The sequence below is a fragment of the Bradyrhizobium sp. 157 genome (assembly GCF_023073815.1).
Classification (GTDB): Bacteria; Pseudomonadota; Alphaproteobacteria; order Rhizobiales; family Xanthobacteraceae; genus Bradyrhizobium.
Genome location: NZ_JADPKF010000087.1, coordinates 56,725 through 149,570, shown reverse-complemented (window position 1 = coordinate 149,570; position 92,846 = coordinate 56,725). Strand labels below are relative to the sequence as shown.

Annotated in this window: 81 protein-coding genes (1 of these 81 running past the window's edge); 22 read left to right on the top strand and 59 right to left on the bottom strand. The window is 62.5% G+C overall.

All coding sequences use genetic code 11. The features are described from left to right. Positions 1 to 188: 188 nt before the first annotated feature. From IVA95_RS24630 to IVA95_RS24615, 4 genes are all read right to left on the bottom strand, one after another. Positions 189 to 932 carry a hypothetical protein gene (locus tag IVA95_RS24630; protein ID WP_247512858.1) on the bottom strand — a complete coding sequence of 248 codons (744 nt, stop codon included), beginning with the start codon at positions 930 to 932 and terminating at the stop codon, positions 189 to 191. 122 nt (positions 933 to 1,054) lie between these two features. Beyond that, positions 1,055 to 4,150, bottom strand: coding sequence for a MexW/MexI family multidrug efflux RND transporter permease subunit (locus IVA95_RS24625; protein ID WP_247512857.1), 3,096 nt, complete (start codon positions 4,148 to 4,150; stop codon positions 1,055 to 1,057). Between the two features lie 114 nt (positions 4,151 to 4,264). Beyond that, on the bottom strand, positions 4,265 to 5,458 hold the full coding sequence (locus tag IVA95_RS24620; RefSeq protein ID WP_247512856.1) for an efflux RND transporter periplasmic adaptor subunit: 1,194 nt from the start codon (positions 5,456 to 5,458) through the stop codon (positions 4,265 to 4,267). A gap of 1 nt (position 5,459) precedes the next feature. Next, a complete protein-coding gene (locus tag IVA95_RS24615; protein WP_213252150.1) occupies positions 5,460 to 6,161 on the bottom strand; it encodes a TetR/AcrR family transcriptional regulator in 702 nt (233 codons plus the stop codon). Between the two features lie 311 nt (positions 6,162 to 6,472). Between IVA95_RS24615 and IVA95_RS24610 the strand changes: the two genes are divergently transcribed. The 3 genes from IVA95_RS24610 to IVA95_RS24600 all read left to right on the top strand — a co-directional run bounded on the left by IVA95_RS24610 (position 6,473) and on the right by IVA95_RS24600 (position 10,168). Next, positions 6,473 to 7,693, top strand: a complete 1,221-nt coding sequence (locus tag IVA95_RS24610; RefSeq protein ID WP_247512855.1) for a cytochrome P450 — start codon at positions 6,473 to 6,475, stop codon at positions 7,691 to 7,693. A gap of 393 nt (positions 7,694 to 8,086) precedes the next feature. After that, a complete protein-coding gene (locus tag IVA95_RS24605; protein ID WP_247512854.1) occupies positions 8,087 to 9,667 on the top strand; it encodes a Spy/CpxP family protein refolding chaperone in 1,581 nt (526 codons plus the stop codon). Between the two features lie 150 nt (positions 9,668 to 9,817). Continuing rightward, positions 9,818 to 10,168, top strand: a complete 351-nt coding sequence (locus IVA95_RS24600) for a c-type cytochrome (RefSeq protein ID WP_247512853.1) — start codon at positions 9,818 to 9,820, stop codon at positions 10,166 to 10,168. Positions 10,169 to 10,207: 39 nt separating this feature from the next. On the opposite strand, the gene IVA95_RS38835 is transcribed toward IVA95_RS24600, so the two are convergent. Together IVA95_RS38835 and IVA95_RS24595 are read right to left on the bottom strand one after the other, a co-directional pair. After that, positions 10,208 to 10,336: a hypothetical protein gene (locus IVA95_RS38835; protein ID WP_256470269.1), complete on the bottom strand. Its 129-nt coding sequence runs from the start codon at positions 10,334 to 10,336 to the stop codon at positions 10,208 to 10,210. Beyond that, a complete protein-coding gene (locus tag IVA95_RS24595; RefSeq protein ID WP_247512852.1) occupies positions 10,318 to 10,935 on the bottom strand; it encodes a hypothetical protein in 618 nt (205 codons plus the stop codon). The genes IVA95_RS38835 and IVA95_RS24595 overlap by 19 nt, the downstream gene beginning before the upstream one ends. A gap of 154 nt (positions 10,936 to 11,089) precedes the next feature. Here IVA95_RS24595 and IVA95_RS24590 point away from each other — a divergent pair, with 154 nt between their 5' ends. Further along, on the top strand, positions 11,090 to 11,608 hold the full coding sequence (locus tag IVA95_RS24590) for a GNAT family N-acetyltransferase (protein WP_346658041.1): 519 nt from the start codon (positions 11,090 to 11,092) through the stop codon (positions 11,606 to 11,608). A gap of 105 nt (positions 11,609 to 11,713) precedes the next feature. Here the strand turns inward: IVA95_RS24590 and IVA95_RS24585 are convergent, their stop codons facing one another. The 12 genes from IVA95_RS24585 to IVA95_RS24530 all read right to left on the bottom strand — a co-directional run bounded on the left by IVA95_RS24585 (position 11,714) and on the right by IVA95_RS24530 (position 23,638). Then, positions 11,714 to 12,094, bottom strand: coding sequence for a hypothetical protein (locus tag IVA95_RS24585; protein WP_247512850.1), 381 nt, complete (start codon positions 12,092 to 12,094; stop codon positions 11,714 to 11,716). 194 nt (positions 12,095 to 12,288) lie between these two features. After that, positions 12,289 to 12,579, bottom strand: coding sequence for a hypothetical protein (locus IVA95_RS24580; protein ID WP_247512849.1), 291 nt, complete (start codon positions 12,577 to 12,579; stop codon positions 12,289 to 12,291). Between the two features lie 234 nt (positions 12,580 to 12,813). After that, positions 12,814 to 13,677, bottom strand: coding sequence for a sugar phosphate isomerase/epimerase family protein (locus IVA95_RS24575; protein WP_247512848.1), 864 nt, complete (start codon positions 13,675 to 13,677; stop codon positions 12,814 to 12,816). Continuing rightward, positions 13,677 to 14,870: a dihydrodipicolinate synthase family protein gene (locus IVA95_RS24570; protein ID WP_247512847.1), complete on the bottom strand. Its 1,194-nt coding sequence runs from the start codon at positions 14,868 to 14,870 to the stop codon at positions 13,677 to 13,679. Before IVA95_RS24570 ends, IVA95_RS24575 begins: the two co-directional genes overlap by 1 nt. A gap of 12 nt (positions 14,871 to 14,882) precedes the next feature. Further along, a complete protein-coding gene (locus tag IVA95_RS24565) occupies positions 14,883 to 16,034 on the bottom strand; it encodes a Gfo/Idh/MocA family oxidoreductase (protein WP_247512846.1) in 1,152 nt (383 codons plus the stop codon). Next, complete coding sequence (locus IVA95_RS24560) at positions 16,031 to 17,434, bottom strand: hypothetical protein (protein WP_247512845.1); 1,404 nt, start codon at positions 17,432 to 17,434, stop codon at positions 16,031 to 16,033. The genes IVA95_RS24565 and IVA95_RS24560 overlap by 4 nt, the downstream gene beginning before the upstream one ends. Before the next feature lie 11 nt (positions 17,435 to 17,445). Further along, positions 17,446 to 18,294, bottom strand: coding sequence for an ABC transporter ATP-binding protein (locus tag IVA95_RS24555; RefSeq protein ID WP_247512844.1), 849 nt, complete (start codon positions 18,292 to 18,294; stop codon positions 17,446 to 17,448). A 191-nt stretch (positions 18,295 to 18,485) separates the two neighbouring features. Beyond that, complete coding sequence (locus IVA95_RS24550) at positions 18,486 to 19,484, bottom strand: ABC transporter substrate-binding protein (protein ID WP_247512843.1); 999 nt, start codon at positions 19,482 to 19,484, stop codon at positions 18,486 to 18,488. A gap of 128 nt (positions 19,485 to 19,612) precedes the next feature. Further along, positions 19,613 to 20,422: an ABC transporter permease gene (locus IVA95_RS24545; protein ID WP_247512842.1), complete on the bottom strand. Its 810-nt coding sequence runs from the start codon at positions 20,420 to 20,422 to the stop codon at positions 19,613 to 19,615. Between the two features lie 216 nt (positions 20,423 to 20,638). Continuing rightward, a complete protein-coding gene (locus IVA95_RS24540) occupies positions 20,639 to 21,346 on the bottom strand; it encodes a TetR/AcrR family transcriptional regulator (protein ID WP_247512841.1) in 708 nt (235 codons plus the stop codon). Positions 21,347 to 21,512: 166 nt separating this feature from the next. Beyond that, positions 21,513 to 22,382 (bottom strand): VOC family protein, encoded by an 870-nt coding sequence (locus IVA95_RS24535; RefSeq protein WP_247512840.1) that lies wholly within the window; start codon positions 22,380 to 22,382, stop codon positions 21,513 to 21,515. Next, on the bottom strand, positions 22,379 to 23,638 hold the full coding sequence (locus IVA95_RS24530) for a Glu/Leu/Phe/Val dehydrogenase (protein ID WP_247512839.1): 1,260 nt from the start codon (positions 23,636 to 23,638) through the stop codon (positions 22,379 to 22,381). The genes IVA95_RS24535 and IVA95_RS24530 overlap by 4 nt, the downstream gene beginning before the upstream one ends. Positions 23,639 to 23,879: 241 nt before the next feature. On the opposite strand from IVA95_RS24530, the gene IVA95_RS24525 reads away from it, so the two are divergent. Both IVA95_RS24525 and IVA95_RS24520 read left to right on the top strand, forming a co-directional pair. Continuing rightward, positions 23,880 to 24,773, top strand: coding sequence for a sugar kinase (locus tag IVA95_RS24525; protein WP_247512838.1), 894 nt, complete (start codon positions 23,880 to 23,882; stop codon positions 24,771 to 24,773). Between the two features lie 24 nt (positions 24,774 to 24,797). Next, positions 24,798 to 25,712 (top strand): ribokinase, encoded by a 915-nt coding sequence (locus IVA95_RS24520; RefSeq protein WP_247512837.1) that lies wholly within the window; start codon positions 24,798 to 24,800, stop codon positions 25,710 to 25,712. A 99-nt stretch (positions 25,713 to 25,811) separates the two neighbouring features. On the opposite strand, the gene IVA95_RS24515 is transcribed toward IVA95_RS24520, so the two are convergent. Next, positions 25,812 to 27,032, bottom strand: a complete 1,221-nt coding sequence (locus IVA95_RS24515) for an FAD-dependent oxidoreductase (protein ID WP_247512836.1) — start codon at positions 27,030 to 27,032, stop codon at positions 25,812 to 25,814. Between the two features lie 273 nt (positions 27,033 to 27,305). Here IVA95_RS24515 and IVA95_RS24510 point away from each other — a divergent pair, with 273 nt between their 5' ends. Continuing rightward, entirely contained in the window at positions 27,306 to 28,097 is a 792-nt protein-coding gene (locus IVA95_RS24510; protein ID WP_247512835.1) for an enoyl-CoA hydratase/isomerase family protein, read from the top strand. Positions 28,098 to 28,231: 134 nt separating this feature from the next. Here IVA95_RS24510 and IVA95_RS24505 read toward each other — a convergent pair whose 3' ends face one another. Both IVA95_RS24505 and IVA95_RS24500 read right to left on the bottom strand, forming a co-directional pair. Then, on the bottom strand, positions 28,232 to 29,938 hold the full coding sequence (locus IVA95_RS24505; RefSeq protein WP_247512834.1) for an IlvD/Edd family dehydratase: 1,707 nt from the start codon (positions 29,936 to 29,938) through the stop codon (positions 28,232 to 28,234). A 122-nt stretch (positions 29,939 to 30,060) separates the two neighbouring features. Further along, the gene (locus IVA95_RS24500) at positions 30,061 to 30,879 is read right to left on the bottom strand and encodes an NAD(P)-dependent oxidoreductase (protein WP_247512833.1); all 819 of its coding nucleotides are present in this window, start codon (positions 30,877 to 30,879) and stop codon (positions 30,061 to 30,063) included. Positions 30,880 to 30,972: 93 nt separating this feature from the next. Here IVA95_RS24500 and IVA95_RS24495 point away from each other — a divergent pair, with 93 nt between their 5' ends. Beyond that, complete coding sequence (locus tag IVA95_RS24495; protein WP_247512832.1) at positions 30,973 to 31,941, top strand: SMP-30/gluconolactonase/LRE family protein; 969 nt, start codon at positions 30,973 to 30,975, stop codon at positions 31,939 to 31,941. A gap of 2 nt (positions 31,942 to 31,943) precedes the next feature. Here the strand turns inward: IVA95_RS24495 and bla are convergent, their stop codons facing one another. The 3 genes from bla to IVA95_RS24480 all read right to left on the bottom strand — a co-directional run bounded on the left by bla (position 31,944) and on the right by IVA95_RS24480 (position 37,170). After that, positions 31,944 to 32,834, bottom strand: a complete 891-nt coding sequence (gene bla, locus IVA95_RS24490; protein ID WP_247512831.1) for a subclass B3 metallo-beta-lactamase — start codon at positions 32,832 to 32,834, stop codon at positions 31,944 to 31,946. Positions 32,835 to 32,981: 147 nt separating this feature from the next. Next, positions 32,982 to 34,412, bottom strand: coding sequence for an aldehyde dehydrogenase family protein (locus IVA95_RS24485; protein ID WP_213252175.1), 1,431 nt, complete (start codon positions 34,410 to 34,412; stop codon positions 32,982 to 32,984). Positions 34,413 to 34,803: 391 nt separating this feature from the next. After that, positions 34,804 to 37,170, bottom strand: coding sequence for a transketolase (locus IVA95_RS24480; RefSeq protein WP_247512830.1), 2,367 nt, complete (start codon positions 37,168 to 37,170; stop codon positions 34,804 to 34,806). Between the two features lie 137 nt (positions 37,171 to 37,307). On the opposite strand from IVA95_RS24480, the gene IVA95_RS24475 reads away from it, so the two are divergent. Continuing rightward, positions 37,308 to 37,769 carry an Lrp/AsnC family transcriptional regulator gene (locus IVA95_RS24475; protein WP_247512829.1) on the top strand — a complete coding sequence of 154 codons (462 nt, stop codon included), beginning with the start codon at positions 37,308 to 37,310 and terminating at the stop codon, positions 37,767 to 37,769. Between the two features lie 831 nt (positions 37,770 to 38,600). Continuing rightward, positions 38,601 to 39,494, top strand: a complete 894-nt coding sequence (locus tag IVA95_RS24470) for a LysR family transcriptional regulator (protein WP_247512828.1) — start codon at positions 38,601 to 38,603, stop codon at positions 39,492 to 39,494. Between the two features lie 19 nt (positions 39,495 to 39,513). Here IVA95_RS24470 and IVA95_RS24465 read toward each other — a convergent pair whose 3' ends face one another. Next, positions 39,514 to 40,950, bottom strand: a complete 1,437-nt coding sequence (locus tag IVA95_RS24465) for an FAD-binding protein (RefSeq protein ID WP_247512827.1) — start codon at positions 40,948 to 40,950, stop codon at positions 39,514 to 39,516. Between the two features lie 409 nt (positions 40,951 to 41,359). On the opposite strand from IVA95_RS24465, the gene IVA95_RS24460 reads away from it, so the two are divergent. Continuing rightward, positions 41,360 to 42,529 (top strand): DJ-1/PfpI family protein, encoded by a 1,170-nt coding sequence (locus IVA95_RS24460; RefSeq protein WP_247512826.1) that lies wholly within the window; start codon positions 41,360 to 41,362, stop codon positions 42,527 to 42,529. Positions 42,530 to 42,823: 294 nt separating this feature from the next. On the opposite strand, the gene IVA95_RS24455 is transcribed toward IVA95_RS24460, so the two are convergent. The 11 genes from IVA95_RS24455 to urtA form a co-directional block, all read right to left on the bottom strand. Next, the gene (locus tag IVA95_RS24455) at positions 42,824 to 43,906 is read right to left on the bottom strand and encodes a zinc-binding dehydrogenase (RefSeq protein WP_247512825.1); all 1,083 of its coding nucleotides are present in this window, start codon (positions 43,904 to 43,906) and stop codon (positions 42,824 to 42,826) included. Positions 43,907 to 44,011: 105 nt separating this feature from the next. Further along, positions 44,012 to 44,956: a DMT family transporter gene (locus IVA95_RS24450; protein WP_247512861.1), complete on the bottom strand. Its 945-nt coding sequence runs from the start codon at positions 44,954 to 44,956 to the stop codon at positions 44,012 to 44,014. Positions 44,957 to 45,141: 185 nt separating this feature from the next. Next, positions 45,142 to 45,984: an aldo/keto reductase gene (locus IVA95_RS24445; protein ID WP_247512824.1), complete on the bottom strand. Its 843-nt coding sequence runs from the start codon at positions 45,982 to 45,984 to the stop codon at positions 45,142 to 45,144. A 195-nt stretch (positions 45,985 to 46,179) separates the two neighbouring features. Further along, complete coding sequence (locus tag IVA95_RS24440) at positions 46,180 to 47,220, bottom strand: aliphatic amidase (protein ID WP_247512823.1); 1,041 nt, start codon at positions 47,218 to 47,220, stop codon at positions 46,180 to 46,182. A gap of 253 nt (positions 47,221 to 47,473) precedes the next feature. Next, positions 47,474 to 47,821: a zinc ribbon domain-containing protein gene (locus tag IVA95_RS24435; protein ID WP_247512822.1), complete on the bottom strand. Its 348-nt coding sequence runs from the start codon at positions 47,819 to 47,821 to the stop codon at positions 47,474 to 47,476. A 93-nt stretch (positions 47,822 to 47,914) separates the two neighbouring features. After that, positions 47,915 to 49,144 carry a formamidase gene (gene fmdA, locus IVA95_RS24430; protein WP_247512821.1) on the bottom strand — a complete coding sequence of 410 codons (1,230 nt, stop codon included), beginning with the start codon at positions 49,142 to 49,144 and terminating at the stop codon, positions 47,915 to 47,917. 36 nt (positions 49,145 to 49,180) lie between these two features. Then, the gene (urtE, locus tag IVA95_RS24425) at positions 49,181 to 49,870 is read right to left on the bottom strand and encodes an urea ABC transporter ATP-binding subunit UrtE (protein WP_247512820.1); all 690 of its coding nucleotides are present in this window, start codon (positions 49,868 to 49,870) and stop codon (positions 49,181 to 49,183) included. 70 nt (positions 49,871 to 49,940) lie between these two features. Then, complete coding sequence (urtD, locus tag IVA95_RS24420; protein WP_247512819.1) at positions 49,941 to 50,696, bottom strand: urea ABC transporter ATP-binding protein UrtD; 756 nt, start codon at positions 50,694 to 50,696, stop codon at positions 49,941 to 49,943. Positions 50,697 to 50,763: 67 nt separating this feature from the next. After that, positions 50,764 to 51,909, bottom strand: coding sequence for an urea ABC transporter permease subunit UrtC (urtC, locus tag IVA95_RS24415; protein WP_247512818.1), 1,146 nt, complete (start codon positions 51,907 to 51,909; stop codon positions 50,764 to 50,766). A 17-nt stretch (positions 51,910 to 51,926) separates the two neighbouring features. Next, positions 51,927 to 52,853 carry an urea ABC transporter permease subunit UrtB gene (gene urtB, locus IVA95_RS24410; protein WP_247512817.1) on the bottom strand — a complete coding sequence of 309 codons (927 nt, stop codon included), beginning with the start codon at positions 52,851 to 52,853 and terminating at the stop codon, positions 51,927 to 51,929. A gap of 120 nt (positions 52,854 to 52,973) precedes the next feature. Next, positions 52,974 to 54,233 (bottom strand): urea ABC transporter substrate-binding protein, encoded by a 1,260-nt coding sequence (gene urtA / locus IVA95_RS24405; protein ID WP_247512816.1) that lies wholly within the window; start codon positions 54,231 to 54,233, stop codon positions 52,974 to 52,976. A 174-nt stretch (positions 54,234 to 54,407) separates the two neighbouring features. Between urtA and IVA95_RS24400 the strand changes: the two genes are divergently transcribed. Together IVA95_RS24400 and IVA95_RS24395 are read left to right on the top strand one after the other, a co-directional pair. Further along, a complete protein-coding gene (locus tag IVA95_RS24400) occupies positions 54,408 to 57,779 on the top strand; it encodes an ATP-binding protein (protein ID WP_247512815.1) in 3,372 nt (1,123 codons plus the stop codon). Further along, the gene (locus IVA95_RS24395) at positions 57,769 to 58,698 is read left to right on the top strand and encodes a response regulator (protein WP_247512814.1); all 930 of its coding nucleotides are present in this window, start codon (positions 57,769 to 57,771) and stop codon (positions 58,696 to 58,698) included. Before IVA95_RS24400 ends, IVA95_RS24395 begins: the two co-directional genes overlap by 11 nt. A gap of 123 nt (positions 58,699 to 58,821) precedes the next feature. Here the strand turns inward: IVA95_RS24395 and IVA95_RS24390 are convergent, their stop codons facing one another. From IVA95_RS24390 to IVA95_RS24360, 7 genes are all read right to left on the bottom strand, one after another. Next, positions 58,822 to 61,524: a nitrate reductase gene (locus IVA95_RS24390; protein WP_247512813.1), complete on the bottom strand. Its 2,703-nt coding sequence runs from the start codon at positions 61,522 to 61,524 to the stop codon at positions 58,822 to 58,824. A 13-nt stretch (positions 61,525 to 61,537) separates the two neighbouring features. Further along, positions 61,538 to 62,755 (bottom strand): FAD-dependent oxidoreductase, encoded by a 1,218-nt coding sequence (locus tag IVA95_RS24385; protein WP_346658039.1) that lies wholly within the window; start codon positions 62,753 to 62,755, stop codon positions 61,538 to 61,540. Positions 62,756 to 62,766: 11 nt separating this feature from the next. After that, positions 62,767 to 63,192 carry a globin family protein gene (locus IVA95_RS24380; RefSeq protein ID WP_247512812.1) on the bottom strand — a complete coding sequence of 142 codons (426 nt, stop codon included), beginning with the start codon at positions 63,190 to 63,192 and terminating at the stop codon, positions 62,767 to 62,769. An 88-nt stretch (positions 63,193 to 63,280) separates the two neighbouring features. Further along, entirely contained in the window at positions 63,281 to 64,075 is a 795-nt protein-coding gene (locus tag IVA95_RS24375; RefSeq protein ID WP_247512811.1) for an ABC transporter ATP-binding protein, read from the bottom strand. 12 nt (positions 64,076 to 64,087) lie between these two features. Next, entirely contained in the window at positions 64,088 to 64,996 is a 909-nt protein-coding gene (gene ntrB / locus IVA95_RS24370) for a nitrate ABC transporter permease (protein ID WP_247512810.1), read from the bottom strand. A 62-nt stretch (positions 64,997 to 65,058) separates the two neighbouring features. Further along, positions 65,059 to 66,378: a CmpA/NrtA family ABC transporter substrate-binding protein gene (locus tag IVA95_RS24365; protein WP_247512809.1), complete on the bottom strand. Its 1,320-nt coding sequence runs from the start codon at positions 66,376 to 66,378 to the stop codon at positions 65,059 to 65,061. Between the two features lie 331 nt (positions 66,379 to 66,709). Beyond that, positions 66,710 to 67,624, bottom strand: coding sequence for an intradiol ring-cleavage dioxygenase (locus IVA95_RS24360; protein WP_247512808.1), 915 nt, complete (start codon positions 67,622 to 67,624; stop codon positions 66,710 to 66,712). A 132-nt stretch (positions 67,625 to 67,756) separates the two neighbouring features. Between IVA95_RS24360 and IVA95_RS24355 the strand changes: the two genes are divergently transcribed. Then, positions 67,757 to 69,025, top strand: coding sequence for a serine hydrolase domain-containing protein (locus IVA95_RS24355; protein WP_247512807.1), 1,269 nt, complete (start codon positions 67,757 to 67,759; stop codon positions 69,023 to 69,025). 138 nt (positions 69,026 to 69,163) lie between these two features. Next, positions 69,164 to 70,672, top strand: a complete 1,509-nt coding sequence (locus IVA95_RS24350) for a sensor histidine kinase (protein ID WP_247512806.1) — start codon at positions 69,164 to 69,166, stop codon at positions 70,670 to 70,672. Here the strand turns inward: IVA95_RS24350 and IVA95_RS24345 are convergent, their stop codons facing one another. The 3 genes from IVA95_RS24345 to IVA95_RS24335 all read right to left on the bottom strand — a co-directional run bounded on the left by IVA95_RS24345 (position 70,673) and on the right by IVA95_RS24335 (position 73,585). Beyond that, entirely contained in the window at positions 70,673 to 71,995 is a 1,323-nt protein-coding gene (locus tag IVA95_RS24345; protein ID WP_247512805.1) for a TRAP transporter large permease, read from the bottom strand. Beyond that, entirely contained in the window at positions 71,982 to 72,506 is a 525-nt protein-coding gene (locus IVA95_RS24340; protein WP_247512804.1) for a TRAP transporter small permease, read from the bottom strand. Before IVA95_RS24340 ends, IVA95_RS24345 begins: the two co-directional genes overlap by 14 nt. Positions 72,507 to 72,586: 80 nt before the next feature. Next, positions 72,587 to 73,585, bottom strand: a complete 999-nt coding sequence (locus IVA95_RS24335) for a TRAP transporter substrate-binding protein (RefSeq protein ID WP_247512803.1) — start codon at positions 73,583 to 73,585, stop codon at positions 72,587 to 72,589. Positions 73,586 to 74,495: 910 nt separating this feature from the next. Here IVA95_RS24335 and IVA95_RS24330 point away from each other — a divergent pair. The 3 genes from IVA95_RS24330 to IVA95_RS24325 all read left to right on the top strand — a co-directional run bounded on the left by IVA95_RS24330 (position 74,496) and on the right by IVA95_RS24325 (position 76,110). Beyond that, entirely contained in the window at positions 74,496 to 74,891 is a 396-nt protein-coding gene (locus IVA95_RS24330; protein ID WP_213249670.1) for a helix-turn-helix transcriptional regulator, read from the top strand. A 134-nt stretch (positions 74,892 to 75,025) separates the two neighbouring features. After that, on the top strand, positions 75,026 to 75,154 hold the full coding sequence (locus IVA95_RS38830) for a hypothetical protein (protein ID WP_256470267.1): 129 nt from the start codon (positions 75,026 to 75,028) through the stop codon (positions 75,152 to 75,154). Positions 75,155 to 75,288: 134 nt separating this feature from the next. After that, a complete protein-coding gene (locus IVA95_RS24325) occupies positions 75,289 to 76,110 on the top strand; it encodes an enoyl-CoA hydratase (RefSeq protein ID WP_247512802.1) in 822 nt (273 codons plus the stop codon). Between the two features lie 99 nt (positions 76,111 to 76,209). Here IVA95_RS24325 and IVA95_RS24320 read toward each other — a convergent pair whose 3' ends face one another. The 9 genes from IVA95_RS24320 to IVA95_RS24280 all read right to left on the bottom strand — a co-directional run bounded on the left by IVA95_RS24320 (position 76,210) and on the right by IVA95_RS24280 (position 85,918). After that, positions 76,210 to 76,731: a hypothetical protein gene (locus IVA95_RS24320; RefSeq protein WP_247512801.1), complete on the bottom strand. Its 522-nt coding sequence runs from the start codon at positions 76,729 to 76,731 to the stop codon at positions 76,210 to 76,212. Between the two features lie 95 nt (positions 76,732 to 76,826). Beyond that, positions 76,827 to 77,909 (bottom strand): isocitrate/isopropylmalate dehydrogenase family protein, encoded by a 1,083-nt coding sequence (locus IVA95_RS24315; RefSeq protein ID WP_247512800.1) that lies wholly within the window; start codon positions 77,907 to 77,909, stop codon positions 76,827 to 76,829. A gap of 134 nt (positions 77,910 to 78,043) precedes the next feature. Next, positions 78,044 to 79,114: an alcohol dehydrogenase gene (locus IVA95_RS24310; RefSeq protein WP_247512799.1), complete on the bottom strand. Its 1,071-nt coding sequence runs from the start codon at positions 79,112 to 79,114 to the stop codon at positions 78,044 to 78,046. 122 nt (positions 79,115 to 79,236) lie between these two features. Beyond that, positions 79,237 to 80,217, bottom strand: a complete 981-nt coding sequence (locus IVA95_RS24305) for an oligopeptide/dipeptide ABC transporter ATP-binding protein (RefSeq protein ID WP_247512798.1) — start codon at positions 80,215 to 80,217, stop codon at positions 79,237 to 79,239. Then, the gene (locus IVA95_RS24300; RefSeq protein WP_247512797.1) at positions 80,214 to 81,194 is read right to left on the bottom strand and encodes an ABC transporter ATP-binding protein; all 981 of its coding nucleotides are present in this window, start codon (positions 81,192 to 81,194) and stop codon (positions 80,214 to 80,216) included. The genes IVA95_RS24305 and IVA95_RS24300 overlap by 4 nt, the downstream gene beginning before the upstream one ends. An 11-nt stretch (positions 81,195 to 81,205) precedes the next feature. Next, complete coding sequence (locus IVA95_RS24295; RefSeq protein WP_247512796.1) at positions 81,206 to 82,078, bottom strand: ABC transporter permease; 873 nt, start codon at positions 82,076 to 82,078, stop codon at positions 81,206 to 81,208. Continuing rightward, positions 82,065 to 83,015: an ABC transporter permease gene (locus IVA95_RS24290; RefSeq protein WP_247512795.1), complete on the bottom strand. Its 951-nt coding sequence runs from the start codon at positions 83,013 to 83,015 to the stop codon at positions 82,065 to 82,067. Before IVA95_RS24290 ends, IVA95_RS24295 begins: the two co-directional genes overlap by 14 nt. Positions 83,016 to 83,021: 6 nt before the next feature. Further along, positions 83,022 to 84,563: an ABC transporter substrate-binding protein gene (locus tag IVA95_RS24285; protein WP_247512794.1), complete on the bottom strand. Its 1,542-nt coding sequence runs from the start codon at positions 84,561 to 84,563 to the stop codon at positions 83,022 to 83,024. Between the two features lie 149 nt (positions 84,564 to 84,712). Beyond that, positions 84,713 to 85,918, bottom strand: a complete 1,206-nt coding sequence (locus IVA95_RS24280; protein ID WP_247512793.1) for a CoA transferase — start codon at positions 85,916 to 85,918, stop codon at positions 84,713 to 84,715. Positions 85,919 to 86,126: 208 nt separating this feature from the next. Here IVA95_RS24280 and glgA point away from each other — a divergent pair, with 208 nt between their 5' ends. Further along, positions 86,127 to 87,554 carry a glycogen synthase GlgA gene (glgA, locus tag IVA95_RS24275; protein ID WP_256470266.1) on the top strand — a complete coding sequence of 476 codons (1,428 nt, stop codon included), beginning with the start codon at positions 86,127 to 86,129 and terminating at the stop codon, positions 87,552 to 87,554. A 6-nt stretch (positions 87,555 to 87,560) separates the two neighbouring features. Here glgA and IVA95_RS24270 read toward each other — a convergent pair whose 3' ends face one another. Together IVA95_RS24270 and IVA95_RS24265 are read right to left on the bottom strand one after the other, a co-directional pair. Further along, positions 87,561 to 88,724, bottom strand: a complete 1,164-nt coding sequence (locus IVA95_RS24270; RefSeq protein WP_247512791.1) for a patatin-like phospholipase family protein — start codon at positions 88,722 to 88,724, stop codon at positions 87,561 to 87,563. A gap of 28 nt (positions 88,725 to 88,752) precedes the next feature. After that, positions 88,753 to 89,577, bottom strand: coding sequence for a 3-hydroxybutyrate dehydrogenase (locus IVA95_RS24265; RefSeq protein WP_247512790.1), 825 nt, complete (start codon positions 89,575 to 89,577; stop codon positions 88,753 to 88,755). 188 nt (positions 89,578 to 89,765) lie between these two features. On the opposite strand from IVA95_RS24265, the gene IVA95_RS24260 reads away from it, so the two are divergent. The 3 genes from IVA95_RS24260 to IVA95_RS24250 all read left to right on the top strand — a co-directional run bounded on the left by IVA95_RS24260 (position 89,766) and on the right by IVA95_RS24250 (position 91,780). Next, positions 89,766 to 90,668 (top strand): LysR family transcriptional regulator, encoded by a 903-nt coding sequence (locus IVA95_RS24260; RefSeq protein WP_247512789.1) that lies wholly within the window; start codon positions 89,766 to 89,768, stop codon positions 90,666 to 90,668. Positions 90,669 to 90,784: 116 nt separating this feature from the next. Next, a complete protein-coding gene (locus tag IVA95_RS24255) occupies positions 90,785 to 90,970 on the top strand; it encodes a hypothetical protein (RefSeq protein WP_213249583.1) in 186 nt (61 codons plus the stop codon). Between the two features lie 483 nt (positions 90,971 to 91,453). Beyond that, positions 91,454 to 91,780 carry an antibiotic biosynthesis monooxygenase family protein gene (locus IVA95_RS24250; protein WP_213249581.1) on the top strand — a complete coding sequence of 109 codons (327 nt, stop codon included), beginning with the start codon at positions 91,454 to 91,456 and terminating at the stop codon, positions 91,778 to 91,780. Between the two features lie 45 nt (positions 91,781 to 91,825). Here the strand turns inward: IVA95_RS24250 and IVA95_RS24245 are convergent, their stop codons facing one another. Then, positions 91,826 to 92,539: a peroxiredoxin-like family protein gene (locus IVA95_RS24245; protein ID WP_247512788.1), complete on the bottom strand. Its 714-nt coding sequence runs from the start codon at positions 92,537 to 92,539 to the stop codon at positions 91,826 to 91,828. A gap of 80 nt (positions 92,540 to 92,619) precedes the next feature. Then, on the bottom strand, positions 92,620 to 92,846 hold the 3' portion of the coding sequence (locus IVA95_RS24240) for a hypothetical protein (protein WP_247512787.1). It continues 58 nt past the right edge of the window; 227 of the gene's 285 nt are visible here — the last part of the coding sequence; its start codon lies beyond the right edge, outside the window — the gene reads right to left on this strand; the stop codon is at positions 92,620 to 92,622.

Below are 92,846 nucleotides of genomic sequence, written 5' to 3'. Positions count from 1 at the left end.
TTGCGTTCAATCGTCCGGTCGTAGCTGTTATCGCGCATTGGATCGTCCTCCAGTGGAGCGATCCAATCAGCGAATTAGTGAACATGCACAATTGCGAGCGAAGCGAAGCAATCCATAGCGTCGCAAAGGGAAAGATGGATTGCTTCGTCGCTGCGCTCCTCGCAATGACGACTAATCCACCAGCGGCTCTATATCACCAACTCCCGCAACACCCTTCGGCAATCCATTTCATATTCAAGATCAATCACCGGCGGCCGTGCAAAATGCCAGGTCAGCCCCGAACGCGCGGCGCCGCGGCGGACCAGCGCGTCGGCAAAGACGTGGTGGAAATCGTGGATGGTGTAGGTCTGCACATCCGTCGCGTCTTTCCAGCAGAACCCGAACTCGCCCATACGCCGCTCCATTACGCCGGCGACGTAGCGGACCTTCTCCGCAATACCCTCGGGGCTGATGTCGCGGTAACGCACGGTGCGTTCGGCATAGCTCGCATTGCCCTCCTGCGACTCGCCGCTGCCCGCGATCACGAAGCTTGGCGTCGTGCTTTGGCTCGGCCGCGTGAACGAAAAGGCGTAAAATGACGGCTCGGCCGGCGGATCAATCTCCGGGCAGACATTGCTGCGCGCCACCGGATTAGTCGTGCCGTCATAGACCCCCCACTCGCTGAGCGTCTTGACGTAGTGCAGGTTGAATTTGCGGAATCCCTCGTCGGTGAACGCCGCCGGCGAGCGCAGCTCGCAGGCGCAGAACGAGGTCAGCGGCCTGCCTGCCGCCTCAATGTACCTTGCGATCCGCGCAAAGCCTTCAGCCAGCGGCAGCCATTTATCGAAGCGCACCCGCTCGATCTCAAATCCGGGATTGGCTGCGACACCGCCCGAATACTGGAACACGGCGGGAATGAAACGGTAATTGCCGGCGGGAAAGTCGCTCGTCATATTGGCTCCCCTGTTTTCTTCCTTCTAGCATGAGGAACCGGCGGCGTCGCCGGGCTCGCGACACGAAAAACGGCGGCAGCGATGTCCGCTGCCGCCGTTGTCGTTTCTCGCGACGTGAACGCTCAGGTCGGCTTGAGCGCCGACCTGCCAAGATCGAAATCCGCGATCTCCTTGGTCCGCTTGGAGCCGGCCTTGGCCTGGTGATCGGTGGCCAACCAGACATAGACCGCCGGCAGCACGAACAGCGTGAACAGCGTGCCAATCGACATGCCCGCGACGACCACGAGACCGATCGAGAACCGGCTGGCAGCGCCCGCGCCTGTCGCGGTCAGCAACGGGATCAGGCCGGTGACCATCGCCGCCGTCGTCATCAGGATCGGCCGCAGCCGGATGCGGGCAGCCATTTCGATCGCCGAACGCTTGTCGAGACCTTCCTTGAGCTGCAATTCGTTGGCGAACTCCACCATCAGGATGCCGTGTTTGGTGATGAGGCCGACCAGCGTCAGCAACCCGACCTGGGTGTAGATGTTGATGGTCGCCACGCCGAAGAACAGCGGAATCAGCGCACCGACGATCGCCATGGGAACGCTGATCATGATCACCAGCGGATCGCGCAGGCTCTCGAACTGCGCCGCCAGCACCAGGAAGATGATGATCAGCGCGAAGCCGAAGGTAATCGCGAGCTGATTGCCTTCCTGCACGTACTGGCGGGAATCGGCCAGATAGTCGTGGCCGAAACCGGCCGGCAATTTCTTTGCTTCACCCTCCAGGAAGTCCACCGCCTGCCCGACCGTTACGCCCGGCATCGGCACCGCCGAGAACGTCGCGGAGTTGAGCTGGTTGTAATGCGTCAGCGCATTCGGATCGGTGGCGGTTTCGATCGAAACAATGGTCGACAGCGGCACTAGCTGCCCGGTGTTGGTCGGGACGTAGTAACCGCCAAGCGATTCCGGCGACAACCGCTTGTCACGCGGCACCTGCGGGATCACCTGATACGAGCGTCCCTCGAGGTTGAAGCGGTTGACGTAATTGCCGCCCAACAGCGTCTGCAAGGTAGCGCCGACCTGTGACATGTTGATGCCGAGGTCGCTCGCCTTGGAGCGGTCGACCGAGACGCGAACCACCGGCTGATTGAATTCGAGGTCGCTGTCGGAGACGATGAACAGACCGCTCTTGCGCGCCGCGTCCTTCAGCTTCGCCATCTGCTCATAGACGGCCTGGAAACCGGCGGTCGAATTGATCACCATCTGCACCGGCAAGCCGCCGGGCCCGCCCGGCAACGGCGGCAGGTTGAACGCAAACGCCTGGACGCCCTCGATCTTGCTGATCTCCTCCTGCACCAGCGGCTTCAGCTTGATCGAGGAACGCTCACGTTCGTCCCAGGGCTTGAGCAACATGCCGGCGATGCCGCCCTGCGGCCCGTTGATGCCGTTCAGAACGAAACGCAGGTCGGTCTCCGGAAAACTGGCAAAGGCCTTGTCGAGCTTGTCACCATAGAAGTCGATATAATCGATGTTGGCGTATTTCGGCGCCTTGGTCACCGAGAACACGATGCCCTGGTCCTCCTCGGGCGCGAGCTCCTTGGAGGTGTTCATGTAGAGAAAACCGACCAGACCCAGCATCGTCAACGCGAACAATCCGGTGATCGGACGATAGTCGAGCGAGCGGTCGAGCTGGCGGCCGTACCAGCGTGTCATTGAGCCGAACACGCTGTTGACCAGCCTCGAGAACCGCCCCTCGTCCGCGCTCTTCAGGAGGACCGAGCACATCATCGGCGACAGCGTCAACGCGATCACGCCCGACACGATCACCGAGCCCGCCAGCGTAAAGGCGAATTCGCGGAACAGCGAACCGGTCAGGCCGCCGAGGAAGCCGATCGGCGCGTACACGGCGGCAAGCGTAATCGTCATGGAGATCACGGGGCCGACGATTTCGCGCGCGCCTTGCAGCGACGCCTGCACCGGCGTTTTTCCTTCCTCCAGATGGCGATGGATGTTCTCCACCACCACGATGGCGTCGTCGACCACGAGCCCGATCGCCAGCACCATCGCCAGCAGCGTCAGAAGATTGAAGCTGAATCCCATCATCAGCATCAGGCTGCAGACGCCGATCAGCGACAGCGGAATCGTCACCACGGGAATGATGACCGAGCGGAACGAGGCCAGGAACAGGAAGATCACGACCACGACGATCAGGACGGCCTCGATCAGCGTGTTCTTCACCTCATCGATCGACGATTGAATGAACTTGGTGGAATCGTAGGCCACCTTCATCTTCATCGACGGCGGCAGGTTGCGTTCCAGCTCTGGAAACAGCGCGCGCACGCCCTTGACCAGCGTCAGCGGGTTGCCTTGCGGGGTCGCCTGCACGCCGATGAAGATTGCTCGCTCGCCGCTGAACGCGACGCTCGCGTCCGAGCTCTGCGCCGCAAGTTCGACGGTCGCGATATCCTCCACGCGCACGAAGCCGCCGTCCTTGGACTTGACGATCATCTTCTTGAACTGCTCGAGATTCCGCAGGTCAGTATTGGTCTGGACGTTCGAGACGATGAAGTAGCCCTTAGACTGACCGGCCGCGGCCTGGAAGTTGTTCGCGGCGATCGCCGCCGAGACGTCGCTTGGCGACACGCCGCGGCCTGCCATCCGCACCGGATCGAGCCACAGCCGCATCGCAAATGTCTGGCCGCCGAGGATGTCGGCGGATGCGACGCCGTCGACTGTCGACAGCACCGGCTGCACGACGCGCGTCAGATAGTCAGAGATTGCCGAGCCCGAGAGTTCGTCGCTGGAGAAACCGAGATACATCACGGCCGTGGTCTGGCCGGTCGTCTTGGTCACGACCGGATCGTTCGATTCCCTCGGGATCAGATATTTGACCGAGTTTACCTTCGCGAGAACTTCGGTCAGCGCCTGGTTCGGATCGAAATTCAGCTTGATGTAGACCTGAATCGTGCTGGTGCCCTGCACCGACGAGGAAGTGATGTAGTCTACGCCCTCGGCGGAAGCGACCGCCTGCTCGATCGGCGTGGTGATGAAGCCTTGAATCAGGTTAGCCGACGCACCCGGATATGAGGTGATGATGTTGACCACCGTGTTCGACAGCTTCGGATATTGCCGGATCGGCAACACGCTGGCGGCGCGCAGACCGATCAGCAGGATCAGCAGGCTGACGACGACCGAAAGAACCGGGCGCTTGATGAAAATATCGGTGAAGACCATCGTAAAATATCCCGCTGAATTCAGCATTTCCGGAGCGCGGTCGAGTCATAGACCGCCGCCCCTCTTTCGCCGCGGCTCCTCAAGAGAGCCGCAAAATTTATCAGTAGCGCGTTATCAGTAGCGCGGCGGCTTCGCCGGAATCGCCGGCACCGGATCGTTCGAAATCGTCACGGCAGCTCCGGACTGCAGCTTGAGCTGCCCCACCGCCACGACGCGGTCGCCCTCCTTCAAGCCCTTCAGGACTTCGGCGCGGCCCTCAATGCGCTTTCCGGTCTGCACGAAAGTGCGCGTCGCTATCAGGCTGGTCTTGCCGTCCTCCTCCTTCTTTTCACTGAGGAGGTAGACCGAGTCGCCATAGAGCGTGTAGTCGACCGCAGTTTCGGGCACGGTGACGACCGGCGGCTTGTCCGGCAGCACCACGGTGGTGGTCGCGAACATGCCGGGCTTGAGGATCTTGTCCGGATTCTGGATGGTCGCCTGGACACGAATGTTGCGCGTATCCGCCGCGATCTGCGGCTCGATGGTGGTGATCTTGCCCTCGAAGGTGCGGCCCGGATAGGCGTCGACACCGATACGAACGGTCTGGCCGACCTTGAGCTGGCCGGAATCCTTCTCCGTCACGGTGAAGTTCGCATACAACATCGACAGATCGGTCAGCGAGACGATCTGCGTGCCCGCAGTCAGATATTGTCCGACTTCCACCCTGCGAACGCCGAGTTCGCCATCGAACGGCGCCCGCACCAGCTTCTGCGAAATGATCGCTTCGGTCCTGGCGATGCCGGCGCTGGCCTGGTCGAACACAGCCTGGGCGTTGTCCACCGTCGCCTGTGGTCCGACCTGACGCTCGGCCAACTGCTTGGCGCGATCCAGCGAGAGCTGCGCCAACCGCTGCTGCGCCTTGTAGTTGGCGAGGTCTGCTTGCTCGGGACCGTCGAACAACTGAACCAGCGGCGTGCCCTGCTTCACGCTGGCGCCCGCCGTAAACAGGATATCGGTGATGCGGCCGTTGACGTCGGAGGTCACGTTGACCTGGTGCACGGCGGCGAGATCGCCGACCGCGGTCAGAAGATTCGGAATCGTCTCGGACGTCGCCGTGGCGATGTTGACGCTGGTCGGCGGCGGCTTCATGGTCGCGAAGAACTGCGCGATCATCTTGCCGCGGAAGTAGTTGAACCAGACCAGGCCACCAACCAGCAGGGCCAGCAGCGTTCCAACGATGATGAGCCACCGCACCATGCGGACCGGCCGCTTGTGCGGCTTTTCCGTTATCGGCTTGCCCGAAATCTTGTGTTCGGTCACGATATTCATGTCATGCACTTTCTGCAGTTACCGATTGTCCCGAATTCGGTGACAGCTCGCCGTCCAGATGAGAAGCAATTGCGGCTTGGGTAAGTCCGATGCCGCGCAGGATGAATTGACACAACTGCCGCTCCAGGTCGGCGGCGTTGCCGTAGGAAAGGCAGGGCACGGCCGGAAGCCGCGTCAGCGCCGCCATCAGCACGGTGTGGTGCGCGAACCAGAACAGGTTGAGCGGATCGCTGCCGATCCGCGTCGCGTCGCCGGCCGCTACAGCGCGCTCGATCGATGCTGTGAACACCGGCCCGATCAGACCGGCGATCTTGTCGTAAAGCAAACGCGCGAACTCGCCGTCATCGAGATGGCTGGTCGTCATCAGCCGCAGCCGCTGCGCTTCCTCCTGATCCGAGCCGTCCGACACCTCCATGAAATGGCCAACCATGCCCTTGACCAGCTCAACCAGTGTGGCAGTTGAGGGCTCCTGGCCGAGCAAATGCGCGAAATCCGGATCGGCCTCGCACTCCTCTGCGAGGATTTCGGCATAGAGCGAGGCTTTGGACGGGAAGTGCTTGAACAACAGCCCTTCCGAAATGGAAGCAGCCGCCGCCACGCTCTTGGTCGTGGTGCCGGCAAAGCCGTGACGGGCAAAGCACCGCTTGGCGGCGCTCAAGATCAATTGCCGCCGCAAGTCACTGGTCATGCGCAGGGTAGACATGGGGGTGTGAGTAATCACTCACCTTGACGAAGTCAAGGATCTATCGCAGCGCAACCCAGGGGATTCTGCCACCGGGTGACGTCAAAGACACAACCTCATCGCTTTGTTTGAGCACCAGTTTTTCCCGAATCCCGTTCTCGCCCTCCCGGCTTATCCCGGACCGGCAGCAACCCCAGCGCGCCGCGGACATGCCGGCGGAGCTTGCGCTTCCGCCTTGACGCCTCCGTGACGGCATTTAAGATAGTTGCAGACGCGACTAATTTGATTGTCGTTGTTTGTCTCAAGGGTCTGGCGAGAGAGTCTGGCGAGCCATGAATCTGGATGCGCGCGAACTGGCGGCCACATTCGACCTCGAAAAGCTGACGCCGGAGTTCTATGCCAACCCCTACCCGACCTATCGCGCGCTGCGCGAGAGCGAACCGGTCAAGCGGTTGCCGAACGGCTCGTATTTCTTGACCCGCTACGACGATCTGGTTGCAGCCTACAAGAACACCAAAGCCTTCTCGTCCGATAAGAAGAAGGAGTTCTCGCCGAAATATGGCGACTCCCTGCTCTACGAGCACCACACCACGAGCCTCGTTTTCAACGATCCCCCCGCTCACACCCGCGTCCGCCGCCTCATCATGGGCGCACTATCGCCGCGCGCGATCGCCGGCATGGAGCCTGATCTGGTCCGGCTGGTCGACCGCCTGCTCGACGCCATCGCCGCCAAGCGCAAGGTGGACCTGATCGACGATTTCGCAGCCGCCATTCCGATCGAAGTGATCGGCAATCTGCTCGACGTGCCGCAGGACGAGCGCGAGCCGCTGCGCGACTGGTCGCTGGCCATTCTCGGCGCGCTGGAGCCGGTGATCGGCCCGGAGGCCTTTGCCCGCGGCAACAAGGCGGTGAAGGATTTCCTGACGTACCTCGAAGGGCTGGTGGCGCGGCGACGGGCCAAGCCCGGCAATCCCGACCGCGACGTGCTGACGCGACTCATTCAGGGCGAAGACAATGGCGAGCGGCTGACCGAAAAGGAGCTGCTGCACAACTGCATCTTCCTGCTCAATGCCGGCCACGAGACCACCACCAACCTGATCGGCAACGGGCTGGTCGCGTTACTGAACCACGCAGGCGAGAAACGCCGGCTGATTGACAATCCCGAGCTGATCAAGACCGCGGTCGAGGAAATGCTGCGGTTCGAGAGCTCCAACCAGCTCGGCAATCGCATGACTGTCGAGCCATTCGAACTCGGCGGCGTCGCGATGCCGGCGGGCACACCGGTGACGCTGTGCATCGGCGCCGCCAACCGCGACCCCGCGCAATTCGCCGATCCCGAACGTTTCGATATCGGCCGTACGCCGAACCGGCATCTGGCCTTTGGCACCGGCGCGCATCAATGCGCCGGCATGGCGTTGGCGCGGCTCGAGGGCGCCATCGCGATCTCGCGTTTCCTCGCGCGCTTTCCGGATTATACGCTCGACGGTGAACCGGTACGCGGCGGCCGCGTGCGCTTCCGTGGATTTCTGAGCGTGCCTTGCACGATCAGCTAGAGCGCAGGCGATCTGCATCAGTCCTGCGTAGTAGAATCGTAATGTAAGCCACCCCCGCGACGAACGATTCCTGCGCTTGCGCGTTGATGCTCCCGGGCGACGAAGCGAGGGAGTGAGATCATGCTTTCGAGCCGCGCTCGCATCGCAGCATTTTTCCTCGGTATCTCCGCGATAGCGGTGAGCACCGGCTCGTCCGCCCAGGATCGAAGAGGTTTCGGCGCAGGTGGTGGCGGCCCGGCTGCGCCAGCAGCCCGACCCGCTGCCCCACCACCGGCGATGGCCCGACCGGCTGCACCGCCAGCGGCGATGGCCCGCCCGGTGGCGCCTCCTCCGGCCATGGCGCGACCCGCCGCCCCGACGTTCCGTGCAGCTCCTTCGCCGCAACGTCCAGCGATGGCCCCACAGGCGGCGCCGCCGCGTATCGCCGCGCCACCGCGCCCGGCCGCGCCGCGCGTGGTAGCGCCGCGACCTGAAATCCATCGTGCCGCGCCGCCGCAGCGACCCGCCATGGCGAGGCCCCCGGAACCGCGCATCGCCGCACCACCGCGGCCGGACGCATCGCCCGTTGTCGGCGCACGCCCTTCGCGAACGGAACAGATCGAAACACGTGCGCAGCAGCGTGAGCAGCGCCTCCAGCAGCGGCAGGAAATGGTGCAGGAGCGGCAGCGTGACATGCTGTCGCGCCAGAGCACGGAGCGGCAGGGCCGCATCGATCGCCTGCAGCAGCGCGTCCAGCAATTGCAATCGCAAAGGCCGGAAGATCTCCGGGCGCAACGCTCGCAGGAAAGGCTGCTGCAAACACAGCAACGACTACTCCAGCGCGAGCAGCGCATCCAAGAACGTGACCAGGCACGCCTGCAGCGGCTGGGCCCGCAGCCTTCGGCTGAACGATCCGCCTCTGCCGCGGCCGTGCAGGCGGCGGCCCGCGGGCGATTTTCCGCGCACTTCCGCAGCAATGATGCCCTGCAAGCCCGAGCGGCGCTGACCGCCCGGGAGAACCGCTGGGCTCCCCGGCATGCCTGGAAGCGCGGCCACCGCGCCGCGTTCGTGGCCTGGCTCGGCCCGGTCTTCTGGCCTTACGCCTATTCCGACATCTTCAATTACACGTTCTGGCCCTACGCCTATGACCCCGGCTATTGGGCGTATGCCTACGACGACTTCGTCGATACGGTGTTTTGGGGTACGGACAGCCCGTATTCCGCTTACGCCAGATATCCTGAGCCCGGGGCGGCGGTCACCGATTACCGACGGGGCAAGCGCGCAAGCGTAAGCCGGCAGGCGCTGCGGCAAGTGTGCAGAGCGCCGGACGAGGGCGTGACTGCGTGGCCGATTGCGTCGATCGTGCGCGCAGTGCAGCCGACGCCCGAGCAGCGCGCCCTGCTCGACGAACTGAAGGCCGCCGCGGCCAAGGCCGCCGACGTCTTCAAGAATTCTTGCGCCGATTCCTTTGCCATGACGCCGCCCGGTCGCCTGCGGGCGATGACGAACCGCGTGACGGCTACGCTCGATGCGGTAAGGATCGTGCGTCCGGCGCTTGAGCGGTTCTACAACTCGCTGGATGACGAGCAAAAGGCCCGCTTCAACGCGCTCGGCCCGAACGTCGGCGAGCGTTCGCAACAGCAGCCGCAGCAGGAGGCAAATGCGCAAACCGAGCGCTGCGGTGACCCGAAATCCAGCCTCACGCAGCTACCGATCGAGCGGATCGAGGCCGTGATACATCCGGCAGGCAAACAGAAGGACGCGCTCGACGTCTTGAACAAGGCGACGAACGACGCGGTCCAGAAGTTGCAGGCCGCCTGCCCCGACGACGTGCCGCTCACACCGCTCGGACGGCTGGAGGCAATGGAGAAGCGACTCGAAGCCATGCTGGAGGCAGCCGTGCTGGTGCAGCCGGCGCTGGACGAATTCTATGCCACGCTGAGCAACGAGCAGAAGGCGCGCTTCAATACGATGCCGCAGGTCGCAAGCCAGTGACCGAACACGCCCACCATTCTTCTTGATGAGGATCGAATGAGGCAATCGCCCTTTGTCACGCTGCTCGTCCAGCCAACATCCAGCCGGCGAGACGCACGTTTGCGGCACAGTCGGACGTTCGTGATAGGCGCGTTGAGCGGACTGGCGTGCATGCTTCTATCGCCTTCCGCCATGCCCCAGGCGCCGCAAGGCGCGGAGGGCGTCTCAGGACAACAGGCCTTCAACAATGCCTGTCGGACCTGCCACATCATGAGAGAGGGCGACAATCGGCTGGGTCCCAACCTGCACAAGATTGTCGGACGGAAAGCGGGATCGCTACCAGACTATGCGTTTTCTAGCGCAATGAAGGAGGCAGGATTCGTCTGGGATGAGGAGAAGCTCGATCGCTTCATCGCGAACCCCGATGAGGTCGTGCCCGGCAACAACATGAAGCCGTATGGCGGCCTCTCATCGAGCGAGGACAGAAAAAAGATCATCGCCTTCCTTGCTCAATCACGGTAACCCCCCAGCCTGGGCTTTTCGAGAAAGACAAGGCCCCCGTCACTTGGCCACGCGCGCCAATGCCAAGGCGCGCTCCAGCGCCTGTGTTACGATGACCGCAGAGCGCTCGTCGAGATGAACACCATCGGCCCAGCGCAGCTCGCCTCGCTTCACTTGATAGACAGCCATCGATGGGAATCCGGAAACGCGGCGTGAATAATTTCCCGTGTGATCGCCGCATATCGCGAGCCTTCGATCGGTTCGGAATAGGGTAGCTCGAACAGCAGCACGCGCGCACCGCGTTGTTCCGCGATCCGGATCAGCTCCCCAATCCGTTTCGCGTTAGACTGCACTGCATCCGTCGGATCCTCCGCGTTGAATTGCTGCAGCGCGCGATCTGCATAGGCCCGGTTGTCGAAATCGCTCGGCGGCTGCCCGACCAATCTGCGTAGCTCGAGCCAAACCTGCTCATGCGTCAGCGGCGCGTGAATCCGCTGCTCGTAGGCGGCTACCGCGGCCCTGACCGGGCGAAAGAACAATGGCTCGGCATCGCCGCGTGAGTAACGTTCGACCAGCGCGGCATCGGTCCGGCGGGCGAGAACATTCGCTTCGATCAGAATGAAACTCGGAAGCTGCGGCTGGGTCGCGACGATCTCCAGCCCGGTGAGCGGCGAGCCCCCCGCGAGCGCCAGATTTCTCAGCTTGGGCGCGCCGGAAGGTAATACGCCGCGAATACGATCGCGGCGAAGGTGCCGAAATGCCAGGAAGTGAAAGTCATGCCGCCCCAACGGTAGTTGGGGATGCTCTAGCATTTCGACCCGGGAGGGCCTAGCCGAAAGCAGGCTTTAGCCTCGACGCTGAAAGCTTCAGCCCGCCTCGACGCTTGTCTATTGACCCACGGGAGAGGTTGTGCGCCACGCAGCCACTCGGTATGTCTTTATCATGGTGCCAACGCTAGAAACGCCGCGTCTTTGTATGCGGCCTCGGGCCGCAGCCGACGTCGATGCCTACGTTGCCATGGACAAGGACATCGAAGTTCGGCGCTTCATCACGCCCGATTTTCGGGACAATTTCGACGTCAACCGGTATCAAGCCTCCCTGCGCACGCGCTTAGCCGTTGATCCGGGAAAAGGACTTGGATGGTGGACGCTCCGCAACCGATTCGACGACAACTCGTTCTTGGGCATGGCCCTGCTTATCCCACTGGCGCTGGAGGGTCCCGAAATCGAAATAGGTTGGCGACTGCCAAGGAGCGCGTGGGGGAACGGTTACGCCACAGAAGCTGCCCTTCGCGTAGTCCAGTACGCGAGGGACGAGGTCGGGCTGAAGGAGATTATCGCCTGCATCAATCCCGAGAACGAAAGGTCCGTACGAGTTGCGAATAAACTCGGTTTTCGGCCAGATGGTCGTAAGAGGGCCTACGGAACGGAGTTCGATTGCTATCGGCTGCGATTGGACTAGTTAGGCGGTCGCGGTCTGCTCTTGGTCGATCCCGTCATTTCGCGGCTTCCAATTGAGCCGCTTTGAAAGCAGACTGGACATGACGGCCCTTTATGAACACGCGCCTTAGTTGCCCGCAGTATTGAAGCGGGAGAGATCGCAATCCCGTTCGGCATATCTCACGCGCCGCAGGCCCTCGCGGTCTTCAACCACCGTCGGCCGGCAGCGCTCCCTCCAGGCAGCCTGGGCGGCTTCATCGGCCTTCAGTTCTTCCGAGGTCCGGGGCACGATCTTCACGGTGCCGCGGCTGCCGACGTAGAAATTGGTTTGCTGGCTGGGAAGCAGCGGCGCGCCGGAGGCAATGGCCGCAGCCTTGGCATCCGCTGCGGCCCGTGCTGCGCGGGCGGCCTGGACGGCATCCGCGGCATGGCCGTGATCCATCGCGAATTGGGCGGACGCGGAGGAGACCGAAGCAACGACGATCGAGATTGCGATGAAGACGCGCATGGACACTGCCCCTTGATGAATGCGTCTGTCAGGAATGACCGACAAGCATTGAGGCGGCGTAAAGCTGTGTGACTAACCGGATCGCAATTTGGTCGATAAAGATTTAGCGGTCTGTCGGGCGCGCTGCGCGTTGCCCGCCGTTCATCGAGCCGTAGGACTCGGAATCCTCCTCGCTCGCGGCGAGGAGATGCGTGCTACTCGCTGCGGCCGAACTCGCAGCCCTTGCGGGCGTAAACCAGGCGGACGACACCTTCGTTGTCGTAGGTGCGTTTCGGCTTGCAGAACGCTTCCCACTTCTCGATGCTGGCGCGCCTTGCCTTTGCGTCTTCCTGATCCTGCGCCTCGCTGCGCACCGGATCGTCCAGATAGGACGTCGTGCACACCCTGCCATAGAACTTGCTGTAGGTGCAGCGTTCCACGACCTGCCAGGCCTGTGCCGATGTCGACAGCAGGGCCAGCGTCGCAATTGCGTAAAGGATTTTCATGTTGTCGCTCATCGCTTGTGGAGACTTTCTCCGTGCGATTGCTAGCGCCGGAGTTTATCCAGGCGCAACGGTAACCCTTTGTTAAGCTAAATACCCGCGGAAAAGGTTAAATCGGGAACCGCGCGCTGTCTCTTCATGCGACGGCATCAGAAAAGGAGTGGTGCGGCAGTTCACATACGAGACAACATCGTCCGTCATTGAGACAGCGGAACAAGCGTTTTCGAGTGACGGCTGCTAGACCACCGTCCGATGCCGCGCGATGCAGGTCTGCAGGACCTCATCCATCGGCCTTGTCCACCACTCGTTGGAGAAGATTTCGATCTCGGAATAGCCGGCAAAGCCCTGCGCCTCGACCGCTGATCGCACAGATGTGATGTCGATAACGCCGTCGCCCATCATGCCGCGGTCGTTGAGGATGTCTTTTGTCGGCACCAGCCAGTCGCAGACGTGAAACGCCAGCAATCGATCCTTCCCCGCGCGCGCAATCTGCGGCATCAGTTCCGGGTCCCACCAGATGTGATAGACGTCGAGCGCAACACCGAGCGCGCCAGTGCGCTGCGGATCGAGCTGGTCGCAGATGTCCAGCGCCTGCTTCGTCGTGTTCACGCAGGCACGGTCGGCGGCGTAGGCCGGATGCAAAGGCTCGATCGCGAGCGGCATGTTGACCTCTCTCGCGTACTCCAGCATTTCCGCGATGGCGTCATGGACTTGCGTCCGCGCGGCCACAATATCTTTCGAGGCTGCGCTTCCCGGCCGCGAATATTGCGGCAGGCCGCCGACGACCAGCACGATACAGGGTGCACCCAGCGCCCTGGCTTCGTCCACCGCACGGCGGTTGTCGTCGCGCACCTCGATGCGGTGCGCCGCATCAGCGGTGAACATGCCGCCGCGGCAATAACCGGATAATTCAAGGCCGGCGTCGCGCACGGCCCGCGCTGCGCGCTCGAGGCCGATGGCCGCAACCTGGTCGCGCCAGGGATCGATGGCGCGGATGCCATGGCGCGCACAGGCGTCGATGATGGCAACGAGATCACCCTGCTTCCGAACGGTAGCCGTGTTCAGCGACAGCCAGCGATGATCGCTCGAGAAATCGCGCATCAGGGTTCGATGCCGCGCGTTGCCAGCACCGTCTTCATGCGCCGCGTTGCCAGTTCAGGGTTGGAGAGCAGCCCAGCCCTGTCGGCCAAGCGGAACAGTTCAGCCAGATGCAGCGTCGAGCGCGTGCTCTCCTGCCCACCGACCATGGTGAAATGATCCTGGTGGCCGTTGAGATAGGCCATGAACACGATGCCCGTCTTGTAAAACCGCGTCGGCGCCTTGAAGATATGCCGCGACAGCGGCACCGTCGGCCCCAGCACGTCATGGAAACCGGCCGCGTCGCCGGCAGCCAGCCGCGACAGTGCATAGGACGCCGCCGGCGCGATCGCATCGAAGATGCCGAGCAGCGCATGCGAAAAGCCTTGCTCGTCGCCCGCGATCAGCTCGGCATAGTTGAAATCGTCGCCGGTATACATCTTCGCCTTGGAATCAAGGCGCCGGCGCATGTCGATCTCGCGCTGCTTGTCGAGCAGCGAAACCTTGACGCCGTCGACTTTGGTAGCATTGGCGTTGATGATGGCAACCGCCGTATCCATCGCCTTGTCGAGATCAGCGGTGCCCCAGTAGCCGGATAGCGCCGGATCAAACATGTCGCCGAGCCAATGGATAATCACAGGCTCGCGGACCTGCGACAGCACCCGGTTGTAGACCTTTGCATAATCGTCGGCGCTACGACCAAGCTTTGCCAATGCGCGCGAGGCCATCAAGATGATACGGCCGCCGGCCTTCTCCACGGCCGCGATCTGCTCCTCATAGCCGCGGATCACGTCGTCGATCGATTTTGCGTCTTCCACTGCGAGGTGGTCGGTGCCGGCGCCGGAAAACACCAGCGCATTGCCTTTCGCTTTCGCAGCCTTTACCGAATGCTGGATCAGTTCCAGCGAGGTCGACCAATCCAACCCCATGCCGCGCTGCGCGGTGTCCATCGCTTCGGCGACGCCAAGGCCGAGATCCCAAACGTGCTCGCGGAACGCAATGGTCCGATCCCAATCAATCGCAGCGCTAAGCCATGGATCGTTATCGGCGAGCGGATCGGCCACCACATGCGCGGCCGAGAAGGCCACGCGGTTCAGCGTGCCTTCGAGCTTCGCCGGAAACGTTCGCGGCGCCGCCAGGCGATAGGTCTCGATCGAACGATCCGCGGTCGGCAACTTCAGCGACAGCGATGACGTCGGCAGGACAGGCTTGTTCATGGCTATCCCTCCTCACACCTCGATCGGGGCGACATCGATCCAGCGCCGCTCGCGCCAGCTCTGCAGCGCGCATTCGGCAAGCTGCACGCCCTTGGCGCCTTCCAGCAGCGTGTACTTGTAGGGCGCCTCCTCACAGACGTGGCGAATGAACATTTCCCACTGCTCCTTGAAGCCGTTGTCGTAGACAACGTTGTCGGGAACCTTCTGCCAGTCGGCGTAGAAATCGTGGGCGCGCTTTTCGTCCGGATTCCACACCGGCCGCGGCGTGGCTTGCCGCGCCTGGATCACGCAGTCGGTCAGGCCGGCCACCGCCGAGCCGTGGGTACCGTCGACCTGGAACGTGACGAGATCGTCGCGGTAAACCCGGGTCACCCAGCTCATGTTGATATGCGCGATCACGCCACCCTTGAGGCGGAAGGTGGCATAGGCAGAGTCGTCGGCGGTCGCCGTGTACTTCTTGCCGGTCTCGTCGAAGCGCTCGGGGATATCGGTCGTGCCGAGGCAGGAGATGCTCTCGACCTCGCCGAAGAGATTGTCGAGCACGTAGCGCCAGTGGCAGACCATGTCGAGAATAATGCCGCCGCCGTCCTCGCTGCGGTAATTCCACGACGGCCGCTGCGCTTCCTGCCAGCCGCCTTCGAACACCCAATAGCCGAACTCGCCGCGCACCGAGAGCATGCGGCCGAAGAAGCCGGAATCGCGCAGGAAGGCTAGCTTCTTCAGGCCCGGCAGGAACAGCTTGTCCTGCACCGTGCCGTGCTTGATGCCTTTGGCCTTGGCGAGCTTCAGCACAGCGACCGCCTCCTCCAGATTGGTCGCGATCGGCTTTTCGCAATAAACGTGCTTGCCGGCCTCGATCGCCTTGGTCAGCAGCGACGGGCGCGCCTGCGTGGTCGCGGCGTCGAAGAAGATAGTGTCGTCCTTCGCGGCCAGCGCCTTGTCGAGATCGGTCGACCAGCGCTCCACGTTGAAGCGCTTGGCCAGCCGCTCCACCTTTTCCGCATCGCGGCCGATCAGGATCGGGTCGGGCAGTATGCGGTCGCCGTTGGACAGCAGCACGCCGCCCTGATCGCGGATCGCGATGATGGAGCGGACCAAATGCTGATTGAGTCCCATGCGGCCGGTCACGCCGTTCATGATCAGGCCGAGGCGTTTGGTCGTCATACTGCTTTCTCCAAGGGAATTTTTGGCGAGGGCTGCGCGAGCGGTGACATCGCGGACCAGTCCGGATCCACCGCTGTAGCGAAGCCAGGTGTGGTCAGCGATCCCGTGAGGAGATCGCCATCATGGATCGCGAGACGAATTTTGTTGCCGCCGCGGATATATAGATCGGGATGGCCTGCCAGAAACGCCTCCGCTTCCGTGACGGGCGTATCGCCAAAACCGTCGACATAGTGGTGGCCGTTGCGCTCAGCATGAGTGACGCCGATCAGCGCGCCGAGCGCGAGATCCTGTTGCACGGCAAGGCCCGCCTGGCAGGTCAGGTCCTCGCCAGCGATGAAGTATCTTTCGCCGCTTGCGCTCCATTTGGCCGCGCGCGTGGCGTTAATCACCGACTTGTAGATGCCCTTGCAGGATTTCGAGGAGATGCCGCGATAACCGAGCGCCTGCGCCACCGGGAAGGCGTCGTAGGCATCGTCGGCCTCGTCGACGATAAAATCGCGCCGCGCCAGCGCGCCGAGCGGCGATTGGCGGGTGATGTCGCGCGGCATCGGCTGCTCGATGTAGAGGAGCTTTTGCGCGATCGGCCGCAGCGCGGCGTCGCGGTCAAGCCGCTCGACAAGCGCATTCAACGCAGTGAGATCGGCGTACTGTTCATTAGCGTCGAGGGTGACACGGTAATCGTACGACAGCGTCGCCAGTTCATTGCCGATCCGGATCAGCCGGTCGGCATCGTGCGCGGGATCGCCGTTTAGCTTGAGCTTGAAGTAGCGCGCGCCAGCGTTTTCTTGTCTGTCGGCAACGCCGCCCTCGCCTTCGATCTTGTCGTCCATGCCAACCGTATGCCGGATCGCGACGCGCTCCAGCCGTTTTCGGCCTGCGAGAAAGCGCGACACGTCATCGTCGCCGAGATCGCGCGACAGTCGTGCATCCACGCCTGCGATGTTGTCGGCCATGCCGTCGAAGAAGCTGGTTCCCGTGCAACGCAGCAGCGCGTCAAGAATCGCCTTGTCGATTTCGGCCGGCCCGTAGGCCGCCGCCAGCGGCGGAATGTCTGCTCGCGCGCAGGCCTCGATTTGCGCGCCGATGCAGGCCGCGTGCAGGCCGAATGCTGTGTCGTAAGTGGGATGCGCCAGATAGATATCGCGCGCGATCAGCAGCGAGCGGCGCAATTCTGCAACCGTTTCTTCCGGCGAAAGATGCGGCCGCTTGTCGAACCACTTCGGCACCAGGAACTCGGCGCTGGCGCCTAGCGCCCTGCCCTGGCGTTCGACCTCGATCTCGACGCGCACAAAGACTTGCGGCGTCGCATTGATGACGACCGCGCCAAACCGGAACGGCCGGGCGAAAGTGACCGGACGTTCAAAAAAGGAGATGTCTCGTACGGCCAAGCGTAACGGCATCGAGCCAGCTTTCAGTCCAGCGCGCTTTGCGTGAAAAAGTGCTTGCGAATTCGCTGCACCAGGTCGGTGAAGGCGGGATCGGCCATCGCGTCGAGCGAGCGTGGGCGGGGCAGCGGCACGTCGTAGATCGCGGCGATCGCACCGGGCCGCTCGGTCATGACAAGCACGCGATCGGCCAGGAACACCGCTTCCGGAATCGAGTGCGTGATCAGCAGCACGGTCTTGCCGGTTTCGCGCTGGATGCGCATCAACTCGACGTTCATCTTCTCGCGCGTCATGGCATCGAGCGCACCGAATGGCTCGTCCATCAGCATGATCTTGGGATCGTGCACCAGCGCCCGGCAGATCGAGGCGCGCTGCTGCATGCCGCCGGACAATTGCCAGGGCAGCTTTTTCTCGAAGCCTTCGAGTCCGACCAGCTTCAGCAGCGCCTTCGCCCGCGGCAGATACTCGTCGCGCGGCAATTTCTTCATGTCGATCGGCAACATCACGTTGGCCAGGATGTTGCGCCACGGCAGCAGCAGCGCGTTCTGGAACACGATGCCGACATTGCCGTGCGGTTTTGTGACTTGCTCGCCTTCGACCAGGATCTCACCGGTCGACGGTGCCAGCAGCCCAGATATCATCTTGAGCAGCGTGGACTTACCGCAGCCGGACGGGCCGACCACGACAAAGAACTCGCCCTCGTTGATGTGGAAATCCAGCGGCCGCAGCGACGGCACGTCGCCGTCGCGCGAGCGATAGGTTTTGGAGACGCCTGATAGCGTGATGCCTGCCGCCGCGCCGCCTGCGCGACCGGACACCAGGCGCAAATGCGCGGCTGGCTGATCGATCTCGGTTGGTTTGGTCGCGGGGTTCATTCAGTTAACGTCCATTTGGAAGTTTTCTTTCGGCACCGGTGCGGGCTTTCATCCTTCGAGACGGCGCTTCGCGCCTCCTCAGGATGAGGTTTGAGGCCTCGGGATAAGATCTGAGACCCTCATGGTGAGGAGCGCGGCAACGCCGCGCGTCTCGAACCACGAGGCCCCAATTGCCCGATCGCACGCGTCCCTCACGAGCCGCCCTGCGGCAGGTAGTCGTTGGTGTAAAACGCCTTCGGATTGTCCTTGGCCTTGGCATCCAACCCGCCATATTCGACCATCAGATTGACCGTGTCGGTCATGTTCTGGTCGGTCACCTGGAACGGCCGCTTGTTCTTGGTTTCAGCCGTGCGGTAGAGCGGGATTGTCAGCTCAAAGCCCTTCGTCAATGTCTCGAGCTTGCCGCCCTTCGGGTTGGCATCGAGAATCGCCTGCGCTGCACCCTTCGGGTCCTTCTCAGCGGCTTCGACCGCTTTGGTGGTCGCCGACATGAAGCGCTTGACCAGATCGGCGTTGGCCTTGACGAAGTCGGTGTTGGCGACGACGCCCGAGCAGACCATGTTGATGCCGTAGTCGGCGAACTTGATCGCGTTGACGTCCTTACCGGTCGCGTCCTTGATCTTCATCGACTGGTCCATGACATAGCCGAGCAGAAGGTCCGCCTGGCCGTTGATGACGGCGTTCAGCTTGGTCTGGCCGTCGCCGGCGACCGTCTGGAAATCGCTTTCCTTCAGGCCGGTCTTCTTCAAAAACAGCGGCCATATCTGCGTCATGGAATCGGCCGGCGTGATCGCCACCGTCTTGCCCTTGATGTCCTCAGGCTTCGTGATGTTCTTCTCGACAAAGCCCATCGCCGACATCGGGCTGGTCTGCAGCAGCACGCCGGTAGAGATGATCGGCGCGCCCTTGACCGCCGCGCGCATCATGGTGGGCACGTCGACATAGCCGAAATTGGCGGTCTTGGCCGCAACGGCTTGCGTGGTCGCCGCCGAGCCGCGGCCTTCCTGGATTTCGAGATCGATGCCTTCGGCGGCATAAATGCCCTTGGCCTTGCCGTAATAGAATGGCGCGTGCTCGCCATAGACGTACCAGTTCAGCATCAGAACCACCTTGTCGGCGGCCGATGCCGGAAGCACAGAAAGCGCGGTCCAGATCAGGGCGGCGGAGATCGCCGTTATCACTCTTATCATGGTCATCCTCCCGTTTGCTTCGTCATTGCGAGCGAAGCGAAGCAATCCATTCCTCCACTTGCGGCGCCATGGATTGCTTCGCTGCGCTCGCAATGACGTTCTGTGTTGTTGTTTCGTGCGGTATTCCCTCAAGAAGCAAAAACGATGTCCTCGCGCTGGCTGACATGCCAGGGAATCACGAGGCGCTCGATCCGATCAACGACCCAGAACAGGACGACGCCGAGCAGCGCCAGGATCACGAGCGCGGCAAACATCATCGGCAAGTCGAAGGTACCGATCGAGCGCTGCATCACATAGCCGATGCCGGAATTGGAGCCGACGAACTCGCCGACGACAGCACCGACGACGGCAAGCGTCACCGAGACTTTCAGGCCGGAGAAGATCGCCGGCATCGCGTGCGGCAGGTTGACGGCGCGAAACACCTGGAAGCGGCTGCCCTGCATGGCGCGCGCGAGATCGACCATGTCAGGGTCGACCGATTTGAAGCCCTGCACGGCGGACACCACCACCGGAAAAAACCCGAGCAGAAACGCCGAGATCACCTTCGGGATGATGCCGAAACCGAACCACACCACGAACAGCGGCGCGATCGCGATCTTCGGCACGGATTGCGAGAAAACCAGCAGCGGATAGACGTAGCTCTCCACCGTCTTCGATCCCGCAATCAGCATCGCGACGGGAATGCCGAACACGGCCGACAGCAGGAAGCCGCAGATGGTGGCGTAAGTGGTGGGCCAGGCCTGCCGCAACAGTTCCGGCCAATCCGTCCGCAGCACCGCCACGACATCGCCGGGCGCCGGGATCTGGTAGGCCGGAATCTGGAATACGCGGATGGTGAGGTCCCACATCACTACGATGAAGAGCAGGAACAGAAACGGCCGCACCCACGCCGCGTTCAGCGCTTTCGATACGCCACTCTCGCGCTTCAGCTCGGCCACGTCCCGCTCCCTGGTTATCCTCTTATGGTCGGAAATTAACCCGTTGGATAAATACTGGCAAGCGGGTTTTTGTGCGGCGAAATGGCCGGTTCCATCGCCCCCGCGAAAGCGGGGTTCCATAACCACGGCTGCGTACTTTGCGAGTGCTGGAGCCGCCTTCCGATGCAGCAATCAGGGTCGGTGGCTATCGGGTTCCCGCGTGCGCAGGACGACGGCTCACACCGGCTGATGCGCCGGCGGCCGCACGCCCGGCTCGGCGGCCTTGCCGAAATCCGCGGTCGATTTGCCCGTCAACGCCGCCAGCACCAGCGCGACCATATGCGCCAGCCGCTCATCCCTCGCCTCCTTCTTCAGGAGGTCGCGGCCGAAGATCACGGAAAGCGTCGCGCTGTTGGAGAGATAGAAGAAGCAGAGCGCGGCGATCGAGATATAGAGCTGGACCGGATCGACGGCGACGCGGAAATCGCCGCTTTCGACGCCGCGCGTCACCACGGTGCGGATCATTTCGACGAATGGCGAATGCATCGACTTCACCTTGGTCGAGCGCTTCAGATGGCGCGCCTTGGCGAGGTTTTCGGTGTTGAGCAGCGCCAAGAATTCCGGGTTGCGGAGGAAATAGTTCCAGGTGAACTCGATCAGCCGTTCGATCGCCTCGGGCGGATCGAGATGTTCGAGATCGAGCCCGCGCTCCTCGGAACGGATCTTCTCATAGGCGCCTTCCAGCACTGCGAGGTAGAGGTCTTCCTTGTTGCCGACGTGGTAGTACAGCATGCGCTTGTTGGCGCCGGCATTGGCCGCGATGCGGTCGACGCGCGCGCCGGCCAGGCCATGGGCGGCGAACTCCTGCTTGGCGGCCTCGAGAATGCGAAGCCGCATCCCCTCGGGGTCGCGCTGCCATTTCTGAACGCGTTTTGCCTTTGCCAAATCAATCGCCCGTGGTCGTGCAACACAAGCTGTAGCATGCAGGGAAGCGTTTGAGAACGAGGGATGCTCTATCCCGACCGTCATTGCGAGCGCAAGCGAAGCAATCCAGAGGCCAAAGCAAGACTGGATTGCTTCGTCGCTGACGCTCCTCGCAATGACGGCTGGGTCAGTCGGCAGCGCTCGCCGGCCCCGCCGACGGCTGCACCAGCAGCGTGGGCACACCGCATGTCCCGCTGCGTACCGTCATCACCCGCGTTCCCGGCTTGCGGCCGGTGCGGACTTCCGAGACGTCGACGCCCGCCTGTACGAGCCGGGCATGGGTGGCGTCGATGTCGGCGACGCGCCAGCACAGGCCGCGAAGTTTGTCTTGAAGTTTGTCCTGCGACATATCCGTCTCCTTGCCCGGCCGGTGCGTGACCTCGACAATGAGGTCGCCGCAGCGGAAGAACATCAGCCGGCCCCAATCGGGGTGCGAACGGTCGAGCGCCATGTCGAGGCCGAGCCGCGCGCCATAGAGCGCCGCGGCCCGTTCAGGGTCTGAGGTCGAGATCACGACATGGTCCATCGCTGAGATCGATCCGGGCGTGGTTCGCACCGACAGCGGGCGCTCCTTGTCGCGCTCGAGGAAGAACACACGGACGCCGCGCGTGGCCTCTGGCGCCGCGCGCGTGCGCTTCCACGACAGCACGGCACCCGAAATCGCGTCGCGGCTTTCGACGTCGGCGATCACGTCCGGCTTCAGCGTCAGCCGGTCGAGCCGGCGATGCATTTTGGCGATGTCACTGGTTCGGAAGCAGATGCTTGCGAGTCCCTCGCCTTGGGTCGCAAGAACGCTGCGAATGCGGTCGGCATTTGCGCCGTCGCCGCTCGGCGCCATCAATTCCAGCGTGGTGTTGTCGAGCGTGAACAGGACGCGGTCAGCCCCTTCGCCGCTGTTCTGCCAGGCCGGCGCGCGGGCAAACAAGGTCTGGTAAGCGGCGGAGGCTGCGTTGATGTCGCCGGTGAGAACGACGACGTGATCGAGGCCGGTGATCACGGAAAAAGCCCCCGCACGTTCTTGGCCGCGCGCACCTTCTCGACGCCGATGGCCATCGCCGCCGTGCGGTGCGGGATCTTGTCGGCTTTCGCGCGCTGCACCATGGCATCGAAGGCGCGATCGAGGATCGCGTATTCGCGCCGTGTCACTTCCTCTTCCTCCCAGAACAATTGCTGCAGGTCCTGAACCCATTCGAAGTAGCTGACGACGACGCCGCCGGAATTGCAGAGAATGTCAGGAATCAGGAATACTTCGCCCTGGCGCTTCTCCAACACCAGATCGGCTTCCGGCGTGGTCGGACCGTTGGCACCCTCGGCCAGCACGCGGCACTTCAGGTTTTCAGCGACCTTGGCATCGATCACGCGCTCCATCGCCGCCGGCACCAGCACGTCGCAGGGTAGCGTGAGGATCTGCTCGGGATCGAAAGTAAGCTCGTTGGAGAACCCGGCGATACTTCCATGCGCGCCGGCATGTCGCATCAATGCTGGAATATCCAGCCCCTTCGGATCATGTAGCGCGCCGGTGTGATCGCTGACCGCGATGATCTTCAGGCCATATTGTTGTAGTTCCAGCGCGGCATAGGAGCCGACATTGCCAAAGCCCTGGATCACGGCGGTCGCGCTGCCCGGATTGATCGATAGCTCCTTGAGCACCCGTTTGGCCAGATAGGCGACGCCGCGCCCGGTTGCTTCGCGGCGGCCGAGCGTGCCGCCCGACGAGACCGGCTTGCCGGTCACGATCTCGGTCACGGTTTGGCCCTGGTACATCGAATACGTGTCCATGAACCAGGCCATCACCTGTTCGTTGGTGCCCATGTCCGGCGCCATCACATCGGTATGCGGACCGACGAACGGGATCATCTCCTGCATGTAGCGGCGCGACAGCCCTTCCAATTCGCGCTTGGAAATGGTGGAGAGATCGACATTGACGCCGCCCTTGGCGCCGCCATACGGCAGCCCGACGAGCGCGCATTTCCAGCTCATCCAGATCGCAAGGGCCGCGACCTCGCCGATATCGACCGAGGGCGCGAATCGCGTGCCGCCTTTGGTCGGGCCGAGGGTGAGATGATGCTGCACCCGATAGCCTTCGTACACGGCAACCGTGCCGTCGTCGCGGTGGATCGGGCAAGAGACAGTAACCGCCCGCTTCGGCATCAAGATGCGGTCGCGCTCGTCCATCGGGATTTCGAGATGGTTGGCGATGACGCCAAACTGATTAACCGCCATGTCGAACACGGGACCGGAATAAACCGTCATCATTTCCTCCACTTTTGTCGCGCCGTAGGCGAAACCCGGGCAGCCGTCAGCCGTTATACGACGGTATGCCCAAGCCCCCCTTAAGGACGGTCGCAGTCTCCTCTATACTCCCATCTCAAGCAGCAAAGACGGCACGGTTGCGAATAATTTCAGCGAATGCATCCGATAACCAGTGCTAATGTGTGTGCGCCGCGCCGGGACCATCTTCGCCCAACACTCTGCAGGACATGACGGAAAACGCATGCAGGCCCTCTTCATCGGACAGACCTATATCGACGTTACCTTCATCACCGACCACATGCCGACTGGCGACGAAAAACATGTGGCCTCCGCCTACGCGGTGTCGTTTGGCGGCAACGCCGTGACGGCGGCGTTCTGCTGTGCCAAGCTCGGGATCGTGCCGGACCTGATCGCGACTATGGCCAATGATTGGCTCGGCCGCATGTTTCAGGACATGGCCGCGAAATACGGCATCTCGATCCATCCGCGCAAGGTCAACTCCTCGTCGCTGTCGTTCATCATGCCGAAAGACGGCAAACGCGCCATCGTACGCTGCCGCGACGACGAGCACATTCATCCCTTCCCGATGCTGAACTTGAAGGGCTGTCGCGCGCTGCATGTCGACGGCCATCAGCCGGACGCGGCAATCCACTATGCCAAACTCTGCCGCGAGGACGGCATTCTGACATCGCTCGACGGCGGCGGCCTGCGCACCAACACCCATGAACTGCTGGAATTCATCGACGTCGCAATCGTGGCCGAACGGCTGTGCGAACAGATGGACAAGACGCCGGAGGCCATGCTGGATTATCTGAAGAGCCGCGGATGCCGGATCGGCGGCGTCACCATGGGCGAGAAGGGCCTGCTCTGGTATGACGAGACCGGCACCGTCCGCCGCCTTCCCGCACTTCCGGTCACACCCGAACGCGTTATCGATACCAACGGCGCAGGCGACGTCTTCCACGGCGCCTATGTCTATTCCTATCTCGCCAATCCTGCTAAAAGCTGGCAGGAGCATTTCGAGCTTGCGCGCGCGGCCTCGACCTTCAAGGTCCAGCGTCTCGGCAATGAGGCCGGCCTGCCCACGCTCGCCGACATCGAGGCGATCACGCGAGAGTTTCAGGTCAGCGCCTGAGGAAGCGAACGGGGGTTAGTACGCATGGGGCGCGTGTTCGTCGCCGGCAGCATCAACATGGATGTGGTGGCGACGGCCGACCGGCATCCGAAGGTCGGCGAGACCGTCGCAGGTCAGGCGGTGCATTATTTTCCAGGCGGCAAGGGCGCCAACCAGGCCGTGGCCGCCGCAAAACTCGGCGCACCGTCAACGCTGATCGGCCGGCTAGGCGCGGATGCTTTCGGGAAGCAATTGCGGACATTCCTCAGCCAGCAAAACGTCGATCTCGCTTTCGTCAAGGACACCGTAGACGTCCATACTGGAACGGCCGTGATCACGATCGCCAACGCCGACAACACCATCGTCGTCGTGCCCGGCGCCAATGCGCTCGTCAGTGCCGACGATGTCGCCGTCCCCACGCTTGCCAAGGGCGACATTGCCGTAAGTCAGTTCGAGATTCCGCAGCCCACGATCGTCGCCTTCTTCAAACGAGCGCGCGCCGCCGGCGCGACTACCATCCTCAATCCGGCGCCGGCGATCGCCTGCGGCCCCGAATTGCTCGATCTCGTCGATATCCTTGTTCTCAACGAAACCGAGCTGGGGCTTCTCGCGCAGACCGAGCTTCACGACACCGACGACCCTTCCCGATTCGTCGAAGCGGCGCTGCGCCTGCCAACGGCTTCAGACAAGATCATCTGCGTTACACTTGGCAAGCGCGGCGTGCTCGCGATTGTACGCGGCGAGCCCACGCTGATTGCGGGACGGGCCGTAAAGGCCGTGGACACCACCGGCGCCGGCGATTGCTTCGTCGGCGCCCTCGCTGCGCAGCTTGCCAGAGGAGAAACGATCGGCGACGCGCTCGAATACGCCAACGCCGCCGCATCGATCTGCGTACAGCGAATGGGCGCCGCGCCATCGATGCCGACGGCAGCCGAAGTGGCGGCGGTGTTGAGCTCGTAGCCCGGATGGAGCGAAGCGAAATCCGGGACGCTCACCCGCTTGCAACAGCCCCGGATTGCGCTTCGCTCCATCCGGGCTACAGAACTCGGCCGCCTCCGCTTAAGTCAGGGCCTTTTTCAGGTCGAAGCTCGTATCGGCCGCCTGCTCGGGCGTGATCGAGCCATGGGCGGCAAGCAGGCGCCGTCCGAACATGTGATCGCCCGCGCGGTTGACTGACTCGATGCCGACGAGTTGTCCGCCCCTGTAGCAAAAAGCCGAGAATGCCGCCTGGGCCTGATCACCGCGCACCACCACGCGGTCGTAGCCGGTGGTTAGTCCTGCGATCTGGAGCTTGTCGGGCCCCTGATCGCTCCAGAACCAGGGCAGGCCGTCATACGGCTTGGCATCGCCGGTCAGCCGGGCCGCAACGCAGCGCGCGTGGTCGGTGGCGTTCTGCACCGACTCCAGCCGCAGTGAACCGCCGAAACGCGGGCTCGCAAACAACGCGCAGTCGCCAATCGCCGAGATATTGGGATCGGCGGTCAGCAAGTGCTCATCGACGATGATGCCCGACGCGACCGGCAGGCCGGCGTCCGCCGCCAGTTCCACATTCGGCAACACGCCAACCCCGACCACAATCAGGTCGGCTTTCATGTGCCGGCCATCGCTGAGGCTGACGCCCGTAACCGTGCGTCCGTCGCTTTCGATGCTGGTGACCTGCACGCCGAGGTGAATTCGGATGCCGGCCGCAGCATGCCGTGACTGGAAGAACTCCGAGATCTCCGCCGTCACCGCGCGCGCCATCACGCGCGTGGCGAGTTCGACGACGTCGACTTCGAGGCCCTTTGCCCGCGCCGTCGCCGCAAACTCCAGGCCGATAAAACCGGCGCCGATAACGACCACGCGCTGGCCTTCGGTGATGTAGTCGCGCAGCGACTGGCTTTCGTCGAGCGTGCGCAAGTAACGCACGCTGTCGAGATTGGCGTTGGGAATGTCGAGCAGGCGGTTGCGCGCGCCGGTCGCCAGCACCAGATGCCCGTAATCGAGCGAAGCGCCGGAGGCGAGCGCCACCTTGCGCGCCGCGCGGTCGATCGACACCGCGCGATCGGAGATCAGATCGATATTCTGGTCGAGATAGAATTTTTCCGGCCGGAACATCAGGCTGTCGGGTCCGCCGGTTCCTTTCAGATAGGCCTTGGACAGCGGCGGTCGCTGGTAAGGCAGATGGCCTTCATCGTTCAACAACACGATGCGTTCCGAAAAGCCGTGCTGGCGCAGCGAAGCCGCAAGCTGATAGCCGGCATGGCCCGCGCCGATGATCACAACTGCTCCTGCCATCATGGGGACATCCTACGTTCGAGCGCACGGGAATGACCCATGTCGTTTCCTCTCCAGTGATTTTGGCTTGCCTGCCTCGTCCCTTGGGAGCGGCGCTCGTGTCCGTCCCGAACGATGACGGGCGCCTATCTGACCTCATGGCGCGAACAGACGCAAGGGCGACGGCGGCCTTGAGGGCGGTGTTTGCCGCATTTTGCGGACCTGGCGGGGATTGTCACCTCTTGCCTTCTCCATTTAAATGCCTGGTCCATCCGCCGCGCTCCGCGAGGCCTTGCCATGTCGACCTCCGATGATACCGCCGCCCCTGCCCTGCTCCGGATCGAGGGCCCGATCGCCACGATCACGCTCAATCGCCCCGCGGCTTTCAACTCCATCAATCTGTCGATCGCACAAAAGCTCGAGCAGCTCGGCGCGGAGGTCGAGGGCAATGACGACGTAAGGGTGCTGGTGATCGAGGGTGAAGGCCGCGCCTTCTCGGCCGGCGGCGATCTGCAGACCATCGGCGCCGCCGCCGCCAACGATACGATCGCCCCCGTGGTCGGCGAACTACTGAAGCACTACCATGCCTTCATCGAAGCAGTACGGCGGATGCCCAAGATCGTTCTCTCCAGCGTCCATGGCTCCGCGGCTGGCGCCGGCATGGGGCTCGCCTTCGTCGCCGATCTCTGCATTGCCGCCGACGACGCCCGCTTTACGCCGGCCTATGCCAAGATCGGCGTCTCGCCTGACGGAGGCAGTACGGTCGGCATGGTCGGCACCGTCGGCACCCGCCGCGCGCTGCAGATCTTTCTGGCAGAGGACAGTTTTACCGCGCAGCAGGCCTATGAGTGGGGTCTGGTTGCCCGCGTCGTTCCGGCGGCAGAGCTGAAGGCTGAGACGCGCAAATTCGCCGAGCGGCTGGCACAGAACCCGCCAGCGGCGATCAGCGGCACCAAGTCGCTGGTCTATCAGGCCGCGGTTACGCCGACGAAGCAGCAGCTCGATGCCGAGGAAGCGAAGATCATCGATGCCATGCAAACGGATGAATTTCGCGTTGCGGTGAAGAAGTTCACCAGCAAGGGGAAGTAGCGGCGCGTTGATACCGCCTGCTCAACTGTCATCATCCGCGAAGCGAATCATCCAGTACGCCGCGCACTCTCGATTCGAATTCAGCGCCTCGGAGTACTGGATGCCCCGCCTTCGCGGGGCATGACGCCGCAGGGCTATTTCTTTCCCTGCCCGCGCATGAAATCGAAATCGCAGCCTTCATCAGCCTGCAGAATCGTCTCGTTGAACAGATGCGCGTAGCCACGCCTCGCCCAATCGGGCGTTGCGGCCGGCGCAAGCGCGGTCCGCCGCTTCTCCAGTTCAGCGTCATCCACCAGCAGGTCAATGCTGCGCTTGGAGACGTCGAGCCGGATCATGTCGCCATTCTTCACCAGCGCCAACGGCCCGCCCACGGCGGACTCCGGCGTAATGTGCAGCACGATGGTGCCGAACGCCGTTCCACTCATCCGCGCGTCTGATATCCGCACCATGTCCTTGGTGCCGCCACGCGCAAGCTTCTTCGGGATCGGCAAATAGCCAGCCTCGGGCATGCCCGGCGCCCCCTTGGGACCGGCGTTGCGCAGCACCAGCACGTCGTCAGCGTTGACGTCGAGATCGGGGTCGTCGACCCGCAGCGTCATATCCTCGACCGATTCGAACACCACGGCACGGCCGGTGTGCTGCAGCAGTTTTGGGCTGGCCGCCGACTGCTTGATGACGGCCCCGCGCGGCGCAAGGCTGCCATGCAGCACCGCCATCGCGCCTTCCCTCTTGATCGGATTGTCGCGCGGACGGATGGCGTCCTGTCCCGGAACATCTTCGGCGCCGGCCACAATCTCGCGCAGAGTCTGGCCGGTGATGGTCTTTGCGTCGAGATCGATGAGGTCACCAAGCTGCGCCATTAGCTTCGGCACACCGCCGGCATGGTGGAAATGCTCCATGTAATGTTCGCCCGACGGCTTCAGATCGACGAGCACCGGCACCTCGCGGCCGAGCTTGTCGAATATCTCGAGGTCGATCTTGTGCGGGGAGCGATGAGCGATCGCGGTGAGATGGATCAGGCCATTGGTCGAGCCGCCGATCGCCTGCATCACGACCTGCGCATTGCGGAACGATGTCGGCGTCAGAATCTCGCTCGGCCTCGGTCCCTTGGCTTTCGCCATTTCGGCCGCCACCCTGCCGCTGGCCTCCGCCGAACGGAACCGCTCGGCATGCGGCGCCGGGATCGTTGCGCTCATCGGCAGCGACAAACCGAGTGCCTCGGTGATGCACGCCATGGTGCTGGCGGTGCCCATCACCATGCAGGTGCCGACCGAAGGCGCCAGCCGGCCGTTGACGGCTTCGATCTCGTTGTCGTCGATTTCGCCGGCGCGATATTTCGCCCAGAGCCGCCGGCAATCGGTACAGGCGCCGAGCACCTCGCCCCTGTGATGACCGACCACCATCGGGCCAACCGGAATGACGACGGTCGGCAGGTCGGCTGAGACTGCGGCCATGATCTGCGCCGGCAACGTCTTGTCGCATCCCCCGATCACGACCACGGCGTCCATCGGCTGCGCGCGGATCATCTCCTCGGTATCCATCGCCATCAGATTGCGCAGGTACATCGAGGTCGGATAAGCGAAGCTCTCCGCGATCGAAATCGTTGGGAACACCATCGGCATCGCGCCCGACAGCATCACGCCGCGCTTCACCGCTTCGATGATCTGCGGAACATTGCCATGACAGGGATTGTAGTCGCTGTAGGTATTGGTGATGCCAACGATCGGCCTGTTCAGCGCATCATCCGAGTAGCCCATGGCCTTGATGAAGGCCTTGCGCAGGAATAGCGAGAAGCCAGCATCGCCATAACTCGTCAGTCCCTTGCGAAGTCCGTCGGCCATTTTTTTGTTCCCGTTTTTCGAGGCTCCGGTTTCCAGGCGTCTTGGTGAGGCCGGGTCACATGATCGTCAGTATGGTCTTCGGGCCGGGCGCCGCAAGGGCGCAGGACCCGGAATTCGGTATCTCATTTCCAGTCGATAATCCGGCTCTCGTCGCCGTCGAACTCCATGCTGCAGAACGTGCCACCCTGGTAGTAATCGCCGACCGGATCAGGTTTCAGCTTGGCCTGCTCGGCCATGGCATGTTCGCGGAAGTCCTCGGCCCGGCCGGTCGGCCGATACCCGAGCTCGTAGGCGCGATGGTTGTCCCACCAGGCGCGTTCATTATAGGAGGCGCCGTAGAAGATTTCGAAATGGATGTCGGGATGATCGAGCCCGATGCAGCAGAGCTGCACCAGGTCCTCCGGCTTCAGCCAGATCGAGAGACGGCGGTGATCCAGCGGCATCTCGCCGAAATTGCCGATCCGGATACAGGTGACGCCGAGCCCGTGCTTGTCCGCATAGAGCGCGCCGACCGCCTCGCCGAACACCTTGCTGACGCCGTAGCGGCTGTCGGGCCGCGCAGTAACGTCGGTGCCGATCCGGTGATGGCGCGGGTAGAAGCCGACCGCATGGTTCGACGAGGCGAACACCACGCGCTTCACACCCTTCTTCCGCGCCGCCTCGAACAGATTGTAGCCGCCGATGATGTTGGACTGCAGGATCGAATCCCAGGGTCCTTCCACCGAGTAACCGCCAAAATGCAGGATGCCGTCGATGCCTTCGCAGATCGCCTCGACCTGCGCCAGATCGGCGAGATCGGCCGGCTTGAATTTCTCGTCCTTGCCGAGATCAGCCGGCGGCTTCAAATCGCTCAGCAGCAGGTCCGGATAGATCGGCGGCAACAGCTTGCGCAAGGATGTGCCGATCCCGCCGGCCGCGCCGGTCATCAATATGCGTGGCATTGTTTCCTCTTAGTCTCGCGATCGATTTGCGGTCATTAGCAGGTAATGATAGCTAACCCAAACGCTCTGGGAACGCACCAACGAGAACAGCAAATGTCCGATGCAGCATCGCATTCAGCCGGCTGGCGCCCGGCCACCTATTATCCCGATCCGGCTATCCGTGCGCTCGATCCGCGCTTTGAGAAGTATTGGCTCAAGCTGTCGGCGGTGGAGCGGCTGACCACGGGGTTGCGCTGGGCCGAAGGGCCGGTGTGGTTCGGTGACGGGCGATATCTGCTCTGCAGCGACATTCCGAACCAGCGCATCATCAAGTGGGAGGAGGAGACCGGCGCGGTCAGCATCTTCCGCAAGCCATCGAATTTCGCCAATGGCAACACCCGTGACCGGCAGGGGCGCCTGATCACCTGCGAGCATGGCGGCCGGCGGGTGACGCGTACCGAATATGACGGATCGATCACGGTGCTGATCGATTCCTTCGATGGCAAGCGGCTGAATTCGCCGAACGACGTCGTCGTGAAGTCCGACGGCTCGATCTGGTTCACCGATCCGGTGTTCGGCCTGCTCGGCAATTACGAGGGCTACAAGGCGGAGCCCGAAATCGACGCCAATGTCTATCGGCTGGATGCCGCGACCGGCAAGGCCACCATCGTCGCCGAGGGCGTGCTGGGACCGAACGGGCTTGCTTTCTCGCCGGATGAAAAAATCCTCTATGTCATCGAGTCCCGAGGCGTGCCCAACCGCAAGATTCTCGCTTATGACGTCTCGCCTTCCGGCGACAAGCTTTCCGACAAGCGCGTGTTTGTCGATGCCGGCCCCGGCACGCCGGACGGCTTTCGAATAGATATCGACGGCAATTTGTGGTGCGGCTGGGGCATGGGCGATCCCGAACTCGACGGCGTGGTCGTGTTCGCGCCCGACGGCGTCATGATCGGCCGCATTGCGCTACCCGAGCGCTGCGCCAATCTATGCTTCGGCGGCGTGAAGCGCAACCGCCTGTTCATGGCCGCGAGCCAGTCGATCTACGCGCTCTATGTGAACACGCAGGGCGCGCCGGGCGGGTAGGTTCACCCCTTCTTTTCCTGCGCGGCGGCAGTCTGCTTGACGAGCGCGTCTTCAAACGCCTTCTCCAGCGTTGCGGCATAGGCATTGAACTCGCCGGGACTGACGAACGGATTGGGACCGCCTTCGGCGAGCTTGGCGCGCTTCTCCGCCATCTTATACATTTCCGGATGCGGCGCGAGCAGCACGTCCACCTTCATGTCCTTCGCCCGCGCGAACGTCTTCCGGTAATCGGTAACGATTCCGGAATAGGTGGGATTGGTGACGAGGCGGTTCAGCGCCACCGTGCCGCTGCAGAAGATGAGGACCGAGCGCGTGGCGTCGCCGTCCTTCACCGCGAATTCCCAACTCGTGCAGCCGGGCGAATGGCCGGGCGTTTCGCGGGCGGTCAGAGTGACGTCACCGATCTTGACCGCATCACCCTCGCGCACTGTGCGATCGACTTTCACCGGCGGAAACGCGAGCGCGGTATTTTCCTGCGCGCCCGGATAGTAGCCGCCTTCGAGCAGCGGCTTGTCGGCTTCGCCGGCGACCATCTGGCCGCCGCTGGCCTGTTTCATCTCGGCGAGGCCGCCGGTGTGATCGATATGGGCGTGGGTGTTGAGAAGGTATTTGATATCGGCGATCTTGAAGCCAAGCTTTTCGATGTTCGCTTTGATCTGCGAGGTCGATTCCGGCATCACCGTATCGACCAGGATATGGCCTTGCGGCGATGTGATCAGATAGGACGCCAGGCCATCGGTTCCGACGTAATAGACGTTGCCGATCATCTTGAACGGCTCGGTCGGCGAATTCCACTTTACCCTGAGGGCCGCGAGCAGATCCTTCGGCGTCTGCGCCTGTGCGGCGGCGGTCAGCGACATGAGCGCGGCAAGCGCAATGGCAATCTTCTTCACGGGCATCCTCCACCTTTTCTTATTGCGCCGTCGGCACGTCCGCTTGCGCACTGACGCGACCCTAGCCTGACGCCGATTCTGGTCAAAAAATGCCGGCCGCGGTTCCGCAGCCGGCATCTTTTACGAACGGCGCGAGCGCCGCATCCATTACGCCGCGTTGTAGCCGGCGACAGCCTTCACCTCGAGATATTCCTCGAGGCCGTACTTGCCCCATTCGCGGCCGTTGCCGGATTGCTTGTAGCCGCCGAACGGCGCGGTGCGATCGTTCGGCACGCCCTGCAGGTTGACGTTGCCGGCGCGGATCTGGCGGGCCACGCGACGCGCGCTTTCGACCGTATCGCCCGTGACATAGCCGGCGAGACCATAGGGCGTATCGTTGGCGATCCTCACCGCATCGGCTTCATCCTTCGCGCCGATGATGGTCAGCACCGGTCCGAAGATTTCCTCCCGCGCAATCGTCATCTCGTTGGTGACGTCGGCGAAGATGGTCGGGCGAACGTAGAAGCCCTTGTTGACGCCTTCGGGGAGGCCGGGACCGCCGGCAACCAGCGTGGCGCCTTCGTCGATGCCCTTCTTGATCAACGCCTGGATTTTGTCCCACTGGCCGCGGTTGACCACGGGGCCGATGGTGGTGCCCTCGGCGCGGGGATCGCCGGCCTTGGTCTTGTCGGCGACACCCTTGGCGATGGCGGCGACCTCCTTCATCTTCGACAGCGGCACGATCATACGCGACGGCGCGTTGCACGACTGTCCGGAGTTGTTGAACATGTGCATCACGCCGCCGGTGACGGCCTTGGTGAGGTCGGCGCCTTCGAGGATAACGTTCGGCGACTTGCCACCCAATTCCTGGCTGACGCGCTTCACGGTGGGCGCAGCGCGCTTGGCGACATCGACGCCGGCGCGGGTCGAGCCGGTGAACGAGATCATGTCGATGTCGGGATGCTCGGCCATCGCGGCGCCGACTTCGGGGCCAAGGCCGTTGAGCAGGTTGAACACGCCCTTCGGCACGCCCGCTTCATGCAGGATTTCGGCGAAGATCAAGGCCGAGGTCGGGGTGAATTCCGAGGGCTTGAGGATCATGGTGCAGCCGGCGGCGAGCGCGGGCGCGACTTTGCAGGCGATCTGGTTGAGCGGCCAGTTCCATGGCGTGATCATGCCGACGACGCCGAGCGGCTCGCGCACGACCACGGCCGAGGGGAGCGTCTCTTCGAAATGATAGTTCTTCAACACTTCCAGCGTCGACATGATGTGGCCCAAGCCAGCACCGGCCTGCAGCTTTTCCGCCATCGGGAGCGGCGCGCCCATCTCGTCCGAGACAGCCGCGCCGATCTCCTTCATGCGGCCCTTGTAGATCGCGATGATCTTTTCCAGCAGCGCGACGCGCTCCTCGCGGCTGGTCTGCGAATAGGTGACGAAGGCGCGCTTGGCGGCGGCAACCGCCTTGTCCAGGTCGGCTTTGGAGCCGAGCGCAACTTCATACATCGCCTCTTCGGTCGCCGGATTAATGACCGGGGTGGACTTCTTGACGACAGGATCGACCCAGGCGCCATCGATGTAGAATTGCATGCGATTGACCATCGGAAACCTCTTTAATCTCGGAGCAATGGAGGAGGAACGGAAGCGTTCGGCAGGCATCCTTGCACGAAAGCCAGGGCAGTTGAACCCGCCATATGCGGGATGCCGCGATGCGGCAGGCGCTGGATATAAGGATGGGGCTGCGACGGTAGCAAGGTGCGCCTCGATGCGGTCTGCCGTGTGGAGAGACCCCCACCCCGGCCCTCCCCCGCAAGCGGGAGAGGGAGGGCTCGCTGCGAACAGCGAGTGAAAATTCAATGCAGCGTCTAAACGCAATTCCAATGTCTCACGCTGTTACGCGCTCGATGCCAAGTCCGAGATGCGCCCCCTCTCCCGCTTGCGGGGGAGGGTCGGGGTGGGGGTTGCGCCGCATCGGAAGTCTCGCATCAGTCTCTCACACCGCCATCTTTCTATGCCGCACGGGCGCCCCGACCGTCAGGCTTTCCGCCGCATCGATGATGGCGTTGGCGTCGATGCCGTAGTGGCGGTAGAGGTCGCCGATCGTACCAGTCTGGCCGAACTGCTCGACGCCGAGCGCTTCAGTGCGGTGGCCGCGGACGCTGCCGAGCCAGCCGAGCGCAGCCGGATGGCCGTCGATGACGGTGACGAGGCCGCAATCCCGCGACAGCGGCGCCAGCAACTTTTCGATATGGCTGAGGTGCTGCACGCCCCGGCGGTCGCGCCGCAAGTTCCGCGCGGCGGACCATCCCGCATGCAGCCGGTCCGCGGAGGTTACCGCCAGTAAACCGACATCGCGGTGGCTTTCGCCGATGAAGCCAACCGCCTCGATCGCCTCCGGCGCGACCGCACCGGTATAGACGATCACGAGATCGCAGTTTGGCCCCGGCTGGCGCATCCAATAGGCGCCCTCGGTAATATCGCTCTGCAGGGCCGGCGTCATGATGCGCTGCGGCTGGTCGACCGGGCGGGTCGACAGCCGCAGATAGACCGAACCGCCCTCGCCGTCTTCACGCTGCATGTGGCGGAAGCCCCACCCCATGATCACGGCAAGTTCATCGACGAACGCCGGTTCGAACGAGGCCAGCCCGTCCTGCGCCATGCCAATCAAAGGTGTCGCGATCGACTGATGCGCGCCGCCTTCCGGCGCCAGCGTAATGCCGGATGGCGTCGCCACCACCAGGAAGCGCGCGTCCTGATAACAGGCATAGTTCAGCGCATCGAGGCCGCGCTCGATGAAAGGATCGTACAGCGTGCCGACCGGCAGCAGCCGCTCGCCGTTGATCTGATGCGACAGCCCGAGCGCCGAGAGCATGATGAACAGATTCATCTCGGCGATACCGAGTTCGATGTGCTGTCCCTTCGGCGAGAATTCCCAGGTATAGGCAGACGGGATCTTCTCCTGCCGGAACAGGTCGTGGTTTTCCGCTTTGGCGAACAGCCCGCGGCGGTTGACCCAAGCACCGAGATTGGTCGAGACGGTGACGTCAGGCGATGCGGTAACGATCCGCGCGGCCAGTTCGCTATCGCCCCGCGCGAGTTCATGGAGCACCAGCCCAAACCCCTGCTGCGTCGACATCTGCGCCGCCGGCTTGAAGGTAAGCCGCTCGGGCACTTCGATCACCGGCGCGGTCAGCCGGCGGCGGCCTTCCTGGTTAAAGGGCGCGGCTGCCAAAAATGCTTCGAGTTCGGCCGGCGTCTGTGACAGCCCTTCGAACTTGTCCCATTCATGGCCGGGTCGGATGTTCTGCGCGGCGCGCCACTTCTCCATCTGCGCGACCGTCATCAGCCCCGCGTGGTTGTCCTTGTGGCCCTGCATCGGCAGGCCGACGCCTTTGATGGTGTAGGCGATAAAGCAGACGGGCCGATCGTGATCAATCGATTCAAATGCCTCGATCATGCTGGCCATGTCGTGTCCGCCGAGATTGGACATCAGCGCCAGCAACTCGTCGTCGCTCCGGCGGTCGATCAGTTGCGACACCTGCCCCTGATCGCCGATGTCGTCCTGCAGATGTCTTCGGAACGCCGCGCCGCCCTGGAAGCACAGCGCTGCATACATCTGGTTCGGGCAGTTGTCGATCCAGCGCCGCAAGGCTTCCCCGCCGGGCTCGGCGAACGCCGCCTGCATCAGGCGGCCGTATTTCACGATCACGACCTCCCAGCCGAAATTGCGAAACATCGTCTCGAACTTCGCCCACAGCCCTTCGCGGACGACCGCATCGAGGCTCTGGCGGTTGTAATCGACCACCCACCAGGTGTTGCGCAGCGCATGCTTCCAGCCCTCGAGCAGCGCCTCAAAAATGTTGCCTTCGTCCATCTCGGCGTCGCCGACGAGCGCAATCATGCGACCTTCGGGGCGATCCTTCATCCAGCCATGCGCGGTGACGTAATCCTGCACCAGCGACGAGAACAGCGTTTGCGCGACGCCGAGGCCGACCGAGCCGGTCGAGAAATCGACGTCGTCGGCGTCCTTGGTGCGCGACGGATAGGATTGCGCGCCCTTGTAGCCGCGAAAATTTTCCAGCTTCTCGCGGGACTGCTGGCCGAACAGATACTGGATGGCGTGAAACACCGGGCTTGCATGCGGCTTCACCGCGACGCGGTCCTGCGGACGCAGCACCGAGAAGTACAGGGCCGACATGATGTTGGCGAGCGAGGCGGATGATGCCTGATGGCCGCCGACCTTTAAGCCATCGACGTTGGGCCTGACGTGATTGGCGTGATGGATGGTCCATGACGACAACCACAAAACCTTGCGCGCCAGCGCGGTTAGCATTTCCAGGCGTGCGGGCTCGATCGGCATGGTCATGCTCCGGAGGCGTTCAGTATGCGCCGATTTTAGCGGGCGGTGGGCTACCAAAATTCTCAATTTCCTGCGACATACCGCCCGATATTGGGATAGTTTCCCACGATTAGCCTCCAAACCCCGAGTTCGTCCCAATGATCGCTCTCGACGCCATCGACCGCAAAATCCTCAGCTTGTTGCAATCTGATAGCCGCATGACCATGCAGGAGCTCGCCGACAAGGTCGGCCTGTCTGTGTCGCCCTGCCATCGCCGCGTCAAGCTTCTGGAAGAACGCGGCGTCATCACCCGCTATATCGCGACCGTCGACCAGAAATCGCTCGGGCTCCATGTCAGCGTCTTCATCTCTATCAAGTTGGCACGGCAGAAGGAGGAAGACCTCAACCGCTTTGCCAAAGCGATCTCGAAATGGGACGAGGTGCTGGAGTGCTATCTGATGACCGGTAATCGCGATTACCTGTTGCGCGTGGTCGCCGCCGACCTCTCCTCCTATGAAGCGTTCCTGAAGAACAAGCTGACGCGGCTCGACGGCATCGCGTCCATCGAGTCGAGCTTTGCACTGAGCCAGGTGAAGTACTCGATCGCGCTGCCGGTGTGATTGCGCGGCTCTCTCCCCGTCATTGCGAGGAGCGTCAGCGACGAAGCAATCCAGAGTGTTGGCGTGGACGGATGGATTGCTTCGCTTCGCTCGCAATGACGTGGAGATAGCGCCGCACACACCACCGTCATCCCCGCGTAGGCGGGGATCCAGTACGCTGCGGCCTATCGGTTCAATCACTGCTGTCTCTGGAATACTGGATCCGCTTCGCTCTTCGAGCTACGGCGGACAAGTCGCCCGCCTACGCAGACATGCCTTCGCGGTCTCGCGGCATTATCGGCCCGAGCTTTGCTATGGATTTCCCGCCCTCTTTGTCAGAGGGCGCAGGGAAGACCGGGTGCGCGCCGCACCCGCGGTCTCGTGTGCAATTTGCGCACTAAGAACGCGCACACGAGCATACAGGTACAGCGGGAGCATCCCGGCCTTCCCTGCGCAATGGCTTTACGGCTTACTTCGAGCTCTTCCCGGAGAACGGCTTTCTTGCCTCCGTCGCCACGCGGAAAATTTCCACGTAACTTAACGCCAGCACCGCGGCGCCAGAACCACACGACTTCGCCGTACGCCTCCGGCGCGTACGTCTAGCGCGCCATCAGCGTCCATCGCATCTCACCGCACGTTCGTGACGATCGCGAGCCGCCCCTCAGTCGGGTGAGACGGGCAGAATATGCGGCTGATTTGCCTCCCGCGTTAAGCGAAATATTTTTGATTCCCGGGCTTGACACGATTTCGGAAAATCAGAAGTGATTTGCCTGTCGCGCCTGCCGACCTTGCAATCGCCGGATGTTCGATGCAGCATCCGAAAGGGCGGTATATCAGACGCGGTATATCGAATTGGAACGGTTGGACGATCTCGAAGCCTTCCTCGCCGTCATCGAGAAGGGCAGCCAGGCGGCGGCCTCACGTCATCTTCGGCGCCCGTTGCAATCCCTCAACCGGTCGCTGATGGCGCTGGAACGCGCGCTCGGCGTCGAACTCGTGAAACGCACCACGCGGCGTTCGGAGCCAACTGAGGCCGGGCGGGTGTTCTACGAACGCATCAAGCCAGCGGTTGTAGAAATCATCGAGGCGCGGGCCGAGGCAGCCAATCTGCGCGGCGAAATTCTCGGTCCGTTGAAAGTCGGTGCGCCGGTCCTGTTTGCATCGTCCTACGTGGCGCCGATCGTCAGCCGTTTTCTAAAACTCTATCCCAACGTGGATGTCGAGCTTCGCGCCTCCGACGAGCAGGTCGACCTCATCGCGGAGGGCCTCGATATTGCCGTGCGGATCGGCGACTCCGCCGATGAATCCCTGATCGCGCGCCGATTGCATACGCTGCGCGTGGTCGTCGTTGGCGCGCCGTCTTATTTCGCCGAACATGGACGACCGCAGCATCCAGGCGATGTCGGGCAGCACGCCTGCATCTTGCGGGCCGGCGCCGAGGTGACCGACAAATGGCCGTTTCGCATCGACGGCCGGCTGCAGTCGATCAGGGTGCACGGGCGCTTTCGTTCGAACAGCGCCGCTTCGATCCGCGCTGCCGCGCGCGAAGGTGCCGGCCTTGCCCGGCTGCCGCTCTGGCAGATCAACGATCTTGTCGCACAGGGCGAACTCGCGATCGTTTTGCCGGAATTCGAAGCCGAGGGAATGCAGATCCAACTGGTCTGGCCGCCGACACGGGCGCCGCTGGAACGCGTCCGGCGATTCTCGGATTTTCTGGCGAGCAGCCTGAAGGCCGATCTGCTCTAGCTTCTAAAATATCCGCGCATCAGGGTATGTTGTAGCCGGGCGCAAGCAGATGTCCGGGATCATGGCGCCGCTTGGCTTCGCGAAGCTGCGGCCAGCTTGATCCGAAGTGAACCTTCCAGTCGTCGGGCGACATGGCAAAGGCACTGACCGGATATTGAACGCCGCCGGCTTCTCGAATGCGATCGTAGAGCCTGCGATTGTCGGCGACCATCCGCTCCGCCGCCGCTGCATCGTTCGATGCAGGGATGCGAATGAGATTGAAGACGAAGACCATGTCTTCCTTCGGCAGGCGAACCAGCGGCGTATGAAATGCGCTCGTGAGCAGCGGGTAAAGAGTTATCCGCCCGAACGGGCCAACAGCATCGCCCTTCAGACCAGCCAGAATATCGCCGGCGACCCGTTCGGCGTTGCTGCCGCGCAGGAACGTCAAAAGCCAAGGTTGCGGATTGAACCACTGGCCTTTCGCCCGGAGCAGATTTTCGAACTTTCCAAACGCCAGGGCGTCCTCGCGATAGGTCAGGTCGGCGATAACGGCGCCGCGCTCATCCGACAATCCTGAAAGTACAGCCTTGTCATCAGGAGCCGAGCCGCTGTCATAAGATATCGCGCCGTCGAGTTGGTACCGCCACCCGCCGCTTCCATCGGGAAGAATGGCCCCCTGCAACTGGTCGAAGCGCCCCTCCGTCAGCACGCGCCGCTGGTCCGCCGTCAGCGATGGCAAATCACGGTAGAAGAGCTGAAAGCGCCTGATACGCTCGGGAGCGCGCACCAGGCGCAGCGTTGCCCGGGTAACGATGCCGCATTGGCCGAGTCCGGCGCGGACGCTGTCGAAGAGATCCGGATCCGCAGTTGCCGAGCAGCTCAACTCGTTTCCGTCACCCGTCACCACGTCCAACGCGATAACGTTGTCGGTTTGCATGCCATGCCGGGACGACGTCGCTCCGATGCCGCCCACCGCGATCGTTCCGCCGACCGAGAGGCTAAGATAATTGGTCAGCACCGGCGGCGTAAGTCCCTGCGCCAAGGTCGCGTCGAGCAGATCGCGCCACACTGCCCCGGCGTCGACCACGACGTGATCGTGCTTGATATCGCGGATCGCGTTCATCGCGCTCGTGTCGACCACGATGCCGTCCTCGACCAGGGAGCGGCCATAGATCGAATGGCCCTGCCCGCGCGCCGCTATCTTGACATCAGCGCCTCTGGCCCAGGGCATCAGGCCCGCAATGTCGGCACTCGATGCGGGCCTGAGCACGCCGCGCGGTTGCTTGTGAATGAGGCGGCCAAAATCATGGGCTGCGGCGGCGCGAACTTCCGGCTCAAGGCGGACATTGGCAGGAGGAGGCGGACCGTCTGACGACACCGCCTGCGCCGATGCCGTCAACCCGCTGGTGCGCGAAGCGAGCGCGGCGGTGACGCCGAGGCCCGCGCCCAGGAACATACGTCTGTCCGATGGCATGAAGCCCTCCTTGTCCAGAGGCGGTGATGCTCGCCCGCAAAGCTGCGGCCTCATCCGGCATGAGACAATAACTGCCACGCCGGATGGACATTCCCGCAAACCGGGAGGATCCCGGCGGCGGTAGCCCTTCATGCTGCGTCAGCCTGAAGGCTGACAATCCATGGAACCGCCGCCGCGATCTGCAGAGCCGGGGTCCACGCGGTGGCATAGGTCCCCGGCTCTGCGTCGCAGCGTTTCCGGACGATGCTTTGCAACGCCTAGGCTGCGCCGCGTCCGGGACACGAGATCGAAGCGGACTGCGTCGTCGAGGTCACCTCTGTCGTTTCGCACTCCTCCACGCATGGCGGTTTTCGCCGGATTTATGTCATTTCAGGTGGATCACGGCGGCAGTAGACTGTGGTTGGTCGATATGAGTGAGACACGTGCCGGCAAACCGATGAATTCGCGACGTGTATTGTGGAGCGCGCTCGGCGCAGTCGCGCTTGTCGCCGTGATTGGCGGAGCCTGGATTTTCTCGCTGCCGCCGGCGCCTTCGACTGCGGCCCCGCCAGCGATCGCGCAAGACGAGCGCGATGCGATGGTCGCGGGGCTGAAGCCGCCGAAGCGGCAGCGGCCGCTGATCGCGATCATCGGGATCAACGATGCCACCGAGACCACCGACTATCTTATCCCTTATGGCATCCTCAAGCGCGCCGATGTCGCCGATGTCGTCGCGCTGGCGACGAAACCGGGTCCGGTGACGCTCTATCCGACGCTCAAGATCGAACCGCAGGCAACCGCCGCGGAATTCGATGCGCAGCATTCTGACGGCGCTGACTATGTCATCGTCCCCGCCATGAGCCGCGACGACGATCCCGAGGCGCTGCGATGGATCCAGAGCCAATCGGCCAAGGGCGCAATCGTGATCGGGATCTGCGCCGGTGCCAAGGTGGTCAGCGATGCCGGGCTATTGCACGACAAGCAGGCCACCACGCACTGGTATTTCGTCAACGAATTGCGCGGCAAGCATCCGACCATGCGCTATGTCAGGGATCGGCGGCTGGTGGTGGACAAGGGCGTGGCGACGACCACCGGGATCACGGCGTCGATGCCGATGTCGCTCACCCTGGTCGAGGCGGTTGCCGGCCGCGACAAGGCGCGCGCCGTCGGCCGCGAGATCGGCCTTCCCGACTGGGATGCGCGCCATCAGAGCGATGCGTTCACGCGCCCGTTTGCGCTGACGGCCGTCCGCAACACGGCCGCGTTCTGGGCCCACGAGCAGCTCGGCATCGAGCTCAAACCTGGCGTCGACGAGGTGTCGCTGGCGCTCGTCACCGACGCATGGTCGCGGACCTATCGGTCGCACGCGCTAACGTTTGCCAGTGCTACCGGCGCGCAGCAGAGTCGCGGCGGCTTGCGGATACTTCCCGACCAGATCGCGGCGAACTGGCCCGCGGCGCGATTGCTGCCGACGAGCGAGAATCCGAAACCGGCGGAGGCGCTGGACCACGCGCTCGCGGGCATTGCTGCACGTTACGGAACAGATACCGCCGACTTCGTCGCGATGCAGCTTGAATATCCGAAACGTCAAATGCCGTAAGGTGGGCAACGCGACTTATCCGCCATAGCTCGAAGAGCGAAGGCGGAAGCGTGCCCACCATAGATCGAGAACATGGATAGATGGTGGGGACGGCGCTACGCGCCTTTGCCCACCCTACGGCTACGGCACGCTGTCATACCTCATCCTGAGGAGGCGCGTCAGCGCCGTCTCGAAGGATGAATGGCACCAGCGGGGCCGCATGGTTCTCCCGGCGATGCGAAGCATCGTCCGGAGACGGCGCTAAAGCGCCTCCTCACCATGAGGGTATAAGAGCGACCACGCCGCCAAAGCAAATCACCGCCAGGGCTCGACGATGATCTTGGTGTGCACTTCCGGGTTGGCAAGATCGGCGAAGGCCTTGGCAACACCGTCGATGCCGACGGCGGCCGTGACCATCGACGCCGCATCCACCTGCCCTTCCGCGATCAGGCGGAGCGAGTAGGCGAATTCCTCGGGCGTGTAGCCGAGCACGTACTGAACGTTGAGCTCCTTCATGATGCCGAGCATCGGCTCGGAGCGGTCGGTCTCCATGCAGACGCCGACCACCACAATACGGGCATCGCGCGGCGCGCCTTCGAACACCTGCTGGATCAGGCCGGGCACGCCGACGCATTCGAAGATCAGCGCGGGTTTCAGCGCCGGCAACAGCGCCTGCAGCGGCGGGCGCGCGGCCTTTTCCTCCGGCGACATCTGGGCGTGCTCGGCCCAGGTCGCGTAGGGCTGCGAGCGTGCGGGATCGACGACGATGTCGGCGCCGAGCTTTTCGGCAAGCGCGCGTCGTGCCGGCGAGTAATCGGCGGCTACGATCGGGTGCAATCCCCTGATCTTCAGCGCTGCGATGACGGCGAGCCCGACCGGGCCGCAGCCGATCACCAAGGGCACCTCGCCTCCCCTGATGTTGGCTTTTGCCACGGCATGAACGCCGACCGCGAGCGGCTCGGTGAGCGCGGCGTGCTCGGCGGCGAGGCCGTTCGGAACTTCGAGCAGCAGGGCTTCGCTGAGCAGCAGGCGCTCGGCGTAAGCGCCGACATTGTCGTTGGAATAGCCGATGCCCTTCGGGCCTTCCGGGCTCAGCAGCGCCGGCAGCGAGCAAACCTTGGTCCCCGCCTTGAACTTGCCCGTGGTGCCAGGACCATAGTCCAGCACCTCGCAGCAGAATTCATGGCCGAACACGACGTCGCGCGAAAGGTCCATCGGCTTGCGGCCGGGGAAATGTTTCGCCAGCTCCACCATGCGGTGCGCGTGCTTGCGCGCGTGCAGGTCGGAGCCGCAGATGCCGCAGGCCAGCGACTTCACCAGCACCTGCCCGGCACCGGGCTTCGGCTCCGGCATCTCGTCGACGACAATTTCCCCATTGCGGAAAATGGCTGCGCGCACGAAGGATCCTCCCGGTGATTTTTGCTCACCTTAGAGCATTATCGGCTCTGATTGAAATCAGAACCGATGCGCCCGGAATTGGTGCCTTCTTGTCGGTGACCCAGATCAGGCGTTCGGGGACGACTCGCCCGAGACGGTCAGAAGCTGCGAGCGGCGGACCCGCTCGCGATGGGCGGTGTAGAGGCCTGAGGCGACGATGAAGGCGGCGCCGGTGATGGTGTAGGCATCCGGGACTTCGCCGAAGATGAAGAAGCCGAGCAGGCTGACCCACAGCAATTGCGTGTAGGAGAACGGCGCCAACACGGAGGCGTCGGCGTAGCGGAACGCCAGCACCACGATCCACTGCCCCGCCGTCGATGCGACGCCGATCAAAATGCCGAAGGCAATGTCGTGCCAGGTCGGCGTCACCCAGACGAACGGCACCAGCGCCGAAAGAATGAGGAGCCCAGCGATCGACGAATAGGTCATGGTGGTGATGGCGCGCTCGGTGCCGCTCATCATCCGCGTCATGATCAGCGTGCAAGCCCAGGCCAGCGCCGAGACCAACGGAAAGAACGCCGCGGGGTGAAACGGGCCGGTGCCGGGACGCAGGATGATCAGCACGCCGACCAAGCCGACGCCGGTCGCGATCCAGCGGCGCAAGCCGACCTTCTCGCCGAGAAAGATGATCGATAACGCGGTGACGAACAGCGGCGCGACGAAGCCGGTGGCGGAGGCCTCCGCAATGGGAAGAAACCGCAGGCCGGAGATGAAGAACAGCGACGAGCCCAACAGCGCCGCGCCGCGCAGCAGATGCAGGCCGCGGCGTTTGGTCTGCAGCGCGTAGAGCGGGGAACCCGGCAGCATCGCCGGGGTCATGATCATCGCGAACACCAGGAAGCGGATCCAGGCGATCTCAATCGAAGGCAGCGTCGCCGACAGATATTTCGCCGTCACGTCGGAAGTACCGAGAAAAATCGTCGAGGCGAGCACCAGCGCGATGCCCTTGAACGGCCGATCGGCGCGCGCGGGCGCCTTGCGGACGGTGGAGTTCTTTTCGGGCAAAGGCAGATGGGCGCTGTCCAGCCTCGCGGCTGCGGCGGGGGGCGGTGTCACGGCAATCTCGAAGGCAGCAATTTTCGAATCGGGCGAGGTTGTAAAAAACACCAATTCGCCCGGCGCGACTAGGTCCGAAAACAGGATGCGGATATGCGCAGACGGCGCGATGGCAATACTTTGTTAAGGACGGTGTTCCGTCAGAGCATCGGCAGACCGCGCGGTTTGGGCCCGCGTGGAAAAGCCTTGTCGAGCGCGGCGATTTCGGCGGCGCTCAGCTTCAGATCGCCGGCAGCGGCATTCTCGGCGGCGTGTTCCGCGCTGGAGGCTTTCGGAATCGCGAGCACTGAAGCCGTGCGCGTCAGAAACGCCAGCGCGACCTGGCGCGGGGTTGCCTTGTGCGCGTCCGCAATCGCCTGCAGCAACTCGCCGCCCTTGCTGCGCGGCGACGGAAAGGCATCGTGGCCGAACGGCGAATAGGCGACGACGGCAACGCCATGCCTCTCGCACCACGGAATCACGGCGTGCTCAATCGCGCGCTCCTGCAGATGATAGAGCACCTGATTGCAGGCGATCTTGCCCTCGCCTGCGACATCGAGCAGTTCGTCGAGATCATCTGAATCAAAATTGCTGACGCCCCAGGACCGGATCTTTCCGCTTCTCACCAGTTCTTCGAACGCCGCCACCGTCTCCTCGAACGGATAGGAGCCGCGCCAGTGCAGGAGATAGCAGTCGAGATAATTCGTCTTCAGCCGCTTCAGCGAGCGCTCGCAGGCGGTGATGGTGCCGCGGCGCGAGGCGTTGCTCGGCAACACTTTTGAGACCAGGAAGAGTTTTTCGCGCGGCAGCCCCGCGATCGCGTCAGCGATCACGAGCTCGGCATCGCCATACATTTCGGCGGTATCGATATGGGTCATGCCGGCTTCGATGCCGCGGCGGAGTGCTGCGATCGCCGCCTTCCGGTCGCCGCGGTCGAGATACCAGGTGCCCTGCCCGATCACGGAGACTGCCGGGTTATTGGTGCCGAATTTTCTGGTTTGCAAGGTTGCCTCGTCTGAACAATTCGCGTGAGGCGATTCTAGACGACCATGCCGTGAAAGTCTCTCGGAACCCTCACGCCGTCATCACCCGCCGAAAGCGGGTGATCCAGTATTCCAGAGACGGCTATGTTCAATATGGGCCGCGGCGTACTGGATCGCCCGGTCAAGCCGGGCGATGACAGCGGGGGCGATGCAGGTTCAATAATTACTCGCCGTCGCCTCGTTCGGGATCCCTTCGATCGGGCATTCATCGGTGCCGACCGTTGGTCGCGTCATCGCCTCGACCATCTCACGTGTACCTTCGGGATCGGCGATCCACTTGGCGTAGAAATCGTAGGGACACGCCGCGACGCCGCGCGCGCCTTCGCCGGAATTGATCATGCCGGTATAGCCGCGGTGCAGCAGCTTGAAGAGATGGTTCTGCGACTGGCCGTTGCGGCGGGCGTCGCGGATCAGGCTCTTCGACAATGCCGCGTATTGGATGCCGTATTCCTCCTCGCCGGTCTCGCCGAGCGTGCGGCCGTCGAAGCCGATGATCGCGGAGTGGCCGAAATAGGAGTAGACGCCGTCGAAGCCGGCGGCATTGGCAACCGCGACATAGACATTGTTGGCCCAGGCCATCGCCTTGGAAATCAGGATCTGCTGTTCTTTGGCCGGATACATGTAGCCTTGGCAACGCACGATCAGCTCGGCGCCCTTCATCGCGCAGTCGCGCCAGATCTCCGGAAAGTTGCCGTCATCGCAGATGATCAGGCTGACCTTGAGGCCTTTCGGGCCATCGGAGACATAGGTGCAATTGCCGGGATACCAGCCTTCGATCGGCACCCACGGCATGATCTTGCGGTATTTCTGGACGATTTCGCCCTTGTCGTTCATCAGAATCAGGGTGTTGTACGGCGCCTTGTGCGGGTGCTCCTCGTGGCGCTCGCCAGTGAGCGAGAACACGCCCCAGACTTTTGCCTTGCGGCAGGCGGCAGCGAAAATTTCCGTCTCATCGCCAGGGACCTGCGAGGCGGTCTCGTACATCTCGTTGGAGTCGTACATGATGCCGTGGGTGGAATATTCCGGGAAGATCACGAGATCCATGCCCGGCAGGCCGAGCTTCATGCCCACGATCATGTCGGCGATCTTGCGCGCGTTATCGAGCACCTCGGCCTTGGTGTGCAGCCGCGGCATCTTGTAATTGACGACGGCGACGCCGACCGTGTCTTTGCTGGAGGAAATGTCACCGTGGAGCATTGGATCGCCTCTTGTTCTGGTTTGGGTTTTCAGGGATCGCTAGAGCATGATGATTTTGGTTGGATGAGTTTAGCCGCAGACGCGCTTTACCTCTCCCGCTTACGGGGGGAGGTCGGCGCGAAGCGCCGGGTGGGGGCTCTCTCCACTCGGGCAGTGTCGCCCGCGGAGACACCCCCACCCCAACCCTCCCCCGCAAGCGGGAGAGGGAGCGCACCTTCTTCGTGGTCGCAATCAAATCTAATTTCATCATGCTTTAGTGGCTGATCATCCAGGGTCGCGCGGTCGGAAAGCCTTTGGCGCCGCCTCTGGTCTTGCTCATGAGCCGCGCCGGCTTCTTCTTGCCGGTTGAACAGCAGCCGCAGCCGGGACCGTGCGAAGCCTTGTATTCCGCTGATGTCTTCGGCGCATTCGCGCTGCGCTCGTTGGTGGCAATCGCTTTCCGCTTGTCTGAAGGCATGCAGAAGAACACCGGCGCGGTCAGGATCACGCGCGGCGATTCGTTTTCGCAATTCGGACAGTCCTGCGGGTCGTCGCATTCGGCCATCGGCCGCATGTCGGTGAACGGGCCGCAATCGTTGCAGAGATATTCGTAGACGGGCATTTGGTTTGCTCGCGCGATTAGTAGAAGAGAATTTCGCGGTAGAGGATGCGGGACGGCGTGACACGCGGCGCCCGCATCCTTCTCGCGCAGGGATCATTTGTCCGGCGAGATCGGCATCTGGATGTCGCCCGTGATGTGTTTGATCGGCCCGGCCGATGAAGGCATGATGTCGAAGTCAAAAATCTCCGTCGGCAGCCACAGCGTGGCGCAGGCGTTCGGCACGTCGACCACGCCGGAGATGTGGCCCTGGCACGGCGCAGTGCCCAGGATCGAATAGGCCTGCGCGCCGGAATAACCGAACTTCTTGAGATATTCGATCGCGTTCAAACACGCCTGGCGATAGGCGATGTGCACGTCGAGGTAATGCTGCTTGCCGGCCTCGTCGACCGAGATGCCCTCGAAGATCAGATAGTCCTTGTAGTTCGGCGTGATCGGCGACGGCTTGAACACGGGATTCTTGATGCCGTATTTGGTGACGCCATCCTTGATGATATCGACCTTCAGATGCAGCCAGCCGGCCATTTCGATCGCGCCGCAGAAGGTGATCTCGCCGTCGCCCTGGCTGAAGTGCAGGTCGCCCATCGAGAGGCCGCCACCCGGCACATAGACCGGGAAGAAGATTTTCGAGCCGCGCGACAAGTCCTTGATATCGCAATTGCCGCCATGCTCGCGCGGTGGCACGGTGCGGGCGCCTTCGGCACCGACCTTGGCCTTGGCGTCGCCCTTGGCGCGGCCGGCATGCGCGGTCGCGGCGAACGGCGGATTGGCGAGGCCCGGCACGCGGGTCGGGTTGGTCGCGATCAGCGCGGTCTCGCGCTCGTTCCAGGTCGCGAGCAATTTCGGATCGGGCAGACAGCCGATCAGGCCGGGATGGATCAGGCCTGCAAAGTTCACGCCCGGAACGTGGCGCGACGAGGTGTAGAGACCCTTGATGTCCCAGATCGATTTCTGCGCCAGCGGGAAATGGTCGGTCAGGAAGCCGCCGCCGTTTTGTTTGGAGAAGAAGCCGTTAAAACCCCAGAGGCTTTCCTTGAGCGGGCCGACGTCGAGCAGATCGACCACCAAGAGATCACCGGGCTCGGCGCCCTTGACGCCGATCGGGCCGGACAGGAAGTGCACGATCGAGAGGTCGATGTCGCGGACGTCATCGGCGGAATCGTTGTTCTTGATGAAACCGCCGGTCCAGTCATAGGTCTCGATGATGAAATCGTCGCCCGGATTGACCCACGCCACGATCGGAATATCGGGATGCCAGCGGTTGTGGATCATGTCGTTGTCGTAGGCCGATTTCGAAAGATCGACCTTGATCAGTGTCTCTGGCATCGATAGCTCCCCTTTTAGACAGCACGGTTTGCGGGTTTACACGGACAGGAATTTCGAGACCTGCGCGGCATCGACGCTGTCGCGCGGCTCGTCGCGGACGATCTCGCCGTTCTCGATGACCAGCACGCGGTCGGCGATGTCGAGCGCAAAGCTCAACACCTGTTCGGAGACCACGATCGACAGGCCGCGCTCGTCGCGGATACGCTTCAGCGTGCGCGCCATGTCCTTGATGATCGACGGCTGGATGCCCTCGGTCGGCTCGTCCAGGAGCAGCACTTTTGGCTTGGTGGCGAGCGCGCGGGCGATCGCAAGCTGCTGCTGCTGGCCGCCGGAGAGATTGCCGCCGCGGCGGCCTTTCATCTCCAGCAGCACCGGGAACAATTCGTAGATGTCCTCGGGCACCTCCGAACCGCCCGACACCACGAGGCCGGTTTCGATGTTCTCCTTCACCGTCATGGTGGAAAAGATCATGCGGCCCTGTGGCACGTAGGCGAGGCCCTTGGCGACGCGCTCGTAGCTCGGCAGCGCGCTGAGCTCGGTGCCTTCCATGCTCACCGAGCCGCTTTTGGACGGCACGATGCCCATCAGCGACTTCATCAGCGTGGTCTTGCCCATACCGTTGCGGCCCATGATCGCGACGATCTCGTTGGGCGCGACGGATACATTGAGGCCGTGCAGCACCTCGCTCTGGCCGTAGGCGACGTGGAGATCCGAAATAGCCAGCATGAACGTGCTTCCTTTATTTCCTGCGCATGATCTTGTCCGGAAACCGGACGCCACTTTCCGGGATCATGCGCTAGTGCCCTAAGTAAACTTCAATGACTTTCGGATCGTTCTTGACCTTCTCCATCGTGCCCTCCGACAGGATCTGGCCCTGGTGCAGCACCGTGACCTTGTGGGCGATGTCCTCGACGAATTTCATGTCGTGCTCGATGACGAGCACTGAGCGATCCTTGATGATGCGGTTCAAGAGCTCGGCGGTCTTGGCGCGCTCGCTGACGCTCATGCCGGCGACCGGCTCGTCGAGCATCAGGAGTTCCGGGTCCTGGATCAGCAGCATGCCGATCTCGAGCCATTGCTTCTGGCCGTGGCTGAGCTGATCGGCATAGGTGTCGAGACGATCCTTCAGGAAGATCATCTCGGCGACCTCGTCGATGCGCTGCTTGACAGCATCATCGCGCTGGAAGGCGAGCGAGCCGAACACGGTGCGGCCGCGTGGATAGGAAATCTCCAGGTTCTCGAACACCGTCAGATCCTCGAACACCGACGGCGTCTGAAACTTGCGCCCGACGCCGGTCTGCACGATCTGGTTCTCCTTCAGCTTCGTCAACTCCTTGCCGCGAAACTGGATCGAGCCTGAGGTCGCCTTGGTCTTTCCGCAGATCAGGTCGAGCACCGTGGTCTTGCCGGCGCCATTGGGGCCGATGATGACGCGGATCTCGTTCTTCTCGACATAGAAGGAAAGATTGTTCACCGCCTTGAAGCCGTCGAAGGAAACCGTGAGGGCCTCGACGGCGAGCAGGAAGGGTTTCGGCTGGTGACCGATGAGCATGATCTATCTCCTCATTTCGCCAATGTGGCATCGGCAACCGCGATGACCGATGAGCATGATGACCTCCTCACTCCGCCGGTGCGCCGTCGGCGACCGAATTGCTGGCCCAGCTGCCTGACTTCTTCTTGATCGAGCTGATCAGGCGATCGATGCGCGACTGGACGTGATCCTGCCAGATGCCGGACAGGCCGTTCGGGAAGGCCAGCACGACCGCGATGAACAGCGCGCCGAGGCCGAACAACCAGAGCTGCGGGAAGGATTCCGAAAGGCTGGTCTTGGCAAAATTGACCAGCAGCGCACCCCACACCGCGCCGAAGATCGACATCCGTCCGCCGACGGCGGTGTAGATCACCATTTCGATCGACGGCACGATGCCTACAAAGGACGGCGACATGAAACCGACATTGAGCGCAAACATGGCGCCCCCTATCGCGGCGAAGACCGCAGCCATGCAGAAGGCAAAGATCTTGAAGTTGGCGACGCTGTAGCCGGAAAAGCGGACGCGATCTTCCTGCTCGCGCATCGCCACCAGGATGCGGCCAAGCTTTGTCAGCCGGATGAACTGCGCGATGAGGATGCAGCCGAACAGCAGGAACACTTCAAAGAAATAAAGGATGACCTTGGCGTGGTCCGGCCTGATGTCCCATCCCTTCAGCGTACGCAGGTCGGTCATGCCGTTGATGCCGCCGGTGTAACCCTGCTGTCCGACAATCAGAATGGTGAGGATGGCGGCGACGGCCTGGGTGATGATCGCGAAATAGGTGCCGCCGACCCGGCGCTTGAACATTGCCGTGCCGATGATTAGGGCGAAGAGGCCTGGGACCAGGATGATGGCGAGAACGGTGAAGGTGAGACTGTGGAATGGCTGCCAGAACAGCGGCAGCGCAGTGATCTGATTCCAGTCCATGAAATCCGGAATGCCGGGCGTGGACTGGATCTTGGTGTTCTCCACGCTGGATGCCTCCAGCTTGAGGAACATCGCCATGCAGTAGCCGCCGAGGCCGAAGAACACGCCCTGCCCCAGGCTCAGGATGCCGCCATATCCCCAGCACAGCACAAGGCCGATCGCGACAAAGGCGTAAGTCAGATATTTCGCGACCAAGTTGAGACGGAACACATCCAGCGATAGCGGCAGGATCACGAACAGGACCAGGCCCAGTGCAACGAAACCAATGAGCTCGGATCGATTGAAAAAGCGCGAGTTGATGATCATGACCGTGCCTGCTTTCGCTATTTGCGGACCTTAAGGGCGAACAGCCCCTGCGGCCGCAGCATCAGAATTCCGACGACGGCGAGAAGCGTGAGCACCTTGGCCATCGAGCCCGACATGAAGAACTCCAGCGTCGACTGGGTCTGCGAGATCGAGAAGGCGGAAGCGATGGTGCCGAGCAGGCTGGCGGCGCCGCCGAACACGACCACCAGGAAGGTATCGACGATATAGAGCTGGCCTGACGTGGGCCCGGTCGAACCGATCATGGTGAACGCGCTTCCGGCGATGCCGGCGATCCCGCAACCGAGGCCGTAGGTGTAGCGATCAACTTTTTCGGTATTGATGCCGACGGCCCCGGCCATGATCCGGTTCTGCACGACCGCGCGGACCTGACGGCCCCAGCGCGACTTGTAAATGACGTAAGCGACCGCGCACGTGATTGAAACGGTGAGGCCCATCACGAAGATGCCGTTGATCGGCACCTCGATGCTGTCGGTCACCTTGAGCGAGCCCAGCATCCACTGCGGCAGCTCGACGCCGACTTCGCGCGCGCCGAAGACAGAGCGATAGGCCTGCTGCAGTATCAGGCTGAGGCCCCATGTGGCGAGCAGCGTGTCGAGCGGGCGCTTGTAGAGATGACGGATCAGCACCCACTCCACCAGCATTCCGAGCGCGCCGGAGGCGAGGAAAGCCAGCATCATCGCGAGAAAGAAATAGCCGCTGAAAAGACCTGGCAGATAGCTCTGGAACAAGTTCGACGTCATCCAGGTGACGTAGGCTCCCAGGATCATGAACTCGCCATGCGCCATGTTGATGACGCCCATCTGGCCGAAGATGATGGCAAGTCCGAGCGCCATCAACACGTAGACGGAAAACAGGATCAGGCCCGCAAAGCCCTGCATGACGAAGATGGAGCCCAGATCGCCAATCGAATAGTCGCCGAACATCTGACTTCTCCGCCGGAGGAAGGTCCCGCGTCGCGAGAGAATTCGCGACGCGGGGTGGTCAAGCGCGGATTGACGGTCCACGCCAGGGAGCGGTTGAAAAGTTGCGGGAAGGCTCCGCGCTTATTGGTAGCCCTTCGGGAACGGATCGGGCTCGATCAGGTCGGCGGTCTCGAAGATCAGCTCGAACTGACCATCGAGCTTGGCGCGCCCGACGCGGGTCTTCGACCAGAGGTGATGGTTTTCATGGATACGCACGTAGCCTTCGGGCGCCTCCTTGAATTCCACGCCGGGCGAAGCGGCTGCGATCTTGTCGACGTCGAAGCTGCCGGCCTTCTCGCAGGTCAGCTTCCACAGCCACGGGCCGAGATAGCCGGCCTGCGTCACGTCGCCGATCACGGTCTTCTCGCCCCACATCTTCTTGAAGGCGGGGACGAACGCCTTGTTGTTGGCGTTGTCGAGCGACTGGAAGTACTTCATGCAGGCATAGGCGCCCGCGATGTTTTCGCCGCCGATACCGTCGATTTCGTCTTCGGTCACCGAGATCGTCAAGAGCGCCTGCTTGGACAGGTCGACGCCGGCGGCCTTGAGCTGCTTGTAGAAAGCGACGTTGGAGCCGCCGACCACGTCGGTGAAGATGACGTCGGGCTTGGTCAGCTTGATCTTGTTGATCACCGAATTGAATTGGGTGCTGCCGAGCGCGTAATATTCCTCGCCGACGACCTTGCCCTTCAGTACGTTCTCGACGTGCTTGCGCGCGATCTTGTTCGAGGTGCGCGGCCAGATGTAGTCCGAACCGATGAAGAAGAACGATTTGGCGCCCTTCTCCTTGGCGATCCAGTTCAACCCGGCGAGGATCTGCTGGGTCGCTTCCTGGCCGGTGTAGATGACGTTCTTGGATTGCTCGAGACCTTCATAGAAGGTCGGGTAATAGAGCATACCATTGTACTGCTCGACCACCGGCAGCACCGCCTTGCGCGAGGCTGAAGTCCAGCAGCCCATGATCGCCGCGACCTTGTCGTTGACGAGAAGCTTCTTGGCCTTTTCTGCAAAGGTCGGCCAGTCGCTGGCGCCGTCTTCCTGGATGAACTTGATCTTGCGCCCGAGCACGCCGCCGGCGGCATTGATCTGTTCGATCGCGAGCTTTTCGGCCTGGATCGATCCGGTTTCCGAAATAGCCATCGTGCCGGTCGCCGAGTGCAGGATGCCGACGGTGACCTCCGTATCGGTGACCGCGAGTCCCGTGGTGTTGACGGTGGCGGTTGCGGGACCTGCCCCGAATGAGGGCCGAGGAAGGATCGAAACGAGCGGCAGCGCCGCCGCGCCCATCAGCAGTTTGCGGCGAAGCGGAGACTGCAGGCCCCTGTTTGGTTCGTCTGACATGAGCACCCCATTTTTGTTCGAGAACGCTTATTGGTCAGGCGAGGATTGCCCAGAATTGTGCACTGCACAGATACGTGGGATTGCGTATATTGCACCGCAAAATAGCGACGTAGGTTTCTGGTACGGAGTTTGCTGGCTACGCAGGGTCGGGCGAACTGGGCAGGAGCAACATAAGTGGCAGGGCGGCAGCGGATAGACCGCGTCAGGCGCCAATATAACCAATGGGTTGCCAACCAGACGTTGGAAGACTACGCGCTGCGCTTCACCGCCAAGAGCGCCCGGCGGTGGTCTGCCGCCCGCGTCGCCAATACCGCGCTTGGCGCGATCTCCTTTCTGGCGCTGGAGGCGATCGGCGGCACCATTACGCTCAATTACGGCGCAGCCAACGCCACATCAGCCATTCTTGTCGTCAGCGTCATCATCTTCCTCTGCGGCCTGCCGATTGCCTATCATGCCGCAAAATGCGGCATCGATATTGATCTGCTGACCCGCGGCGCCGGCTTCGGCTATATCGGCTCCACCATCACCTCGCTGATCTACGCCTCCTTCACCTTCATCTTCTTTGCGATCGAGGCGGTCATTCTCGCGAGCGCGCTCGAGATGTGCTTCGGCATCCCGCGGCCGCTCGGCTATCTCATCAGCTCGGTCATCATCATCCCGCTGGTGACTTACGGCATCACGCTGATCAGCCGCTTTCAATTGTGGACGCAGCCGCTCTGGATCGTCCTGCACATCCTCCCCTTCGTTGCGATCGCCTATGCCAATCCCCAATCGTTCACGGAATGGCGGAAGTTCGCCGGCGAACACGGCGACGCCGGTGGCCATCTCGATCTCCTGTTGTTCGGCACAGCCGCCTCGGTGGTGTTTTCGCTTGTTGCGCAGATCGGCGAGCAGGTCGACTTCCTGCGGTTTCTGCCCCGCGACCGCCGCACGTCACGGACGTCGTGGTGGATTGCGCTGCTCAGCGCCGGGCCCGGCTGGATCATTTTCGGCGCGCTCAAGCTGCTCCTTGGCTCGTTCCTCGCCTACTTCGCGCTAAGCCATGGCGTCTCCAGCGAGCAGGCGGCCGAGCCCGCGCATATGTATCTCGAGGCGTTCCGTTACGTCCTGTCGCAGCCCGATATGGCGCTGGCGCTGACCGGCCTCTTCGTCATTCTCTCGCAGATCAAGATCAACGTCACCAACGCCTATGCCGGCTCGATCGCCTGGTCGAACTTCTTCTCGCGGCTCACCCACAGCCATCCCGGCCGCGTGGTGTGGCTCGTCTTCAACGTTCTGGTCGCGCTGCTGTTGATGGAAATCGGCGTCTACAAGGCGCTGGAGCAGACGCTGGCGCTTTACTCCAACGTGGCGATTGCCTGGGTCGGCGCGCTGGTCGCCGATCTCGTCGTCAATAAGCCGCTGGGCCTGCGGCCACAACACATCGAGTTCAAGCGCGCGCATCTCTACGACATCAATCCGGTCGGCGTCGGCGCGATGACGATTGCGACCATCGTCTCGATCTCGGCCTTTTACGGCCTGTTCGGGCCGACGGCCAAGGCGCTCTCTGCCTTCGTGGCGCTTGCGGTTGCCTTCGTCGCCGCGCCGCTGATCGCCTGGGCGACCGACGGCAAATATTACATCGCGCGCAAGCCGAAGCGGAGCTGGCAGAATCTCGAGGCGATCCAGTGCTGTATCTGCGAGCATTCGTTCGAACCGGAGGACATGGCGTCCTGCCCGGCTTATGCCGGCCCGATCTGCTCGCTGTGCTGCTCGCTCGATGCGCGCTGCCACGATCTCTGCAAGCCGCATGCGCGGGCCGGCGCGCAGGTCTCAGACATGCTCGGGAAACTGTTGCCGGAGGCGATCTACGCGCGGATCAATTCGCAGTTCGGGCACTATCTCGGCGTGTTCGCTGTCTCCGCAGGGCTGGTCGGGCTCACGCTCGGACTGATCTACCTGCAGACCTCGGCGGGAATGCCCGTCGAGAATTTTGCGCTGTCCGACGTGCTGTGGAAGGTGTTCTTCGCGCTCACCATCATCATCGGCGTGGTGGCGTGGCTTTTCGTGCTGGCGCAGGAGAGCCGCCGTGCGGCGGAGGCGGAAACGCGGCGGCAGACGGCGCTGTTGATCCAGGAAATCGACGCGCACAAGCGCACCGATGCCGAGCTGCAGCGCGCCAAGGAAGTCGCGGAGTCCGCCAACCTCGCCAAGAGCCGGTATGTGGTGGGACTAAGCCATGAACTGCGCTCGCCGCTCAACGCCATATCCGGCTATGCGCAGTTGCTGGAGCAGGACCTAAGCCTCGCCAGCAAACCGCGCGACCAGGTGCGCGTGGTCCGGCGCAGCGCCGACCATTTGTCAGGACTGATCGACGGCATCCTCGATATCTCCAAAATCGAAGCAGGCCGGCTTTATCTGTCGCGCGACGAGGTCCGCCTGAGCGAATTTCTCGATCAGCTCGTCGGGATGTTTCGCGTTCAGGCCGCGGCCAAGGGCATCGACTTCATCTTCAAGCGGCCTTCGGTGCTGCCGCTCGTCGTCTATGCCGATGAGAAACGGCTGCGGCAGGTTCTGATCAACCTGCTGTCGAATGCACTGAAGTTCACGCAGACCGGCAGCGTGCAGTTCGTCGTGCATTACCGCAGCCCCGTTGCGGAGTTCGAGATCATCGATACTGGCCCCGGCATCCAGCCCGACGACCTCGAACGCATTTTTGCGCCGTTCGAGCGCGGCGCGCTCGGCGTCTCACAGCCGCAGACCGGCACCGGGCTTGGATTGACCATCAGCCGGCTCCTCGCCGGCGTGATGGGCGGCGACATCAGGGTAACCAGCGAGGTCGGTAGCGGCAGCACGTTTCGGGTGAAAATCCTGCTGTCGGAAGTGACCAATCCGACACGGATCGCGCCGGTGCAGGCGCCGATCTTCGGTTACCACGGGCCGCGCAAGACGATACTGATCACCGACGATGATCCCACCCACCGCGATCTCCTGCGCGAGGTGCTCACGCCGCTCGGCTTTATCCTGCTCAGCGCGCCCGATGGACCCGGCTGCCTCGCCCTGGCGCAGCATTGCCGGCCTGATCTGTTCCTGCTCGACATCTCGATGGCCGGCATGGACGGATGGACGGTTGCAGAAACGCTGCGCGCGAGCGGCCATCACCAGGCCCGTATCCTGATGGTGTCGGCGAGCGCGCTGGAAGCGCATGGCGCGCCGCTGGCGCAACCGTTCCACGATGGTTACCTGATGAAGCCGATCGATATTCCGAAGCTGCTCGAAACCATCCGTCAATTGCTGAAGCTCGAATGGCAGTATGAAGCAGGCGAAGTCCCTGCCCCGCATTGGAGGCCGGAGACCGGCTCGCGGCCGCCGGTGAAACACGTCGAGGAGCTGATCGGGCTCGGGCAACTGGGCTACGTCCGCGCGATCCAGGTCAAGCTCGACGAGATCGGCAGCGATTATCCTGAACACGCTGACTTCGTGTCGCAAATGCGCGCATTGATCGACCGCTTCGATCTCGATCAGTACATGGCGACGCTCAAAACCCTGCACAGCTATGATCATTGAACCAAAAAAGCGCGACGTCGCCCTCGTCGTCGACGACTCTCCGGAGACGCTGCGGCTCTTGACCGACGCGCTCGACGGCGCAGGCATGACCGTCATGGTCGCACTCGATGGTGCTTCCGCCATGCGGATCGTCGACCAGATCACGCCTGACATCGTGCTGCTCGACGCCGTGATGCCGGGGATGGACGGGTTCGAGACCTGCAGGCGGCTGAAGCGCGACGCCGGGCTCGAGCATGTGCCGATCATCTTCATGACGGGCCTTGCGGAAACCGAGCACATCGTGCGTGGGCTGGAGGCCGGCGGCGTCGACTATGTGACAAAGCCCATCGTGGTCGAGGAAATGCTGGCGCGCATCCGCGTTCACCTTGCGAATGCGCGGCTGACGCAAAGCGCGCGCGCCGCACTCGACGTCTCCGGCCGCTTTCTGCTCGCGGTGAATGCCGCGGGCAAGATCATGTGGGCGACACTCCAGGCGCAGAAGCTGCTATCGGATACGCTCTCCGCCGGCGGCGACGACGACGTGGTGCTGCCGGACCCGATCCCGCAATGGCTCGATGAGGCGCGCAAGGGCAAGGCCGGCACGAAGACGGCCGTCATGGCAGCGTTACCCGGCAACGAGCAGCTTCGCCTTCAGTATATGGGGAAGCTCGGCGCGAACGAATTCCTGCTGCGGCTGGCGAAGGATACCGGCGCGGATACACCGGCGGAATTCTCCAGCGAACTTGGCCTCACGACGCGCGAGGGCGAGGTGCTGTCGTGGCTGTCGAAGGGCAAGACCAACCGCGACATCGCGCAAATCTTGGGACTCTCCCCGCGCACCGTCGACAAGCATCTGGAGCAGATCTATTCCAAGCTCGGCGTCGAGAACCGCACCGCGGCGGCGGCGATCGCCGTGAATGCGAGGAACAGGAAGGGGTGAGCGTCCAAGACCCTCATCCTGACGAGCCACGCATCGCGTGGCGTCTCGAAGGATGAAGGCCATGCTCGGGCCACATGGTTCGAGACGCGCTGATGCGTCTCCTCACCATGAGGATCGAGGGTATCAGTTCGCGGCCGCCAGTTTTGGCGGCACCGCATTCGCCTCCGTCCGCGCAACCAGCCGCTTCAATTCCGGAATGCAGGAGCCGCAATTGGTGCCGGCCTTCAGCTTCGCGCCGATATCGGCTGCCGAACGCGCGCCGGCCGCAATGGCCTCGCAGATGGTGTTGCGGCCGACGCCGAAGCAGGCGCAGACGATCGGGCCGGCGTTGGCGAGGCCGTCGGTCGATTTGCCTGACAGCAGCATGCGGCGCTGGTCGTGGTCCAGCGTGTCCGCCGCAAACAGGCTCTTGACCACGTTCCAGTCGCCGGCGTCGTGCGCCGGGCCGATGAAAAGGCAGGTGTCGATACGGTCGCCGTCAAAGGATGCGGCGCGGTAGACGCCGCCGCCAAAATCCTTGTATTCGGCGAGATCGTTGCGAACGAAAGATTTCAGCCAGGATTGCCAGCCAGCGACATCAGCATTATCAGCGAACAAGTAGCCATGGCCGCCGTTGACAGCGACGCGCGCCACCCAGGCATGCGCGGGCAGTTCGAGCGGCTTGCGCGACAGCGCGAAGCCGCGGAAGACATATTCATAGGGGGTGATCGAGGCCGGCGTCGCCTTGTTCTCGGGCTGGCCGGAGAACGGATCGGTGACGGGCGCCACCAGCGAGCCGACGCGCGCGCCGGTCGCATTGGCCTCGCTCCAGTGGATCGGCGCGAACAGCATGCCGCGCTGCTGCCGTTCGCTGACGATGACCCGGAGCGTGCACTGCCCGTAATCGGTTGTGACCCGCGCGAAATCGCCGTCGGCTACGCCGTAACGTGCGGCGTCGTCGGGATGTACCTCGACGAACGGCTCCGGCAGATGCTGGCCGAGCCGCGGACTCTCGCCCGTGCGGGTCATGGTGTGCCACTGGTCGCGGATGCGGCCGGTGTTGAGCCGCAGCGGCCGCGCCGCGCTGGTCTCAGTTCGCAGCGCCGGAATTTCCGGCGCGATGAAACGGGCTCTGAAATCGTTGGCAAAGAAACCGCCTTCGGCGAAGAAGCGCGCCTGCGGCTCGGTGCCCTGCCGTATCGGCCATTGCACTGGCGCCATTGCGTCAAAATCGCTGTCCGACAGCGATTGCAGCGCGCCGATGTCGAAATCGCGGGCGCCCGCGTTCTCGAACGCCGAGAGCGCGGCATGCTCGCGAAAAATATCCGCCGCCGAGGTGAAGCTGAAGGCCGCGCCGAAGCCAAGGCGCCTGGCGACCTCGCCCATGATCCACCAATCCGGCTTGGCCTCTCCCGGCGGGTTAAGAAACGCGCGCTGCCGCGAGATGCGCCGTTCCGAGTTGGTCACCGTGCCGGATTTCTCGCCCCACGCCTGCGCCGGCAGCAGCACATGCGCGCCCGCGTCCACCGTGTCGTTCGAGATCACGTTCTCGGAAATCACGAACAGCTCGAGCTTCTTCAGGGCTTCGCGAACGCCGTCCGCGTTCGGCAGCGACACCGCCGGATTGGTGCCCATTACCCACAACGCCCTAATCTCGCCGCGTGCGATGGCCTCGAACATCTGCACCGCCTTCAAGCCTTCATGGGTGGCGATGCGCGGCGCTTTCCAGAACCGGCGCACGCGATCAATATCGGGTGGCGTGAAGCCCATATGGGCGGCGAGCTGGTTGGCAAGCCCGCCGACCTCACGCCCGCCCATCGCATTGGGCTGCCCGGTCAACGAGAACGGCGACGCGCCCGGCAGGCCAATCCGCCCGGTCGCGAGGTGGCAATTGAGGATGGCGTTGACCTTGTCGGTGCCCTGCGCCGACTGATTGACGCCCTGTGAATAGAGCGTCACGACGCGCGGCGTGTTGGCAAACATCTGGAAGAACGTCGCGACGTCCTGTTCGGACAGGCCGGTCGCCAGTGCGGTCGCGCCGACGCTGCCTGCGATGTTGCGCGCGCGGGCGACGGCACTGTCGAAGCCGGTGGTGTGGAGTTCGATGTAGTCGCGGTCGAGTACGCCGCTGTCCGCGAGGTAAACCAGCAACCCGCTGAACAGCGCGGTATCGGTGCCCGGCTTCAGGCCCAGGAACAGATCGTCCTCGCCGACGGTATCGGTCCGCCGCGGATCGATCACGATGATACGCGCGCCGCGCTTCTGCTTGTTGACGAGCATGCGCTGGTACAGCACCGGATGGCACCAGGCCGCGTTGGAGCCGACCAGCACCAGCAAATCGGCCTCGTCGAGATCCTCGTAACATCCCGGCACGGTGTCGGCGCCAAAAGCGCGGCGGTGGCCGGCGACGGACGAGGCCATGCACAGCCGCGAATTGGTGTCGACATTGGCGCTGCCGATAAACCCCTTCATCAGCTTGTTGGCGACGTAGTAGTCCTCCGTCAGCAACTGACCGGACAGATAGAAGGCGACCGAACCCGGGCCGTCGCGCGCGATAATGTGCTGGAAACGGTGCGCGACATGGTCGAGCGCGTCGCTCCACGCCACGCGCTCCATGGTTCCTTTGCGGCAGCGGATCATTGGATAGAGCAGCCGGTTCGCTAGCCCGAGCGTCTCGCCAAGCGCCGAACCCTTTGAGCACAGCCGGCCGAAATTGGCGGGATGATCGGGGTCGCCCGAGATCGCCGCCCCGCCCCGCCCGTCCGGCGTCGCCAGAATGCCGCAACCGACGCCGCAATAGGCGCAGGTGGTGCTGATAGCGCGGAGATCTGGATCGATGGCAGTCATGGCAGCAACCGGATCATGCAGCTTCAGAGCGGATCGCGAGCGAGCGGCCGAACATCATGTCGCCACGGATTCGGGCTGTCGGCTGACGCGTACGGATCAATTCGAGGTACCAGAGCGCGTCGGCGACATCGCCGATCAGCACCGCGCCGGTCAATCGCCCATCCGCGATCACCAGTTTCTTGTAGGTGCCGTGGTTGATGTCGGAGAGCACGATTGATTCGCTGCCGTCGCCGCCCATGAAATCGCCGGCGGAGAACACGCTGACGCCCGAAACTTTCAGATTGGTTGCGACGATGCTGCCGGTATAGGCGGCCTCACGCCCGGCGAGATGCCGCGCCAGCACGCTCGCCTGCTCATAGGCCGGCTCGACCAAGCCGTAGCAGACGCCGCGATGTTCGGCGCACTCACCGATCGCGAAGACATCTGCCGCGTCGGTCTGCATGACATCGTCGACCACGATCCCGCGGTTAACGGCAATGCCGGCTTTCTTCGCCAGCGCGATATTGGGACGAATGCCTGCGGCAAAGATCACGGCGTCGGCATCGATCCGACGTCCGTCCGCCAGTTCGACGCTCTCGACACGCTTCTCGCCGTGGACGCGCGCGGTGTTGGCGTTGAGCAGGATATCGATGCCCTTGCACTCGACCAGGGATTTCAGAAGCTCGGCCGCGGGCGCGTCGAGTTGGCGCTCCATCAGGCGGTCCATGAGATGGACCAGCGTCACCGGCGCGCCGGCCTTGGCGAGGCCATAGGCCGCCTCGAGGCCCAATAGTCCACCGCCAACCACCACCACGCGCTTTTTCTGCGCGGCCAGTGTCAGCAGTAGATCGACGTCGCGGCTGTCGCGAAACGTATGCACGCCGGCGAGATCGGCGCCGGGTATATTGAGCCGCAGCGGCGACGAGCCTGTGGTCAGCACCAGTTTCGAAAACGGAATGCTCTCGTCGTTCTCGATCTTGAGCTCACGGCGGCCGACATCGATCTCGGTCGCCACGCAGCCATATTTCAGGGTGACGCCGCGGTCGCGCCACCAGGACGCCGGCCGCAGCTCGATGTCCTGCGAAGTGGTTTCGCCGGCCAGCACCGATGACAACAACACGCGATTATACGCAAGCCGCGGTTCGTCGCCGATCACGGCGATGGCGTAACGCCCGAGCGCTACTCTCGCCAGCTCGTCGACCAGACGGGCGGCGGCCATTCCATTGCCGACGATGACCAGCGGCTCACTCACGCGTTGCGTCCTTACTCCGCAGCCAGAGGCTGGCCATAAGCTTCGGAAATCATGAAGCCGGACAGCGTGCCGTAAGCTGCGGTCCATGCAGCAGCGACTTCGGGCGTCCATGCCGCGCCAAGTCCCTTCTCCAGCGTCCACAGCAAGGCGCCGCCGACGACAGGATAATGCTCGGGTTTGGCGCCGTAGCTGACATGGCGTTTTGCCAATGCGCTCGCGGCCGGCAACACGGATTCAAGATTGCTCAACCCGTTCACCACCACTGCCAGCGTCGCCATCAGCTTCTTGCGCTGCTCTTTCATGTCGGTGGGAAACATCGCCTTCACCGTTGGCGCGACTTCGAATAGACGATCGTAAAATATGACGGCCGCCTGCTCCGAAATCGGCGCAACTTTGGCGAAGCTTTCCTGAACCAGGTTGATTTGTGTTGGATTCACCTAAACTCTCCTCGCGTGTTAAGGGCAATCCAGTTGGTCGTGCGGCGGGAACATTGGTTCACCGCCAACACGCGAATAAGCGAAGCAGCTACGCCGCCTCGACGAAGCGATGCCGCTCGTAGAGGAATTCGAGCACGCGCTGCCGGCACTTGAGGTAACCGGCATTGGTCGCGAGCTCGAGCCGCTTGCGCGGACGCGCCAGCGGTACTTCCAGCACCTCGCCGATCCGCGCGCTCGGGCCGTTGGTCATCATCACGATGCGGTCCGACAGCAGCACGGCCTCGTCGACGTCATGCGTGATCATCAGGATGGTGTTGCCGAGCTTCTGGTGCAGCGCCATCACCGAGTCCTGCAGATGCGCACGAGTCAGCGCGTCGAGCGCGCCAAAAGGCTCGTCGAGCAAGAGCACCTTCGGCTCCATCGCCAGCGCACGCGCAATGCCGACGCGCTGCTTCATGCCGCCGGAAATTTCGCTGGGGCGCTTGTCCTTGGCGTGCGCCATCTGCACCAGGTTGAGATTGTGCATCACCCAGGCGTCGCGCTCGGCGCGGGTCTTGGTCGACGCAAACACCTTGTCGACGCCGAGCTTGACGTTTTCGTACACCGTCAGCCACGGCAGCAGGCTGTGGTTCTGGAATACTACGGCGCGGTCCGGTCCCGGCGAATTGACCTCGCGGTTTTCCAGGAGCACGCCGCCGTTTGTGGCGCCGGTAAGGCCAGCCACGATGTTGAGCAGCGTGGACTTGCCGCAGCCGGAATGACCGATGATCGAGACGTATTCGCCCTTCTCGATCGTCAGGTTGATGTCCTTCAGCACCTCTGTGGTGGCGTTGCCGCGGATGAAGGTTTTGTCGATGTGGTCGAGCTTCAGATAGGCCTGCATGACTTATTTCCTTCAGTTCAGCGCGGTGCCGCGGGTCACGATCTTGGCCAGCCCCGCGATCATGCGGTCGAGTACGAAGCCGATAATGCCGACATAGAACAGCGCCAGGATGATTTCGCTGATGTGCGATGAGTTCCAGGCGTCCCAGATGAAGAAGCCGATGCCGACGCCGCCGATCAGCATTTCCGCCGCGACGATCGCCAGCCAGGACAGGCCGATGCCGATGCGAAGGCCCGTGAAGATGTAGGGCGCCGCCGCCGGGATCATGATCTTGGCGAAGAACTCCAGCGGATTGAGCTGCACCACGGCCGCGACGTTGCGATAGTCCTGCGGGATGTTGCGGATACCGACCGCGGTGTTGATGATGATCGGCCAGACCGAGGTGATGAAGATGACGAAAATCGCCGACGGTTGACCGTCACGGAATGCGGCGAGCGACAGCGGCAGCCATGCCAGCGGCGGGATGGTGCGAAGCACCTGAAACAGTGGATCGAGCCCGCGCATCGCCCACACCGACTGCCCGACCAGCGTGCCGAGCGCGATGCCGACGATGGCGGCAATCGAATAGCCATAGGCGACGCGCTGGAGTGAGGCCGACAGGTGCCAGAACAGGCCCTTGTCGATGCCGCCATTATCGAAGAACGGATCGAAGATCAGTTCCTTGGTGTCCTTGAAGACGCGCGACGGCGGCGGGAGCGTCGAGCCGGTGCGGCGGCAGACCAGCTCCCAGAACAACATCAGGAGTGCAAGCACGATCAGCGGCGGCACGACGCGCGCCGCGATCTCCTTGCCCATCTTGACATATTTCTCGGCGCGCGGCGCCTGCTTCGGCGTCATTGTCACCACCGGCGCTGCCGCCGTGGGCGAGGAAGTCGGAATGGTCACCGCAGTGGCTTCGGCTTTGATCGCGGGCATCGTCATTGAAAATGCATCTCCGTGTTCAAAAAGCGGGCCGCACGCGTATGCGCGCGGCCCGGGCTTGATCAGACTTCAACGCGCTTGATCGACAGCGACTTCAGATACGCAGCCGGATTTTCGGGATCGAACACCTTGCCATCGAAGAAGGTCTCCTTGCCGCGCGAAGTCGAAGTCGGAATCTCTGCAGCGGGGACGCCCAGCGTCTTGGCGGCTTCTTTCCAGAGATCCTCACGGTTGACCTTGGCGACCAGTGCCTTGCTGTCGAAGCCCGCTTCGTATTTGCCCCAGCGGATGTCCTCCGTCATGAACCAGAGATCGTGGCTCTGGAACGGATAGGAGGCGAAGTCGCGCCAGTACTTCATGATGTGCGGCGAGTTCTCGACGACTTTGCCCGGGAGGCCGTAGTCGAACTTGCCCGCCGAACGATCATAGACATCGTCGACCGGGCAGTTCATCCACTGCCGTTTGCCCATGATGGTGGCGAGCTCTTTCTTGTTCTCGGCCTTGTCGGCCCATTGCTGCGCCTCCATGACAGCCATCAGGATCGCCTTGGCGGCCTTCGGATATTTGTCGACCCAGGCTGCGCGCATGCCGAGCGACTTCTCCGGATGCTTATTCCAGAGCTCGCCGGTGTTGACGGCGGTGTAGCCGATGCCTTGGTTGATGAGCTGCAGATTCCAGGGTTCGCCGACGCAGAAGGCATCCATCGTGCCCACTTTCATGTTGGCAACCATCTGCGGCGGCGGCACGACGATGGTCTCGACGTCCTTGTCGGGATCGATGCCACCGGCGGCGAGCCAGTAACGGATCCACAGATCGTGGGTGCCGCCCGGGAAGGTCATCGCGACCTTGGCCGCCTTGCCGGCGGCCTTCTTTTGCTCGAACACGGCCTTGAGCGGCGAAGCGTCAGTGCCGATCTTGAGGTTGGCATATTCCCTGGCAATCGAGATGCACTGCGCATCGAGATTGAGCCGAGCCAGGATGTACATCGGCGTCGGCACATTGTTCTGCGTCACCTTGCCGGCCGAGATCAGGTACGGCATCGGCGTCAGGATGTGCGCGCCGTCGATGCCGTTGCCTTCCGAGCCGAGCACGAGGTTGTCGCGGGTGGTGCCCCAGGATGCCTGCTTGGCAACCTCGACGTCGGGCATGCCGTGCTTGGCGAAGAAGCCCTTGTCCTTGGCGACGAACAGCGGCCCGGCGTCACTCAGCGCAATGAACCCGAGCGTCGCCTTGGTCACTTCCGGTCCCGCGCCTTGCGCGAACGCGCCGGCCGGGAGGTTCAGCTTGGCGGCGGCGAGCAATGCTGCCGTCGCGCCGCTCGCCTTAAGAAGCTGGCGGCGGCTGAAACCGCGGCGTGAGGTCGGAGTGGTGGGCTTCGTCATGGGTAGTGCGCTCCTTTGCGTGTGAATGGGGCCCTCCGATTCGTGTCGCCGCGCGAGACGCATAAGGGCGCGCGCCGGGGATGCCCCGGACGTGCGGCGTCACAATTCGGATGAGTGGTCTCAAGGGACGGCGACAATGGCGTCAGCACTAGCTATTCAAGCTTCGTGCCAAGCCTCCCGCGCTTCAAAAAGATTATTTATATCAGTATATTGCCAGATCGATGCCGCAAAAAAAGGCAGCGATCAGGAACCAGTCATGGCATTCGAAAATTGCGATTCGCTCAATCCTTGTGCGGCGCACAAGAATTGAGCAGATAGGCGGCACCCTGCCTTATGCGTCTTCAGCCGCCTTCGCCATCATCGGCTTCGGCGCGCTTCCCTCGCCTGGCTTCATGCGGAATTCGTAGGTCATGAGGTGCCAGGCCGAGGCCGCCGGCTTGCCGTCCGGCATCGTCGGATCGGTGCGCTTTTCGATTTGGGCGACCAACTCGTCCTTGACCCCGAACACTACGTCGGAATCGAGATACTTGTCGCCGTCCATGAAGACGTGCGTGATCAGCGGCTGATAGCCGGGCGCGTCGACCAGAAAATGGATATGCGCCGGCCGCATCGGATGGCGGCGCACCTTAAGGATCATCTCGCCGACCGGACCGTCGGTCGGAATCGGATAGCTGCACGGCAGGATGGTGCGGAAGAAGAATCTTCCGTCGGCATCTGTCACGAAGCGTGCCCGCGATGACGGCCCTTCCGTCGCATAGGCCGGCTTCTGGGAATCATAGAAGCCATCATCATCGGCATGCCAGACATCCACCGGCACGCCCGAAAGTGGCTTGCCATCGAGGTCGGTCACGCGGCTCTGCACGAACATGCGCTCGCCGGGCAGCGTTCCCGAGATATCGGTGCCGTGCGGCGTCACTTTGTGTTCGCCGACATAGAACGGGCCGAGCACCGTGGTCTCGGTGGCGCCCTCACGCTCCCGGTGGTTCACGGCGTCGACCAGCATCGAGACGCCGAGCACGTCGGACAGCAGAATGAACTCTTGCCGGATCGGCGTGCACTTTTGGCCGGTCCGGGTTAGAAAATCGATCGCATATTCCCATTCCTCGAAGGTGAGATCGGTCTTGCGGACATAGTCGTGGAGCGACTTCACCAGTTCCTGCAGCAGGAATTTGGCGCGCGGATCCGGCGTATTGTCGAAGCTGCGGATGACGGCGGCGGTCAGTTCGGTCTCGCTGAATTGGCGCATTTTTGCTGTCCTGCGGGATATGCGATGGCTGGAGTCAGCCTATATCACCCTTCCAGTCCGCATAAGCACAGCCCGTTGGAACAGGAGACACTTTTCGGCTATCAAGACCGCAGTCGCCAGCCGGAGATGCCGATGCTAGCCCCCGCCTCACCCGAGTCCGCCGGAATGTCCAAGGTGGCCCTCGATCGCCTCGAAAATCATCTGAAGCAGCGCTACATCGATGCCGGCCGCTTCCCGGGGACGCAGCTCCTGATCTATCGCCGCGGCAAGGTCGTCCATTCGTCCGCACAGGGCTTTGCCGATCTCGAGCGCAAGGTGCCGGTCAAGGACGACACGATCTTCCGCATCTATTCGATGACCAAGCCGCTCACGAGCGTTGCCTTCATGATGCTGGTCGAGGAAGGCCGCGTCGCGCTCGACGAGCCCGTACACAAATACATTCCGGCATGGAAGAATCTTGGCGTGTTCGTGGCCGGCACGCACCCGGCCTTCCTGACCCGGCCGCCGTCACGGCCGATGCTGATCGTGGATCTGTTGCGGCACACCTCCGGCCTGACATACGGCTTCCAACAACGCAGCAACGTCGATGCGGCCTATCGCGAGAACAAGATCGGCGAAGTCGTCAAGGCCGGCACACTGCAAGGCATGATCGACGACCTCGCAAAAATTCCGCTGGAATATTCGCCGGGCGAGGCCTGGAATTACTCCGTCGCCACGGACGTGATCGGCTATCTCATTGGTCTGATCAGCGGCAAACCATTCGAGCAGTTTCTGAAGGAGCGGATCATAGATCCGCTCGGGATGAGTGATACCGACTTCTTCGTGCCCAAGGACAAGGCGCATCGTTTCGCGGCGTGTTATTCGGCCGATCCGCAAGGCGGCTTCAACCCGCTCGCCACCGAGCGCAAGGGTACGCTGACGCTGCAGGACGACCCCGCGACGAGCTCGTTCCTGGAGCCGCCATCGTTCATCTCCGGCGGCGGCGGCCTGTGCTCGACCACGGCCGACTATCTCACCTTCTGCCGGGCGCTGCTCAATGGCGGCGAGCTCGGCGGTGTCAGATTGTTGGGTCCCAAGACGCTGAAACTGATGACGTCCAACCATCTGCCCGGCGGGGTCGACCTGCCGGCGATGTCGCGCTCGCTGTTTTCGGAAGCCGCCTATAACGGCATCGGCTTCGGCCTCGGCTTTGCCGTCACCATGAACCCGGCGCAGACGCTGATTGCCGGCAGTCCCGGCGAATACAACTGGGGCGGCGCGGCGACAACGTCGTTCTTCATCGACCCGTTGGAAGAATTGATCACGATCTTCATGACGCAGGTGCTGCCGTCGAGCGCCTATCCCTTGCGGCGCGAGCTGCGCACCATGGTGTATGCCGCGATCGCCGACAGCAATCTCTGAGGTCGGCGGCTGGGCCACACGGAACCCGGCCGCTTCTCCAGTCGGCTCAATAACTTACTTCATACTCTTATTGTTCTTGGCGAAATTCGGCGGCTTCTCCTATGCTTGCCCCGATTGGGCGCCGATCCGGGGCTTGCGTTGCCGAAACTTTCACTGCCAGTGCGTCTTGCCCTTCTGGTCGCGGGAACCACGCTGCCATTGATCATTTTCGCGGTCGGCATCACGTACAACAATTACAAGCAGGACCGCCAGGATGCGACGCAGCGCGTGCTTGAAACGGTTCGCAGCATTCGCCTCGTGCTCGATGCGGAAATGCAGCGGATCACCGGCGCGCTCCAGGTGTTGTCACTGACAAACGCAGTGCGAGACGGCGATTTCGAGGGTTTCCGCCGCATCTGCCAGGGTTTTCTTGACCAGTATGGCGAAGGCGGCGTCGTGCTGGTGGCGGACCGCGAAGGCCGCCAAGTGTTCTCCTCGCTCACGCCGGATACGGCAAGCCTGCCATTGCGCAACAACCTCGGCCTGGTCGAGAAGGTCTTTGCGGAAAAGAAGCCGGTCTATTCCAACCTGTTCTTTGGGGCGGTCAAGAAACGGTTGATCGTGACGGTCGAAGTGCCCGTTATCCACGATGGCCAGGTGCTTTACGACATCTCCTTCAGTCCGCCGATCGAAATCTTTCAGGCCATGATCGAGCAGCAGCGGCCGAGCAAGGATTGGACGATCTCTATCTTCGACGGCGAAGGTATCAATTTCGCGCGCGTGCCGAATCCGCAGGAGACCATCGGCAAACGTGCATCGCCCTCCCTCTATACGCAGATGTTCAACAATCCGGAAGCCACCCTGCCGACGGTGTCGCTCGAGGGCGTGCCGCTGATTACGAGCTTTGCCCGCTCCTCGCTCACCGGCTGGACGGTTGCTGCCGGTATCGCCGAAAGCTCGCTGGTCGCGCCGCTCTGGCGCAACCTCGCGATCACGAGCGTAGTGGGCGCCGTGCTGCTGATGGTCGGGCTCGCCTTCGCGGTGCGGATGGCAACTCAGATCGCCCGCGGCGAGATGCTCCACAATCTCCTGATCGAGGAACTCAACCATCGCGTCAAGAATACGCTCGCGGTCCTGCAGTCGATCGCCACCCAGACCTTCCGCAGCGCGAGCCGGGCGGAGCGCGAGAAGTTCGAGGGAAGGCTCGGCGCGCTGGCGGAGGCGCATAACTTGCTCAGCCAGGAGAAGTGGCAGGGCGCGGAGCTGCGGGAAGTGATTTCGCGGGTGCTGCAGCCCTACCTGCTCAACAATCCGGAGCGGGCGCGGATGTTCGGACCGCAGGTCCCGCTGTCGCCGCGGCTCGCCGTCGTGCTGTCGATGATCGTGCACGAGATCGCAACCAATGCCGCTAAATACGGCGCGCTATCGAACGACACCGGGACCGTCGCGGTGGATTGGGAGATCCTCGAAGAAAGCGACGGGCGCAAGTTGCGGCTGATCTGGACCGAGACAGGCGGCCCGCCCGTCACGGCACCGGTGCAGCGTGGCTTCGGCTCGCGGCTGATCGAGCGCAGCGCACGCGACCAGCTCGGCGGCGAAGCAACCGTCGACTTTCTGCCGCGCGGCGTTGTCTACACCGTAAGCTGCGCGCTCGATAGGGAAGAATAGCTATTTAAGCATCTCCGGCACGATCAGGCGTGGCAGGAACAACGAGACGCTCGGCCAGATGATGACGGCGGCCAATACCAGCAGCATCGGTATCAGCATGATCACCGTGTCTTTCAGCGCGTAGCGCAGCCGCACGCCGGCGATCGAGCAGGCGATCATCAGGCACAGGCCATAGGGCGGCGTCACCAGTCCGAACGCCAACGATACGATCGAGATGATCGCAAACTGAACGGGGTGCAGGTCGACCGACCTCGCTAAGGGCTCCAGCACGGTGCCGACAATCACGATCGCCGGAATGGCGTCGAGAAAGCAGCCTACCACCAGGAAGCAGAACGCGATGAAGAAGCCGGCCCCGACCGCGCCCATGCCCCAGGTCGAAACGTTGGCCAGGAGCTCCTGCGGTATCTTGTAATAGGCCAGCAGCCAGCCGAACGCGCTCGCGGTGCCGATGCAGAACAGCGCGACGCCTGCCAGGCGCCCGGTATCGAGCAGCGCCTTGTAGAGTTCGCGCGGGCCGGTTTCGCGGTAAAAGAACACCGACAGCACCACGGAATACAGCACGGCGACGCAGGCGGATTCGGTGGCGGTGAACCATCCAAGCAGGATGCCGCCGACGATGATGAACGGCGTCGTCAGAGCCGGTATCGATCGCCAGATGGCGTAGCCGATGTCGGTCCAACTCGATTTCGGGTAGGTCGGATAGCCGCGCCGCACCGCGTAGACATGCACCGTCGCCATCTGGGCGCCCGCGATCAACAGGCCGGGGACGATGCCCGCCAGATACATCGCTGCGATCGAGGTCGAGATCAGTCCGCCCCAGACGATCATCAGGATTGAGGGCGGGATGATGACGGCGAGCACCGCCGATACCGCCGTGATGGCGATCGAGAACGAGAGGTCGTAGCCTTCCTTGGTCTGGGCATCGATGAAGATCTTGGACTGGCTTGCGGCATCCGCAGTGGAAGAGCCGGAAATGCCGGCGAAGAACACCGACAGCACGACATTGATCTGCGCCAGCGAGCCCGGCCAATGCCCGACCATCGAACGCGACAACGTCACCAGGCGGTCGGTGATGCCGCCGATGCCCATCAGGTTGGCGGTCAAGAGGAAGAAGGGCACGGCGAGCAGGATGAACGAGTTGTAGGCGTTGAAGGTCTCCTGCGCGAGCGACATCATCGACAGGCGGGGCTCGATAAGCAGGATCGGTACGCAGGCAAGACCGAGCGCAAAAGCTACCGGCACGCGCACGATGAGCAGGCCAACGAAAACGCCGAACAGGACCAGTGCGGCCTCGCCGGCGGAAAGTACATTACCACCGTTCATCGCTTCGCCCCGCCAGAATTTTCAGTTCGTCGATGATCTGTTCGCCAGCAAAGACAATCCACGTCACACCCGCTACGGGCCATGCGACATGAATCATCCAGAGCGGTAGATCGGCCAGTTCCGACGTTCGGTTCCAGGCGAACCGCGTGAATTCCAGGCCAGCCCACACAAAGACCAGCGCCATCGCCAGCACGCCGAGACGCGCGACGATCCGCACCGCGGCTTCCGCCCGCCGCGACATGTTGGGCCAGACGTCGACCTCGAAATGCTGCGCCTCCCTGATCCCGACCATGGCGCCGATCATGATGGTCCAGATGAACAGGAAACGCGCCATCTCCTCGGTCCAGATGTAGGACGGGATGAAGGGCGTGTAGCGCGAGATGACCTGCAGGGTGACTGGAACGACCAGAATGCCGACACATGCGGCGAGCAGGATTTCCAATAGTTTTGCATAGGCCGCCGTCGCGCGTCGCCATAGCGACGGGTTCGGCGGCATCGATATTTCAGTCATCGTGGCTCCGGGAGGTAACAATCACGGAGGGGGCAAGCCGCATGGCTTGCCCCATGTCCTATCGCTCGGCACGACAATTCTCAGGCGACGTTGATCTTCTCGAAGATAGCTTCGGCGCCGATTTCCTTGGCGTAGCCAGCCATCACGGGATCGGCGAGCTTCTTCATGGCGTCGCGCTCCTCGAAGGGAACGCGCTTGAGCTTGCCCGCCTTCTCCAGCGTATCGAGCTTGACGACTTCCTCGCTCGACTCGAGCTGGCGGCCGTAGTCGCCGGCTTCCTTGCCGGCTTTCATGATCGCGTCCTGTAGGTCCTTCGGCAGGGTCTTCAGCGTCTTCACCGAGAAGCAGATCGGCCGGATCGATACCGCGTGCTGCGTCAGGCTGAGATGGGGCGCGACTTCGTAGAACTTCATCGCCTCAACGCCGGCGGCCTCGTTTTCGCCCGCCGAGATCACGCCGTTTTGGATGGCGTTGTAGACCTCGTTGTAGGCGATCACCGTCGGGCTCATGCCGACGGCTGCAAACGTCTTCGACCAGATCGGAGCGCCCTGCACCCGCACCTTGAGTCCCCTGAGATCGGCGAGGTTCCTGAGCGGCTTGTTGGCGAAGATGTTGCGAATGCCGCCGCCCGCATAGCCGATCAGGACGACCTCCGCCCTGGTCGCGATTTCGTCGGCCACAGGTGCCAGAATATTCTTTTCGACCACCTTATTCATGTGCTCGATGCCCTTAAACACAAAGGGTGCATCGATGAAGGGAGCCGCCTTTGCGAATGTCGACATGTGGGCCGGCGAGACGATGCCGTAATCGACCGCCTTGCCCTGCGACATGTACTCGAAATACTGCTTCTCGAGACCAAGCGACGAGTTCTTGTGCAGCGTGAAGTTGACCGGCTTGCCGTAGTACTTCTTCACCAGCTCTTCGAACCTGGTCAGCGCCTTGGTGAAGGCGTGATCGTCGTTGAACTGCACCGCCCCGTTGAGGGTAACGGGCGCCTGTGCCCTGACGATCGATGGCATGCCCAGGACGCCGGCCGCAGCCGTCGCACCAAGGCCCGCAAGTAGGGTTCTTCGTTTCATAGCTTCCTCCCCATTAACGCCCGTCCCTTGTTAGCGGGACTTTGGCCTGGCCGACGACGCGGCCACTACCGCAAAGCGTATGCAAAACGGTGCGGCTGTGGAAGCCAATTTAAGTAGTACCTCAGGCCAATAAGCCGCAGACGGCGAAGCCGATGATTGCAATCATTTTGGGCAAATCCCGCCCCGGCTCCTCGGCCGAACCTGCGTCTCCCGGGCGCCGATAGCCGTAAGCGCCCGACACCGCTTCGCGGCATGCGCGCCGCCGCGCGACATCGATCGATCGGTGGGATGCCGCCGGCACAGTACAACCGGCACGCCGCAAATATTGCGCGATGTCGGATCCGGCCCGTCCGGCGGGCAAGGCGCTCCCGTTCGAACGACGCTGCGCCAGATCGATTTGCAGGATTCCGATAGCGCGGCGAGCACGCGGCTTGCTGCTATTTCCCAGCATGCCTGGTCCGAACGCGGAGCTGAACTCTGCTGCATTTTATCAGGCATCAGTTTCCGCGGAAATTTTTAGCAACAACCGCCGATGCGCTGCGGGCGACTGCGCAATCGGCCCGGCAGCCCGTAGAAATCCGGTACTTGATCGCGACACAGTAAGCATGCCGGCCAAAATCTGTGGCCATTGAACTCGCGGTGGTTGTGGTTTGTCGAATATTTTGCCAAATGTAGCGGGCGGGGTTTTGTCAATACGCCCCGGGCGCCAACAGCTTTAGGTAGTTGGCGGCGCCGGTATCAGGATGCTTCCAACACGCACAAGCGGTTGGCTACCATCCCGCAATCTCTCAGGAATCCCGTGGTTCCCTGTACCAACTCACGGACCGGACTGACTTTAACGCGGTACATATGGATGAATCCCTGACCTACTTTTGCCAGGGTTTCCCGATTGAAGGACGGTAAAACCAGAATGAACAGATCAGCAGCGAAAAAGATGAAACAGCGCAGCGCCGGCAAACCCGATATTGAATTGGGCAAGCGGATTCGCCTGCGGCGTGTGGAACAGAAAATCTCACAAGCGGAGCTCGGCGATAAGCTCGGCGTCAGCTTCCAGCAGGTTCAGAAGTACGAGAAGGGCGTCAACCGTGTCGGCGCAGCTCGTCTTCAGCAAATCGCTACCGCGCTCGACGTGCCGGTGACGTTCTTCTACGACGGCGACGGCAAGGCGCGCGAAGTCGAGAGCCTGCTCTTCCTGGACAGCGCGTTCAGCCTGAGGCTGCTGCGCGCCTACAGCAAGATCAAGGACCAGACTGTACAGCGTCAGTTGGTGTCTTTGATGGAATCGATCGCCGCCCACGAGGGCTAGGCATTATCGCGCCTGGATCGCAGCACCGCGGACCCGATCATTCGCGCGAGAAATCGCCGGGTAGCCTGTTGCTGCGCTGGGCCAAAGCTTGAGCTGGCCGGGACTAGATTCGTACGACGCCATCGGGAATGGGGATGGCGGAGTCCAGACGCACCGCAGCGAAAAGCCGACGCGGCAAGTTTCCGACGATCACCGCCGGTTCGACCATCAACAACGACTCCATCACCGTCACGCCGATATCCCGCCACACGCAATGCGCGTGAGCCCGATCCTGCCCTGACGACCTCACCTTATTATCCGGCGCCCTCTGCTGGTCACACGTGCAAAGCCGGCAATTGACCTCGGCGCGACGCTTGTCCGACAATGGATCAAGCCTCACGAGTGAAAGCCGCAACTGATGCTCGACATCGCCAAAACTGCCGAAATATCCCATGCCGACGGCAAGATCCTGCAAAGCGTCAGCGATGGCGTCGGCGTCATCACGTTCAACAATCCCGACAAGCGCAATGCGATGTCGCTCGAAATGTGGGAAGGTCTGGGCCACGCGCTGACCGAACTGCGGGACAATCCTGACGTGCGCGTCGTAATCCTGGTCGGCGCCGGCGACAAGGCGTTCGTCTCGGGCGCCGATATCAGCCAGTTCGAAAAGACCCGCCATAATGCGGCGGCGTCGGAGGCATATTCGAAACGAAGCGAAGCACAGCGCGCGCTGCTCGCGAACTATCCGAAACCGACGATTGCCTGCATCCGCGGCTTCTGCCTCGGCGGCGGCATGCAGGTTGCGATGCTCACGGACATCCGCATCGCCTCCGACAATAGCCAGTTCGGCATTCCAGCCGCCAAGCTCGGCATCGCCTATGGCTATGACGGGCTCAAGCACCTGGTCTCGCTGGTCGGCCCATCCTGGGCGCGGCTCATCATGTACACGGGCATGCGGATCGACGCTGCGGAAGCGCTGCGGATCGGGCTGGTCGACCGCGTGCTGCCGGATGAGGAGTTATGGGACGCCACCATGGGGATCGCGCGCACCATCTCCGGCAACGCGCCGCTCGCCATCAAGGCCGCCAAGATCACCATCGCCGAAGTGCTGAAGGACGAAAGCAAGCGCGACATGGATGCGATCAAGGCGATCGGCCGCGCCTGCATGGATTCGGAAGATTTCCGAGAGGGACGAACGGCTTTCATGGAAAAGCGCAAGCCGCAGTTCAAGGGGAAGTAGTTAGTGGTTCGTACAAGATGGGTTGAGCTCTTCGCGAAACCGTCGTCGCTGAGCCACGACATATGATATCGCTGCGCTCAACTACCGCCCTGCAACTGCTCAGGCAGCGGGTTGTACCGAGGCAATGACAATCTTAGTGCTGGGCACAAACTCGTCTCGCAGGAGAGTTTGATGGAGGGTCGTCTGAAAATCGCCGATAGCGCATTCCTTCTGATCGTAATTTGTGTCGTATCCCTCCGAGAGATAAATGCACATTCCAATTACACTTGGTTCATCGAAGATACGATTTACCCAGGAAATGACTTCATCAACTCTACTCTTGAGATGCTCGATACGCTCCGTCGGTGAGAAGCTGGACGAAGGAGGATAGAATAACTCGTCCGACGTGTTCGAGACCGGTGAACCAAGTGCAAGAAATGGCAAGCGACTAAGTTGAATGTTGTCGTGGCTTGAGCCGATGATATCAAAAACGATCTTCTGATTGATATTGGCGCCGAATTGGACGCAAAGTCGTCGCTTGGCAGCCGCTTCAATCAATCGAAATAGACAGGCATCGTATTCAAGATCAGCCCACGGCTCGTTGCCGCGGAATGAGATCTCACCACATAAAAAATGACTCATTGCAGATCGCCCTGGTGGGTTGCGTAGGTTCAGTCCTTCGCGAAGCTCATCACCGCCGTCCGACGTACGATGGGTTTCGCTTCGCTCAACCCATCCTACAATGCCGCGATCACCGCCTTGGCAATATCCGCCGTGCCGTTGTTGCCGCCGAACTCCATCGGCTTGATTCCGCCCGCATAGGCCTTATCGACTGCACGCTCGACGCGTTCGCCGGCTTCGGCTGCGCCTTCAAGGCCGTGCTTCTCAGCGAGCCAGTCCAGCATCATCGCGGCCGACAAAATCATCGCGGTAGGATTGGCCTTGCCCTGCCCCATGATGTCGGGGGCGGTGCCGTGGCACGGCTGGAACACGGCATAGCGGTCGCCGATATCGGCCGAGGGCGCCATGCCGAGCCCGCCGATCAGGCCGGCGGCGAGGTCGGAGAGAATGTCGCCGAACATGTTCTCCGTCACCATGACGTCGAAATCCCAAGGGCGCTTCACCATCATCAGCGAGCAGGCGTCGACATAGAGCCGGTCGGACTTCACGCCGGGATGGCGCCTGGCCGCCTCGTCGAACATCTCGCGAAAGAACGCGAACGCCCTGAATACGTTCGCCTTGTCGATGCAGGTCAGACCGCCATTTGCCTTCCCGCGCGCTTTGCGGCGCTCGGCGAGCTTGAACGAGAATTCGAACAGCCGCTCCGAGGTCTTGCGGGTGATGACGAGCGTCTCTCGCGCCTCGGTGTCCGTGACGACGCCCTTGCCCATCGAGGCGAACAGGCCCTCGGTCGATTCCCGGATCAGCACGAGGTCGATGCCGCGCTGGTCGGCGCCGACGATCGGGCTCGGCACGCCGGGGATCAGCCGCGCCGGGCGCACGCCGGCATAGAGATCGAAATGGAAGCGCAGTTCGATCTGCGGCGCGATCTCTGTATTATCAGGATAACGTACCGACGGCAGGCCGCAGGCGCCGAGCAGGATAGCGTCCGCCTCTTCGCACAGCCGGACGGTACTGTCGGGCATCGACTTGCCGGTCGCGAGATAATTGTTGGCGCCCGCCGGCGCCTCGGTGAAGCGAAACTTCAGGTCGCTTGTCGTCTCGATCTTGCGCAGGACTTCCAGCGCCGGCGCCATTACTTCAGGGCCGATGCCATCGCCGCCGAGAACGGCGATGTGGAGAGCGTTATTCGCGGACATGGGGGTTCCTTGAAGAGATTTGGGATTTTTCCTCCTCATTGCGAGCGAAGCGAAGCAATCCATCTCGCGGCATAACGGACAGATGGATTGCTTCGTCGCTACGCTCCTCGCAATGACGACGGCGACGGTGTAACCTACGGCGTCAGTACCGCGCGGCCAACCAGTTTGCCCTTCTGCAAATCGGCGAGCGCTTCGTTGGCCTTCGCGAGCGGCATCGTCGTTACCGGAATCGGCGCGATCATTTTGTTTCGAACAAGTTCGAGCAATTCCTTGGTCTCGTGCAGGTTACCGACGTAGCTGCCCTGGATCGTGATCGCCTTGATCGGGATCAGCGGCAGTGCCCAGGGTGCGCCGCCGCCGAACAGGCCGACGATGACGAGCTTGCCGCCCTTGGTCAGGCAATCGAAGCCGAGTTGCGTGGTGGCCGCATTACCGACGAGGTCGATCACGGCGCGAATGGGTTCGCCGGCCGTTCTCGCGAGCTGCTCCAGCGCGTCCGGCGCCTTGCCGTCGACGGTTGCAAGCGCACCGGCGGCCTCGGCCGCTTCGCGCTTGCGCGCATCGATGTCGACGACGATCGCGCCCTTGCCGCCCATCGCCTTCAACAGCGACAGCGCCATCAGGCCGAGTCCGCCGGCGCCGAAGATCACGATCGGCGAGTTGAAGGCGAATTCGACCTTCTTCAGCGCGCTATAGGTGGTGACGCCGGAGCAGGCATAGGGCGCCGCGGTGACGGGGTCGAGCCCTTTCAAGTTCAGAAGGTATTTCGGGTTCGGCACGGTCATGTAGTCGGCATAGCCGCCGTCGCAATACACGCCGAGCGAGTTCGGCTTGACGACACACATGTTCTCGTCGCCGCCCACGCAGGTCGGACATTTGCCGCAGCCAAGCCAGGGATAGACCAGCGCGACGTCGCCGACCTTGAGATCGCCTCTGTCGGCGGCGGTCACGTCCGGCCCGAACGCCACGATCTCGCCGACCGTCTCATGGCCCATCGTGCGCGGCAGCGACACGCCGCGGTCCTTCAGCGACAGCGGCTTGCGGCCATGGCCGAGATCGTAACCGCCTTCCCAGATGTGGAGATCGCTATGGCAGACGCCGGCGGCCTTCACCTTGATCAGCACCTGCGTGCCCGTGGGCTGCGGCGTCTCCTGATCCACCTCCTTCAGCGGTGCGTTGAACTCGGCGACCTGAAAGCTCTTCATCGGTTCTCTCCCGTCATTCTTGTTCTTGAACCATTTCTTGGGCGCTAGATACTTCCTTCCTGAGAAGGGAGATTGCCACGTCCGTCCCGTCGAGACAAACGCGGGCGCCGCTCCTGCGGTATTCAGATCAGCGGGTGATGGCAAGCCACGAACTGGCCCGGCGCCACAGCGCGCAGTTCCGGCATCTCGTCCCTGCATCGTTGATCCGCGCGGGGACAGCGGGTGCGAAACCGGCAGCCGGACGGTGGCGCGATCGGCGACGGCGGCTCCCCTACAGGCACGGTCTCGGCGGGGCGCACATCCGGATCGGGCATCGGAATCGCCTCGATCAGGAGCGCGGTATAGGGATGCGCCGGCCTGGCGAAGAGCTGCTCGGAGGGACCGACTTCGCAGAGCCGCCCCAGATACATCACGGCGACGCGGTCGCTCACCGCCTTCACCACCGCGAGATCGTGCGCAATGAACAGCAGCGTCAGCCCGAATCGGGCCTTCATCTCCTCGAGCAGATTGAGGATCTGGGCGCGTATCGATACATCGAGCGCGGAGACCGGCTCGTCGCAGACGATGAACTCGGGATTGAGAATGAGCGCGCGCGCAATGCAGATGCGCTGGCACTGGCCGCCGGAAAACTCGTGCGGCAACCGCCCCACGACCAGGGCCGGGTCAAGCCCGACCGCGCTCAGCACTTCATGGACGAGCTGCTTGCGCTTCTCCGGATCCTTGATACCCGCGATCACCAGTGGCTCGGCGACGATGTCGCCGATCTTGCGGCGCGGATTGAGCGAGGCGATCGGATCCTGGAAAATCAACTGCACGCGCCGGCGCATCCGCCGCAGAGCCTCGCCGTGCATCGTCGTGAGATCGTGGCCGTCGAACAGCACACGCCCGGCGGTTGGGCGGCGCAGTTGCAGAACGGCGCGGCCGAGCGTCGATTTCCCGCAGCCGGATTCACCAACCAGACCCAGCGTTTCGCCGCGGGCGATCTGCAAGGAGACACCGGACACGGCATGAACGATCCTGGAACCGACAGGATATTCGACAACGAGATTGTCAACCTCGAGCAATGCATCAGACGAAATCGATGGAGCGGATTGCGGCATCATGCGTTGGCATCCGCATGGGCTTCAATTGGGTGGAAGCAGGCGAACTGATGGGCCTTTGTCTCTGCCGCCTCGAGCGTCGGTTTCTCGTTCTGGCAGCGGGCCACCGCATAGCGACAGCGCGGCGAGAACGAGCACCCCTTCAGCGGCCGCGTCGGATCCGGCGGACGCCCCGATATCGCCGGCAGCGGGGTGTGGGGCGCGGCGTCGAGTTTGGGGAGCGCCGCCAGCAGCGCTTCGGTATAGGGCATCCGCATCTTCTTGAACAACGCAAGCGTCGGCGCTCGCTCCACCACGCGGCCGGCATACATCACCGCAACGTCGTCGGTACGGCCGGCGACGACGCCGAGATCATGGGTGATGATGATCATCGCCATGTGGCGGCGGCGTTGCTCCCTCGCCAAGAGATCGAGGATCTGCGCCTGGATCGTGACGTCGAGCGCGGTGGTCGGTTCATCAGCGATCAGGAGTTTTGGTTCGCACGACAGCGCGATTGCGATTGCCACGCGCTGCCGCATCCCGCCGGAGAGCTGGTGCGGATACTGCGCCAGCCGCTGCTCGGGCGCAGGGATACCGACCGCCGCGAGCAGTTCGACGCTACGCCTGGCGGCGGCGGCGTCGTCCAGTTCGAGGTGCTCCTGCAATGTCTCGATCAACTGCGTGCCGATCGTGAGCACCGGGTTGAGCGAAGTCATCGGATCCTGGAACACGACCGCCAACGACCGGCCGCGCAGCTTGCGCAGTTTCTCCGGCGGAAGCTGCAGCAGGTCCTGTCCGTCGAACATCACCCGGCCGGAGAGCTTTGCCTTCTTGGGCAGCAATTGCAGGACCGCCCGCGACAGCATGGTCTTGCCGCAGCCGGATTCGCCGACGATACCGAGCGTGCGCCCGGCGCCGACGGTTAGGTCGACATGGTCCACCGCGCGCAGATTGCCGCGCGGCGTCGGGAAATCGACGACAACGTCTTCGACAGAAAGCAAGTTATTCCCGTTCACAGCGCGCCCTGTCGCGGATCGGTCAGCGCCCGCAGCGTGTCGCCGACCAGATTGAAGGAAAGCACGGTGAGAAACATCGCCGCTGCCGGCAAGAACGCGAGCCGCGGCGCCACGTCGAGGCTCTCGCGCCCCTCCCCGATCATGCTGCCCCAGCTCGAGATCGGCGGCGGCACGCCGAGGCCGAGGAATGACAACGAGCCCTCGACGACGATGGTGATGGCAACGCCGAGCAGGAAGAAGGCAAACAGCGGCAGGATCACGTTCGGCAACAGTTCGCGCAACAGGATGCGCGCATGCGTGGCGCCCAGCGCCTGCGCCGCGATGACGAATTCGCGCCGTGACAGCGTCAGCGTCGCAGCGCGCGCCACTCTCATGAAGGCGGGAATGCCAAGGAAGCCGAGAATGAGGGTGAGATTGAGAATCGACTGGCCGAGATACGCCGTTACGGCCAGCGCCAGGATAAGCGGCGGAAACGCCAGCAGCACATCCATGCTGCCGACAACGATCGATTCGAACCGGCCGCGGAAATAGCCCGCGAGCATGCCGAGCGCGCCGCCGATGGTGAGCCCGATTACAGGCGCGCACAGACCGACCACGAGCGAAATCCGCGCGCCGTAGATCAGGCGCGAAAGTTCGTCGCGGCCGAGCCCATCGGTCCCTAGCCAATGTTCCGCAGAGAACGGGGCCCGTCGTTCCAGCATGTCCATGTCGGTCGGGCTCGGCAGCGGCAGGGCGGGCGCAAAGACTGCCAGCGCGAAAACGAAAGTCATCCAGCCGATCGCCGCCCAAAACAGTATACCAAGCCGCCGGCCCTTGCGCGCGGGCTGGGTTACAGCCACCTCGGCAAGATCGAGTTCAAGCGTGGCCATGGCGAATCCTGGGATCGAGAACCGCGTAGAGCATGTCGACGATGAAGTTCATGATGACGAAGCCCGCCCCGACCAACAGCACTACCCCCTGCAGAATGATCAGGTCGCGCGTCAGAATCGCACCGATCAGCAGCCGGCCAATGCCCGGAAGCGCAAAGATCGTCTCGACGATGACGGCGCCGCCGATCAACCGGCCGATATTGATGCCGGTGATCGTGACCAAGGTCAGCGACGATGGTTTGAGGGCATGCACGAAGAGGATTCGCGCCGGCGTCAGGCCTTTTGCCTTGGCGAGCGCAATATAATCTTCCTGCAAGGTCGCAATCATGTCGGAACGCAGCACGCGCATGATGCTCGGCCATTCCGCCAGTGCCAGCGTCAGCGACGGTAAAACGAAGAAGCGCAGGTTGGCGAGCGGGTCTTCGCCAAACGGCACATAGCCGGTGGCCGGCAGCCAGCGCAGTTCGACCGCGAAGAAATAGATCAACAGGATCGCCGACAGGAAGGTCGGCACCGACAGCATGCCGAAAGCAGTGCCGGTCATGAAGCGGTCGAACGGTCCACCGCTCCGCGCCGCGCAGATGATCGCCAGGGGAACGCCGATTCCGAGCGCGCCGAGTTGCGCCAACAACATCAGTTCGATCGAGACCGGCAGCCGCTCGGTCACCGCCTGTAGCACGGTTTGCCCGGTGCGGAACGACCGGCCGAAATCGCCATGCAGGATGTTGCCGAGCCAGCCGAGGTAACGGATCCAGACCGGCTGATCGAGCCCCATGTCCTTGTGAAGGGCGGCGACGTTCTCCGGCGTCGCCTGGTCGCCGAGGATCGTATAGGCGAGATCGCCCGGCAACAGCGACGCAATGAAGAACGTCAAAAGCGATACGGCGATCAGGACCGGTATCAGGTACAGAAGCCTACGCGCCACGAAGAGCAGCATGGAAGATCATTCCAGCCAGGTGTTGGATACGTCGATCACCCCGCTGTACATTTTTGGCAAGCCCTTGAGCTTCGCGCTCGACAGCGCGTAATAGGTGTTCTGGAAAGTCCAAAACCAGATCGCTTCCTTGTTGATAATACGGCTGATCGCGCAATAGTCCTCGATGCGCTTGTTCACATCGGCCGTGGTCCGCGCGCGCTCGAGCAGATTATCGAGTTCGGGATTGGAATAGTTGGCGAGCGCAACCGGGCTGCCGGTACGGAAGTTGGCATACATCTGAATGTCAGGATCGGCGAGATCGATGATTCGCCATGGCGTCAGTTGAAATTGACGCATGAAGGCACGAGGCGGGATCGTGGCCTGGTCAACCTGCTCTATCTCCATGTTGGCGCCGGCCCGCTTCCAGAACTGTTGCAGCACCTGGCCAACGGTACGCCCCCGGGGCGTCGCCGTTACGAGCATCTTGAATTCGACGGGCTTGCCGTAGTCCTTGATCAGCGCCTTGGCGTTCTCGAGGTCTTCGGGAAGCGCACCATCGTCCTTGCATTTGACCCAGGAGCCGTCGCCGTAGGGGTTGCTGGCAGGCCTTGCGAGACCATTGGTAATTGCCTGCGACATCTTCTTGCGGTCAAGCGCCATGACCAGCGCCTGGCGGACACGCACATCGTCGAACGGCGCGACCTTGGTATTGAAGGCGTAGACCTGCGCGCCGGACCCGACATAGGTGTGCACGGTCAGCTTCGGATCCTTCTGCGCCTTCATGATGTTGTCGGCGTCGTATTCGTCGTCCCAGATGATATCGGCCTCGCCGGATTGCAGGCTGGCAAAGCGCGACTGCGCGTCTGGCAGCGGCTTGAGGACGATGCGGTCGAGATAGGGACGGCCCTTGTTCCAATAGTCGGGATTTTTCTCAAGCACCATGCGGTCGCCCGCGCTCCATGACTTCAGGATATAAGGTCCGGTGCCGACGGGATTGCGGTTGTAGTCATCGCCCTTGGTCTTCCACGCAGTTGGCGACTGCACCGAATTGTTGGCGCTAGCAAAGCTCACAAGTGCCGGCATGTTCACCTGTGGGTCGTTCAGATTGTAGACCACCGTCAGCTCGTCGGGTGCCTGCACGTTGTTGACGTAGGCGATGTAAAAGGCACAGCGACACTTATTGGCAGGATCTTTCTGCCGATCGAAATTTTCCTTGACCGCTTGGGCGTTGAAGGGTGTGCCGTCGTGGAATTTGACGCCAGGTCGCAGCTTGAAGGTCCAAGTCTTGAAGTCCGCGGAAGGAGTCCAGGACAGCGCAAGTTTCGGTTGCACACCGCCCTTATCGTCCAGAGTCGTTAGCGTGTCGAAAATCGCCGCCGCTGCAGTTCCGGCCGAGGTATCGAACACACCGACTTTCAGAGGATCGAAACCGGGGATATCGAGCTCAAGGCCGAAGGTGATGCTGCCGCCCGCCTTCTGCGCGCTGGCCGGCATTGCTGACAATGCCACGCCAAATCCCGCCACAAGAAATATTCGCGCAAGCGCGCTCGAACGGGTCGCCGCTTCCATGGATGTTCCCTTCGATATGTCGTTCGTCCGGTATTCCGGATCGTCGATGTCTATCGGAGATTGTCCGGAAACGCCGTCGCGGGCAAGGGCGTTTGCAGGTGGCGGATGAAAAGCCGCAGCATCGACACCTTGCGTCGCGACGCCCGCCGTCAGGCGCGCTCAGCCAACTGCGCCTTGCCGGCGAAGGATGCGATCTCGTCCTCCGACAGGCCGGTCTCCTTCAGGTAGGCACGCGTGTGCTCGCCGAGCGTCGACATGCGCTTCGCCGCCGATACGTTGGCGCCCGACATGCGGAACGGCAGATTGAGGACCTTGAAGGTGCCGCCACCGTCCTCCACCTCGGCCAATGCGCCGCGATGGGCAATCTGCGGATCGCGCAACGCTTCGGCTACCGTGCGATAGGCCGATGAGGGAACGCCATGCGCATTGAGCGCGGTGAGGCACTGCGCGGTCGTCACGGTGCGCGACCACGCTTCCACGCCTTCCATCAGGCTCGTCCAGTTTTCCCGCCGATCGGAATATTTGGCAAACCGCGGATCGCTCACCCACTCGGGATGACCAATCACCTGCATCAGGCTTTGGAAGGTTTTCTCGCTGGCGATTGCCATCATCACATAGCCGTCCGTCGTCTCGATCGGTCCGAACATCGGCCGCTGCGTCGGCTTCACCTCGAATTGCGACCATTGCAGTTCGTTCAGCGTCAGGCTCAGCATGGATTCCAGCATCGAGACGTCGATGTGCTGGCCCTGCCCGGTTGTTGTGCGCTGATACAGCGCCGCCGAGATCGCACCGAATGCGTAGACGCCTGTCAACACATCGGCATGATAGATGCCGCAATAGTCCGGCCGGCTTCGTCCCGGCTGATAGGCCAGATGCGCCATCTCATAGCCCGATGCCGCGTGAATCACTGGCGCATAGGCCGGCAGCTCCGCTGACGGCCCGGTCTGGCCATATCCCGAGATCGAGCAATAGACCAGTTTGGGGTTGAAGCCGTGCAGGGAGGCATAGTCGAGCTTCAATCGCCGCATCACGCCGGGGCGAAAATTCTCGACCAGCACGTCAGCAGTCGCGGTCAGTCGGCGAACGGCTTCGACGCCCCTGGGCGATTTCAGATCGAGCACTAGGCTGTTCTTGCCGACATTGAGCTGGCCGAAAGCGGTCGAACAATTATTGCGAACCGGGGGACGGGTCCGCATCGTCTCGCCTTCCTCCGTTTCAATCTTGATGACCTCCGCCCCCATATCGGCTAGCATGCGCGTGCAGTGAGGCCCGGCAATCGTGGTTGAGAAATCGAGGACGCGTAGGCCTGCGAAGCTGCCTGTCATATTCCTCTGCTCGTTACCGGCTATCGTCATTCTCGTGTAGCTCCTTGGGCCTGACGGCACTTGTTGTTGGTGTTGCTAGCGCGGCGTGACCCTAAAGGGCGCCGCCGCGGCAGGAAAGTCTTTAGCATTAGGAACCGATAGCGAGGGCCCGGCATTATCGCCAGTAGACTGGACCTTAAGACTAAACTGGACCCTTTCTTGCATTTCCCCTCATCAGAGGCTGGTAGAGGGCATTCCTTTGAGAGTCTTATTCATCACTACGGAAATGGATGATTTCGTCCGGGTGGGCGGGCTCGCTGCCGTGTCCGCCGCCCTACCCCGGGCGCTTCGCCGACGAAGCGACGTCAGGGTCATGCTGCCCGGCTATCGGGACGTCGTCGAGCAACTCACTCACGTTGATATTGTTGGACAATGTGACGCGCTGGCGGAGATGCCGGCCTGCTCGGTCGGGCGGGCCGCGACCAAGGACGGCCTACCGGTGTACGTCCTGCTCTGCCCGCAGTTGTATGACCGGCCCGGCAACCCCTATGGCGATGAATCCGGCCGCGACTGGCCCGACAACGACATCCGCTTCGGACGGTTTGCATCCGCTGCCGCCGAACTTGCCTTGGGCAAGGTGGACAAGAATTGGGCAGCGGACCTGGTTCACGCCAATGACTGGCAGGCTGCATTGACGCCGGCCTACCTGGCCTGGAAGGACGCAAAAGTCCCTTCGATCCTGACCATCCATAACCTCGCCTATCAGGGACTGTTTCCCCCGGACTCGCTGCGCCGCATCGGGGCGCCCGAAAGCTCCTTCCACATCGACGGCCTCGAATTCTACGATCACGTGTCGTTCCTGAAAGGCGGCCTAGTTTACGCCTCGCATCTGACCACCGTTAGCGCGACTTACGCAAAGGAGATCACGACGCGCGAGCTCGGCTGCGGGCTCGAAGGCCTGCTGAAGCGCCGCTCGGACGCCGACCAACTGACCGGCATCCTGAACGGCATTGATGAAAGCTGGGATCCGCGCGCCTGCGCACAATTGGCGCAAACTTTTGGCGCTGGCGATTGGGAAGGCAAGCAGGCGAATGCAAACTATGTCCGCAGGCAGTTTGGCCTGGCGGTATCACGCGGGCCGATTTTTGCGCTTGTCGCCCGCCTCGTCCACCAGAAGGGCGTCGACCTCGTATTGTCAGCCGCCGATAACATCATCGATGCCGGCGGCCAGATCGTGGTGACCGGCAGCGGCGAGCCCCACATCGAGAAGGCGCTGGTCGAGGCACATCTGCGCCGGCCGGACGCGATCGGTGTCGTCATCGGCTTCAATGATGGACAGGCGCGGCGGATGTTTGCCGGTAGCGATTTCACGCTGATGCCGTCGCGGTTCGAGCCGTGCGGGCTGAGCCAGATGTATGCGCAGCGGTTCGGATCGCTGCCGATCGGCCACCAGACCGGCGGGCTGGCGGAGACCATCAAGGACGGCGAAACCGGATTCCTGTTTTCGAAGCCGTCGCCGGAGTCGTTTCTCGGCGGCGTGCGGCGGGCGTTCGAAGCCTTCCGCGCCAAGGACCGGCTCGACACGATGCGACGCAACGCAATGGCACGATCGTTTAGCTGGGACCTTTCAGCCGCCTGCTACAACGCGCTCTACCGCAAGACAGTCGCGCCTTCCATCGCGGCGTAATCCGATCTACTCCGCCGCTTCCGGCATCACCTCCGTCTGCTCGTGGAGAATGACGCCGGATAGCGGATCAAATTCGCCGACCCAGGGCTTCTTCTCGAGCACTGCTTTGGTGTGGCGGTAACCGGCATCCCAGCGCTGCATGATTCCGGATGGACTGAAATCGATATCCTTGGTGTGGTCCTCCCGGCTGAGCTGCGGGGCGAGCAGCCGCACCACATGCATCCGGGTCGGACAGCCATAACCCGTCAGCTCCCTTACCGCGTCGCTGTTGCGCTCGGCCTCCGGCAGACGCGCGGCGAGCTGGTTGATGACGTGTCGCAGCCGATGCGCCTGCTGCTGTCGCGCGATGTGGCTGGCGATCCGGCTAGAATACTGCACGTCCTTGTGCCGGTTCAGCACCTCCGCCATCGTGGTCGGCTCGGCGCCAGACGGATTCCAAAGATGCACGGCGAAGACCAGCGAGTTCTTGCGCGGATTATCGTCGAAGACGGCTTCCGTCGGCGTGTTCGACAATATGCCACCGTCCCAGTAAAGCTCGCCATCGATGCGGACCGCCGGGAATGCCGGCGGCAGCGCGCCCGACGCCATGATGTGCCTGACGCCAAGTTCGCAGTCCCGGCTATCGAAATAGCGCATCTGGCTGGTGCGGACATGGGCGGCGCCGACCGTCAGGCGTGGCGAGCATTGATTGACCAGCTTGAAATTGACCAGCTCGCTTAAGGTTCGCTCCAGCGGCGCGGTCGAGTAATAGCCGGCATTGTCAGCGCCGAGCGGATAGGAATCACCGGCATGGGCCAACGGGTTGGGCCGAAAGAACCCGGGAATGCCGTTGGTCACGGTCGACCAATAGGAAAGCTTTTCGTTGAAACCTGGAAAGATGTCGCGAAAGGTCCAGACCGGATTCTGTTCCATCTTCTTCCAGAAATCACGAAGCCGTGACAATCGGTTCTGCGGCGAGTTGCCGGCGATCAGGCTCGCGTTGATCGCGCCGATCGAGGTGCCGATGATCCAGTCCGGCTCGATCCCGGCCTCATGCAGCGTCTGGTAGACGCCGGCCTGATAGGAGCCGAGCGCGCCGCCGCCCTGCAGTACCAGCACGATCTGACCCGGCTCGGACCTCGCCAGCGATCGCAAGCTCGGCGAAGAACCGATGTCCTGAACGTCCTTCATGTCACGCTCCCTCGAAAAATTCGTTGCGCTAGTGCGCGGTCCAGCCGCCATCGACCGGCAGCGCGACGCCGGTGATCGATGCCGCCGCGTCGCTGGCGAGAAACACCGTCAGCGCGCCGAGTTCTTCGACAGTGGCAAAACGCTTGTTCGGTTGCTGCGCCAGCAGCACGTCGTGGATGACCTGCTCGCGGGAAATGCCGTGCGCCTTGGCCTGGCCGTCGATCTGCGCCTCGACCAGCGGCGTGTAGACGTAACCCGGGCAAATCGCGTTGCAGGTGATGCCGTCTTCCGCGGTCTCCAGCGCAGCTACCTTGGTCAGGCCGACGATGCCGTGCTTGGCCGCGACATAGGCCGCCTTGAACGGCGAAGCGACCAGGCCGTGCGCCGAGGCGATGTTGATGATCCGCCCGAACCTGTTCTGCCGCATCGCGGGCAATGCCAGCCGCAAGGTGTGAAATGCCGATGACAAATTGATCGACAGGATCGCGTCCCACTTCTCGACCGGAAACTGATCGAGCGGCGCGACGTGTTGAATGCCGGCATTGTTGACCAGAATATCGAGCCGGCCGTGACTGGCGACCGTGTTAGCGATCATCTCGGCGATTGCTTCCCGGCTGGTCATATCGGCCGGGGAATAGCTGACGTCGACGCCGAAATCGGCGATAAGCTGATCGCGTGTCTTGGCTATCTCGGCCGCGAGGCCGAAACCGTTCAGCACCACGGCCGAGCCGGCTTCGGCCAACGCGCGGGCGATCCCGAGCCCGATACCGCTGGTCGAGCCCGTGACCAGCGACACCTTGCCTGTCAGCGGCCGCAAGGCCGAAGCGCCCCGTGTCTTGAGCTGAATATTCATGGGCCGCCCTTTCGCGTGGCTGGTCAGCATCGTAACGAGACCATTTCCGCCGCAATCTGCACGCCGGGCACGGCTTGAAGGAAATGCTCTTTGGCTTCCAAAACCATACGCCCGCGCTATGGCGGTTTGGGTAGTCAGCGAGGGGCACGATCGGGTAGCTTTCCTGCACGACAGACCGGGGCACGGCCATGGAGATGCATCAGGTTCGCTACTTCCTTGCGGTCGCGCGCGTGCTCAACTTCACGCGCGCCGCCGACGAGTGCAACGTCACGCAGCCGTCGCTGACGCGGGCGATCAAGCAACTCGAAGCCGAACTCGGCGGCGATCTGTTTCGCCGCGAGCGTCCAGCCGCGCAATTGACCGAGCTCGGCCAGCGCATGCATCCGCTGCTCAAGCAATGCTATGAGGCGGCGAGCGGCGCGCGCGAACTTGCCTCATCCTTCAAGAGCGGCGAAGTCGGCGCGCTCCGGATCGCACTGACCCATTCGGTCGATCTGTCGCTGTTGATTCCGCATCTCGACCAGATCAAGCGGATGTTCAATCGTCTGGAGTTTCGCTTCTTGCGCGGCAACAGCAAGGAGGTCGCGGAGTTTCTCAAGAAGGGCGAAGCCGAACTCGGCATTGCCGCCGAAATAAGCGAAGACTGGGACCGGCTCGATACCTGGCCGCTGTTTACCGAAAACTTTCAGCTCGTCGTCAACCGGAAGCATCCGCTGGCAGACCGCGATAAACTCGACTTCAGCGATCTTCGCGCCGAACAATTGCTGTCGCGGAACTACTGCGAACATGCGGCGCGGCTGAACTCTTCGCTTCGCGAACACGGCCTCGACGTCGATCGCAGCCACGAGATCGCATCCGAGCGCGATCTGATCGAACTGTTGGAGGCCGATATCGGCGTCGCCGTGGTGCCCGATACAGCGTCTATCCCGCCGACGCTAAAGCGCGCCAGCGTCGAAGGGCTGGATGCCCGGCGAACGGTGAACCTTTACGGCGTGGCCGGACGTGAACGGACTGCGGTGGCATCCGCCGTCATGCGGATGCTGCGCGGCGCCAATTGGCAGCAATTCATCGACAGGAATGGAACTCCGTAAGAGCTCCGGCTGGGTCGGTTCCCGGGCTTTCCGCCGCATTTCCGCTGACTATCGGTCCCCTTAAAATCCAGGACGGCCGCACCAATATAGAAATTGGCTGGGAGTTGGAGGGACTGATGAAACCTCATCCGCGCCCGAACCGCAAAGATTGGGAACAGATCGCCGAGGATTTGCAGCAGACGGCGGATAGGCTGCCGCCCGGCGATGACAAGGAAGCCGCCAAACGCAAGGCGTTGCAAATGAGGAAGGCGGTCGAAATCAAAAATTGGCTGACTTCCCCAGGTATGCAACCGCCGCGCTGATGCACTGCGCCGCCGGGAGCGAACCGCGGCGAACGCCTGCTAAGGTGAATACCTGCTCGATAAAAAGCGACCCCGCCATTTGAATCGTAAAATGACGGGGCCTTCGGAGCATTTCACCTTCTATGAAGGTTACTTGCTCCTTGCGGACATAACCGTCGACGCGCGATCACGTTCCGGGCTTCTTCGAGATTTTTCTTTCTCGGAGATCTCTCGTCCTTGAAGTTTCTCTGCCGGTTCCACTACCAACGCTTGCATCCGATCGCCGGCGGTCTTGTGCGGCAGCGATCCCGGTTGCGCGTGTCCTGCACGCCGTCAGGCAATTCTCGGAACTGCTTCCCCTTCCCGGAATTTCCGTAGCTGAGGCGAGGTCGAACTGCTCGCCGGCGTCATCCGAGCTTGCGGATGCCGGGCCAGCGCCGGTGGGGACCTGCGCCAGGCGCTGCGCAGCGAAGCTGCGCCGAATTCGGTCAAGGGAGATCAGCCATGCCGCAGATCCACGCGGACAGACAACCCGTTACCCAGATCACGATCGTCGAGTCGGAACCCGAGAAACAGGCGGAGGCGTTGTCGGTCATGACCGAGCGCGCCCGCTTCATGGCGCGTCAGCCGGGCTTCATATCTATCAGCCTGCATCGCAGTCTGGATGGACGCCGCATCGTCAACTACGTGCAATGGCAGAACAGCGATCTGCTGCGATCGGCCCATCAGTCGCCGGAGTTTCGCAAGCAGTGGGGGCACCTCGACGACATCACGAGCGAGATCGATCCGCATCTGTATGAAGTTACCGAAGTGATGGATGGTGGACGGTAAGCAGCGCCTTCCGCCATGCACGAGGCGGCAAGAAGCCATCACTCTTCACTCTTCGCTTGCACTCTTCAACGCGGCGATCAGGTCATCGATCTCCATGCGCTTGCGGAAATCGGGATCGACGAAGCGGGCTTTTACCAATCCATCGCGGCCGACCACGAAGGTAGCCGGGATCGGCAGCACCCAGCCGTCATTGCCCTGAAAACTCGCCATATCCTGATACGAAAGCAGCCGCCGGATTTCGGTGCCGAGCCAGATCGCGAGGTTGAGCGACAGCGCGTAGCCATTGTCGAGATCAGTCAGCACCGGAAACGGCGCTTCGGCCTCGGATTTGAATTTCTCGGCATAGGCCTGCGTCTCCGGCATGATCGCAACCGTCTGCGCGCCTAATGCCCTGATCCGGTCCTGGGCCTGGATCACCGCCCTGACATTCAGCCGGCAATACGGGCACCAATGGCCGCGGTAGAACATCACCGCGACGGGTCCCTGCTCAAGCAGCGATTTCAGGCTGATCAGCCGGCCGGTCTCGTCCGGCAGCAGGAACGGCGGCATCACCTCGCCCGGCCTCGGCGCGTTTTCGCCGCCACCGTTCTCATTGAGCCGCGCCACCAACCGGTCGACCGCTTCGCCATAGGCCGGAAAGATCTCCCGCCCCGCCGCGGCATAGGCCTCTAGCTGCTCGCGCAAGGTACCCTCCATGTCGCGGCATTGCTGGAACGCCTCCTTGAGGCGTTCGGCGTTGGCTGGCGATAGCGTTGTCATAGCTTGCTCCGGCATATCAGCATTATTTTCCGGCTCGGGCCGCCCCGCAAGGGCGGCCCGAACGCCGCAGTGCTACCGCTTCAGGGCAGATAGAAATTTCCGGTCGGATCAAGCATGCCCGAAGTCGAATAGAGCTGCCCCTTGTCCATGAAGAACACGGTGTTGTTGGGCACCTTCCTGGCATTCTTCATCATTGCGTCGTGATTCTTGGGCGTCGCAGCCATCGCCATGGCCGACATCTTGCCGGGCCCGGCATACATGTAGGCCATGCCCGGACTGAATTCCCAGGGGACCTGCGAGAAGGCGG

Bases quoted from the DNA above. Each gene is read 5' to 3' on its own strand.
- IVA95_RS24245 (WP_247512788.1), bottom strand. From the start codon at position 92,539: ATGACAACGCTATCGCCAGCCAACGCCGAACGCCTCAAGGAGGCGTTC.
- IVA95_RS24320 (WP_247512801.1), bottom strand. From the start codon at position 76,731: ATGAGTCATTTTTTATGTGGTGAGATCTCATTCCGCGGCAACGAGCCG.
- IVA95_RS24280 (WP_247512793.1), bottom strand. From the start codon at position 85,918: ATGACGATAGCCGGTAACGAGCAGAGGAATATGACAGGCAGCTTCGCA.
- IVA95_RS24555 (WP_247512844.1), bottom strand. From the start codon at position 18,294: ATGAACCCCGCGACCAAACCAACCGAGATCGATCAGCCAGCCGCGCAT.
- IVA95_RS24505 (WP_247512834.1), bottom strand. From the start codon at position 29,938: ATGGCCGACGGACTTCGCAAGGGACTGACGAGTTATGGCGATGCTGGC.
- IVA95_RS24290 (WP_247512795.1), bottom strand. From the start codon at position 83,015: ATGCTGCTCTTCGTGGCGCGTAGGCTTCTGTACCTGATACCGGTCCTG.
- IVA95_RS24285 (WP_247512794.1), bottom strand. From the start codon at position 84,563: ATGGAAGCGGCGACCCGTTCGAGCGCGCTTGCGCGAATATTTCTTGTG.
- IVA95_RS24520 (WP_247512837.1), top strand. From the start codon at position 24,798: ATGGGGCGCGTGTTCGTCGCCGGCAGCATCAACATGGATGTGGTGGCG.
- IVA95_RS24355 (WP_247512807.1), top strand. From the start codon at position 67,757: ATGCTAGCCCCCGCCTCACCCGAGTCCGCCGGAATGTCCAAGGTGGCC.
- urtB (WP_247512817.1), bottom strand. From the start codon at position 52,853: ATGTTCGGCGACTATTCGATTGGCGATCTGGGCTCCATCTTCGTCATG.
- IVA95_RS24435 (WP_247512822.1), bottom strand. From the start codon at position 47,821: ATGCCCGTCTACGAATATCTCTGCAACGATTGCGGCCCGTTCACCGAC.
- IVA95_RS24460 (WP_247512826.1), top strand. From the start codon at position 41,360: ATGAGTGAGACACGTGCCGGCAAACCGATGAATTCGCGACGTGTATTG.
- IVA95_RS24590 (WP_346658041.1), top strand. From the start codon at position 11,090: ATGGTGCCAACGCTAGAAACGCCGCGTCTTTGTATGCGGCCTCGGGCC.
- IVA95_RS24575 (WP_247512848.1), bottom strand. From the start codon at position 13,677: ATGCGCGATTTCTCGAGCGATCATCGCTGGCTGTCGCTGAACACGGCT.
- IVA95_RS24475 (WP_247512829.1), top strand. From the start codon at position 37,308: ATGATCGCTCTCGACGCCATCGACCGCAAAATCCTCAGCTTGTTGCAA.
- IVA95_RS24560 (WP_247512845.1), bottom strand. From the start codon at position 17,434: ATGCCGTTACGCTTGGCCGTACGAGACATCTCCTTTTTTGAACGTCCG.
- IVA95_RS24515 (WP_247512836.1), bottom strand. From the start codon at position 27,032: ATGATGGCAGGAGCAGTTGTGATCATCGGCGCGGGCCATGCCGGCTAT.
- IVA95_RS38835 (WP_256470269.1), bottom strand. From the start codon at position 10,336: ATGGCTGTCTATCAAGTGAAGCGAGGCGAGCTGCGCTGGGCCGATGGT.
- IVA95_RS24605 (WP_247512854.1), top strand. From the start codon at position 8,087: ATGGCCCCACAGGCGGCGCCGCCGCGTATCGCCGCGCCACCGCGCCCG.
- IVA95_RS24610 (WP_247512855.1), top strand. From the start codon at position 6,473: ATGAATCTGGATGCGCGCGAACTGGCGGCCACATTCGACCTCGAAAAG.
- IVA95_RS24390 (WP_247512813.1), bottom strand. From the start codon at position 61,524: ATGACTGCCATCGATCCAGATCTCCGCGCTATCAGCACCACCTGCGCC.
- IVA95_RS24570 (WP_247512847.1), bottom strand. From the start codon at position 14,870: ATGAACAAGCCTGTCCTGCCGACGTCATCGCTGTCGCTGAAGTTGCCG.
- IVA95_RS24495 (WP_247512832.1), top strand. From the start codon at position 30,973: ATGTCCGATGCAGCATCGCATTCAGCCGGCTGGCGCCCGGCCACCTAT.
- IVA95_RS24255 (WP_213249583.1), top strand. From the start codon at position 90,785: ATGAAACCTCATCCGCGCCCGAACCGCAAAGATTGGGAACAGATCGCC.
- IVA95_RS24630 (WP_247512858.1), bottom strand. From the start codon at position 932: ATGACGAGCGACTTTCCCGCCGGCAATTACCGTTTCATTCCCGCCGTG.
- IVA95_RS24580 (WP_247512849.1), bottom strand. From the start codon at position 12,579: ATGAAAATCCTTTACGCAATTGCGACGCTGGCCCTGCTGTCGACATCG.
- IVA95_RS24325 (WP_247512802.1), top strand. From the start codon at position 75,289: ATGCTCGACATCGCCAAAACTGCCGAAATATCCCATGCCGACGGCAAG.
- urtD (WP_247512819.1), bottom strand. From the start codon at position 50,696: ATGCTCATCGGTCACCAGCCGAAACCCTTCCTGCTCGCCGTCGAGGCC.
- IVA95_RS24525 (WP_247512838.1), top strand. From the start codon at position 23,880: ATGCAGGCCCTCTTCATCGGACAGACCTATATCGACGTTACCTTCATC.
- fmdA (WP_247512821.1), bottom strand. From the start codon at position 49,144: ATGCCAGAGACACTGATCAAGGTCGATCTTTCGAAATCGGCCTACGAC.
- IVA95_RS24625 (WP_247512857.1), bottom strand. From the start codon at position 4,150: ATGGTCTTCACCGATATTTTCATCAAGCGCCCGGTTCTTTCGGTCGTC.
- urtC (WP_247512818.1), bottom strand. From the start codon at position 51,909: ATGATCATCAACTCGCGCTTTTTCAATCGATCCGAGCTCATTGGTTTC.
- IVA95_RS24315 (WP_247512800.1), bottom strand. From the start codon at position 77,909: ATGTCCGCGAATAACGCTCTCCACATCGCCGTTCTCGGCGGCGATGGC.
- IVA95_RS24265 (WP_247512790.1), bottom strand. From the start codon at position 89,577: ATGAATATTCAGCTCAAGACACGGGGCGCTTCGGCCTTGCGGCCGCTG.
- IVA95_RS24600 (WP_247512853.1), top strand. From the start codon at position 9,818: ATGCTTCTATCGCCTTCCGCCATGCCCCAGGCGCCGCAAGGCGCGGAG.
- IVA95_RS24620 (WP_247512856.1), bottom strand. From the start codon at position 5,458: ATGAATATCGTGACCGAACACAAGATTTCGGGCAAGCCGATAACGGAA.
- IVA95_RS24465 (WP_247512827.1), bottom strand. From the start codon at position 40,950: ATGCCATCGGACAGACGTATGTTCCTGGGCGCGGGCCTCGGCGTCACC.
- IVA95_RS24615 (WP_213252150.1), bottom strand. From the start codon at position 6,161: ATGTCTACCCTGCGCATGACCAGTGACTTGCGGCGGCAATTGATCTTG.
- IVA95_RS24510 (WP_247512835.1), top strand. From the start codon at position 27,306: ATGTCGACCTCCGATGATACCGCCGCCCCTGCCCTGCTCCGGATCGAG.
- IVA95_RS24270 (WP_247512791.1), bottom strand. From the start codon at position 88,724: ATGAAGGACGTTCAGGACATCGGTTCTTCGCCGAGCTTGCGATCGCTG.
- IVA95_RS24295 (WP_247512796.1), bottom strand. From the start codon at position 82,078: ATGGCCACGCTTGAACTCGATCTTGCCGAGGTGGCTGTAACCCAGCCC.
- IVA95_RS24585 (WP_247512850.1), bottom strand. From the start codon at position 12,094: ATGCGCGTCTTCATCGCAATCTCGATCGTCGTTGCTTCGGTCTCCTCC.
- IVA95_RS24305 (WP_247512798.1), bottom strand. From the start codon at position 80,217: ATGATGCCGCAATCCGCTCCATCGATTTCGTCTGATGCATTGCTCGAG.
- IVA95_RS24550 (WP_247512843.1), bottom strand. From the start codon at position 19,484: ATGATAAGAGTGATAACGGCGATCTCCGCCGCCCTGATCTGGACCGCG.
- IVA95_RS24345 (WP_247512805.1), bottom strand. From the start codon at position 71,995: ATGAACGGTGGTAATGTACTTTCCGCCGGCGAGGCCGCACTGGTCCTG.
- IVA95_RS24360 (WP_247512808.1), bottom strand. From the start codon at position 67,624: ATGCGCCAATTCAGCGAGACCGAACTGACCGCCGCCGTCATCCGCAGC.
- IVA95_RS24365 (WP_247512809.1), bottom strand. From the start codon at position 66,378: ATGACGAAGCCCACCACTCCGACCTCACGCCGCGGTTTCAGCCGCCGC.
- IVA95_RS24375 (WP_247512811.1), bottom strand. From the start codon at position 64,075: ATGCAGGCCTATCTGAAGCTCGACCACATCGACAAAACCTTCATCCGC.
- IVA95_RS24440 (WP_247512823.1), bottom strand. From the start codon at position 47,220: ATGCTCCACGGTGACATTTCCTCCAGCAAAGACACGGTCGGCGTCGCC.
- IVA95_RS24485 (WP_213252175.1), bottom strand. From the start codon at position 34,412: ATGGTCAATCGCATGCAATTCTACATCGATGGCGCCTGGGTCGATCCT.
- IVA95_RS24250 (WP_213249581.1), top strand. From the start codon at position 91,454: ATGCCGCAGATCCACGCGGACAGACAACCCGTTACCCAGATCACGATC.
- urtE (WP_247512820.1), bottom strand. From the start codon at position 49,870: ATGCTGGCTATTTCGGATCTCCACGTCGCCTACGGCCAGAGCGAGGTG.
- IVA95_RS24530 (WP_247512839.1), bottom strand. From the start codon at position 23,638: ATGACGGTTTATTCCGGTCCCGTGTTCGACATGGCGGTTAATCAGTTT.
- IVA95_RS24480 (WP_247512830.1), bottom strand. From the start codon at position 37,170: ATGCCGATCGAGCCCGCACGCCTGGAAATGCTAACCGCGCTGGCGCGC.
- IVA95_RS24260 (WP_247512789.1), top strand. From the start codon at position 89,766: ATGGAGATGCATCAGGTTCGCTACTTCCTTGCGGTCGCGCGCGTGCTC.
- IVA95_RS24330 (WP_213249670.1), top strand. From the start codon at position 74,496: ATGAACAGATCAGCAGCGAAAAAGATGAAACAGCGCAGCGCCGGCAAA.
- IVA95_RS24335 (WP_247512803.1), bottom strand. From the start codon at position 73,585: ATGAAACGAAGAACCCTACTTGCGGGCCTTGGTGCGACGGCTGCGGCC.
- IVA95_RS24310 (WP_247512799.1), bottom strand. From the start codon at position 79,114: ATGAAGAGCTTTCAGGTCGCCGAGTTCAACGCACCGCTGAAGGAGGTG.
- IVA95_RS24340 (WP_247512804.1), bottom strand. From the start codon at position 72,506: ATGACTGAAATATCGATGCCGCCGAACCCGTCGCTATGGCGACGCGCG.
- IVA95_RS38830 (WP_256470267.1), top strand. From the start codon at position 75,026: ATGGCGGAGTCCAGACGCACCGCAGCGAAAAGCCGACGCGGCAAGTTT.
- IVA95_RS24565 (WP_247512846.1), bottom strand. From the start codon at position 16,034: ATGACGACCAAACGCCTCGGCCTGATCATGAACGGCGTGACCGGCCGC.
- IVA95_RS24500 (WP_247512833.1), bottom strand. From the start codon at position 30,879: ATGCCACGCATATTGATGACCGGCGCGGCCGGCGGGATCGGCACATCC.
- ntrB (WP_247512810.1), bottom strand. From the start codon at position 64,996: ATGACGATGCCCGCGATCAAAGCCGAAGCCACTGCGGTGACCATTCCG.
- urtA (WP_247512816.1), bottom strand. From the start codon at position 54,233: ATGTCAGACGAACCAAACAGGGGCCTGCAGTCTCCGCTTCGCCGCAAA.
- IVA95_RS24395 (WP_247512814.1), top strand. From the start codon at position 57,769: ATGATCATTGAACCAAAAAAGCGCGACGTCGCCCTCGTCGTCGACGAC.